General features: G+C 63.9%; 90 protein-coding genes and 5 pseudogenes (1 of these 95 running past the window's edge). 57 read left to right on the forward strand and 38 right to left on the reverse strand.

Translation table 11 applies throughout. From position 1 onward, the window contains the following. The first annotated feature begins 309 nt into the window (after positions 1–309). The 6 genes from AC58NV_RS20145 to AC58NV_RS20170 all read left to right on the forward strand — a co-directional run bounded on the left by AC58NV_RS20145 (position 310) and on the right by AC58NV_RS20170 (position 5,490). Positions 310–1,254 carry a CheB methylesterase domain-containing protein gene (locus AC58NV_RS20145; protein WP_497228816.1) on the forward strand — a complete coding sequence of 315 codons (945 nt, stop codon included), beginning with the start codon at positions 310–312 and terminating at the stop codon, positions 1,252–1,254. Positions 1,255–1,279: 25 nt separating this feature from the next. Continuing rightward, the gene (locus tag AC58NV_RS20150) at positions 1,280–1,843 is read left to right on the forward strand and encodes a chemotaxis protein CheD (protein WP_497228728.1); all 564 of its coding nucleotides are present in this window, start codon (positions 1,280–1,282) and stop codon (positions 1,841–1,843) included. A 105-nt stretch (positions 1,844–1,948) separates the two neighbouring features. Beyond that, positions 1,949–2,752, forward strand: a complete 804-nt coding sequence (gene modA / locus AC58NV_RS20155; RefSeq protein ID WP_497228729.1) for a molybdate ABC transporter substrate-binding protein — start codon at positions 1,949–1,951, stop codon at positions 2,750–2,752. Further along, positions 2,749–3,453 carry a molybdate ABC transporter permease subunit gene (modB, locus tag AC58NV_RS20160; protein WP_497228730.1) on the forward strand — a complete coding sequence of 235 codons (705 nt, stop codon included), beginning with the start codon at positions 2,749–2,751 and terminating at the stop codon, positions 3,451–3,453. Before modA ends, modB begins: the two co-directional genes overlap by 4 nt. After that, entirely contained in the window at positions 3,453–4,535 is a 1,083-nt protein-coding gene (modC, locus tag AC58NV_RS20165) for a molybdenum ABC transporter ATP-binding protein (RefSeq protein WP_497228731.1), read from the forward strand. The genes modB and modC overlap by 1 nt, the downstream gene beginning before the upstream one ends. Before the next feature lie 124 nt (positions 4,536–4,659). After that, complete coding sequence (locus tag AC58NV_RS20170) at positions 4,660–5,490, forward strand: bifunctional allantoicase/(S)-ureidoglycine aminohydrolase (protein WP_497228732.1); 831 nt, start codon at positions 4,660–4,662, stop codon at positions 5,488–5,490. Between the two features lie 50 nt (positions 5,491–5,540). On the opposite strand, the gene bhcR is transcribed toward AC58NV_RS20170, so the two are convergent. Continuing rightward, positions 5,541–6,374 (reverse strand): HTH-type transcriptional regulator BhcR, encoded by an 834-nt coding sequence (gene bhcR, locus AC58NV_RS20175; RefSeq protein ID WP_497228733.1) that lies wholly within the window; start codon positions 6,372–6,374, stop codon positions 5,541–5,543. A 198-nt stretch (positions 6,375–6,572) separates the two neighbouring features. Between bhcR and bhcA the strand changes: the two genes are divergently transcribed. The 5 genes and pseudogenes from bhcA to AC58NV_RS20200 all read left to right on the forward strand — a co-directional run. Further along, on the forward strand, positions 6,573–7,763 hold the full coding sequence (bhcA, locus tag AC58NV_RS20180; protein ID WP_497228734.1) for an L-aspartate--glyoxylate aminotransferase BhcA: 1,191 nt from the start codon (positions 6,573–6,575) through the stop codon (positions 7,761–7,763). After that, positions 7,763–8,731, forward strand: a complete 969-nt coding sequence (gene bhcB / locus AC58NV_RS20185; RefSeq protein WP_497228735.1) for a beta-hydroxyaspartate dehydratase BhcB — start codon at positions 7,763–7,765, stop codon at positions 8,729–8,731. The genes bhcA and bhcB overlap by 1 nt, the downstream gene beginning before the upstream one ends. A gap of 16 nt (positions 8,732–8,747) precedes the next feature. Next, a complete protein-coding gene (gene bhcC / locus AC58NV_RS20190; RefSeq protein ID WP_497228736.1) occupies positions 8,748–9,911 on the forward strand; it encodes a 3-hydroxy-D-aspartate aldolase BhcC in 1,164 nt (387 codons plus the stop codon). 72 nt (positions 9,912–9,983) lie between these two features. Further along, complete coding sequence (gene bhcD / locus AC58NV_RS20195; RefSeq protein ID WP_497228737.1) at positions 9,984–10,949, forward strand: iminosuccinate reductase BhcD; 966 nt, start codon at positions 9,984–9,986, stop codon at positions 10,947–10,949. Between the two features lie 157 nt (positions 10,950–11,106). After that, a pseudogene (locus AC58NV_RS20200) lies at positions 11,107–11,525 on the forward strand (transposase); the annotation flags it as partial. Positions 11,526–11,669: 144 nt separating this feature from the next. Here AC58NV_RS20200 and AC58NV_RS20205 read toward each other — a convergent pair. From AC58NV_RS20205 to AC58NV_RS20230, 6 genes are all read right to left on the reverse strand, one after another. Then, the gene (locus tag AC58NV_RS20205) at positions 11,670–13,727 is read right to left on the reverse strand and encodes an adenylate/guanylate cyclase domain-containing protein (RefSeq protein ID WP_497228738.1); all 2,058 of its coding nucleotides are present in this window, start codon (positions 13,725–13,727) and stop codon (positions 11,670–11,672) included. 80 nt (positions 13,728–13,807) lie between these two features. After that, complete coding sequence (locus AC58NV_RS20210) at positions 13,808–14,086, reverse strand: hypothetical protein (protein WP_497228739.1); 279 nt, start codon at positions 14,084–14,086, stop codon at positions 13,808–13,810. Between the two features lie 69 nt (positions 14,087–14,155). Next, positions 14,156–15,403 (reverse strand): NAD(P)/FAD-dependent oxidoreductase, encoded by a 1,248-nt coding sequence (locus tag AC58NV_RS20215; RefSeq protein ID WP_497228740.1) that lies wholly within the window; start codon positions 15,401–15,403, stop codon positions 14,156–14,158. Further along, positions 15,400–16,422: an Ldh family oxidoreductase gene (locus AC58NV_RS20220; RefSeq protein ID WP_497228741.1), complete on the reverse strand. Its 1,023-nt coding sequence runs from the start codon at positions 16,420–16,422 to the stop codon at positions 15,400–15,402. The genes AC58NV_RS20215 and AC58NV_RS20220 overlap by 4 nt, the downstream gene beginning before the upstream one ends. 55 nt (positions 16,423–16,477) lie before the next feature. Further along, the gene (locus AC58NV_RS20225; protein WP_497228742.1) at positions 16,478–18,004 is read right to left on the reverse strand and encodes a trimethylamine methyltransferase family protein; all 1,527 of its coding nucleotides are present in this window, start codon (positions 18,002–18,004) and stop codon (positions 16,478–16,480) included. A gap of 24 nt (positions 18,005–18,028) precedes the next feature. Beyond that, positions 18,029–20,458 carry a GcvT family protein gene (locus AC58NV_RS20230; RefSeq protein ID WP_497228743.1) on the reverse strand — a complete coding sequence of 810 codons (2,430 nt, stop codon included), beginning with the start codon at positions 20,456–20,458 and terminating at the stop codon, positions 18,029–18,031. 229 nt (positions 20,459–20,687) lie between these two features. Here AC58NV_RS20230 and AC58NV_RS20235 point away from each other — a divergent pair, with 229 nt between their 5' ends. Beyond that, positions 20,688–21,566: a LysR substrate-binding domain-containing protein gene (locus tag AC58NV_RS20235; RefSeq protein WP_497228744.1), complete on the forward strand. Its 879-nt coding sequence runs from the start codon at positions 20,688–20,690 to the stop codon at positions 21,564–21,566. A gap of 245 nt (positions 21,567–21,811) precedes the next feature. Here AC58NV_RS20235 and AC58NV_RS20240 read toward each other — a convergent pair whose 3' ends face one another. The 9 genes and pseudogenes from AC58NV_RS20240 to AC58NV_RS20280 form a co-directional block, all read right to left on the reverse strand. After that, positions 21,812–23,119: an MFS transporter gene (locus tag AC58NV_RS20240; RefSeq protein WP_497228745.1), complete on the reverse strand. Its 1,308-nt coding sequence runs from the start codon at positions 23,117–23,119 to the stop codon at positions 21,812–21,814. 186 nt (positions 23,120–23,305) lie between these two features. Continuing rightward, positions 23,306–26,347: an efflux RND transporter permease subunit gene (locus AC58NV_RS20245; protein ID WP_497228746.1), complete on the reverse strand. Its 3,042-nt coding sequence runs from the start codon at positions 26,345–26,347 to the stop codon at positions 23,306–23,308. 10 nt (positions 26,348–26,357) lie between these two features. Next, positions 26,358–27,410, reverse strand: a complete 1,053-nt coding sequence (locus AC58NV_RS20250) for an efflux RND transporter periplasmic adaptor subunit (RefSeq protein WP_497228747.1) — start codon at positions 27,408–27,410, stop codon at positions 26,358–26,360. A 421-nt stretch (positions 27,411–27,831) separates the two neighbouring features. Next, the gene (locus AC58NV_RS20255; protein ID WP_497228817.1) at positions 27,832–28,110 is read right to left on the reverse strand and encodes a tyrosine-type recombinase/integrase; all 279 of its coding nucleotides are present in this window, start codon (positions 28,108–28,110) and stop codon (positions 27,832–27,834) included. Positions 28,111–28,475: 365 nt separating this feature from the next. Continuing rightward, a complete protein-coding gene (locus AC58NV_RS20260; RefSeq protein WP_497228748.1) occupies positions 28,476–28,706 on the reverse strand; it encodes an Arm DNA-binding domain-containing protein in 231 nt (76 codons plus the stop codon). Beyond that, positions 28,703–29,512, reverse strand: coding sequence for a tyrosine-type recombinase/integrase (locus tag AC58NV_RS20265; RefSeq protein WP_497228749.1), 810 nt, complete (start codon positions 29,510–29,512; stop codon positions 28,703–28,705). The genes AC58NV_RS20260 and AC58NV_RS20265 overlap by 4 nt, the downstream gene beginning before the upstream one ends. A gap of 30 nt (positions 29,513–29,542) precedes the next feature. Beyond that, positions 29,543–29,635: pseudogene (locus tag AC58NV_RS20270) on the reverse strand (hypothetical protein); the annotation flags it as partial. Positions 29,636–29,676: 41 nt separating this feature from the next. Further along, positions 29,677–29,898 (reverse strand): annotated as a pseudogene (locus AC58NV_RS20275) (ISNCY family transposase); the annotation flags it as partial. 236 nt (positions 29,899–30,134) lie between these two features. Continuing rightward, positions 30,135–30,836, reverse strand: coding sequence for a GntR family transcriptional regulator (locus tag AC58NV_RS20280; protein WP_497228750.1), 702 nt, complete (start codon positions 30,834–30,836; stop codon positions 30,135–30,137). Between the two features lie 204 nt (positions 30,837–31,040). Between AC58NV_RS20280 and AC58NV_RS20285 the strand changes: the two genes are divergently transcribed. The 3 genes from AC58NV_RS20285 to AC58NV_RS20295 all read left to right on the forward strand — a co-directional run bounded on the left by AC58NV_RS20285 (position 31,041) and on the right by AC58NV_RS20295 (position 34,237). Continuing rightward, positions 31,041–32,126 (forward strand): TRAP transporter substrate-binding protein, encoded by a 1,086-nt coding sequence (locus AC58NV_RS20285; RefSeq protein ID WP_366662425.1) that lies wholly within the window; start codon positions 31,041–31,043, stop codon positions 32,124–32,126. Between the two features lie 66 nt (positions 32,127–32,192). Continuing rightward, positions 32,193–32,690, forward strand: coding sequence for a TRAP transporter small permease subunit (locus tag AC58NV_RS20290; RefSeq protein ID WP_497228751.1), 498 nt, complete (start codon positions 32,193–32,195; stop codon positions 32,688–32,690). Next, complete coding sequence (locus AC58NV_RS20295) at positions 32,687–34,237, forward strand: TRAP transporter large permease (protein WP_497228752.1); 1,551 nt, start codon at positions 32,687–32,689, stop codon at positions 34,235–34,237. Before AC58NV_RS20290 ends, AC58NV_RS20295 begins: the two co-directional genes overlap by 4 nt. Positions 34,238–34,480: 243 nt before the next feature. Here the strand turns inward: AC58NV_RS20295 and AC58NV_RS20300 are convergent. The 4 genes and pseudogenes from AC58NV_RS20300 to puuE form a co-directional block, all read right to left on the reverse strand. After that, positions 34,481–35,439: pseudogene (locus tag AC58NV_RS20300) on the reverse strand (transposase); the annotation flags it as partial. 63 nt (positions 35,440–35,502) lie between these two features. Next, the gene (locus tag AC58NV_RS20305; protein ID WP_497228753.1) at positions 35,503–36,939 is read right to left on the reverse strand and encodes a uracil-xanthine permease family protein; all 1,437 of its coding nucleotides are present in this window, start codon (positions 36,937–36,939) and stop codon (positions 35,503–35,505) included. Positions 36,940–37,006: 67 nt separating this feature from the next. Then, positions 37,007–37,498: an ureidoglycolate lyase gene (locus tag AC58NV_RS20310; RefSeq protein WP_497228754.1), complete on the reverse strand. Its 492-nt coding sequence runs from the start codon at positions 37,496–37,498 to the stop codon at positions 37,007–37,009. Further along, positions 37,495–38,910 (reverse strand): allantoinase PuuE, encoded by a 1,416-nt coding sequence (puuE, locus tag AC58NV_RS20315; RefSeq protein WP_497228755.1) that lies wholly within the window; start codon positions 38,908–38,910, stop codon positions 37,495–37,497. Before puuE ends, AC58NV_RS20310 begins: the two co-directional genes overlap by 4 nt. Before the next feature lie 149 nt (positions 38,911–39,059). Here puuE and uraH point away from each other — a divergent pair, with 149 nt between their 5' ends. Beyond that, positions 39,060–39,416, forward strand: coding sequence for a hydroxyisourate hydrolase (gene uraH, locus AC58NV_RS20320; RefSeq protein ID WP_141892228.1), 357 nt, complete (start codon positions 39,060–39,062; stop codon positions 39,414–39,416). A 79-nt stretch (positions 39,417–39,495) separates the two neighbouring features. On the opposite strand, the gene AC58NV_RS20325 is transcribed toward uraH, so the two are convergent. Next, positions 39,496–40,404 (reverse strand): LysR family transcriptional regulator, encoded by a 909-nt coding sequence (locus AC58NV_RS20325; RefSeq protein WP_497228756.1) that lies wholly within the window; start codon positions 40,402–40,404, stop codon positions 39,496–39,498. A gap of 105 nt (positions 40,405–40,509) precedes the next feature. On the opposite strand from AC58NV_RS20325, the gene AC58NV_RS20330 reads away from it, so the two are divergent. Both AC58NV_RS20330 and AC58NV_RS20335 read left to right on the forward strand, forming a co-directional pair. Beyond that, positions 40,510–41,769 (forward strand): urate hydroxylase PuuD, encoded by a 1,260-nt coding sequence (locus AC58NV_RS20330; RefSeq protein WP_497228757.1) that lies wholly within the window; start codon positions 40,510–40,512, stop codon positions 41,767–41,769. A gap of 324 nt (positions 41,770–42,093) precedes the next feature. Beyond that, complete coding sequence (locus AC58NV_RS20335; protein ID WP_497228758.1) at positions 42,094–42,297, forward strand: hypothetical protein; 204 nt, start codon at positions 42,094–42,096, stop codon at positions 42,295–42,297. 59 nt (positions 42,298–42,356) lie between these two features. On the opposite strand, the gene AC58NV_RS20340 is transcribed toward AC58NV_RS20335, so the two are convergent. Continuing rightward, positions 42,357–43,274 carry a LysR family transcriptional regulator gene (locus tag AC58NV_RS20340; protein ID WP_497228759.1) on the reverse strand — a complete coding sequence of 306 codons (918 nt, stop codon included), beginning with the start codon at positions 43,272–43,274 and terminating at the stop codon, positions 42,357–42,359. Between the two features lie 207 nt (positions 43,275–43,481). Here AC58NV_RS20340 and xdhA point away from each other — a divergent pair, with 207 nt between their 5' ends. The 6 genes from xdhA (at position 43,482) to AC58NV_RS20370 (ending at position 53,887) form a co-directional block, all read left to right on the forward strand. After that, positions 43,482–44,945 carry a xanthine dehydrogenase small subunit gene (gene xdhA, locus AC58NV_RS20345; RefSeq protein WP_497228760.1) on the forward strand — a complete coding sequence of 488 codons (1,464 nt, stop codon included), beginning with the start codon at positions 43,482–43,484 and terminating at the stop codon, positions 44,943–44,945. Positions 44,946–44,957: 12 nt separating this feature from the next. Next, positions 44,958–47,276 carry a xanthine dehydrogenase molybdopterin binding subunit gene (gene xdhB, locus AC58NV_RS20350; protein WP_497228761.1) on the forward strand — a complete coding sequence of 773 codons (2,319 nt, stop codon included), beginning with the start codon at positions 44,958–44,960 and terminating at the stop codon, positions 47,274–47,276. A gap of 3 nt (positions 47,277–47,279) precedes the next feature. Then, positions 47,280–48,173: a xanthine dehydrogenase accessory protein XdhC gene (gene xdhC, locus AC58NV_RS20355; RefSeq protein WP_497228762.1), complete on the forward strand. Its 894-nt coding sequence runs from the start codon at positions 47,280–47,282 to the stop codon at positions 48,171–48,173. 31 nt (positions 48,174–48,204) lie between these two features. After that, on the forward strand, positions 48,205–49,800 hold the full coding sequence (locus AC58NV_RS20360; protein WP_497228763.1) for a xanthine/uracil/vitamin C permease: 1,596 nt from the start codon (positions 48,205–48,207) through the stop codon (positions 49,798–49,800). Positions 49,801–49,863: 63 nt separating this feature from the next. Further along, entirely contained in the window at positions 49,864–51,162 is a 1,299-nt protein-coding gene (guaD, locus tag AC58NV_RS20365) for a guanine deaminase (protein WP_497228764.1), read from the forward strand. Positions 51,163–51,346: 184 nt separating this feature from the next. After that, complete coding sequence (locus AC58NV_RS20370) at positions 51,347–53,887, forward strand: AMP-binding protein (protein ID WP_497228765.1); 2,541 nt, start codon at positions 51,347–51,349, stop codon at positions 53,885–53,887. On the opposite strand, the gene AC58NV_RS20375 is transcribed toward AC58NV_RS20370, so the two are convergent. The 3 genes from AC58NV_RS20375 to AC58NV_RS20385 form a co-directional block, all read right to left on the reverse strand. Beyond that, positions 53,884–55,092, reverse strand: coding sequence for a pyridoxal phosphate-dependent aminotransferase (locus AC58NV_RS20375; protein WP_497228766.1), 1,209 nt, complete (start codon positions 55,090–55,092; stop codon positions 53,884–53,886). The two genes, AC58NV_RS20370 and AC58NV_RS20375, sit on opposite strands and share 4 nt — an antisense overlap. Before the next feature lie 239 nt (positions 55,093–55,331). Beyond that, positions 55,332–56,219, reverse strand: coding sequence for a LysR substrate-binding domain-containing protein (locus AC58NV_RS20380; RefSeq protein WP_497228767.1), 888 nt, complete (start codon positions 56,217–56,219; stop codon positions 55,332–55,334). 1 nt (position 56,220) lies between these two features. Next, positions 56,221–57,126 carry a LysR substrate-binding domain-containing protein gene (locus AC58NV_RS20385; protein WP_497228768.1) on the reverse strand — a complete coding sequence of 302 codons (906 nt, stop codon included), beginning with the start codon at positions 57,124–57,126 and terminating at the stop codon, positions 56,221–56,223. A gap of 138 nt (positions 57,127–57,264) precedes the next feature. On the opposite strand from AC58NV_RS20385, the gene amaB reads away from it, so the two are divergent. Together amaB and AC58NV_RS20395 are read left to right on the forward strand one after the other, a co-directional pair. Further along, complete coding sequence (gene amaB, locus AC58NV_RS20390; RefSeq protein ID WP_497228769.1) at positions 57,265–58,767, forward strand: L-piperidine-6-carboxylate dehydrogenase; 1,503 nt, start codon at positions 57,265–57,267, stop codon at positions 58,765–58,767. Continuing rightward, positions 58,757–60,028, forward strand: coding sequence for an NAD(P)/FAD-dependent oxidoreductase (locus AC58NV_RS20395; RefSeq protein ID WP_497228770.1), 1,272 nt, complete (start codon positions 58,757–58,759; stop codon positions 60,026–60,028). The genes amaB and AC58NV_RS20395 overlap by 11 nt, the downstream gene beginning before the upstream one ends. A gap of 30 nt (positions 60,029–60,058) precedes the next feature. Here the strand turns inward: AC58NV_RS20395 and AC58NV_RS20400 are convergent, their stop codons facing one another. Then, on the reverse strand, positions 60,059–61,147 hold the full coding sequence (locus tag AC58NV_RS20400; protein ID WP_497228771.1) for a zinc ABC transporter substrate-binding protein: 1,089 nt from the start codon (positions 61,145–61,147) through the stop codon (positions 60,059–60,061). 101 nt (positions 61,148–61,248) lie between these two features. Here AC58NV_RS20400 and AC58NV_RS20405 point away from each other — a divergent pair, with 101 nt between their 5' ends. The 3 genes from AC58NV_RS20405 to AC58NV_RS20415 are packed head-to-tail and all read left to right on the forward strand — an operon-like array spanning position 61,249 to position 63,283. After that, positions 61,249–61,731, forward strand: coding sequence for a Fur family transcriptional regulator (locus tag AC58NV_RS20405; protein ID WP_497228772.1), 483 nt, complete (start codon positions 61,249–61,251; stop codon positions 61,729–61,731). After that, the gene (locus AC58NV_RS20410) at positions 61,728–62,480 is read left to right on the forward strand and encodes an ATP-binding cassette domain-containing protein (protein ID WP_497228773.1); all 753 of its coding nucleotides are present in this window, start codon (positions 61,728–61,730) and stop codon (positions 62,478–62,480) included. The genes AC58NV_RS20405 and AC58NV_RS20410 overlap by 4 nt, the downstream gene beginning before the upstream one ends. Beyond that, complete coding sequence (locus AC58NV_RS20415; protein ID WP_497228774.1) at positions 62,477–63,283, forward strand: metal ABC transporter permease; 807 nt, start codon at positions 62,477–62,479, stop codon at positions 63,281–63,283. The genes AC58NV_RS20410 and AC58NV_RS20415 overlap by 4 nt, the downstream gene beginning before the upstream one ends. A gap of 74 nt (positions 63,284–63,357) precedes the next feature. On the opposite strand, the gene AC58NV_RS20420 is transcribed toward AC58NV_RS20415, so the two are convergent. Both AC58NV_RS20420 and AC58NV_RS20425 read right to left on the reverse strand, forming a co-directional pair. Beyond that, positions 63,358–65,643, reverse strand: coding sequence for a response regulator (locus tag AC58NV_RS20420; RefSeq protein WP_497228775.1), 2,286 nt, complete (start codon positions 65,641–65,643; stop codon positions 63,358–63,360). Between the two features lie 17 nt (positions 65,644–65,660). Then, complete coding sequence (locus AC58NV_RS20425; RefSeq protein ID WP_497228776.1) at positions 65,661–66,557, reverse strand: PhnD/SsuA/transferrin family substrate-binding protein; 897 nt, start codon at positions 66,555–66,557, stop codon at positions 65,661–65,663. A gap of 410 nt (positions 66,558–66,967) precedes the next feature. Between AC58NV_RS20425 and AC58NV_RS20430 the strand changes: the two genes are divergently transcribed. From AC58NV_RS20430 to AC58NV_RS20445, 4 genes are all read left to right on the forward strand, one after another. Continuing rightward, positions 66,968–70,825 carry a PEP/pyruvate-binding domain-containing protein gene (locus tag AC58NV_RS20430; RefSeq protein WP_497228818.1) on the forward strand — a complete coding sequence of 1,286 codons (3,858 nt, stop codon included), beginning with the start codon at positions 66,968–66,970 and terminating at the stop codon, positions 70,823–70,825. Between the two features lie 145 nt (positions 70,826–70,970). Then, the gene (locus AC58NV_RS20435) at positions 70,971–71,207 is read left to right on the forward strand and encodes a type II toxin-antitoxin system ParD family antitoxin (RefSeq protein WP_366662947.1); all 237 of its coding nucleotides are present in this window, start codon (positions 70,971–70,973) and stop codon (positions 71,205–71,207) included. Then, a complete protein-coding gene (locus AC58NV_RS20440) occupies positions 71,200–71,502 on the forward strand; it encodes a type II toxin-antitoxin system RelE/ParE family toxin (RefSeq protein ID WP_497228777.1) in 303 nt (100 codons plus the stop codon). Before AC58NV_RS20435 ends, AC58NV_RS20440 begins: the two co-directional genes overlap by 8 nt. Before the next feature lie 49 nt (positions 71,503–71,551). Further along, the gene (locus AC58NV_RS20445; protein WP_497228778.1) at positions 71,552–72,463 is read left to right on the forward strand and encodes a MurR/RpiR family transcriptional regulator; all 912 of its coding nucleotides are present in this window, start codon (positions 71,552–71,554) and stop codon (positions 72,461–72,463) included. Positions 72,464–72,481: 18 nt separating this feature from the next. Here AC58NV_RS20445 and AC58NV_RS20450 read toward each other — a convergent pair whose 3' ends face one another. The 3 genes from AC58NV_RS20450 to AC58NV_RS20460 all read right to left on the reverse strand — a co-directional run bounded on the left by AC58NV_RS20450 (position 72,482) and on the right by AC58NV_RS20460 (position 75,076). Next, positions 72,482–72,916, reverse strand: a complete 435-nt coding sequence (locus tag AC58NV_RS20450; RefSeq protein WP_497228779.1) for a GFA family protein — start codon at positions 72,914–72,916, stop codon at positions 72,482–72,484. A gap of 67 nt (positions 72,917–72,983) precedes the next feature. After that, the gene (gene tviB / locus AC58NV_RS20455; RefSeq protein ID WP_497228780.1) at positions 72,984–74,258 is read right to left on the reverse strand and encodes a Vi polysaccharide biosynthesis UDP-N-acetylglucosamine C-6 dehydrogenase TviB; all 1,275 of its coding nucleotides are present in this window, start codon (positions 74,256–74,258) and stop codon (positions 72,984–72,986) included. Positions 74,259–74,392: 134 nt separating this feature from the next. Next, positions 74,393–75,076 carry a DnaA N-terminal domain-containing protein gene (locus AC58NV_RS20460; protein WP_497228781.1) on the reverse strand — a complete coding sequence of 228 codons (684 nt, stop codon included), beginning with the start codon at positions 75,074–75,076 and terminating at the stop codon, positions 74,393–74,395. A gap of 555 nt (positions 75,077–75,631) precedes the next feature. Here AC58NV_RS20460 and AC58NV_RS20465 point away from each other — a divergent pair. Further along, a complete protein-coding gene (locus AC58NV_RS20465; RefSeq protein WP_497228782.1) occupies positions 75,632–76,936 on the forward strand; it encodes an AAA family ATPase in 1,305 nt (434 codons plus the stop codon). Beyond that, on the forward strand, positions 76,933–78,033 hold the full coding sequence (locus AC58NV_RS20470) for a ParB/RepB/Spo0J family partition protein (protein ID WP_497228783.1): 1,101 nt from the start codon (positions 76,933–76,935) through the stop codon (positions 78,031–78,033). The genes AC58NV_RS20465 and AC58NV_RS20470 overlap by 4 nt, the downstream gene beginning before the upstream one ends. 442 nt (positions 78,034–78,475) lie before the next feature. Here the strand turns inward: AC58NV_RS20470 and AC58NV_RS20475 are convergent, their stop codons facing one another. Next, positions 78,476–79,516, reverse strand: a complete 1,041-nt coding sequence (locus AC58NV_RS20475) for an OmpA family protein (protein WP_497228784.1) — start codon at positions 79,514–79,516, stop codon at positions 78,476–78,478. Between the two features lie 202 nt (positions 79,517–79,718). Between AC58NV_RS20475 and AC58NV_RS20480 the strand changes: the two genes are divergently transcribed. Next, positions 79,719–81,197, forward strand: coding sequence for a caspase family protein (locus AC58NV_RS20480; RefSeq protein WP_497228819.1), 1,479 nt, complete (start codon positions 79,719–79,721; stop codon positions 81,195–81,197). Between the two features lie 486 nt (positions 81,198–81,683). Next, on the forward strand, positions 81,684–82,241 hold the full coding sequence (locus tag AC58NV_RS20485) for a hypothetical protein (RefSeq protein ID WP_497228785.1): 558 nt from the start codon (positions 81,684–81,686) through the stop codon (positions 82,239–82,241). 43 nt (positions 82,242–82,284) lie between these two features. On the opposite strand, the gene AC58NV_RS20490 is transcribed toward AC58NV_RS20485, so the two are convergent. From AC58NV_RS20490 to AC58NV_RS20515, 6 genes are all read right to left on the reverse strand, one after another. Then, on the reverse strand, positions 82,285–83,811 hold the full coding sequence (locus AC58NV_RS20490) for a DUF4384 domain-containing protein (RefSeq protein ID WP_497228786.1): 1,527 nt from the start codon (positions 83,809–83,811) through the stop codon (positions 82,285–82,287). Beyond that, positions 83,808–84,215: an ExbD/TolR family protein gene (locus AC58NV_RS20495; RefSeq protein WP_497228787.1), complete on the reverse strand. Its 408-nt coding sequence runs from the start codon at positions 84,213–84,215 to the stop codon at positions 83,808–83,810. The genes AC58NV_RS20490 and AC58NV_RS20495 overlap by 4 nt, the downstream gene beginning before the upstream one ends. Further along, complete coding sequence (locus tag AC58NV_RS20500) at positions 84,212–84,625, reverse strand: ExbD/TolR family protein (protein ID WP_497228788.1); 414 nt, start codon at positions 84,623–84,625, stop codon at positions 84,212–84,214. The genes AC58NV_RS20495 and AC58NV_RS20500 overlap by 4 nt, the downstream gene beginning before the upstream one ends. 16 nt (positions 84,626–84,641) lie before the next feature. Further along, positions 84,642–85,259, reverse strand: coding sequence for a MotA/TolQ/ExbB proton channel family protein (locus AC58NV_RS20505; RefSeq protein ID WP_497228789.1), 618 nt, complete (start codon positions 85,257–85,259; stop codon positions 84,642–84,644). Positions 85,260–85,262: 3 nt separating this feature from the next. After that, positions 85,263–85,682, reverse strand: coding sequence for a hypothetical protein (locus AC58NV_RS20510; RefSeq protein WP_174147904.1), 420 nt, complete (start codon positions 85,680–85,682; stop codon positions 85,263–85,265). A gap of 61 nt (positions 85,683–85,743) precedes the next feature. Further along, positions 85,744–86,589: a hypothetical protein gene (locus tag AC58NV_RS20515; protein ID WP_497228790.1), complete on the reverse strand. Its 846-nt coding sequence runs from the start codon at positions 86,587–86,589 to the stop codon at positions 85,744–85,746. Positions 86,590–86,781: 192 nt separating this feature from the next. Between AC58NV_RS20515 and tssA the strand changes: the two genes are divergently transcribed. The 20 genes and pseudogenes from tssA to tssM form a co-directional block, all read left to right on the forward strand. Beyond that, positions 86,782–87,855, forward strand: coding sequence for a type VI secretion system protein TssA (tssA, locus tag AC58NV_RS20520; protein ID WP_497228791.1), 1,074 nt, complete (start codon positions 86,782–86,784; stop codon positions 87,853–87,855). 70 nt (positions 87,856–87,925) lie between these two features. Further along, positions 87,926–88,441: a type VI secretion system contractile sheath small subunit gene (tssB, locus tag AC58NV_RS20525; protein WP_497228792.1), complete on the forward strand. Its 516-nt coding sequence runs from the start codon at positions 87,926–87,928 to the stop codon at positions 88,439–88,441. A gap of 15 nt (positions 88,442–88,456) precedes the next feature. Further along, a complete protein-coding gene (gene tssC, locus AC58NV_RS20530; protein ID WP_497228793.1) occupies positions 88,457–89,953 on the forward strand; it encodes a type VI secretion system contractile sheath large subunit in 1,497 nt (498 codons plus the stop codon). Between the two features lie 67 nt (positions 89,954–90,020). Beyond that, positions 90,021–90,521, forward strand: a complete 501-nt coding sequence (locus AC58NV_RS20535) for an Hcp family type VI secretion system effector (RefSeq protein WP_222505658.1) — start codon at positions 90,021–90,023, stop codon at positions 90,519–90,521. Between the two features lie 91 nt (positions 90,522–90,612). Then, the gene (locus tag AC58NV_RS20540; protein WP_497228794.1) at positions 90,613–91,416 is read left to right on the forward strand and encodes a type VI secretion system accessory protein TagJ; all 804 of its coding nucleotides are present in this window, start codon (positions 90,613–90,615) and stop codon (positions 91,414–91,416) included. Then, positions 91,409–91,906: a type VI secretion system baseplate subunit TssE gene (gene tssE / locus AC58NV_RS20545; RefSeq protein WP_497228795.1), complete on the forward strand. Its 498-nt coding sequence runs from the start codon at positions 91,409–91,411 to the stop codon at positions 91,904–91,906. Before AC58NV_RS20540 ends, tssE begins: the two co-directional genes overlap by 8 nt. Beyond that, positions 91,906–93,783 (forward strand): type VI secretion system baseplate subunit TssF, encoded by a 1,878-nt coding sequence (gene tssF / locus AC58NV_RS20550; protein ID WP_497228796.1) that lies wholly within the window; start codon positions 91,906–91,908, stop codon positions 93,781–93,783. The genes tssE and tssF overlap by 1 nt, the downstream gene beginning before the upstream one ends. Continuing rightward, entirely contained in the window at positions 93,747–94,802 is a 1,056-nt protein-coding gene (tssG, locus tag AC58NV_RS20555; RefSeq protein WP_497228797.1) for a type VI secretion system baseplate subunit TssG, read from the forward strand. The genes tssF and tssG overlap by 37 nt, the downstream gene beginning before the upstream one ends. Before the next feature lies 1 nt (position 94,803). After that, the gene (tssH, locus tag AC58NV_RS20560; RefSeq protein ID WP_497228798.1) at positions 94,804–97,527 is read left to right on the forward strand and encodes a type VI secretion system ATPase TssH; all 2,724 of its coding nucleotides are present in this window, start codon (positions 94,804–94,806) and stop codon (positions 97,525–97,527) included. Positions 97,528–97,563: 36 nt separating this feature from the next. Further along, entirely contained in the window at positions 97,564–98,811 is a 1,248-nt protein-coding gene (locus AC58NV_RS20565; RefSeq protein ID WP_497228799.1) for a hypothetical protein, read from the forward strand. A gap of 67 nt (positions 98,812–98,878) precedes the next feature. Further along, positions 98,879–99,733 (forward strand): ion transporter, encoded by an 855-nt coding sequence (locus AC58NV_RS20570; protein WP_497228800.1) that lies wholly within the window; start codon positions 98,879–98,881, stop codon positions 99,731–99,733. Next, a pseudogene (gene tssB / locus AC58NV_RS20575) lies at positions 99,726–100,223 on the forward strand (type VI secretion system contractile sheath small subunit); the annotation flags it as partial. The gene AC58NV_RS20570 and the pseudogene tssB (AC58NV_RS20575), both read left to right, overlap by 8 nt. 963 nt (positions 100,224–101,186) lie before the next feature. After that, on the forward strand, positions 101,187–104,543 hold the full coding sequence (locus tag AC58NV_RS20580; RefSeq protein ID WP_497228820.1) for a type VI secretion system contractile sheath domain-containing protein: 3,357 nt from the start codon (positions 101,187–101,189) through the stop codon (positions 104,541–104,543). Between the two features lie 64 nt (positions 104,544–104,607). Next, positions 104,608–106,719, forward strand: coding sequence for a type VI secretion system Vgr family protein (locus AC58NV_RS20585; RefSeq protein WP_497228801.1), 2,112 nt, complete (start codon positions 104,608–104,610; stop codon positions 106,717–106,719). A 10-nt stretch (positions 106,720–106,729) separates the two neighbouring features. Beyond that, positions 106,730–107,338 (forward strand): DUF6931 family protein, encoded by a 609-nt coding sequence (locus tag AC58NV_RS20590; protein ID WP_366662974.1) that lies wholly within the window; start codon positions 106,730–106,732, stop codon positions 107,336–107,338. Between the two features lie 17 nt (positions 107,339–107,355). Then, positions 107,356–107,658, forward strand: coding sequence for a PAAR domain-containing protein (locus AC58NV_RS20595; protein ID WP_497228802.1), 303 nt, complete (start codon positions 107,356–107,358; stop codon positions 107,656–107,658). 8 nt (positions 107,659–107,666) lie between these two features. Next, positions 107,667–109,133 carry a type VI secretion system-associated FHA domain protein TagH gene (gene tagH, locus AC58NV_RS20600; protein WP_497228803.1) on the forward strand — a complete coding sequence of 489 codons (1,467 nt, stop codon included), beginning with the start codon at positions 107,667–107,669 and terminating at the stop codon, positions 109,131–109,133. 47 nt (positions 109,134–109,180) lie between these two features. Further along, positions 109,181–110,521 (forward strand): type VI secretion system baseplate subunit TssK, encoded by a 1,341-nt coding sequence (gene tssK, locus AC58NV_RS20605; protein ID WP_497228804.1) that lies wholly within the window; start codon positions 109,181–109,183, stop codon positions 110,519–110,521. Positions 110,522–110,535: 14 nt separating this feature from the next. Then, the gene (gene icmH, locus AC58NV_RS20610; protein WP_366662978.1) at positions 110,536–111,972 is read left to right on the forward strand and encodes a type IVB secretion system protein IcmH/DotU; all 1,437 of its coding nucleotides are present in this window, start codon (positions 110,536–110,538) and stop codon (positions 111,970–111,972) included. Next, positions 111,969–115,343, forward strand: partial view of a type VI secretion system membrane subunit TssM gene (tssM, locus tag AC58NV_RS20615; protein WP_497228805.1) — the 5' portion only. The gene runs 198 nt beyond the window's last position; the window shows 3,375 of its 3,573 coding nt (coding positions 1–3,375); it begins with the start codon at positions 111,969–111,971; its stop codon lies beyond the right edge, outside the window. Before icmH ends, tssM begins: the two co-directional genes overlap by 4 nt.

The following is a 115,343-nucleotide window of genomic DNA, read 5'->3' on the forward strand; positions in this document are numbered from 1 at the left end:
CTCCCCGGCTGCAGCCCCCGCCCCGGCCGCCAAGCCGGCCCCCTCGGCGCATGGCGGGGACAACTGGGAGATCGAGGCCAGCCCGGCGCCTGCGCCTGCGGCCAGCAGCGGCAATGCCGCCCGCGATCTCTGGCAGGACTTCTGAACACTCACCGGAGGCGCCGCCGAAAACGGTGGCGCCTTCAGACTATGGCAACCTGTGCCTGCAATTCTGAGGGCACTGCAATTTGACTGGGGAAACCATTGTCTTCGCGTAACTTATTGATCATTACCACAGACCGCAACTTTGCCCGCACCTTGCAGGGCTATATGGAATCCGCTTATCCCGGCATGAAGGTGCTGTTGGCCAACAACCTGATGATGGCTTACAATCAGGCCGAGGCCGCACAGCCGGTTTTTGCCTTTGTCGAGGACGGGTTCACCAAGCTGCCCGAATTTGAAATGATGATGGCGCTGTTCTCCGCCATGGACACCCGCTGGGTCTCCGTGATGGAAACCCAGGGCGCCACGCCGGCACGCAAGTCCTCGCCGCTTCTGGATGTCGGCGCAGGCATCTTCGAGCTGACCAAGTCCGATCACCCCAGCCAGTTCGCCCAGTATTTCGACATGATGATCAATGCGCCGCGCCGCAGTCCCAGGGCTGCTGCTGGCGCCTCGGCTTCCCGGCCGGCCGCAGCGGCCGGAGGCAGCAAGAAGCTTATCCTGATCGGTTCTTCGACCGGCGGGGTGGAAGCGCTGCGCAATGTGCTGGTCGGCTTTCCCTTCGACTGCCCGCCGACCCTGATCGTGCAGCACACCGGCAAGAACTTCGGCACCGGCCTTGTGTCGCTGCTGGACCGCATTTGCCCGGCCCGGGTCCGGGCCGCCGAAGACGGCATCACGCTGGAGCCCGGCCATGTTTATATCGCCGCCGGCCAGCGCCGCCATATGGGCATCACCAGCCGCAAGCCGCTGCGGCTGCGGATGAAGGCAGGTCCGGATATTTCCGGCCACACCCCTTCTGTTGACGCTCTGTTCACCTCTGCCGTGCCATACGGGAAGGACGTTGTTGCCACCATCCTGACCGGCATGGGCCAGGACGGGGCCAGGGGGCTTCTGGAACTGCGCAAGGCGGGCGCCAAGACCTTTGCCCAGGACGAAAAGTCCTCGGTGGTCTACGGCATGCCGCGAGTGGCTTGGGAGATGGGTGCTGCCCAGCAGCAGGTACCTCTGGCCCGGATGGCCAATACACTACTACAGGCCAGCAAGGCCTGATCGAACCGCAGGAAGGGACCAGACTTTGACCACAGTTTTCGCCAATTCGAAATCCGTTACGGTTCTGCAAGGGGAATACCGGGTGAGCACGGATCCGAAGATTATGTTCTCCACGGTCCTAGGCTCGTGCATTGCAGCCTGCATTTACGATCCGGAAAATGGTGTAGGCGGGATGAATCATTTCCTGCTGGCCAACGCCCGCCAGGGCGGAGCTGCCAATGCCCGCTATGGCATCCATGCGATGGAGCTGCTGATCAACGGCATTCTCAAGAAAGGCGCCATCCGTTCCAATCTGAAGGCCAAGGTGTTCGGAGGCGCGAAAATGTCGGCAAACCTGTCGGACATCGGTGCGGCGAATGCCGACTTTGTCCAGCGTTTTCTGCGCGATGAAGGCATTCCTTGTGTCTCCTCCAGCGTAGGCGGCACCTCGGCGCGCCGGGTGCGTTTCCACGCCTGCTCCGGTGCGGCCCAGCAGACTCATGTCCAGGATGACCGCAAACTCGGCGAACTGGAGCAGCGCGCTGCCGCCCGCCCGGCACCTGCCCCCGCGCCCGCAGCCGGCGGCGCAGGCGTGGTCGACCTGTTCTGACCTGCAGGCATCCGCAACGGGGGCTCCGGAACTTGGGCCTGCACAGCGGCTGCCGGAAAATACAGTTTGCCCGGACCGGACAGCGGGGGTAGTCCCTAAAGGGACATGACGGATAAACTGGCCCAATATTTCAATTCAATGGCTTCGCCGGGCCTCTGGCGGAGCCTTTTTGCCGCGGGTGCCATCTTCCTCGGGCTGGCAGGCATGGGGCAGGCCGGGATAACCGTCTTTGCGGCCGCCAGCACCAAAACCGCACTGGATGAAACCGCCGTGACCTACCTGGCAGACACCGGCCATAACGTGACTCTCTCCTATGCCGGCTCTCCAGCCCTGGCCCGGCAGATCCAGCTTGGCGCCCCCGCTGATATTTTCATCTCCGCCAACCCCGGCTGGATGAATGTCCTGCAAGAGGAAGGACTGATCGACTCCGCCTCCCGTGTCGACTTGCTGGAGAACGCCCTGGTTCTGATTGCCTATGGCAGCGGTGTGCCGCCCCTGGATCTGGCGGCAGCCGATCTGGCCGGGCTGCTGGGCGAGGGGCGCCTGGCCATGGCGCTGGTGGATGCGGTGCCTGCGGGCATCTATGGCAAGGCAGCGCTGACGACGCTGGGGCAATGGCCTGCGGTGGCGCCCAAGGTGGCCCAATCCGCCAATGTGCGGGCCGCGCTGGCGCTGGTTGCCTCGGGCGAGGCTCCGATGGGGGTTGTCTATGCCACCGATGCACGCGCGGAATCCGGCGTCACGGTGATCGCAGACTTTCCGGAAGGCAGCCACCCTCCGGTCATTTACCCGGCTGCGGTGGTGACGAGCGGCAATACGGCTGAGGCCCGGGCATTTCTGGAATACCTGCGCGGCCCCGCCGCAAGGAGCATCTTCCGGAAGCACGGTTTTGGAGTGCCGGAGGAGTGAGCGCTGAAACTGCATGGCTGGGACCTGAGGAATGGCAGGCAGTCATGCTGTCGCTGCGGGTTTCGATCTGGGCAACGCTGGCGGCGCTGCCGCTGGCGGTTTTTGCCGCCTATGCGCTGGCACGCTGGCAGTTTCCCGGCAAGCAGATCGTCAACAGCCTGGTGCACCTGCCGCTGATCCTGCCGCCGGTGGTGACCGGCTATCTGCTGCTGATGGTGTTCGGCACCAAAGGCCCGGTCGGAGAAGCGCTGCAGCAAATCGGCATTGTCTTTGCGTTCCGCTGGACCGGGGCGGCGCTGGCGGCTGGCATCATGGCCTTTCCGCTGATGGTACGGGCGATCCGCCTGTCCGTGGAGGCGGTGGACCCCAAGCTGGAACAGGCCGCCGCCACCTTGGGCGCATCGCGCCTGATGTGTTTTGCCACCATCACCCTGCCGATGATCCTGCCCGGTCTGATTGCCGGCACGGTGCTGGGTTTTGCCAAGGCAATGGGCGAGTTCGGCGCCACCATCACTTTTGTCTCCAGCATCCCGGGCCAGACCCAGACGCTGCCCTCCGCGATCTATACGTTCCTGCAGGTCCCGGGCGGCGAGACAGCGGCGCTGCGGCTGACGCTGATATCGATTGCCATCGCGTTGACCGCTCTGCTGCTGTCGGAGCTGCTGGCGCGCCGGGCAGCTGACCGGGCCGGGGGACGCTGATGCTGTCCGTCTCTCTGCAACATGCGCTGCCGGGGTTCGGGCTGGATGTGCAGTTCGAGGCGCCGCCGGGCGTCACGGTGCTGTTCGGCCGCTCCGGCACCGGCAAGACCACAGTCATCCAGGCGGTGGCCGGGCTCATCAGGCCGGATCAGGGCCGGGTGACGCTGAATGGCGAGGTGCTGTTTGACACCACCCGGCGGCATTGGCTGCCGCCGCACAAGCGCCGCATGGGCTATGTCTTTCAGGAAGGGCGGCTGTTCCCGCATCTGACGGTGCGGCAGAACCTGGCTTTCGGGCAGTGGTTTGCGCCGCGGGACGCCAAGCGCGAAAGCTTGGACCGGGTGGTGGAGCTGCTGGGCATCGGCCCGCTGCTGCAACGCCGTCCCGGAGGGCTGTCAGGCGGCGAAAAGCAGCGTGTCGCCATTGGCCGCGCGCTGCTGGCTGCGCCGCGGATGATCCTGGCGGATGAACCGCTGTCGGCGCTGGACGAGGCCCGCAAAGCGGAGATAATGCCCTATTTCGAACGGCTCCGGGATGAAATCGGCATTCCGATGCTATACGTCAGCCACTCCGCCGCCGAAGTCGCCCGTCTGGCAACCACCGTGGTTGCGCTGCAGGACGGCAAGGTGCAGCGGCAGGGAACAGCAGCCGAGGTTCTGGGCGACCCCGCGGTGATGCCTGCAGGTGTCCGAGCGGCGGGCGCATTGCTGCAGGCACGGGTTGCCAGGCATCACAGTGACGGGCTGACGGAACTGGACGCAGGCGGTGTGCCGCTGTTCCTGCCGCAGATTGCCAAAGCACCCGGCAGTCTGGTCCGGATCAGGATATCAGCGCATGAGGTGATCCTGTCGCGCCAGCGCCCGGAAGGGCTGTCAGCGCTCAACATCCTGCCGGGCACCGTCGAGCATTTGCGCACAGGCGGCGGACCGGGCGCCATGGTCTCGCTGACGACGCCAGCGGGCCGGGTGCTGGCCCGTGTCACCCGCCGGTCAGCGCAGGCGCTGGGGCTGGAGCCGGGCGCGGAATGCCATGCGATTGTCAAAACCGTCTCCATCGCGCCGGAGGATATCGGCGGCGGGTAGGTGCCTTTACCTGCCTTCAAAAATTCCGAAATAATCCTTCAGGTAATCTTGATACGGAAATAAGTTCGGTTGCGCGGGGCAGCCGGGTATCAATGGGGCAGCACTTCAGCAGGAAAGGCAGCCCATGACCAAACGATCCTATTACGCGCCGGAAGGCGGGCTGCCGCCGCAGACCCAGCTGCTCACCGACCGCGCCATGTTCACCGAGGCCTATGCGGTGATCCCCAAGGGCACGATGAGCGATATCGTGGCGAGCCTGCTGCCATTCTGGGACAAGGCCCGCTTCTGGGTGCTGTCGCGGCCTCTGTCCGGCTTTGCCGAAACGTTTTCCCAGTACATTGCCGAAGTGCAGCCCGGCGGCGGCAGCGACCGGCCGGAAACCGAGCCGGGCACCGAGGCGGTGCTGTTCGTGGTGCAAGGCGCCATGACCCTGACCATCGACGGCACCACGCATGAGATGGGGGAGGGCGGCTATGCCTTCCTGCCGCCGCAGTCCAGCTGGAGCTTGCGCAACAACACCGGCGCACCGGTACGGTTCCACTGGATCCGCAAGGCTTATCAGGCGGTTGCCGGGCTGGACGCGCCGGAGGCCTTTGTCACCAACGAAAACCACGTCGATCCGACCCCGATGCCGGAAACCGAAGGTAAGTGGGCAACCACCCGGTTCGTGGACCCCAACGACCTGCGCCACGACATGCATGTGACCATCGTCACCTTTGAACCCGGCGCGGTGATCCCCTTTGCCGAGACTCATGTGATGGAGCACGGGCTTTATGTGCTGGAGGGCAAGGCGGTCTACCGGCTGAACCAGGACTGGGTCGAGGTTGAGGCCGGCGATTACATGTGGCTGCGCGCCTTCTGCCCGCAGGCATGTTATGCAGGCGGCCCGGGCAAGTTCCGCTACCTGCTGTACAAGGACGTGAACCGGCACATGCCGCTGGCGCCGTTGCGCTAACGGCGGGGGAGCGCCCGGCCTGAAAATGTGCCCGGGCGCTGCCCGGCTGGTCAGCCGGGCGGGGTCTGATCCGCTGCCGGCGCCCCCAATCCGTAAGACAGTTTCTCTGCAGCGTCCTTGACCAGGGCGCCAATGCCGTTGATGCCCCCATCCGGCATCCGCGCAGTGGGGCCGGAGATGGAGATCCCCGCCAGCACCTCTCCCTGCATGCCGAAGACAGGCGCTGCGACGCAACGCATGCCCGGCGCCTTTTCCTCATCATCAAAGGACCAGCCGCGGCTTCGGATCCTGGCCAGATCAGCGCGAAGCGCCTCTACGGACGTCAGAGTCTTTTCTGTGAACCGCTCCAGAGTCCGGCCGCGCAGGAATCGGGCCAGCTGATCTTCCCCGAAACAGCTGAGCAGCGCCTTTCCGATGCCCGAAGCATGCATCGGCGAGGTGGTGCCGGGCGGAAAGAAGGCGCGGATGGATTCATGGGTTTCCACCTGGCTCACGAACATCACGTCGCCGCCGCGCTCGATGCCGAGGTTGGAGGTCTCGCCGGTGGCCTCCATCAGCTCGCGCATCACCGGCCGCGCCCGCTCGATCACGCTGGAACGGCGCAAGAAGGCGGAGCCGAGGCGAAAGGCCATCGCGCCGATGTGCCAGGTCTGGGACTGCGGATCCATCTCGACGATCTGGCGCGCCGCCAGGGTGGCCAGCACCCGGTACATGGTGGCCGCCGACTGATCCAGCGCCGTGGACAGTTCGGTCAGCGTCATGCCGCTGGCGCCGGCCAGCGCGTCGAGCACGTCCAGCGCCCGGTCAAGCGATTGAATGGTGGCCGGCTGGCTGGCGGAATCAAAGCTTTTGGGGCGGCCCTTGCGGCGCGGTGCTTGCGGCATTTTCAAGCCTCCCGAGGCATTTCAATAAGCAGCTTATGGATAAAACTGAAAATCGTTTCTGTACAGTGAAAAAACTAAAGCCTTTGAATTTATGGTGAAAATCACATATTTTTGCGTTTCTGAAAGCTTTTTTCAAAAAAATTTCCCTGCGTAAGTCTTGTCTCTAAAGTGAAGGAAATCGCCACAGGAGGGCACGACATGAGCTTTCAAAATCCGGTTTTCATTCCCGGTCCGACCAATATGCCCGAAGCGCTGCGCAAGGCGGTGGACATGCCGACGCTGGACCACCGTTCGCCGCTGTTCGGACAGATCCTGCATCCGGCACTGGCCGGTGTGAAGAAGGTTCTGAAAAGCGAAACCGCCGAGATCTTTGTCTTTCCGTCGACCGGCACCGGCGGCTGGGAAACCGCGATCACCAACACGCTGAACGCAGGCGACAAGATCCTGGCCGCACGCAACGGCATGTTCAGCCACCGCTGGATCGACATGTGCCAGCGCCACGGGCTGGACGTTCAGGTCGTCGAAACCCCCTGGGGGGAGGGCATTCCGGCGGACCGTTACGAGGAAATCCTGACCGCCGACAAATCGCACGAGATCAAGGTGGTTCTGGCGACCCACAACGAGACCGCAACCGGTGTGAAATCCGACATCGCCGCAGTCCGCCGCGCACTGGACGCTGCAGGCCACCCGGCGCTGCTGTTCGTTGATGGCGTGTCCTCGATCGCCTCGATGGACTTCCGGATGGATGAATGGGGCGTCGACATCGCCGTCACCGGCTCGCAAAAGGGTTTCATGCTGCCGCCGGGCCTGGCCATCGTTGGTTTCTCACCCAAGGCGATGAAAGCTGCCGAGACCGCGACCCTGCCGCGCACCTTCTTCGATATCAAGGACATGGCCGCCGGCTATGCCAACAGCGCTTATCCCTATACGCCCTCTGTCGGTTTGCTGAACGGTCTGAACATGGCTTGTGGTATGCTGCTGGATGAAGGGCTGGAGAACGTCTTTGCCCGCCACCACCGGATTGCCGAGGGCGTCCGCGCCGCGGTCCGCGCCTGGGGGCTGGAGCTTTGCGCCGTGTCGCCGGACGTCTACTCCGACAGCGTCAGCGCGATCCGCACGCCGGACGGCTTTGACGCCAACAAGTTCGTCAGCCTGGCGGCCGAGAAATACGGCGTCGCCTTTGGCACCGGCCTGGGCGAGGTCGCGGGCAAAGTGTTCCGCATTGGCCACCTGGGCAGCCTGACCGACGTGATGGCGCTGTCGGGCATTGCGACCGCCGAAATGGTCATGGCCGACCTTGGCCTGAACATCCCGCTGGGCTCCGGCGTGGCGGCTGCACAGGACTACTACCGCGGCAACACCGCCAACAGCACCAAGGCTGCCGCCTGATGAAGGATACCGCGATGTATATCCCGACCTATGAGGACATGCTGGCTGCGCATGAGCGCATCCAGCCCCATATCCGCCGCACGCCGGTGCGCACCTCCGATTACCTGAATGAGCTGACCGGGGCTGAGCTGTTCTTCAAGTGTGAGAACTTCCAGGAACCGGGCGCTTTCAAGGTGCGCGGCGCTGCCAACGCGGTGTTCGGGCTGGACGAAGAGCAGGCGAAGAAAGGCGTGGCAACGCATTCCTCGGGCAACCATGCCTCCTGCCTGTCCTACGCAGCCATGCTGCGCGGCATTCCCTGCAACGTGGTCATGCCGCGCACTGCGCCGCAGGCCAAGAAGGACACCGTGCGCCGCTATGGCGGGCGGATCACCGAGTGCGAGCCCTCGACCTCCTCGCGCGAGGAGACCTTTGCCAAGGTGCAGGCCGAAACCGGCGGTGATTTCGTGCATCCCTACAACGACCCGCGCGTGATTGCGGGGCAGGGCACCTGCGCCAAGGAATTCGTGGAGCAGACCGGCGGCCTCGACTTGGTTGTGGCCCCGATCGGCGGCGGCGGCATGATCTCGGGCACCTGCCTGACGCTGTCGACGCTGGCACCGGAAACCAAGGTGATCGCGGCAGAGCCGGAGCAGGCCGATGACGCCTACCGCAGCTTCAAGGCGGGCTACATTATCGCCGATGACGCGCCCAAGACCATTGCCGACGGCCTCTTGGTGCCGCTGAAGGAGCTGACCTGGCATTTCGTCAGCAACCACGTGAGCGAAATCTACACCGCCTCGGATGCCGAGATCATCGACGCGATGAAGCTGATCTGGAAGCACCTGCGCATCGTGATGGAACCGTCCTCTGCGGTGCCGCTCGCCACCATTCTCAAAAACAAAGACGCCTTCGCGGGCAAACGCGTGGGCCTGATCGTCACCGGCGGCAATGTCGACCTCGACAAGCTGCCCTGGATGAACAGCTAAACTGGGGAATAGAAACATGAACGCACAGACCAAATTCGAAGAGCTTGAAGTCGGCTATGATGTCCCGGCGATCCCGGGCATGGACGAGGCTGACATCCAGACCCCGGCGCTGGTCCTCGACCTGGACGCGCTGGAGCGCAACATCAAGAAGATGGGCGACTATGCCAAGGCGCATGGCATGCGGCACCGGGTGCACGGCAAGATGCACAAGTCGGTGGATGTGGCCAAGCTGCAGGAATCCCTGGGCGGCGCGGTTGGCGTCTGCTGCCAGAAGGTGTCCGAGGCCGAGGTCTTTGCCCGCGGCGGCATCAAGGACATTCTGGTTTCCAACCAGGTGCGCGACCCGCAGAAAATCGACCGTCTGGCCCGCCTGCCCAAGCTGGGCGCCCGCACCATCGTCTGCGTTGACGATCTGGACAACGTGGCTGACCTGTCGGCAGCGGCGCAGAAGCACGGCACCGAGCTGGAAGTGTTCGTCGAGATCGACTGCGGCGCCGGCCGCTGCGGCGTGACCACCACCGAGGCGGTTGTCGAAATCGCCAAGGCGGTGAACGCGGCTGAGAACCTCAAGTTCTCCGGCATCCAGGCCTATCAGGGCGCGATGCAGCACATGGACAGCTACGAGGACCGCAAGGCCAAGCTGGACATCGCCATCGCGCAGGTTGCCGATGCGGTTGAGGGCCTGAAGGCCGAAGGCATCGAGTGCGATCTGGTCTCCGGCGGCGGCACCGGCTCCTACTACTTTGAATCGAACTCCGGCGTGTACAACGAATTGCAGTGCGGCTCCTACGCCTTCATGGACGCGGACTACGGCCGCATTCTGGACAAGGACGGCAACCGGATCGACCAGGGCGAGTGGGAAAACGCTTTCTTCCTCTACACCCAGGTGATGAGCCACGCCAAGGCCGACAAGGCCATCGTGGATGCGGGCCTTAAGGCACAGTCAGTCGACAGCGGCCTGCCCTTCATCTTCGGCCGTGACGATGTGGAGTACATCAAGTGCTCGGACGAGCACGGTGTGGTCTCTGATCCCTCCGGTGCGCTGAAGGTGGGCGACAAGCTGCGCCTGGTGCCCGGCCACTGCGACCCGACCGCCAACGTGCATGACTGGTATGTCGGCGTCCGCAACGGCAAGGTTGAAACCGTCTGGCCCGTCTCGGCCCGCGGCAAGGCCTACTAACCGAACCATCCCCGAACTGGCGGAGGTGCGCATGCCGCCCTCCGCCGGCTTTTTTGTTGAGGAGAAACAGACATGTATATCGTTCCGGAAAAGGCGATTGCGGACCTGGTGACCCGCGAAGCCTCGTTCGATGCGGTCGAGAAGGTCTTTGCCGCCATGGCCTCGGGAGATGCCTACAACTTCCCCGTGGTGCGCGAGGCGATCGGCCACGAGGACGCGCTTTACGGCTTCAAGGGCGGCTTTGACCGCGCAGGCCTCACCCTGGGCCTCAAGGCCGGCGGCTACTGGCCGAACAACCTGGAGAAGCGCGGGCTGATCAACCACCAGTCCACCGTTTTCCTGTTCGACCCGGACACCGGCAAAGTGAAGGCGATGGTGGGCGGCAACCTCTTGACCGCGCTGCGCACCGCGGCCGCCTCCTCGGTGTCGATCAAGCACCTGGCCCGCCAGGACGCCAAGGTTATCGGCATGATCGGCGCAGGCCACCAGGCCAAGTTCCAGCTGCGCGCGGCGCTGGAGCAGCGCAGCTTCGAGAAAGTCATCGGCTGGAACCTGCACCCGGAGATGCTGCCGAACCTGCAAGAGGTGGCGGAGGAAGCAGGGCTGCCCTTTGAAGCGGTTGAACTGGATGGCATGCGCGAAGCGGATGTGATCATCTCGATCACCTCGTCCTTTGACGCGATCCTGAAGGCCGATCAGGTCAGCCCCGGCACCCACGTCGCCTGCATGGGCACCGACACCAAGGGCAAGCAGGAAGTGGACCCGCAGCTGCTTGTCAAGGCAGACGTGTTCACCGATGAGGTTGCCCAGTCCGTTTCCATCGGCGAGGCGCAGCACGCAATGGGCCAGGGCCTGATCCAGGAGGCAGACGTCGCCCAGATCGGCGCGGTCATCAACGGCACCAATCCGGGCCGCACCTCGGACGAGCAGATCACCCTGTTCGACGGCACCGGCGTCGGCCTGCAGGACCTGGCCGTCGCAGCCTCGGTCGTTGAGGTGGCGGTCGAGAAGGGCATCGCCATCGAGGTCGATTTCTAAGCCCCGGCCAGAAACACATTCTGCAAATATCCGCATTTCCTGGTTACGTCCGGATGCCGTTGCAGTCGGTATCCGGATAGAGCCCGGTCACTAGCTGAAAGCTCGGGATCTGCAGACCCTCGAACAGGCGATCAGGACGAGCGCTGCAAAGGCTCGGGTCCCAGAGCAAAGCAGTCTTTGCGAGGAGGCGCATCTGAACTTGGCGTACCGGTGGTTTTGTCGGCATGATCTGAGTGACCGGGTTCCGGACCACTCGACGTTTTCGAAGAACCGCCATGGCCGGCTCTGCAACAGCGAACTGTTGCAGCATTAGTTCGAGATGAGAGTCGTGCGCTGCTTCGAGGGAGGTCTAGTCAGCGCATGGCCATCGACGCGAGCCTGATTGAGGCAGATGCCAACAAGCAGAACTCAACGCCGACGGAGGAATGGGACGTTGTGAGGATTGGCCCGGCTGACGCGCCCCGCGCCTTGCGCGAGTATCTCGAAACGCTGGACGAGGCCGCGTTCGGCGCGGCTAGCGAGGTCCAGCCCAAGTTCACCTCGCATTCCGACCCGGCCAGCCAGTGGACTGCCGCGCATATCCGCTTCCGCATGCATTTAGTCACTTTGTGGCCTAAAATCGATCAAAGTTCAAAGCCATCGGCACCCAGCAGACAGGTGTTACCCTGCCTGAAAACGTTTGGAGAACGGAGATTGGTTAGCCATTTTTTTCTTGACGGCTCACTTCGCGTCGGCGATCGCAACGCCTGTCCAGTCATCTGCTGGCGGCGCGAAGGAAAATGCGGCGGCACGCCGTTTCATGACCGCAGAGGCGGGATCACCGCCGCGTTCTGCCTCCGCCCTCTCAAAGGCTGCAATCGCTGCGTCAAAATCTCTTTGCCGGTACCGCGCAAGCCCGTCTTCATAGGCCTCAATCCAGGCCCGCGGACCTTCTAAATCATCGGACATCGCAATCAGCTCAAAGACAACAATTCCCTCAGCCCGTCCGAACACCGCAAGCGTGTCCAGCTCCCGCACCACGATCTTGCTGCCGGCCGCCTGCCGCGTTTCCGGCCCGATCAGAATCGTTGTTCCATAGAGCTTGTTAGCCCCTTCCAGCCGGCTTGCGATGTTCACGGCGTCACCCAATGCCGTGTAGTTCAGCCGCTGCTCAGAGCCGATATTCCCGACCAGCGCCTCGCCGGAGTTCAGACCGAGCCGAATGCGCAGCGGACGGCCCGCGTCGTCCTTTATGCCGGTCGCGGCGACAGCCGAGACAAGGTCGAGAGCTGCACGGCAGGCGTTTTCAGCGTGGCTCGAATTGCGGCGCGGCGCTCCCCAGAAGGCCATCAGCCCATCACCGATAAACTTGTCGATGGTGCCCTCGTGGCGGGTAATGGCAGCCGACGCAGCACTGAAGTAGGTTTCCATCAGCGGAATGATCTTTGTGCCCAGCCGCTCCGAAAGGCCGGTGAATCCGGCGACATCACAGAACAGCACCGAAATCTGCTTCATGCTGCCTCCAGGCTGGGTACGGATGCCCTCGGCCAGCAGCATCCGGACCAGGTCGGCCGGCAGATACTTGCGAAAGGCCGAAAGCCCTGCAGCCATACTGGCAGTTGCGGCTGAAAGGTCTGAAAGCTCCTTCAGCTTGGATTTCCGGGGCTCGACCTGTTCAACATCAAAGCGCTCGACCTTGTTCAGGTCGTCAACGATCCGCGCCAGAGGCGTTGAAACGACCCGCCGCACAAGCCAGATCGCCAGGCCGGTCGCAACAAGCACGGCGCCGATCAGCACGTAGATGAGCCGCATCAAGGTACGGTCGATCTCCGACAGAAACGCCGATTCCGGGATTACTGTTGCAACACGCCAGCCGTAGAACCCAAGCGGTGTCAGCGCCACTGCGTGGGGCACGCCGCCGCTGACGATCCGGGTCGCCGCATCCGGACCTGAACGAGTAGAAGATGGCCCCAGAAGCTGTTCCCCCGCCAGTTTGGCGACTTCAAAAAGCGCCCCCTCGCCCATGCGCGCAGGCGTGATCTCATCCGCATTCGGGTCAGGCACGGCGATGACCTTTCCATCCGCGTCCAGAATGAAGGCCGCGCCAAACCCGCCAGGCTGCAGCGTGCCAAGGAAACGTGACAGCCGGTCCGTCTCGATGACAACCGCCAATACGCCTTGCCGCCTGCGGAACACGTCGACCGGGCCGGCAAAGGCATAGGCTTCTTTGCGGGTGCCGGGCAAATCCTGCGCATCGACCCAATCCGGGCCGTCGCTGCCGATGAAATCGCGGAACCAGCCGGTGCCGCGAGGGTCATAGTCGGTTGGAGTGAAGCTGCGTTCTTCGAACTGGATGTCGCCGGGAATGAAGATGTAGCGGTCCGAGCGCAGCATCCGGTCCCGGATAGCGTCGTCGATTTCAATCATCTCCAGGCCACCGTCGCCCAGGCGGTGGGCTGCGAAGAAATCTCCATCTTCCCAACCGAACATGATCCATGAAATGTTAGGCTGCGCCTGCAATTGGGACAAAAAGACGAACTCCCGCTTGTCGGCTTGCCGAGTCTCTATGACGTTCTGCACAAAGATGGTGCGCACGGCCGCCCACGCGGCCTCTGCTGATCGCAGGGTCAGCCCGACTTCGATCCGGACAGTATTGGCGATCTGGCTGTTGATTTCAGCCGCAAGCATCTGGCTGTTTCCACGCGCAGTCGTCCACCAAAGCGAGTGGACAACGAAGGTGGACACACCAATCGCAAACGCCACCAGCAGTGACACGGCGATTCCCACATTGATGCGCATCCTGGCTCCTCATCGGCTGTATGCGCTGGAGGCAGAACCTTAGATGGCGAGTTGGCCCAATGAAACCCCGTTGTTGCGGCCTAACGAGAGCGAAGGTGCTGTTGGGCATTGCCGACCTTCTCGGCTATCCAGGCTGCAATTGCAGCGAACGATGGTTTCGTTGCAATTGCCGCCATTCTGTTATCGAAAGTGCTGTGCGATGCATGAATGGCAGATTCGACGAGCGGGATGCAGCATTGATGACTGCCGCTGGAGGGCAGCCTAGGGCCGAGGTCGTGCGGAAACTCGCGGTTTTCAGCGGCCTTGGCCGCGAGCGATATTGCAAAGTTAACTTTTGCGCAATTTTGCAAAACCAGCATTCTTGGCTTGCCCCGCCAAGTGTTTCTAATCAAGGCGCTGCGGCGGAAAAGGATGGGTAAAACAACAATTCAGGTTCCCTGAAATCTGTCCGGCCCGAAAACGCTGCTCCAGGTCTCCCGTGGTCGTTCGGCGATTACATCTGCGATTAAACGTCCGGTGGTAGCCCCAAGCGTCAGCCCTAGCTGGCCGTGGCCGGTGGCAAAGGACACATTCGCCAGTCTGCCTGTTCTTCCGATAATAGGCCGGGTGTCGGGGGTGAAGGGGCGGCGGCCCATGCGGCGGCTGCGGCGGCTGTACTGCAGATCCGGCAACACCCGGTAGGCGCGTTTGACCAGTACATCGGCACGGCGCCATTTGGGCGCGGCGGCGAGACTGGCGAATTCCACTGTTCCGGCAACCGCCAGCTCATTCTCATATGGCGTGATGCCGAACCCGCCTGCAGGGTAGAAAACCGTATGCTTCAGATCCACACCGGTATCCTGCAAGCCTGTCGAATAGCCCATCACGCCTTCCAGCTGCAGCGGGATGCCCAGCTGTCTGGCAAGGCCCTTGGAATGGGCGCCTGCCGCAATCACCAATTCATCGGCAGCCAGCAGCCGGCCGTCTGACGCCCTGACGGCATTGACCCTTGCGCCGTCGCGTTCAAAGCCCGCACAGGCCAGTGGCAGCACCGTGCCACCGCGCTGGACGAAGGCCCGCATCAGTTGTTCCACCAGGCGCTTGGGGTCTGCCACATAGCACCAGTCGCGCAGCACCGAAGCGTATTTGAAGTCCCAAGCAAGCGCCGGCTCCATCTCATGGGCTTCCTGGCCGGAGATGTCGTCGATGGTGCAGCCCAGTTTGCGCGCTAGATCAAAGGCGGGGCCCATCGTGGCTTTATCCCGCTTATCATCGAACAGCTTGATCACCGGGCGCTCCACCAGCAGATCCTGGGCGCCGATGTCTGCAAGCTGCGCCTTGAAATCCGCGGTGGCGGTAAAAGTCAGCCGGGCCAGATCGGCGGCAATCGCCCGCATCCGCGCGGGCAGGGAATTGGCGGTGAAGCGGGCAAACCAAGGCAGCAACCTCAGCGCCGAGGCCGGACGCAGCGACAGCGGCGCCTCGGGGTCCAGCAGCCAGCCCGGAACTTTCATAAGCATGCCCGGCTGCGACAGCGGCACGATCTCCCCCACTGCGATGCAACCGCAGGAGGCCCAGCTTGCACCCTCGCCAACAGGACCGGGCTCCAGAACTGTGACGCTGTGCCCGTCCGCCTGCAGCGCCAGCGCGCAGGAGATGCCGACAATGCCGCCGCCGGCAATCACCACCCGTTTCATGCGGGCCCTGCCAACGCATCGAGCTGCGCCAGCAGTTCGGTGCTGACAGCAACCCCGTCCGCCTTTGCCGCCGCGCGTTTCTTCAGCCGCCCGTCGCCGGGCACCCGGGCCGTGCCGTTGCCCTCGATCTCGGCGCAGATCCCGGTGATGTAGTCACCGAATGCGGCATTGCCGAACCGCTCCGGGTCGATCGCGATCAGGGTGGCACCGCCCTTGATGTTGAGCGCCCCGAAGGATTCGCGTTCCTGATTGTCAACTGAAAGCGTGCCGCCCGCCAGCGCCGCGCCCAGCACCTCGATCATGAAGGCAATCGCTGCGCCCTTATGCTCGCCAAAGGGCAGCAGGCTGCGGGTTTCCAGAATGGCGTTGGGGTCGGTGCTGGGGTTGCCTTCCGGATCCAGCCCGGCAGGCCGGGGCAGGTCGTGGCCCTCAGCTGCCGCCATGCGGACGTCCATCAGCGCCACCATCGAGGCTGCCTGATCCCAGACCACCGGCGCGCCGTCCTCGCGCGGGCAGGCAAAGGACATCGGGTTGGTGCCGAACGCCGGGCGCACGCCGCCCTGCGGCACCACCATCGACAATGAGTTGATCACCGCCAGCGCCACCAGCCCGGCCTCGGCCAGCGGCTCGGTGTCAAACCGCAAGCCTCCCAGGTGGTGGCAGTTGGCGCAGGTAAAGGCGGCAATGCCGTTCTCGCGCGCCAGCGCAATCAGCTCCTCCCGCGCCGCGGCGGCGGCAATCTGGTAATAGCCGTTGCCGCCATCGCCGCGCAGAACGCCCGGCGCGATCTTCTCGATCTTCGGGGCGGCGGCGCCATTGGCATAGCCGGAGGTGAAGCTCTGCGCATAGACCGGCAGCATCCGCAGCCCGTGGCTGCGCGGGCCGTCGCGTTCCGAGCTGGTCACGATCTCCGCGATCAGGTCGCTGCCCGCCGCGTCCATGCCCGCGGACACAAGGACGGATTTGGCCAATGCCCGCACTTCGGCGAGTGAGAGCGTTTTTGTCGAAGATGTGGTCATCGGATCAAATCCTGTCCTTGTGCCGGGTCAAAGGGACGCTTTGGCGCCCGCAGTGTCAGGCTTGGTACAATGCGCGTTTCTTGGCAACAAATTCGTCCAACGCGCCGCGCTGATCCTCCGGCATCGGCGGCTGCACATAGCTATCCAGCATCCGCCGCGCCGCCTCGCGGCCGGTGATCTCCGCGGTCTTGGCGCCTTCCGCCTCCCATTGCTCGAAACTGTCGTTGTTCTGCAGCGGGTTCATGTGCATCGGGTTTTCGCGGGTATGATCGGTACCCAGGAAATGGCCGCCGGGGCCGATCGCCTCTATGTCGCCCAGCAGCGCATCCAGGTTCTCTTCCTGCAGGCCGCTGAAGAAGCGGTGGAAGTTCTCCAGTTGCATCGTGTCCTGCACCCATTTCGCATAAGAGACCCCCAGCGCGCCCTCCAGGAAACCGGCCGAGTGCACGATATAGTTGGCACCGCCCAGCAACGCCGGCCACATGGTGTTGGCGGTGTCGAAACCCGCCTGCATGTCCGGCGACTTTGATCCGGTCCACATGGTGCAGGTCCGCCAGGGCACGCCGTAAAACCGCGCCATCTGCCCCACCAGCAGGTTCATTAGCCCCGGCTCGGGCGAGCCCATCATCGGCGCGCCGGTCTTCATCGACACCCCCATGATTGCCACCCCCAGCACCATCGGTGCGCCGCGGCGGATAATCTGGCTGTAGGCCATGCCTGCCAGGCTTTCGGCAATCAGCAGCGCCACGCCGCCCTGCGGGCTGGCCGGGGCCGAGGCGCCTGCCAGCACAAAAGGCGACAGCAGGCAGGGCTGGTTGGCGGCGGCATAGACCCGCAAGGACTGCAGCATGGTCTCATCCCAGACCAGCGGCGTGTTGCAGTTCAGCAGCGCGGCCAGAACCACGTTCTCATCCACGAACTCCTCGCCAAAGACGATGCGCACCATCTCCACCGTGTCATACGCGGCCTGCTCCGACTGCACCGCCCCCTTGATCGGCTTGTCGGTCAGCGTCAGTGCCGCATGCACCAGCTCCAGATGGCGCAGCGGCACCGGCACGTCCTGCGGCTCCACCGGCAGGATGCCCGGCACCATCATCGACTGGCTCATCTGGCTCATCTTGAAGAAGTTATGCACGTCCTCCAGCGTTGAGGGGCGGCGGTTGCCGTCCAGGTCATAGACAAAGGGCGCACCATAGGCGTTGGCAAAGACCGAATGCCGGTTGCCCACCCGCAGCGAACGCTCCGGGTTGCGGGCGGCATACCCCCATTCCGACGGCACCGAGGCGATCAGCTCCATCAGCATATCGCGGTCGATGCGGACCCGTTCGCCCTGCACATCGGCGCCGGCCCGTTTCCAGTCCGCCAGCGCCACCGGATCGCGGAACACGATGCCAGTGGTCTCCAGGATCGTCATCGCCGCATTGTGGATCTTCTCCACCCCTTCCGGGCCCAAGAGATCAATGGGTCCGACCTGGCGGTTCAGCGCAGGCAGGTAGACCGGCGGCGGGTTGGTGCGGGCCTGGACGCGCGCAGCGCGGCCGCCCCGGGCGCCGCGCGGCGCCCGTGTTTTCAGTTCCGTCATGTTCCGCTCCTTCAGGTGTCGGGATCAGGCCCGGGCGCGTGCGCTGGTTGGGTCGACGGCGCAGATGCCGATCACCTCGGCCTCGCGCATCTCGTTGTGGACCATCACCTGCAGGGATGTGCCCTCGGCGGTGAACTCCTGCGGCACCAGCGCCATCGCGATGTCGTGGTTGCAGTAGTAGGAGAACCCGCCTGAAGTCACCCGGCCGATGAGTGTCCCGTCCTTGTAGACCCCCTCATCCGCCAGGACCGAGGTGTCGCAGAACGGCAGTTTCAGGGTGACCAGCGTGCGGTAGCCGCCCGCCTCCTTCTGCCGCAGCAGTGCCTCGCGGCCGATGAACTGCCGCCCCTCCAGCGCCACGAAACGGTCCAGCCCGGCCTCGAACGGCGTCATGTCCTTACAGATCTCGCGGTTGATCGCGCGGTAGGACTTCTCCAGCCGCATCGATTCCAGTGCTTCCAGGCCAAAGGGCTTGACGCCCGCTTTCAGCAGCAGATCAACCAGATGGCGGTTGTAGCCGGCCGGATGATGCAGCTCCCAGCCTAGCTCGCCGGTGTAGCTCACGCGCAGCAGGTGAACGCCCTTGGCATAACCCACCTCTCCCATCTGCGCCGTCAGCCAGGGGAAGGCTTCATTCGACAGATCGTTGTCGGTCAGATTCTGCAGGATCTCGCGCGATTTCGGCCCCGCCAGCGCAATCACCCCCAGCTGTTCCGAGATATCCTCCATCACAACCGAACCGTCATCCGGCAGCAGGCGCGACAGGCAGTCCCAGTTGTAGACCTGCCCGTTCGGGGTGGAGACCAGGTAGAAGTCGTTCTCGCCGAAACGGACGATGGTGTATTCGCCCTCCATGCCGCCCTGCGGGTTCAGCGCCACCGCCAGCGTCATCCGCCCAACCTTGGGCAGCTTGTTGGCCATGATCCCGTCCAGCCACTTGGCCGCCCCCGGGCCGCGCACGGTGAACTTGGTCATCGGCGACATCTCGATGAACCCGGCCTCCTCGCGAGTGACGCGCACCTCTTCCTGCACCAGCTCCATATGGCTGGTGCGGCGGAAGCTGTGCTCGGGGACCGCCTCTTCCGGCGATCTGGCAAACCAGCGCGGGAATTCATAGCCGTTGAAGGTGGTCCAGACCGCGCCTTGTGCTGTCAGCAGGTCGTAGGACGGCATCGTCTTCATCGGCCGGGCGCCGGGGAAATCCTCGCCCGGAACATGGGCGTTCATATGGGTGCCCCAGGTCTCGCGCACCTTGTCCATGGTCCAGCGCTTGGCGGCATAGTCGCCGAACCGGCGCGGGTCGATCTCGGACATGTCGATGCCGGGGTGGCCGTCAACGATCCAGCGCGCCAGCCGCTCGCCCATGGTGCCGCCCCACAGGATGCCGCCCGGCACGCCCTCGGCCAGCCAAAGGTTCTCATGCCCCGGCGCCGGGCCGCACAGCGGCAGCTCGTCCGGGGTCATCTGGAACGGCCCGCGGGTGTTGGCCTTAATGCCCACCTCGCCCAGGGCAGGCACCCGCTCCAGCGCCCGCTCCCACTGGGTTTCCACCGCCTCGAAATCCTCCGGCAGCAGGTCGGCGCCGAAATCGGGCGGCACCCGGTCCTCGGCAAACAGCTTGAGGTCCTTTTTGAACTCATAAGGCCCGAACTGGAAGCCGCCCACATCCTCGCGCAGGTAGGCGCCGTAATCCTCGTCGCGCAGGATCGGGAACTCCGGCAAGCCTTCGGCGCGGCGCTCCTTCAGCAGCGGCACGGTCTCGGTGGTCCAGTACTGGTGCACGATCGGGATGCAGGGCAGGTCCAGCCCCACCCGGCGGGCGTTCTCGCGGGCATAGTTGCCGGTGGCAAAGATCAGATGCTCGCAGGTGATCTCGCCCTTGCTGGTGGTCACCTTCCAGTGGCCGTTGTCCAGCTTCTCATACCCCTGCGCCTCGGTGTTCTGATAGACAGTCGCACCCTGGTCGCGGGCCAGCTTGGCCAGCCCCATGGTGATGTCGGCCGGGTTCACATAGCCGTCCTGGTCATGCAGGATGCCGCCACGGATGTTTTCGCTCTGCGCCAGCAGCGGGTGGATCTCTTTGATCTCCTCCGGCGTCACCAGGCGGCAGGGTACGCCCGCGGCCTCGGCGATGGAGATATAGGACTGGAACTCGTCCCAGCGCTTCTGGCTGTTGGCCACCCGCAGCTGGCCGACCTGGCGCAGCCCGACAGAGGTGCCCAGCTTCTTTTCCACCTCGCCGTAGATGCGGATGGTTTCCATCGTCATCTTGGAGATATTGTGCGAGCGCACGAAGGTCACCAAGAGGCCCGCCGCGTGCCAGGTAGAGCCCGAGGTCAGCGTGGTGCGCTCCAGCATCACCGCATCGCTGCAGCCGTGCTGGGTCAGCCCGTAAAGGATCGAGGCTCCGACACAGCCGCCGCCGACGACCACCACTTTTGCATGCGACTTCATAGTCCAACTCCTGTTTGCGGGTTTCCGGCAGCCTTGGCTGCTGCGGCAGAAATCCTGTGTGTCTCACCCGGGCGGCGCTGATCCTGAGCCGGGGAGTGATGCTGCATTCTGGCGTCTTTCCCGCATCCGGCAATTGCAAAAATTTTCATCTTGGCTTAGCTGAATTTGCCCAAAGGCAGAAGAAGAGACATCGTGTATTCAACATTTACGGCAGGAGGATAAAGCCGCCTTGCCCAAGCGCCCCTATGATCTGCCCCGGATGAGCTCCCTGGTCAGCTTCGAAGCCGCCGCCCGCAACACCTGCTTCAAGCTGGCCGCGGCTGAGCTGAACGTCACCCCCGCTGCGGTCAGCCACCAGATCAAGACGCTCGAGCGCGAGCTGCAGTGCAGCCTGTTCAACCGCTTTCACCGCGGTGTCGAGCTGACGGAAAGCGGCGCCTACCTGCTGGTCGCATTGCAAAGAGGGTTTGAGGGGATCAACGACGCCTTCGAGCAGCTACGCGCCCAGCACGGGCGCAGCTCGGTGACGATCCGCTCCAGCACCGCCGTCAGCTCCCTGTGGCTGACACCGCGGCTGGCGCATTTCTGGAAAAGCTACGAGCATATCTCGGTGGCGCAGATCGTCAGCGATACGGAGAAGGCCGCCGGCGATTGCGACCTCAGCCTACATTACGGCGATATGTCCCGCGACAGCGGCCACTGCGGGGCGTTGTTCCGGGACCGGATCATGGCGCTGTGCAGCCCGCGGTTTGCCACTCAGCACCAGGTAGACAGCGTCGCCGGCATCGCTGAGGTTCCGCTGATCCATCTCGACTCGCTGGAAACCGGCGGCACCGACTGGCGGGTGTGGGCGCACACCCTGGGCTATTCAGGTCCGTTGAAGTCCACCCACCGCGTCAACAATTATGTCATCGCACTGCAAGCCGCGCAGGATGACATGGGGGCGGTGCTGGGCTGGGAGGGCCTGACTGCAGACTTGGTCGCATCCGGCAAGCTGGTCAAGCTGCTGCCGGAAACCATTACGGCGCCGCTGGAATTCTATGTCAAACTGCACAACCAGGCATCAGACCGGGCGCGGCTGGTTTTTGACTGGCTGGCAAGCACCTGACACAAGATGCGCAAAGCCCGCGGCCGTTCCTACCTAGCACCCAGTGTGATTGATCGCGGCGGATCAATTCCGATCCCAATTAAATCGCCTCTGCCCGCCCTTCAGCTGACTCCATCCGAAATCTCTATGCTGGCGTTTTTTTGCTGTGCAAACAGGTTTTGTGGGATGTCTCGCCGGAGGGTCTGCTGTAGCAGGATGACCTTTAACACCTTGCGCTAGCCCGCCAAATTCCGTGGCGGGCTGTTTCATAGGGCGCCGTCCTTCGAAGCAGGTGTAGCATCAGGCTCTGAAAGGTTTTCAGCTTCAGCCAAGGGGGAAGCTTCGTCTTCACCAGCAGCAAGAGCGGCAGTCTCAGGCGTGACAACACGTGCAGGTACGCTGACACGAAATGCCGTTTTCTCGCTGATCGGGACAGCAGACTTGGCCTTAATACGCCAGACAGTGAAGACGATCATCAGGCAGTGCGCGGCAACTGTTGTGATGAACAAGCCCTGCGGTCCTAATTCGCCCATGGCCACACCGGCGATCAGCGGGCCAACAATCGAGCCCAACCCAAAGACCATCAAAAGCCCGCCTGAGACCTGGATCGAAGTGCCCGGCGGCGCGTGGTCATTCGCATGCGCCACGATAATCGGATACATCGCAAAAATCGCCGCGCCAAACGCCCCGACCAAGACAAGGTTTATGATGCGGGACTCGGGTGCGGCAAACACAAAGGTCAGGTCGGCTGCAAGTGCTATGGCCGCCGTGAACAGCAGAACCTTGCGCCGGTCCATGCGATCGCTGACAATCCCGATAGGCACCTGCGCAAGAGCGCCCGCCAGAACCGGAATACTGGCGAAGAGCGCAATCGCGGCCAGCGACAGCCCCACATGGCCTGCGTAGACAGCGGCCAGTGTTCCGAATGCAGCGTTCGAGATGCCAACCAGAAAAATGGCGGTGACCGCGACAGGTGAGTTCCTCCAGAGCGCGGGTAAGTCAAGCCGCACGGATGTCAGTGGCGCAGGCGAGGCCGAGGTCGAAAGCGCTGTTGGAATGAGAGCCAAGCAATATACGATTGCCCCGATGGCAAAAAAGATGAACCCGGCTGCATCGCCTAGTGAAATGGTCATCTGTCCAGCTGTAACTGCACCCAAGTTCACCATTGTATAAACGCCGAAGACGGTGCCCCGTGTGCTTGGCTGGACCTTGTCGTTGAGCCATGACTCGACGATCATGGCGGCTCCGGCAAAAGAAAATCCGGATAATGCACGTGACGGTATCCACGCCCAGGTTTCAACAATTATCGCCTGAAACAAAATCGTCACCGCCGCCAGCGCGCACATGACGCCGTAGGTCCGGATGTGGCCGACCGCTCCAACCATCACCGGTGCAATGAGGCACCCCGCAACGTACCCTATCGCCCAGCCAGTTCCCAATAGACCAAGAGCGCTAGCGGAAAACCCTTCAATCGATCCTCTTACCGGCAGGATAAGGCCGTGAACTCCGCCCGCAAACAGGAGAAGTCCTGACCCAAGAAGCAAGGCAGATATCGGAAGAAGCTGTCGGATCATGGCGCCCAGATTAACGGTTAACAAGAAAATGAGAAGCCAATCGTTCTCGGTAGAAAAACGTTTTCTATTAAAAGAAGGAGGGCCGGTTAGCCTAGGGTTAGGAGGTTGGGCCTCTGAACAATCCCTGCAAGCAAAAGCCCCGGCACGTTCGGCCGGGACTTTGATGTTTCTGAGGCTGTGCCGCGATCAGACGCCTGCTATTTCTCGTTTTTCGACGCCTCGGAAGAAGATCAGATAGAAGACTGGCGCTGCCACCAGCGTTAGCATAGTGGCAAAGGCCAGCCCGCCCATAATGGTGATTGCCATCGACACGAAAAAGGCGTCGGTCAACAGCGGTGCCATGCCGAGGATAGTCGTCACCGCCGCCAGCATCACCGGGCGCAGACGCGATACCGAGGCTTCGACGATGGCTTCGCGCAAAGGTTTGCCAGTTTCGCGCACCAGGTCGATTTCTTCGACCAGCACGATGCCGTTCTTGATCAGCATACCCGACAGGCTGAGCAGGCCCAGCAGCGCCGTGAACGTGAAGGGGAAGCCGGTGCCCAGAAGCCCGATCACCACGCCGTTCACCGACATTGGCACCAGGAGCCAGATAATCACCGGCTGGCGGATTGCGTTGAACAGCAGAACCGAAATCAGCACCATGATCAGGAGGGTCACCGGCAGTTGCTTGCCAAGGCTTTCGTTAGCGTCGCCCGAGCTTTCATGCTCACCGCCCCACTCCATCAGGTAGCCGGGAGGTATCTCCATCGCCTCGATCGTTTCCTGTATCTCAGCAAAGACGGTGGCGGCGGTCAGATCAGGCGGGATGTCGGCCCCCACAGTCAGAGTCGGCAGCCGGTCACGGCGGTGCACCAGCGTATTTTCCATCTCGACATCGACACCGTCGATCATCTGCTCCAGCGGCAAGAATTTTCCGGCTGAGGAGGAGAACACCACCTGATCATAGATGTTGTAAGTTTCCTCCCGTGCGCGGCGCACCACAATGGGGATAAGCCGGTCGCGCTCGCGGAAGACGCCCATCTGCAGGCCATCGGTTGAGAACTGCAGCGCGTCGGCGATGTTTTCTCGGGTGACGCCAGCAGTCTGCGCTCGGTCGGTGGCGTAGACCGGCTTCAGCACCGGTTCCTGCTCACGCCAGTTATGGCGCGGGATCAGGATATCGGGTGATGCGTTCTCCAGCCGCTGAATGGCTTCCTGACCCAGCTGGCGCAGAACGCGCGGGTCGGGGCCAGAGAAGCGCACCTGGATCGGATCGCCGCCGCCGGGGCCGAAAACCAGCCGCTTGGTGCGAAACTCGCCCTCGGGGAACTGCGCCTGGCCGAAGGCCTCGAGGTCGGCTTGCAGGGGAGGGATCGCGTCGAGGTTTTCGGTGCGAATGATCAGATGGCCGTAGCCGGGGTTCGGCTTCTCCGCCGTATAGGTCAGCATGAAGCGGGTGGCGCCCTGGCCGGTGAAGGAAGCCACAGAGACCACGTCGTCGCGCTTGGAGAGCCAGTCCTCGAACACCTGCAAATGGTCGGAAGTTGTCTGGATCGAGGTGCCCTGCGGCAGTTTATAATGGACAAAGAACAGCGGCGTGTTGGAATCCGGGAAAAACTGCTGCCGAACCTGGCCGAACCCGATGAAACAGACCGCGGTGATGCCCACGAGGCCGGCGACCACCAGCCAGCGCAGCTTCAGCGCGGCCCGCAGGATGGTGCCGTAGGTGCGGAACAGGATACCGTCATAGGCGTCCTTGCCGCCTGCTTTGCCCTGTTTGAAGAAGTAATGGCCCAGGAGCGGCGTGGCAGTTAGCGCCAGCAGCCAGCTGAGCAGTAGCGAGATGGCGATAACAGCAAACAGCGAGAACAGGAATTCACCCGAAGCATCAGGGCTGAGGCCGATGCCGGCAAAGGCCATGATGCCGATCACGGTGGCGCCCAGCAGCGGGATCTGGGTTTTCGAAGCAGCGTCGTGGGCAGCCTCGCGCGAGGTTCGGCCGCGCAGCATAGCGATCTGCATCCCCTCGGCCACCACGATGGCGTTGTCCACTAGCATGCCCATGGCGATGATCAGCGCGCCGAGCGAAATCCGCTCCATCTCTATCGAGAACAGGTTCATGAAGAACAGTGTGCCGACCACCGTCAGCAGCAGGGTGGAGCCCACAACAATTGCCGCACGCCAGCCCATGAACAGCGCCAGAACTACCACCACGATGGACACCGACATGGCCAGGTTGACCAGGAAATCGTTGGAGGCCTGCTCGACCACCACATGCTGCTGGTAGATCGGTTTCAGGTCGACGCCATAGGGGATCTGGCTGTCCAGTGCAGCCAGTTTGGCATCGACGTTCTTGCCCACCTCGACGATGTTTTCGGTGGCAAGACCTGCGATTCCAAGGGTGAAGGCCTCCACCCCGTCAAAACGAATGAGCTGGTCCGGGTTGTCTATGCGCCCGCGATGCACATCGGCCATGTCGATCACGTTGACCACTTCGCCCTGCCAGCCGATAGCGAGGCCTTGAATTTCGGAGACCGAGTCCGAGCCTTCCGGCGCACGCATTATGGTTTCGGCAGGCCCAGCGTCTATGCTGCCTGCGGAGCGGACCGAATTGGCCGTAGCCAGCGCGTTGCTGATTGCGTCAATTGGAACATTCTGATTGACCGAAACGGCCAGCGTGGGTTCGACAAAGATCGCTTCCTGCGGCAATCCGGCAATTTCAACATCTGCCACCCCGTTCACCGTCAGCAGCTCGCGCCGCAAGTAGGTCGCCAGATCGTGCTTTTCGGCGTCCGTGTATCCTTCCGCCGTCACCGCATAGAACAGGCCGAACACATCGCCGAAGCCGTCGTTCACAACCGGCTGGCTGACGCCCTCTGGCAGAGTGCGGGCGGCATCGCGGATTTCCGCACGAAGTTTGGTCCAGATGGCGGGTAGTTCGGTGCCGTCGTAAGTATCCTGCATCTCCACTTCGATCAGGGAAAAACCAGGCTGGTTCACGGACGTGATCAGCTTGACCTCGCCCATTTTCTGGATCGCGGATTCCAGAGGCTCGGACACTTCGCGCGCGACCTGTTCGCTGTTGGCACCGGGGTACTGGGTCGCGATGACCGCGGATTTGATTGTGAAGGCCGGATCTTCGAGACGGCCCAAATTCAGAAATCCCCAGATACCGCCAAGCAGTGCAGCCAGCATGATGATCCAGGTATAGAGCGGCCGGTCGATAGACCCCCGTGCAATGTCCATCTGTCTGCCCTCAGTTTCCGAAGCCGGTAAAGCGTCTGACCTGCTGGCCATCCTTCAGTGCGCCGCCGCCGGTCAGCACAATCTCTTCGCTGCCGGTCAGGCCATCCGCCACACGGAAATCGCCGTTCTGAGTGGCTTCGACGCGGACTTTCGTCCATTCAACAGTGCCTTTCGCAGCACCTGCAGGGGTAAAGACCATCACACCGGTGCTGCCATCGTTCGCTGAGACCAGGGCAGTGGCGGGCACCCGGATTCCTGCATCGCCGGTATCCACCCGTACTCTTACCGTTGCCGAGGCCCCCGGCAGGATCTGGCGGTCTTCGGGCGGGGTAAGGCGGAATGTCACCTGATAGGTCTGGCCGACACTGCTGGCCTCGGCGTCGTACTCCAGGATTTCCAGCGGGTAATCAGTGTCCTGACCGGGAAAGTTTGCGACTATTGTCAGCACGTCGCTTTCCTCGGCTTTCTGGAACAGAACTTCCGGCACATCAACCTTGATGTACAGTTCAGACATGTCGTGCAGCCGCACGATCGGTGTCCCGGAGCTGATGGTGGTGAATTGCTCCACTTCACGGCTGGAAACCAGCGCATCAAAGGGAGCGTTCAGGGTGGCGTGCTCGAATTCATACTCTGCATCGCGCAGCGCCACACGTGCCAGTCCTGCCTCGGTCTCGGCGTCGTCGATTGAGACCTGGCTGACCGTGCCGGTCAGATTTTTCAGACGTGCCACGGTGCGGTCGGCCTGTTCTTTGCGCAGCTGAGCTTGCTCCAATTGCAGCTGGAACGGTTCCAGGTCTAGCTCAGCAATCAATCCGCCCTTGGCTACCGCACTGCCTTCGGCAACCGGAAATCTCAATATTTGCCCGGAAACCTGAAACGCTAGGTCCACTGTCTGCTTGGCCGCCACCTGGCCAAAAAACTGCCGTTCCAGAAGCAATGCTGCCGAGGAAGTTTGCAGCAGCTTTACCGGCTTCAGCGCCCCTTGGGCCCGCAAAGCCGCAGGCAAGGCTGCAAGCCCGGCAGCCAAGGTAACGGCAAATGCAAATGAGGTTGTCCAACGCATGCGTTTCACTCCTTCAGGGCAGTTTTCTTGCTATTCGCACCAGTTGGCAGTTTCAGGCGGCGCACCCTCTGGCGCAAGACAAGATGCCGGGATCGGTGCGGCATAGTCTGCTTGCCGGGTTTCCCCTGTGAACAAGGTCACAAAGAATAAAAATTCTGCGTGTAACTCAGCCGAATGAGAGTGAAGAAGAACCGCAGGCCACCGTTTCGAGAGGTCTGGCGGGGCTGCGCACCGCCCTTGAACAGAGAGCTGTTTACTGCCGAGAGAAGGTGTTGCTAAGGGAAGTCGGATGGTGGGGCCTCCCCGCTGTGCCAAGCCTGGTATAGAGGAAAGCTGAAAGTCGGCTTCTGATTTCATGGCAACGATACTCGCATATGCGACGAAAGGCATAATCGAGTAACGTGCGGTGCGGCTTCTTTGTTCACTGCGCCGAGAATATGTAGCTGGACCGGCGCTGTTTGCGCAGTCGGCCAAGATACTGGATTGCAGCATCGCTCAGATTGACTTCGCGCAGGCCTGTTTTGGTGCGCCGGAAGGTGAGCTTGTCTTTCTGGACTTCATCCCATCTCAACCGCAGGATTTCGCCGGAGCGGCAGCCGGTCAGCAGCATCAGCCAAATCGCATCCGCAGCGTCTCGCTGTCTGGAGGTTGCGGAGTCCAGCACTGCGGCAAGCCGCCGTAGCTGGCCGCAGCTCATCATGCGCCCGCACACCAAGCGCCGGTTGAAACGCAAAGGCGCCGCCGGATTGGCAAGCCCGTGGGAAGATGGCCAGCTTCCTTGCCCCAATTCAGAATTGTTGTGAAGTGCCCAGGCGCCTGATTGGCACCGTCCGGCCGCGATCGGGAATAGGCATAGAACCAATCAGCGATGTAGGGTGTGTGATCCGTGCAATTCGCCGTCGTCCAAAGGCGGGCAGAAGCTGTGTATCCAGATAGTACCCCAGCGAGGAAAGTGTGGAATTGGCATAAACGCCGCGCTTGGCATCCAGGAAGGCAGTGCAGAGTGCCGAGAAGGTGAGTGTGTTGCGCTGTGCCGGGGCAGGGGGCTGTTGCCCTGTTCCTTTTTTACGCATGGAAGGCTTCGCGTGCCTCGCTGATATTCATGTCCTCAAAACGCCCAAAGGTGACACGCCGGGTCTTCCCCGCGTCCCGCTGCCAGCAGACCCAGGACTTGGCGCCGCTGGGCTGGATACGCAGGGTCAGACCATCGCACTTGGCATCATGAAGCACGTATTCCTTCTTGCGCGGCCTGAGAGATGACAGGATCAGCGGGGTGAGGAGGGTAACGGTTTTCATGCTTGCCCCGTCCGGCCCCGGTTCGCCGAGCGCCAAGCCAGGAGTCCTTTGCGGAACGTGGCTGGATTGATCCCGTTTTCATCGCAGAAGGCGCCGATGGAGAGCCGCGAATTGCAGAAGCGCTGGTAGAGCGAACTGTCCCGGACGCGGCCCGAGGCGGGGGCCTTGACGATCTTTTCCAGATGCGTGCCGACCCGCTGGCTTGCAGCCTTGATGGTTCGGTCTTCGAGATGGGCGTAACCTTCGGTGGTTGCGAGATCGGAATGGCCCAGCAGCCCGCCGATCACGCGAAGATCCAGCCCGGCGTTGACGCCAACGGATGCAAAGCTGTGACGCAGATCATGCAGGCGGATCCCATCGAGTTTTGCGCTTTGCCGCAGCTTGCGCCAGATCCTGTCAATCCGGTGGTCCGGCATTGGATCCTTGCCCTCACCGAACACGTACAGGTTGCTGCGCGGAAATGAGGCCAGGACCCGTTTTGCGGGACGCCCGAGCCAGATCGCGCGTGGGCCGGACTTGGCATTTGGCAGAGCACAGCGCGGCCCGTCGATCATGTCCCAGCGGAGGGCGAGGGTTTCCCCTTTGCGGCAGCCGGTGAGGGCGAGAAAGCGGAAGCAGCCTGCCTCACGAGGGTGGGTTTCCTCAAGCCGCCGCAAAGCAGCTCCCAGCCGGGCCCACTGTGCCTCGGAGAGATAGGTGGCCTTGAAGCTTATCTTGCGGCGCCTCAGTCCCTTACAAGGGTTGCTGCCGGGCGGCTGGAGGCCAAGCAGTTCCGCGTGGCGCATCATGCCGAACAAAACGGCCAATGCCCGGTTGCCGCTGGCGGCAATGCCGGGCTACCCGTCTTTCCAGGAAATCAAATCTGCCCGGGTCACCTGATTAAACCGCTTGCTGCCCAGATAAGGAAAAATTAGGTGCTCGACGTCGTGTGAGTGGGCGCGATGCGTGGCCGGTTTCCAGCTCGGTGCGAGATCCTTGAGATAGCGGTGGCTGAGCTAGCGCAGAGGATCTCGATATTCAACTCATTCAGAGTCCGGCCGAACTGGGTCATCCCATAGCCGGACTTCGCCGCCTGGTTGGGAACGCGGAAAACGGAGTGCTTGTCCGAATAGAAGGCCACCGGGCGGCCGTGTTTGAGCAGATAGTGCTCCAATGCTTCAAAGTAGCTGAACGTGCTTTCGAATTGCATAAAGGCAGCTGTTCTCACTCACAGCTGTATACCCCGACGGTAGTGCTTAGGCACGCTGTGTTCATTGGCCTTGGCGGATTGTGAAGCTTGGCAGGCCATGCGAGGTGCCCACAGGTGCATCCGAGCGCGCCGCTGAAAGGAAGCGGACGCTGCTTCCCGCCTGGCTTGTGCCGTTCTGTCAGCCGGAAAACCCCGGCGCGGAAATCCGGCCGACCGCCACCGGGGCCGCGCCGTTTCCGTCAGCCCTGGGTAAACAGCTGATAGCCCGGGTGGGCGACGGCGCACAGGCTGGTGATCGGGGCATCTCCGATCCAGGTGGTGCGCTCCATGACAAACAGCGCATCCCCGACCTTGCTCTGGAGGATTTCACTGTCGCTGCCGGTGCCGGGGCGGGCGTACAGCCGCAAATCGCATCTGCTGTAGGGGCGGTTGCGGACCAGCCATTCGTTTGCGCTTTCGCGGCTCAGGTCCACCGACGCTATCTCCGGCACGGTCTCCAGGCAGATCCAGCGGTCTTCGAAGATATAGGGGCGGCTGTCAGCGAGATGCAAAGCCTCCACGCGCAGCATCGGTCGGGCCTCTGGCAGGCCGAAGTTGGCCATGATGGCCGGGGGTGACGGCTGCATGGACTGCCGGATCAGCTGGTAGCGGTAGACGCTGCCCTTCTGTTCGACCTCAAGCCGGGTGATCGGGATGTTGAGCGTCGCTCGCGTCACCGGATCGCGCCGCACCGTTGTTCCGCCTTTGCGGCGCCGTTCGACAATGCCGCTTTGGGCCAGATCCCGCATGGCCCGGTGAACGGTGGAGCGGGCGCAGCCGAACCGGGCAGCGAATTCCTCGTCCCGCGGCAGCTTGTCTCCCGGCCCGTAGGTGGAGTTCAGGATCATCTCCCGGATGCTGTCCCGGATTGCCACCCAGGAATGCCGCTGCTTTTCCGCCATCTAATATCCCCCAGATCAAACGGGAAAATGCTTACTGCCGCTCCATATTTCATTCAGCGCAGTAAGGCGAACGCGAACCGCGCAACCGTGATTGACAATAATATGTAGCTACATATTAATGTAAAGCACGTACAAAACAAGGCTGATTCTGCGCTGCCCGCGCCCGGTCACCGCAGGTCCACCGACAGACGGAGGAATGGAGACATGGAAAGACGTGAGTTTCTGAAAGCGGGTGCGCTTGGCACCGCAGCCGCGGCGCTGGCCAGCCCGGCCATTGCCCAGGGCAAGATGCAGTGGAAGATGGTCACCGCCTGGCCCAAGAACCTGCCCGGGCCCGGTGTCGCGGCGCAGATGCTGGCCGACCGGATCACCACCCTGTCCGGCGGCCGGATCGAGGTGAAACTGTTTGCCGCGGGCGAGCTGGTGCCGGGCCGCGGCGTGTTCGACGCGGTGTCCGAAGGCACGGCTGAGCTGTATCACGCGGTCCCGGCCTACTGGGGCTCCAAGTCCAAGGGCATCCTGCTGTTCGGCTCGCAGCCGTTCGGCCTGCGCGCAGATGAGCAGTTCGGCTGGCTGTACCACGGCGGTGGCCAGGCGCTGTACGACGAAATGTACGGCCGCTTCGGCATCAAGCCGTTCCTGTGCGGCAACTCCGGCCCGCAGTGGGGTGGCTGGTTCAAGACCGAGATCAACTCTGCCGAAGACCTGAAGGGCCTCAAGTTCCGCACCACCGGCCTGGCCTCGGAAATGGCGTCGAAGCTGGGCATGGCCGCGGAGGCCACCAGCGGCCCGGCGATGTTCCAGGGCCTGCAGACCGGTGCGCTGGATGCCGGTGAGTTCATCGGCCCCTGGACCGACAGCGCGCTCGGCTATTACCAGGTGGCCAAGAACTACTACTGGCCGGGCGTGGGCGAGCCGTCGTCGGCCGAGGAATGCGGCGTCAACGCCAGCGTCTTCGCGGAATTGCCGGAGGACCTGCAGCAGGTGGTGTCGCTGGCCTGCGAGAGCCTCTACAACCCGGTCTGGACCGAATACACCACCAAGCACGCGCTGGCGCTGAAGAAGATGGTGGATGAGGACGGCGTGCAGGTGAAGATGTTCCCCGAGGACGTGATCGCCGCCATGGGCGCAGCCGCCAAGGAAGTGATCGCCGAGCTGCAGGAGGACGAGGACGAGCTGGTGCGCCGCATCACTGAAAGCTTCCTCTCCTACCGCGACAGCGTCGGCGGCTACATGACCTATGCCGACAACGGCCAGATGAACGCCCGTGCCTCGGTGATGGGCTACTGATCTTTGCAAAGACCGTCGGCTTCCGGGTGACCGGGCGCCGGCTTTTTGATGGGGGAGAAACGCAGGATGCTACGGGTTGCGGAGGCGCTGGACGGCCTCAACCGGGGTCTGGCGATGGGGATACGCTGGCTGGCGCTGCTGATGGTGCTGGCGCAATTTGCCATTGTGGTCGGGCGCTACGTGTTCGGGGTGAACTCCATCGCGGCGCAGGAAAGCGTCCTCTACATGCATTCCGCCCTGTTCATGCTGGCGGCGGGCTACACGCTGCTGGTCGACAAGCATGTGCGCGTGGATGTGTTCTATGCGGGCCTCAGCCCCCGGACCCAGCGCCGCATCGACATCTTCGGCCATCTGGTGCTGCTGCTGCCGTCGATGGCGGCGCTGCTCTACTGGTCCTGGCCCTCGGTGCGCAATTCCTGGGCCATCCTCGAAGGCCCGATCGCCGTTGGCGGCCTTGAGGCCGTGTTCCTGCTGAAATCGCTGATCCCCGCCTTCTGCGTGCTGGTCATGCTGCAATCCATCGCCCTGCTGATCCGCCTGTTCTCCGAAAGAGCCCGCCAATGACGGAATATCTCGACCTGGTCATGTTCGCGGCCCTGATGGCAGCGATCCTCATGGGCTTCCCGGTGGCCTTCTCCATTGCGGGCATTGCGATCCTGTTTGCCTATCTCGGCTGGGCGATGGGGGTGATGGATATCTCGCTGCTGGGGGCACTGGGCCAGCGTGCCTTCGGGCTGCTGAGCAACCAGGTGCTGATCGCCATACCGCTGTTTGTGCTGATGGGTGCGATCCTGGAAAAGAGCCGCATCGCCGAAGAGCTGCTGGACACCATGGGCCGGCTGTTCGGCCAGCTGAAGGGCGGACTGGGCATCTCGGTGGTGCTGGTGGGGGCGCTGCTGGCGGCCTCGACCGGCATTGTCGGCGCTACGGTGGTGGCGATGGGCATGATCGCCCTGCCCGCCATGCTGCGCGCGGGCTACGACCCGCGGGTGGCTTCCGGCATCGTCTGCACGGCCGGCACGCTGGGGCAGATCATCCCGCCTTCGACGCTGCTGATCATCCTTGCCGACGTGATGTCCAACGCCTACCAGCAGGCGCAGTACGAACAGGGAAAATTCTCGGTCGAGGCGCTGTCCGTGGGCCAGTTCTTTGCCGCGGCGCTGGTGCCCGGGCTGGTGCTGGTGGCCCTGTACCTGCTCTATATCCTGATCCGGGGGTTCCTGCGCCCGCAGGATATGCCCTCCGCCCCGTCCGGGCTGGCCCGCCCCGGCCGCGGCGAGGTCGTGCGCGCCGTGGTGCCGCCGATCCTGCTGATCTTTGCCGTGCTCGGCGCCATCCTCGGCGGCGTTGCCACCCCCACCGAAGCCGCCTCTGTCGGCGCCATCGGCGCCCTGCTGATGGCCGGCGTCCGCGCCGGCGGCCCGGCCCGGCTGATCCTGTTCGGTGCCGCCGCGCTGATCCTGCTGGGCGTCCTGTCGGGCCTGCATCCCATCCGGCTGCAGCGCAGCGACCTCAGCAGCGGCGATTTTGCGGCGGGGCTGTTCTATGCGCTGCTGGCCGCAGCCGGAGCCATCGCGGTGATCGCTGCCCTGCGCAGCGGGCTGAAACAGCGTATCCTGCACGAGGCCGTGACCTCGACCACGACAATGACGGCGATGATCTTTGCCACCATCCTGGCCGCGGGGATGTTCTCGCTGGTGTTCATCGGCCTGGGCGGCGAGGAGCGGGTGGCGCATATCCTCGGCAACATGCCGGGCGGGCCGTCCGGGGCGCTGCTGTTCTGCATGCTGTTCATCTTCGTGCTGGGCTTCTTCCTCGATTTCGTCGAGATCTCGGTGATCGTGCTGCCGCTGGTCACGCCGACGCTGATCCTGATGGGGCATGACCCGGTCTGGCTGGGCATCCTGATCGCGATCAACCTGCAGACCAGCTTCCTGACCCCGCCGTTCGGCTTCTCGCTGTTCTACCTGCGCGGCGCCGCGCCCAAGGAAGTGACCACCCGCCACATATATCAGGGGGTCGTGCCGTTCATCGGGCTGCAGGCGCTTGGTGTTCTGCTGGTCTGGCTGGTCCCGAGCCTTGCAACCTGGCTGCCCGCCGCGATTTTTTGACAGCGGCGCCCTTGCCGCTCCGTTTCAAACTACCCGCAAGGGCAATGCGGTACGGGATCAAAAGAGAACGAAGCCGCCGGTCCGCAGGCTGGTGCAGCGCTCGGAGGAGACGTTCGGCGGCTTGTCTTGGGCGCCATGAGCTCTGCATTTCAGAAAATGACCGTTCCCCGCTAATTCCGTGGAAAGACACCGTTCGCGAGCGCAGAAATCCGGCGCTTGAGAAGGGCGCGTGCGCCTTCCCTGTCAGGCGTGCCGCTTTTGCTGTGGTGCGGGAAGGGTCTTGGCGAGTTTCTGGAGATTCTGAGCGGTGGCGTCGAGCAGGAATTCGTCATTTGCACCGCATGGGCCGCGTAGTCGGAGTCTTCTCTGGCCCAGGGTGCGCTTCAGGTGCGCGAACAGTAATTCGACCTTCTTCCTCAGCTTCATCGAGATCGCGCATTGCTCGGTCTTGGCAAGAGTCGCGAACAACTTGGCGGGCGTCTTCATGTTCTTCGCGGGTGATATTGCGCGCGTTGCATTCGGGCAGCATTTGGCTTAGGACGGACAGGCCTGGCAAAGTTCTTTCAGCGCGCGATACCAGGCAGTGTCCTTTCTGGTCGGCCCCCGGTTGGGGTCGGAGTAGTTGCGGCGGAATGCTTCAGTTCGTGGCCTTCAGGGCAGATGTATTGATCGTTAGCGGCGTCCCATTCGAAATCAGCCCAGGTTCAGGTGTCATCGTTGCGCCCTGACTTGTCAAAGACGGGAATATGCGGGGCGATCTTGCGGTCGGCCAGCCAGCCCAGCATCGGCGCGGTGCCGTAGTCCGTGTCCGCGATCAGGCGTTCGGGATGCAGATCAAACCTGGCCTTCACCCGCTCCAGCGTGGTCCTGGCCGATCCAACCTCGGCTTGCCTGATCGACCGGGTCGCTTCGACACCGACTATGACGCCATGGTCTGTGTCGATCAGGTAGTTGTCGGAATAGCTGTAGAATGCCGGGCCTTTATGCGCGGCAGTCCACTGGCTGGCCGGGTCGGAATGCGAGGTGAACTTGGGCTGGACCTCGCTAGCCGCGCCGAACGCGGCCTCGTCCAGCGTTTCGAGATACTCGCGCAAGGCGCGGGGCGCGTCAGCCGGGCCAATCCTCACAACGTCCCAATCCTCCTTCGGCGTTGAGTTCTGCTTGTAGGCATCTGTATCAATCAGGCTCGCGTCGATGGCCAATCCGCACAAAAAAGCCGGCCCTTCAGGGGCCGGCTCTCTCATTCTTACGGGACGCTGAATACCTCAGGCATGATCCTCGTGCGGCAGCGAGCCCTTGCCGTGGCCGCTCATCCCGCCAGAGACTTCCTCGGTGGCTTCGTCCGCCAGATCCTGCGGCAGCACCAGGTTCAGCACGATGGCAATCAGAGCTGCCGGCAGCAGGCCGCTGGTCAGCAGGATGCGCGCGGTGTCCGGCATGTGCTGCAGCGCACCGGGCTCCAGCTGCAGGCCAAGGCCAATGGACAGTGAGATCGCAAAGATCACCATGTTGCGGCGGTTCCAGTCCACGTCCGACAGCATCGACACGCCTGCTGCAACCACCATGCCGAACATCACGATCACGCCGCCGCCCAGCACCTCGATCGGCACCGTACGGATCACCGCGCCGACCTTGGGCACGAGCCCGCAGACAATCAGGAAGATCGCGCCGCAGGTCACGACGTGCCGGCTCATCACCCCGGTCATCGCAATCAGGCCGACGTTCTGGCTGAACGAGGTGTTCGGGAACGCACCAAAGAAACCTGCAACGGCTGTACCCACACCATCGGCATAGGTCGCGCCGGCGATCTCCTCCTCGGTGGCCTCGCGGCCTGCGCCGCCCTTGGTCACGCCGGACACGTCACCGACGGTTTCCACCGCAGAGACAAAGCTCATCAGGCAGAAGCCGATGATCGCGGCGGCAGAGAACTCGAAGCCGTATTTGAAGGGCTGCGGCAGGGCAAAGGCGGATGCCCCGGACCAGGAGCCGGAAATCGCCTCAAATGTCAGCATGCCGGTCATCAATGCATAGATGTAGCCGACGATCAGGCCCAGCAGCACGGCAGAGACAGAGAGCATCCCCTTGGTGAAGAACTTTAGGCCCAAGGTCACCAGGATCACAACCAGCGCCGCAGACCAGTTCAGCAGCGAGCCGTACTCTGGCGTGCCAATCGCGGGCACACCGCCTGCGGCGTACTGGATGCCGACCTTGACCAGCGCCAGGCCGATCATGGTGACAACAAGGCCGGTGACCAGCGGCGGCAGGGCAAAGCGGATCTTGCCGATCACTGTACCCAGCAGCCCGTGGAAGATGCCGCCGACGATAACGCCGGTGAACAGGGCGGCCAACCCGTCCACACCCTTGCCCGCAACCAGCGGGATCATGATGGGCAGAAAGGCAAAGGAGGTGCCCTGCACAATCGGCAGCGCAGAGCCGACCGGGCCCAGAGTGATGGTCTGCAGCAGGGTGGCAATGCCGGCAAACAGCATAGACATCTGGATCAGATACAGAAGTTCCGGGAAATCGGGCGAGTTGGAGCCGAACCCGAAACCGGCAGCGCCGGCCACGATGATGGCGGGTGTCACGTTTGAAACGAACATCGCCAGCACATGCTGAATGCCCAGCGGCACCGCCTTGTGCAAGGGCGGCGTATAGTTGGGGTCGCGCAGCTGTTCTGGCGTCCCGATGGAAGTATCAGCCATGTTTTCTCCTGTTGGTCATGGGGGTCTTGCCGCTTCTTGTTTTTTGCTGGCGGCTTCGGGGCAGTGGTCAGTCCGCGACCACGGTAAAAGGCTCCTTGAACCAGTGTTCTTCGAGGTTGGGTGAGGTGCCGATCCGGTCGACAACAATGTATTGGCCGGGTGATCCCAGCGGGGCGAGCACCCCATGCCAAGTGCTCCGGTGCAGGTTGATGGACTGGCCCGGCTGGCTGACGAAGGCCTGCAGGTTGACCGGCACGCCGCCGTCGTCATCTGCCACCACCACCAGCATCGGCACGCCGCTGACCGGCACAAAGGCCTGGCTGCCCTCCGGATGGCGCTCCACCATGTCGATCTTGTGCGGCAGGTGGCGGGCCTTTGCATCAAACAGGCTGATGCCGGCCCGGCCATCCGGGCCGAAATCCAGGGCCGCGCGATCGTGGTGACGGCCGCACATGCCCTGGTTGATCATCTTGTCCGGCGCGCCCGCAACCTCGATCACGTCGCCATAAGGCGCAAAAGCCGCCGCGGTCAGCGGCTTCGCTGTCAGCAGGCCGCTCACGGCAGCAGGTCCTGCAGACGGAACTGGGCGATGCGCTCGACCTGGCGGCAGGCCTCATCGAACTCGGTTGCCCGGTCATTGTGGATGCGGCGGTGGAAGGCCTCCATGATCGACGCCTTGTTGTGATCCCGCACCGCGATGATGAAGGGGAAGCCGTGCTTCTCCACATACTCGGAGTTGAGCCGGGTGAAGGTCTCGCGCTCTTCGTCGGTCAGCATATCAAGGCCGGCACTGGACTGTTCCGAGGTGCTCTCCGCCGTCAGCCGCCCCGCGGCGGCCAGCTTGCCCGCCAGATCCGGGTGCGCGGTCAGCACGCCCAGCCGCTCGTCCTCGCTGGCGGTGCGGAAGATCCGGCACAACGCGTTGTGGACGCCAGCCGCGCAGTCATGCGCCGGACCCAGTTCCAGGTCAAAGGCACGGTCGGCGATCCACGGCGAATGCTCGAAGATCGAACCGAACTTGGAAACGAACTCCTCGCGCTCCATCCGGCTGGGGCGCTCGCGTTTCACAGGCGGATGGGCCTGCGCCCAATGCTCGGCAATGTCGACCCTGCGCGGGCACCAGACACCGTCAAAGCCCTGGATGTACTCGATGAACCGCTTGAGGCCGGCAATCTTGCCCGGACGGCCCACCAGACGGCAGTGCAGGCCGATAGTCATCATCTTCGCAGCACCTGCCTCGCCCTCGGCATAGATCACGTCAAAGGCATCCTTCAGGTACTGGAAGAAGTGCTCACCGGTGATCCAGCCCGGCGAATTGGCGAACCGCATGTCGTTGGCTTCCAGCGTGTAGGGGATGATCAGCTGATCGCGCCCGCCACTTTCCAGCCAATAGGGCAGGTCGTCGTCATAGGTGTCGGAGATGTAGTCGAACCCGCCTTCCTCAGCCACCAGGCGCACGGTATTGGCACTGCAGCGCCCGGTGTACCAGCCGCGCGGGCGGGTGCCGGTCACCTCGGTGTGCAGGCGCACCGCCTCGGCAATTGCGGCGCGCTCCTCTTCCTCCGCCATGTCCTTGTGTTCGACCCATTTCAGGCCGTGGCTTGCGATCTCCCAGTCCGCATCCTTCATCGCCTGCACCTGCTCAGGGCTGCGGGCGAGGGCGGTGGCAACGCCGTAGATGGTCAGCGGAATGCCGGCGCCAGTGAACAGCCGGTGCAGCCGCCAGAAGCCGGCGCGCGACCCGTATTCATAGATCGACTCCATGTTCCAATGGCGCTGGCCGGGCCATTGCGCGGCACCGGGGATGTCAGACAAAAAGGCCTCCGAGGCCGCATCCCCATGCAGGATGCAGTTCTCGCCGCCTTCTTCATAGTTCAGAACAAATTGCACGGCGGCTTTGGCCCCATTGGGCCACTGCGGGTCGGGTGCGGAAGCACCGTATCCGCGCAAGTCACGGGGATAGCGCGTCACGTCAGGTCTCCTGTCTTTTTACTATGTATAGAACAGATAATCCCATTCGGCTTTCAGTATATTTTTGAAAGAACTTTTTGACTCTTCCTTCTGTATGCATTCGCCTGAACCGCGCATACCTATGGAAACGGAATAGATAGGAGGCTGGCATGGCCGGATTTCTGACCACCCATGTGCTGGACACCGCCCGCGGCTGCCCGGCAGAAGGGCTGAAGATCGACCTTTACCGGATCGAAGGCGATGAGCGCATCCACCTGCGCAGCCTGACAACCAATGACGACGGGCGCACCGATGAACAGATCCTGCCCGCAGGCGAGTTCGCCACCGGCACCTATGAGCTGGTGTTCCACGCCGGCGGTTATCTGCGCGCCACCGGCCAGGCCGGCGCCGATCCGCTGTTCCTGGACGAGGTGCCGCTGCGCTTCGGCATGAGCGAGGCTGACAGCCACTACCACGTGCCGCTGCTGCTGTCGCCCTACGGCTACTCCACCTACCGCGGCAGCTGAGCCACCCTTCCCAAGATACCTCTCCTCCCGCTTGGCATCTGCCGGCGGTTCCCGTCCCAGGCAACTGGGGCGGGTTTTTTCATTCTGAGGGGAGGGATGCCTGGATGTGGTCCACCATGAAATCCATGAACAGCCGCACCTTCGGGTCCTGGTGGCGGCGGTGGACATAAAGGCAGGCCATCTGGATCGGGATCGGCGGCTCCTCCGCCAGCACCGGCACCAGCCGGCCGGAGGCCAGATGCTCCGAAATCTCGAACACCGGTTTCAGGATGATTCCATGCCCGTCCAGCGCCCAGCTGGTCAGCACATCGCCGTGGTCCGATTCAAACGGCCCGGTGACAGTCACCCGCTTGACCCCGTCATGGCTGCGCAGCGGCCATTGGAACTCAGGCGCGCCGGGATAACGCAGGTTCAGGCAGTCGTGCGCCTCCGTTTTCAGTTCGTCGCTGTTCTTCGGCTGGCCGCGCTCCCGAATGTACTCCGGCGCTGCGCACAGCACCCGCGGGCAGTCGGCGATCTTTCGGATCCGCAGATTGGAATCCTCCGGCACGCCTAGGAAAAACGCCGCATCCAGCCCCTCGGCCGCCAGGTCCAGTTTGCGGTCCGAAAGCCGCAGCCGGATCGAGATCAGCGGATAGGCTTCCTTGAACTTCGGCACCGCCGGCGCAATCAGCCGCTGCCCCAGCCCCAGGGGCGCCGCCACATACAGCGTGCCGCGCGGGGTTTGGGTGACGCTGCTGATATCGGCCTCGGCCTCATCCACCGCCTCCAGGATTTTCACCGCCCCGCGGTAGAACAGGTTGCCCTGCTCGGTCGGGTTCAGAAGCCGGGTGGTGCGCTGGAACAGCCGCACGTTAAGGTGTTCTTCCAGCTGGGAAATCCGCGACGACGCCACGGCAGCCGAGATCCGCATGTCGCGCGCGGCGGCGGACATGTTGCCAAGTTCATAGACACGGACAAAGGTGCGGATATTGTCGAGATAGGCCATTCACGTATTCTTTGTGTTATTTTGAAACAGCTTGGATTTTTTACCTAATACATGAAAATAGCGGCATGCTCTAGTGTCCTTGCCAAAGCTTATGAGGAGAGAACAATGGAAGAGCTTGTGATCATGTGGGACTGGCTGGGCTTTGCGGTCCGCTGGCTTCACGTCATCACCGCCATTGCCTGGATCGGATCGTCCTTCTACTTCGTCGCGCTGGACCTTGGCCTGCGGAAAGTTCCGCATCTGCCGGTCGGCGCGCATGGCGAGGAATGGCAGGTCCACGGCGGCGGTTTCTATCACATCCAGAAATACCTGGTGGCGCCGGAGAACATGCCGGACCATCTGATCTGGTTCAAATGGGAAAGCTACGCAACCTGGCTGTCAGGCGCGGGCCTCTTGATGATCGTCTACTGGGCAGGCGGCGAGCTCTACCTGATCGACTCGACCAAGGCCGATCTGGCCCTGTGGCAGGGCATTCTGATTTCCGGCGCATCGCTCAGCATCGGCTGGCTGGTCTATGACTACCTGTGCAAGTCGCCGCTGGGGGACAAGCCGACCTTCCTGATGGTGCTGCTGTTCGTGCTGCTGGTCGCCATGGGCTGGGGCTACAACCAGATCTTCACCGGCCGCGCGGTGATGCTGCACCTGGGCGCCTTCACCGCTACCATCATGACCGCAAACGTCTTTTTCATCATCATGCCGAACCAGCGCATCGTGGTGAAGGACCTGCAGGAGGGCCGCACGCCGGATGCAAAATACGGCAAGATCGCCAAGCTGCGTTCGACCCACAACAACTATCTGACGCTGCCTGTTGTGTTCCTGATGCTGTCGAACCACTATCCGCTGGCCTTTGCCACCGAGTACAACTGGCTGATCGCGGCGCTGGTGTTCCTGATGGGCGTGACCATCCGCCACTACTTCAACAGCAACCACGCGGGCACCAGCAACCCGACCTGGACCTGGCCGGTGACCGCCATCCTGTTCATCGGCATCATGATCCTGAGCCAGGCGCCGCTGCAGCAGGACACCTACGAAGAATCCGAGGCGCGGGAGCTGACCAAATCCGAGCAAGTGTTTGCCAGCAACCAGCATTTCGAGGACGTGATGAATGTGGTGCCGGGCCGCTGCGCCATGTGCCACGCGCGGGAGCCCTACTATGACGGCATCCGCCGCGCGCCCAAGAACGTGCTGCTGGAAACCCCGGCCGATGTGGCGAAATACGCCAAGGAGATCTACCTCCAGGCCGGCGCCACCCACGCGATGCCGCCCGCCAACGTCACCTACATGGAGGACGAGGAGCGCGCCCTGATCCGCCGCTGGTACGGCAGCGCCTCCCAGGATATGCCCTTCAAGCTGGCCGCGAACTGACGCAGATCAGCACTTTCAATCCGGATGGCTCTGCCCTTGTGGCGGGGCCATTTTTTGTCCGGCACCGGGCGTGCACCCCCTGTACACCCCCTGTACACCGCCTGTGCACCCCCAAAGCAGCGCAGCCATGGAACCAAACAGGCCCGCCGTGTGTTATGCTGATACAGGGCTTGCCCGACTGCGCCGGATCTCCGGGGCCTCCGGCCTGTTCAGAGACAGCGCCAATCCCTTTCGGGCACTCTGACTCCGGCACAAGAAACCGGGGGCTGGCCGTTTGGGGCCGCGGCGAAACTGCGGGGTTTGGACGCTGAAGGAGGAAACACGATGCTTAGCAAAACCATCGCCATCGGGTTCGCACTTTGCACCACTCTTGCCGCCTGCGGCGACACCACCGACGAGCGGCTGGTCTACGGCGCGGGAGCCGGCGCTGCCGGTGCCGCGGTTCTGGACGGCAATCTGGTGACGGGGGCCGCTGTCGGCGCCGCGGCGAACCTGATTTACTGCAAGGAAAATCCGCACCGCTGCTAAGGCGAGAACCCTGGTATCCGGAAAGGCGGGCCAGCGGTGCCCGCCTTTGCCCTTTGCGCCTATCCGCCCGCTTCGCTGCGGCGGAAGGCGGCCAGCCCGTGTTTCACCGCGTAGTCCACAAACAGGCGGATCTTGGGGTCCTGCAGTTTCCGGTGCGGGTAAAGGCAGCCGAAGATCGTCGCCTCAGGCGGGGTGTCCGGCAGCACCTCGACCAGCGCGCCGCTGCGCAGATGCGCGGCCACGTCGAACCGCGGCTTGTTGACGATGCCGCGCCCGTCCAGCGCCCAGTTGGTCAGCACGTCGCTGTCGTCGGCGTCATACTTTCCTGACACCTCCAGCTTGCGCGGCCCTTCCGGGGTCGACAGCGTCCAGAAATACTCGGGCGAGCGCGGGTAGCGCAACAGCAGGCAATTGTGGCCGGTCAGCAGATCCTCCGGCACCTGCGGCGTGCCGTGCCGCTCCAGATACTCCGGCGCGGCGCACAGCACCCGGGCGCAATCGGCGATCTTGCGCATCTTCAGGGTGGAATCATGCGGGGTGCCGATGAAAAACGCCACGTCCAGCCCGTCCGCCAGAATGTCGACCTTGCGGTCCGACATCCGCATCCGGATTTCGGTGGCCGGGTAGTCCTCGACAAACCCCGGCACCAGGGGTGCGATGATGCGGCGGCCGACACCCAGGGGTGCGGTCACCCGGATCACCCCGCGCGGCGCTTCGGAGAACTGCGAGACCACCGCCTCGGCGTCCTCAATCGATTCGAGGACCTTCTTGGCCTCGGCATAGAACAGCTGTCCGACCTCGGTCGGGGTCAGCGATCTCGTGGTGCGGTTGAACAAACGGACGCCAAGGTGCTTTTCAAGCTCCTTGATCCGCTTGCTGGCCACCGCCGGCGTCAGCCGCAAGTCGCGCCCGCCAGAGGTGATGCTGCCCAGTTCGACGACTCGGGTAAAGACCCGCAGGGATTCCAGATAAGACATGGTTCACAGACCTTTACGGGGCGCACCCGCCGCTTGCCCTTTACTGCGGCAAGCGGCAGATACGCCGGTTCCGGCACCTGTTAGCCTAACCATTTTCAACAGGGTGTTGAAAGCCTTTCGCGATTGCAGCCGTTAACCGATGCAGTCGGACAAGGTAAAAATGACGCAACAGAACTAGAAGCTGTCCAGCGACTACTTGGAGGCCAGATGGAACATCAAAACGACATTCGCTTTCTGCTGAACGGGCGGGAGCTTTCGGTCAAGGACGTGAAGGCGACCACGACCCTGTTGGATTTCCTCCGGCTGGAGCAGCGCCTGACCGGCACCAAGGAAGGCTGCGCCGAGGGCGATTGCGGCGCCTGCACCGTGCTTGTGGGCCGTCTGCATAATGGCGCGCTGCGTTATGAGGCGGTGAACGCCTGCATCCGCTTCCTGGCGTCTCTCAATGGCTGCCACGTGGTGACGGTTGAGCATCTCTCCGGCCCGAACGGGCGTCTGCACCCGGTGCAGCAGGCGATGGTCGAATACCACGGCAGCCAGTGCGGCTTCTGCACCCCCGGCTTCGTGATGTCGCTTTATGCGCTGTGGATGGAAAACCCGCAGCCGAACGAGACACAGGTTGAGACCGCCGTGCAGGGCAACCTGTGCCGCTGCACCGGCTATGAGCCGATTGTGAAAGCCGCACTTGCAGTGAACCAGTACGGTACCCCGGCCAACGATTACCTGACCACCGAACGCGACAGCCTGACCGCCAAGCTGAAAGCGATCCAGCCGCAGGCCCGCGTCGTGACCGGCCCGGAGGACGACCGCGCCATCCTGCCGCTGGACGCCGCCGACCTGGCGCAGGTGCTGGCAGAAAATCCCAAGGCGACCATCGTGGCAGGCTCCACCGATGTGGGCCTGTGGGTGACCAAGTTCATGAAGCCGATCTCTCCGGTGGTGTTTGTTGCCCATCTGGAGGAGCTGAAGGCGATCGAGCTGACCGACGAGGCGCTGATCATCGGCGCAGGTGTGACCTATACCGAAAGCGAAGCAGCGATCCGCGATGCCTTCCCGCATCTGAGCGCCTACTGGGACCGCATCGCCGGCTGGCAGGTGCGCAACATGGGCACCATCGGCGGCAACATCGCCAATGGCTCGCCCATCGGGGACACCCCGCCGGTGCTGATCTCGCTGGGGGCTGAGGTGACGCTGCAGAAAAAGGGCGGTTCGCGCACGCTGCCGCTGGAGGATTTCTTCATCGACTACGGCAAGCAGGACCGCGAGCCGGGCGATTTCGTCGCCTCGATCCGCATCCCGCTGCGCCGGGACGGGCAGATCGATGCCGCCTACAAGATTTCCAAGCGCCGGGACGAGGATATCTCCTCGGTTGCGGCGGGCGTCAGCGTCACCGTGAAGGATGGCGTGATCGCCTCCGCGCGCATCGCCTTCGGCGGCATGGCGGCAACGCCCAAGCGTGCGGCCGGTGCCGAGGCCGCGCTGGTGGGCCAGCCCTGGGGCGAGGCCGCGTTTGACGCCGCAGCGGAGGCGGTGAAGCAGGACTTCACTCCCTTGAGCGACTGGCGTGCCTCTGCCGATTACCGCGCGCTCACGGCCAGCAACCTGCTGCGCCGTTTCTACCTGGAACATGATGCGGGAACCGCCGGTGCCGTCCGGCTGGCCGTCGCCTGAGGAGGATTTGAGATGAAAGACCATCAGACCATCAGCGGCGCAGTGCACCATGACCGCCAGCATGACAGCGCCATCAAGCATGTGACGGGCCGCGCCGAATACACCGACGATATCGCCGAACCCTATGGCACGCTGCACGCCTACCTGGGTGTCTCCACCGTGGCCCACGCCAATATCAAGGGCATCGACCTCAGCGCCGTGCGCACCTCACCCGGCGTGGTGGATGTGCTGACCGCGGATGATGTTCCCGGCGTCAACGACATCAGCCCCACCGGCAAGCATGACGAGCCGGTGTTCCCGACCGGGAAGGTCGAATTCCACGGCCAGCCGATGTTTGCGGTGATCGCCGAGACCCGCGATGCCGCCCGCCGTGCCGCCGAGCTGGCACAGGTGGATTACGAGGTGCTGCCGCATTCCCTGGACCCGGTTGCCGCACAGCTGGCCGGCTACCCGATGGTCACTGACCCGCTGAAGCTTGAGCGCGGCGATGTGGAGGCGGGCCGCAAGGGCGCTGCCCACCGCATCCAGGCGCAGATGACCGTCGGCGGCCAGGACCACATGTATCTGGAGGGCCACATCGCCTTTGCCATCCCTGGCGAGGACGAGGACGTGACCGTGCATTGCTCCACTCAGCACCCGAGCGAGGCGCAGCATATGGTGGCGCATGTTCTGGGCGTGTCGAACAACGCCGTCACCGTCAACGTGCGCCGGATGGGCGGCGGCTTTGGCGGCAAGGAAAGCCAGATGAACCTGTTCTGCGCGGTGGCTGCGATTGCCGCGAAGAAGCACAACAGACCCGTAAAGATCCGCCCGGACCGCGATCAGGACATGACCGCCACCGGCAAGCGCCATGACTTCGTGATCGACTATGACGTGGCCTTTGACGACGAGGGCCGCATCCAGGCGGTCGAGGGCGGCTTTGCCGCGCGCTGCGGCTATTCCTCGGACCTGTCCGGGCCGGTCACCGACCGCGCGCTGTTCCATGCGGATAACGCCTATTTCTACCCGAACGTGCTGCTGAAAAGCCGCCCGATGAAGACCAATACCGTCTCCAACACCGCTTTCCGCGGCTTTGGCGGCCCGCAGGGTGTGGTCGCGGCGGAGCGGATGATCGAAGAGATCGCCTATGCCCTCGGCAAGGACCCGCTGGATGTGCGTAAGGCCAACTTCTATGGCGAGGAAGGCCGCGACCTGACGCCCTACCATCAGAAGGTGGAGGACAATATCCTTGACCGGCTGATCACAGAGCTGGAAGAAAACGCCGAATACCGCAAGCGCCGGGAAGAGATCATCGCCTTCAACAAGGAGTCGAAGATCATCAAGAAGGGCATCGCCCTGACCCCGGTGAAATTCGGCATCTCCTTCACCGCGACCTGGTACAACCAGGCGGGTTCGCTGATCCATGTCTACAACGACGGCTCGATCCACCTGAACCACGGCGGCACCGAGATGGGGCAGGGCCTCAACACCAAGGTGGCGCAGGTTGTGGCCGATGCCTTCCAGGTGGATTTCGAGCGTATCAAGATCACCAAGACCACCACCGAGAAGGTGCCGAACACCTCCGCCACCGCGGCCTCGTCCGGCTCGGACCTGAACGGCATGGCCGCGCTGGATGCGGCGGAGCAGATCATTGCCCGGCTGACCAAGTTTGCAGCTGAGAAGCACGGCGTCTCCGAGGCGGAAGTGGAATTCCTGCCCAACCGCGTGCGCGTCGGCAGCGAAGTGATTCCCTTCGATACACTGGTGAAAGAGGCCTATATGGCCCGCGTCCACCTGTCGGCAGCGGGGTTCTACAAAACGCCGGAAATCCACTGGGACCGCGCGGCGGGCAAGGGCCAGCCGTTCTTCTATTACGCCTATGGCGCGTCCTGCTCCGAAGTATCGGTCGATACGCTGACCGGCGAATACCGGGTGGAGCGCACCGACATCCTGCATGACGTGGGCCGCTCGCTGAACCCGATCCTGGACAAGGGCCAGGTGGAAGGCGCGTTCATTCAGGGCATGGGGTGGCTGACCACCGAGGAACTGTGGTGGGACGGCGAAGGCCGCCTGCGCACCCATGCGCCCTCGACTTACAAGATCCCGCTGGCCTCTGACCGGCCGCGCATCTTCAACACGCAGCTTGCCGAATGGTCGGTGAATAAGAAGCGCACCATCAAGCGGTCCAAGGCCGTGGGCGAACCACCGTTCATGCTGGGCATCTCGGTGTTCGAGGCGCTGTCGATGGCGGTTGCCAGCACCGCGGACTACAAGGTCTGCCCCCGTCTGGATGCGCCGGCCACGCCGGAGCGCGTGCTGATGGCGATCGAAACCCTCAAAGCGCAGGGCTGAGCCATGACCCGCCGCCTTTCCCTCCAGGACTTTCTGGCCAGTCACAAGCATGTGGTGCAGGTCGCGCTGACCCGCGTTCGTGGTTCCTCCCCGCGCGAAACCGGCACCTGCATGTTTGTGGCGGCGGAAGGGTTGTGGGGGACCATTGGCGGCGGCCAGCTGGAATACATCGCCATCGACCACGCCCGGCGGATGCTGAAGCAGGACGTGATCAGCGACACGCTGGATGTGCCGCTGGGGCCGGAAATCGGCCAGTGCTGCGGCGGCCGGGTTGAAATGTCACTGGCGCAGATGCGCCAGGCCGACCGCGACGATGCCATTGCCCGCCAGCAGGCCGAGGACCAGGCGCTGCCGCATGTCTATGTGATGGGCGCAGGCCATGTTGGCCGAGCGCTGGCGGATCTGTTCCAGCATATGCCGGTGCGCTGCATCCTGATCGACCAGCGCGCCGAAGAACTTGCCTTGTGCAACGCGGATGTGGAAATCCGCCAAAGCGCTATTCCTGAGATCGATATTGCCACCGCGCCCGCGGGCAGCGCCTTTGTCGTTCTCACCCATGATCACGCGCTCGACTTCCTGCTTGCCTCCGCTGCCCTGCAGCGCGGCGATGCGGGCTATGTCGGCCTGATCGGATCGGCCACCAAGCGGGAGAAGTTCCGCCGCTGGTGCCGGGACCATTGCGACGGTCTGGGAACCGACCGTCTCATCTGCCCCATCGGGGCAAGCGGTAGCCGCGACAAGCGGCCCAGCGTCATCGCCGCCTTCGTGGCGGCGGAAGTGATCGCTGATTTGACCTCTGAAACTGCCGCGTCCGCTCCATCACGGAGCACAGACCTGCCCGGAACGGGCAAGCAACCGGACGCAGAGGGAGACACGGCTGGAGCAATCAGCCGGTAAGGACTGCGTCCTCTGATAGGAGGAGGCCGCCATGACCACAGGGCGGAGCTATACGTACAAACTGTTCGCGCGGAATGACTTCAGTGCATTCTGGGCGCTGTTCACCGACAACCTGATCAACCTGATCGTGCTTTCGGGCATCTGTCAGTTTGTGTTCAACATGCCGGCGGACATCGTGTTCGGCCGCATCGTGCCCGGCGCCGCGGTGGCGATCCTGGCCGGTATCGCGGTCTACACCTGGCTGGCCAAGCACATCGCCGAGAAAGAAGGGCGCGACGTGACCGCGCTGCCCTATGGCATCTCGACCCCGGTGATGTTCGTCTATCTGTTCGGCGTGATCGGTCCGATCTACTGGTCCACCAATGACGCCATGCTAGCCTGGCAGGTGGGCATCGGCGCGGGCTTCATGGGCGGTATCGTCGCCGCGATGGGCGCCATCGTCGGTCCCTGGCTCAAGCGGGTGACCCCGCGCGCCGGTATGCTCGGCACCCTCTGCGGCATCGCGCTGGTGTTCATCGGCACCGTTCCGCTGGCAACGATTTTCGAGAATCCGTTCATCGGTTTTGCCTCGATGATCATCATCCTGTGGGGCCTGGTGGGCCGCCACCGGCTGCCGTTCAACATCCCGGCAGGCCTTCTGGCGCTGATCGTCGGCACCGTTGTGGCGCTTGGCATGGGCGAGGCCTCGGTGTCCCTTGATGGCGTGGGCGTCTACCTGCCGATCCCCTACTTCGGCGACCTGATTGCCGGTATCCAGCATCTGTTTGCCAACCCGGAGCTGTTCCTGGTCCTGGTGCCGGTGCAGATCTACAACTTCATCGAAACCATGAACAACGTCGAAAGCGCCGAAGCCGCGGGCGACCACTATCCGGTTGGCCTGTGCCAGGTTACCGACGGCGTCGGCACCATGATCGGTGCGGTCTTCGGCTCGCCGTTCCCGACCACCGCCTATATCGGCCACCCGGCCTACAAGCGGATGGGCGCGCGCTCCGGCTATATCATCGGCGTCGGCCTGGTGATCCCCTTTGCCGCCTTCTTTGGCCTCTTGGCGTTCCTTAACAACCTGATCCCCGTGGCTGCTGCCGCGCCGGTGCTGGTGTTCGTGGCGCTGAGCCTGGTGACCAATACCGCGCATTCGGTGAAGACCGACCATATCGCCGCGGTGACCATTGCGATGATGCCGCATGTCTCTGCCTTCCTGGTGGTGAAATGGGGCGCGCTGGCCGGCGCACTGGGCGCATTGGGTGCCACCGGCATGGCGCAGCTGGGCGATCCGGAGCTGACCGCAGCGCTGCTGCAGCAGGGTGCCCATTACGAAGGCCATCTGGCCCTCAGCCAGGGTGCCATCCTGACCGGTCTGATCTGGGGCGCCATCGTCGCCAGCGTGATCGACGGCGACTTCCGCAACGCGGGCGGCTTTGCCCTGGCGGCGGCGGTGATGTCGCTTGTCGGCGTGATCCACTCTGCCAGCCTGCATTGGCCGGAGTTCAACGGCATCGCCCTGGGCTACCTGATCGCGGCCGGTTTCCTGTTCATCTACCCGATCTTCCACAAGGCGGAGGAGCATGAGGAAACCGAAGAGGACGGTGCAAAACCCCATGTGCCGCACCTGCCGGCGGGCGAATAATCCCAAATGACAAAGGGCAGGGGGCCGCGTGCCCCCTGCCTGCGAACCAAGGACATCAAAGACATGACATCGAAACAGACGCTGCTGCGCGGGCGGGTGCTTTCCTTCACCGCCGAACCGCAAGGGGCTGAGGACACCAGCGCCTATGAGTTCATCGAGGACGGCGCGCTGCTGGTGGCGGACGGCATGATCCTGGCCAAGGGCAGCTATGGCGACCTCGCCCAGCAGGCCGCAGGCGCCGAGGTGATCGACCACCGCCCGAACATCCTGATGGCCGGCTTCATCGACACCCATCTGCATTTCCCGCAGGTGCAAGTGATCGCCTCCTGGGGCTCGCAGCTTCTGGAGTGGCTGAACAACTACACCTTCCCGGAGGAAACCCGCTTTGCCGATGCCGGCCACAGTGCTGAGATGGCCGGGCATTTCTTTGACCTGCTGACCAGCCACGGCACCACCACCGCGGTGGCCTATTGCTCGGTCCACAAGACCTCGGCCGAGGCTTATTTCACCGAGGCCGCGCGCCGCAACATGCGGATGATCGGCGGCAAGGTGCTGATGGACCGCAACGCGCCTGAGGGGCTGCTGGACACACCGGTCAGCGGTTACGACGACACCAAGGCGCTGATTGCCAAATACCACGGCAAGGGCCGCGGCCTCTATGCGATCACCCCGCGGTTTGCCATCACCTCCACCCCTGATCAGATGGAGATGGCGGGCGCGCTGGTGAAGGAGCATCCGGATTGCTACGTGCAGACCCACCTGTCGGAGAACCACGACGAGATCGCCTTCACCGCCGAGCTGTACCCGCAGGCCCGCGATTACCTGGATGTCTACCAGTCCTACGGGCTGCTGACGCCGAAAATGCTGCTGGGCCACTCGATCCACCTGAAACCGCGCGAGATCGATGCTTTGGCCGAGACCCGGGCGAAGCCGGTGTTCTGCCCGACCTCCAACCTGTTCCTGGGCAGCGGGCTGTTTGACGACGCGGGCCTGCGCAGCCGCGGCATCACCAATGCGATTGCCACCGACATCGGCGCGGGCACCAGCTATTCAATGCTGCAGACCCTGAACGAGGGCTACAAGGTCCTGCAATTGCAGAACCAGAAGCTGCACCCGCTGCGCGCCTTCCACTGGATTACCCGCGGAAACGCGGTGGCGCTGGGGCTGGAGGACAAGATCGGCACGCTGGAGGCCGGCACCGAGGCCGACATCGTGGTGCTCGATTCCCGCGCCACCCACGCGATGGACCTGCGGATGCAACGGGCGGAGACCCTGTCGGAGGAGCTGTTCATCCTGCAGACCCTGGGCGACGACCGTTCCATCGCGCAGACCTATGTGGCCGGCCAGCCGATGAAGTCCTGACCTTGCGGCCGCGGGCCAATGCCCGCGGCCCATTTCACCTTCTCAATTTTTTAGCATAATCCTCATTACATACCTCTTCGCAAACTGCGCTCCTGCTTGCTCGAAAAAGACGGCAACAAGCCGCCTGGCAATAATTGACAAAATTAGTAAATTATAATACCCGCCGCGCTCGAAGGAGTTGCGGATGTTTTTTGACCTGGCCAAATTGCGCGCGTTCGGCGCCCGTCCTTGCCTGATTTCGGCGGACGGAACGGAGCTGACATATGCCGCGCTGGCAGATGCCGCCGAACAGTTTGCCCGCCAGCTGCCGCAGGAGCGGCGGCTTATAGCAGTTGAAGCCGCGAGCGATCCGCAAGCCATCTCCGCCTATCTTGGCGCGCTGGCCGCCGGCCATGCCGTGATGCCGCTGCCCGCCGGGGATGACACCACCGCAGACAGCCTGACAGACCGCTTCCGCACCGCCGCCAGCTTCCGCTGCATTGGCGGGACCTGGCAGCTGCTCAACCATGCGCATGAACCGGCGGACATCCACCCGGATCTTGCCCTGCTGCTGCAAACCTCCGGCAGCACCGGCCACGGGCGCGGGGTGCGCCTGTCCTCGACGGCCGTGGACAGCAACGCCCTCGCCATTGCGGAGTATCTGGAGATCCAGCCCCAGGACCGCGCCGCGCTGATCCTGCCGCTGCATTATTCCTACGGCCTGTCGGTGCTGCACTCGCATCTCGCCGCCGGTGCCAGCCTTTGGCTGGCCCCCGGCTCGGTTCTGGATCCAGGCTTTGCCGATATGCTGGCGGCCTCCGGCGCCACCAGCCTGGCCGGCGTGCCGCATCACTTCCGGCTGCTGGACAGCGCGGGCCTGTCCCAGGCGCTGCCGGAAAGCCTCAAGACCCTTACCGTTGCGGGCGGCGCGATGGAGGCGGAACACGTACGCAGCTGGGCCGCCCGGATGCAGGCCCGTGCCGGCCGGTTCTTCGTCATGTACGGCCAGACCGAGGCCACCGCGCGGATCAGCTACCTGCCGCCTGAACAGGCTTTGGATCATTCCGGGGCCGCAGGCCGCGCCGTCCCCGGCGGCCAATTGCTGCTGCGCGATGCAGGCGGCAACGAAGTCACCGCGCCCGAAGGCGAAGGCGAGCTGGTCTACCGGGGCCCGAACGTGATGATGGGCTATGCCGAGGACAGCGCCGATCTGGCCAAAGGTGCGGAGCTTACTGAACTTGCCACCGGCGACCTTGCCCGGCGCGATGCAAACGGGCTCTATCACATCACCGGGCGGCTCTCACGCATGTCCAAGATCGCGGGCCTGCGCATCGGCCATGACGCCATCGAGCGTGCCCTGGCCGCCCAGGGGCATGAGGCTGCGGTCTGGGGCGATGACACCCGTATCTCGATTGCCATCTGCGGTGCGGAGGACGGCATTGCTGCGCTGGCTGCCAAGCTGACCGGCGTCGGCCAGCAGCATTTCACGGTGCTGCCGCGCACATCCCTGCCGCGGCGCGCCAATGGCAAGATCGACTACCCGGCGCTGAAGGCGCAATCCGCCAAGCCCAAGCCCGCCAAGGGCGTTCTGGCCGCCTTCCAGGCCGCCTTTGCCCCACAGACCGTGGGCCGCAACGACAGCTTTGCCTCGCTCGGCGGCGACTCGCTGCGCCATGTGGAGCTGTCGCTGGCGCTCGACGAAGCCCTGGGCGGCGCCCCGGCAGGCTGGGAAGACATGCCGGTCAAGGATCTGGAGCAGGCCGCCCCGGCGCCTGCCGCCAGCCTGCCCTTTGATCTGGTGGCCCGGGTGGTCGCCATCCTGGCGGTGGTGGTGGCGCATCAGACCTTCTGGCCGGTCTTCGGCGGCGCCGCGGCGATGGTGATCCTGATGGGGATGAGCGTTGCAGGCTTCCGCTGGGAAGCGCTGAAATCCGGCGATATGCGCAGTTTCTTCAAACCTGTCGCCGCGGTGCTGATCCCCTATTACCTGATCCTCGCAGGCTATGCCGTGGCGTGGGAGCAGGTGCCCTGGGCCTCGCTCTTGCTGGCGGGCAACTTTGCCCTGACCACCCCCGAAACCCATCTGATGCTGCCGTATCTCTATTGGTTCATCGAGGCCTATCTGCAGATGACCCTGCTGGTGGCGCTACCCTTTGCCCTGCCGCCGGTGCGGCACTGGCTGGTGCAGCAGGGCGCCTACCGCGCGGGCCTCTGCTTCCTGGCGTTTGCCGTTGCCATCCGCCCGGTGGCACCGGAAGTCTGGCAGATCGGCGGCCGGGCGCAGTTCACCGTGCCCTGGGTGTTCTACCTGTTTGCCCTGGGCTGGTGCATCACCGCCGCCAGCACGCCGGGGCAGCGGCTGCTGGTGCTGGCAGCGGCCTGCGTGATCATGCCCGCCGCCGCCTATCTTGGCGGCAACTGGTACGGCGGCTGGATCAAATACATGTGGCTCTTGGCGCTGATTGCCGGGCTGCTGTTCATCACCCGCCTGCCGGTGCCGCGGTTTGCCGCCCGCCCGCTGATGCGGCTGGCGCAGGCCGCCTTCCCGATCTACCTGCTGCACCGGTTTGTGCCGGAGCTGCTGATGCCGATGATCGGGATGGAGGGCCGCAGCCCGCTGAACGATACGCTGGCGATCTTCGGCGGCATCGCCCTGGGTCTTGCTGCTGCCGCCCTGCAGCGCCAGCTGGTGCAGGCCTGGTCCAGCGCCAGAAGCCGGCGCCAGCCGTCAATGGCGCAGGCCTAGGTCAGTGCCGCCACCGCCCGGCCGATCCGGGTCAGTGCCTCGCGCAGCTCCGCCTCGGAGGTGGCATAGGAAATCCGGAAATAGGGCGAGATGCCGAAGGCGCGGCCCGGCACCACCGCCACATGATGCTGGTCCAGCAGATAGGCGCAGAAATCCGCATCCGTCTCCAGCACCCTGCCCTCCGGGGTGCGCTTGCCCAGGAGCCCTGCGCAATTGGCGAATGTGTAAAACGCCCCCTCCGGCACCGGGCAGGTGATCCCTTCCATGCCGTTTAGTGCCTCCACCACCAGATCGCGCCGCGCCTGAAAGCTGGCCCGTCGCTCCGCCAGCACCTCCTGCGGGCCGTTCAGCGCCGCCGCCGCGGCTGCCTGCGAAATCGACGAGGGATGCGAGGTCGATTGCGACTGCACCACTTTCATCGCATCTATCAGCGCCTTCGGTCCGCCCGCATAACCCAGCCGCCAGCCGGTCATCGCATAGGCCTTGGAGACGCCGTTGACCGTCAGCACCCGATCCTTCAGCCGCGGCTCCACTTGCGCCGACGTGGCGAATTCAAAGCCGCCATAGGTGATGTGCTCATACATGTCATCGGCCATCAGCCAGACATCCGGATGCCGCAGCAGCACCTCCAGCAGCGGGTGGTAATCCGCGGCGCTATACGCTGCCCCCGCCGGGTTCGAGGGCGAGTTCAGCAGCAGCCATCGGGTGCGCGGGGTGATCGCCGCCTCCAGCTTCTCCGCCGTCAGCCGGAAACCGGTATCATCACCGCAGGGCACCAGCACCGGCTCGCCCCCGGCAATGCGGATGATGTCGGAGTAGGACGTCCAGTAGGGCGTGGGCACAATCACCTCATCGCCGGGGTTGAGGCTGGCCATGAAGGCATCGAACAGGATCTCCTTGGCGCCGGTGCCGGCGATGATCTCGTCCAGCGCATAGTCCAGCCCGTTGTCGCGCTTGAACTTCGCCTGGATCGCCTGCCGCAGCGCCAGCGTGCCGCCGAGCGGGGTGTATTTGGTCTCCCCCGCCCGCATCGCCGCAGCCGCGGCCTCCTTGATGTGGTCCGGCGTGTCGAAATCCGGCTCGCCTGCGCCCAGGATGATCACCGGCGCGCCCTGGCGCTTCATCTCCGCCGCCTTGGCGCCGATGGTGAGGATTTCAGAGACCTCAAGCGGGTCAAGACGGCGGGCGCGGCGGAATTCGGCCATGGCGGAGGCTCCCTGCTGGTATTGGCATAGCCAGCTTGCAGCATCCGTGCGGGTGGAAAAACCAGCCGGTTTCGACGGCACCCATTCCTGCTGGTCATGGCTAGAACATCAAAACGGAGGGCAGCGCCCGTTCCGCACGGGGAGGGCGTGAAGCGCCCGCCGCCGTTTTGCCGGAGGCAAACCTTCGGTTTGACGGGGGCGGGACCGGCGCTGCCCGGCCTTCGGCCAGGCAATAGCTCTCATTCCGGCCTGGTCCGCAATTGCTTGCGCATCCAGCTTTCCAGCTTCTGCACAGCCTCCGGCACCGGCCCGTGCGGGCGCACCAGGTAGTAGCGCTTGCGCGACACCAGCTCCGGCCCCGGGATGCGCAGCAGATCGCCGCCCGCAATCTCCCGCGCCACCATGTCATAGGGCACAATCGCCGCCCCCAGCCCCGCCGCCGCCGCCGCAATCACCATCGAGTGCTGGTCGAAATAACGCCCGTCCTGCCGCGGCGCGCCCGCCAGCCCTGCGCGCTCGAACCACTCCGCCCAGGACCCCGCACGGCTTTCCAGATGCAACAGCGGCGCCTGTGCCAGATTGGCCGCCAGCTCCAGCTGATGGGCGGCATAGAACCCCGGCGCGCAGACCGGCACCATCTCCTCCCCGAACAGCGGCGCCATATGGGTGCCGGGCCAATTGTCGAGCCCGTAATGCACCGCCAGGTCGAAGTTTTCGCGGGCAAAATCAAACGGCTCCAGCCGGGTGGAGAAGCTCAGCTCCACCTCCGGATGGCGCTGAAAGAAATCCGGCAGCCGCGGGATCAGCCACAGGTTGGCAAAGGCCGGCAGCACCGCGATCCGCAAAGCCGAGCGCCCGGCCCCGGCGGCGGCGGCCTTCTGCAGCGTTGCCCGCAGCCCCGCCAGATCCAGCTCCAGATCCGCCGCCAGCCCCTGCCCCGCGGGCGTCAGAACCACGCCGCGCCCGGCCCGCTGGAACAGGTCGAAGCCAAGGTCCGCCTCCAGCTCCTTCACCTTCTTGCTGACCGCGCTCTGGGTCAGCCCCAGCTCCTCCCCCGCAGCGGTGAAACTCTGGTGCCGCGCAGCGCTTTCGAAACAGCGCAGATGTGTCAGGCTTGGCAGGCGCATCTCAAACCTCCTCCAGCTGCATCAGCAGCCATTCGCGGAACTTGATCAGCGGATATTCCTCCGCGTGGTCCGCGGGCCAGACCAGGAAATATTCGCCCAGGCTCACCGCAGCCCCCTCCATCGCCAGCGCCAGCCGCCCCTGCGCGATCTCATTCTCCGCTAGGAAATCCGGCAGCAAGGCCACCCCCAGCCCATGCACCGCCCCCTGCGTCATGGCGGAGGACTGGTCAAACAGCATCCCCCGCAGCTTGGCCGCCGGAACGTCGTGCAGATGAAACCATTGCTCCCAGCAGTCGGGATGGGTCTCCAGATGCAACAGCGGATAGTTCAGCAGCTCTGCCGGGCTGGCCACCGGCCCGTCCATCAGCCCCGGCGCGCAGACCGGCAGCACGTGTTTCGGCATCAGGGGCAGATACTCCACCCCCGGCCAGTCGCGCGTGCCGTAGTGGATCGCCGCCTGCGCAGAGCCGGTGTCAAAGCTGAACGGCAGATTGTGGGTGTGCAGGTTCACCGTGATCCCGGGATGCGAGGCGGCAAATTCCTTGAGCCGCGGCGCCAGCCAATGGAGGCCAAAGGACGGCAAGATCGAGAGGGTAAAGCTGCCGCCGTCCGGATTGGCCCGCAGCTTGACAGAGGCCTGCGCCAGCCGGGTCAGGATCGCCCTCGCCTCCTTGGCAAAGCCCGTCCCCGCCGGCGTCAGCTGCATCCGCATCTGGTCGCGGGCAATCAGGTCCACCCCCATCTGCTCCTCCAGCTGCTTCAGCTGGCGGCTGATGGCGCTTTGCGTCAGCGACAGGTCCTCCGCCGCGGCAGAGGCGCTGCCGAGCCGGTCCACCGCCTCCAGCGCCAGCAGAGAGGGGATCGAGGGCAAAAAACGGCGCGGCGCAATCATATGATCATAACTCATGGCTGCAGGATTTACTTTCATTAGCAATCCGGTCCGCCAGGTGCAATTTCTATATCAGACCTACGCCCGGCGGGACTTCGCGGGAAACCACCCTAAAGTTTTCCTCATGCCCTGCCCTCGCACCGAAAGGACGCTGATATGCCCCATTCCGACATCCTCGCCGCTGCCGGCCTGACCCAAGCCGAACTCACCGGCGGCAGCCTGACTGTCACCACGCCGGTCGACGGCAGCGAAATCGCCCGCCTGAAAACCCACAGCGCGGCTGAGGCCGAGACGCAAATCGCCGCCGCCAAACAGGCCTTCAAGTCCTGGCGCCTGATCCCTGCCCCGCGCCGCGGCGAGCTGGTGCGGCTGCTGGGCGACGAGCTGCGCAAGGAAAAGGAAAACCTGGGCCGCCTCGTCACCCTGGAATGCGGCAAGATCTACCAGGAGGGCCTTGGCGAAGTGCAGGAGATGATCGACATCTGCGACTTCGCGGTGGGCCTGTCGCGCCAGCTTTACGGCCTCACCATCGCCTCCGAACGCCCCGGCCACGCGATGCGCGAGAGCTGGCACCCGATGGGCACCTGCGGCATCATCACCGCCTTCAACTTCCCGGTTGCGCCCTGGTGCTGGAACGCCGCGCTGGCGCTGGTCTGCGGCGATCCGGTGATCTGGAAACCGTCGGAGAAAACCCCGCTCACCGCGCTGGCGGTGCAGAAGATCTGCGAACGCGCCATGGCAGCCTTTGGCGATGACGCGCCCGACGGCCTGATCCAGGTGCTGATCGGCGAGCGTGACCTGGGCGAGGCCCTTACCGCCTCCATGGACGTTGCCATCATCTCCGCCACCGGCTCTGTCCCGATGGGCAAGGCGGTGTCCTCCGACATGTCGAAACGCCTCGGCCGTACCATTCTGGAACTGGGTGGCAACAACGCGATGATCGTGGCGCCGTCGGCCGATCTGGAAATGGCCCTGCGCGCCATCGTGTTCTCCGCTGTCGGCACCGCCGGCCAGCGCTGCACCTCCCTGCGCCGCCTGATCGTGCACGAGGATATCTATGACGCGCTGATCCCGCGCCTGATCAAGGCCTATGAGGGCCTGCCGATCGGCGACCCGTTGGCAGACGGCACCCTGGTCGGCCCGCTGATCGACCGCCACGCCATGGATTCGATGCTGCGGGCGCTGGAGCGCGCCCAGGGCGAAGGCGGCACCGTGCATGGCGGCGCCCGCGCCCTGACGGACAGCTTCGCCAACGCGGCCTATGTGCATCCCGCCATCGTCGAGATGCCCGCCCAGACAGAGATCATGCACACCGAAACCTTCGCCCCGATCCTCTATGTGGTGAAATACGCGGGTCTCGACCAAGCCATTGAAATGCAGAACGAAGTGCCCCAGGGCCTCAGCTCCTGCATCTTCTCCACCGACGTGCGCGAAACCGAATATTTCCTCTCGGCAGCGGGCTCCGACTGCGGTATTGCCAACGTGAACATCGGCCCCTCCGGCGCTGAAATCGGCGGCGCGTTCGGGGGCGAGAAGGAGACGGGCGGCGGCCGCGAAAGCGGCTCCGACGCCTGGAAAGGGTACATGCGCCGGCAGACCAACACCGTGAACTATTCGCGCGAGCTGCCGCTTGCTCAGGGGATCAAGTTTGACATCTGATCTGGCGTCCAGCCTCTGGCACCAAACCTGCCAGGAAAACCCCGCCTTCCCGGAACTCACCGGGGAGGCTGAGGCCGATCTGGTGGTGATCGGCGGCGGCTACACCGGCTGCTCCGCCGCGCTTAAAGCCGCGGAACTGGGCGCCTCGGTCCGCCTGATCGAGGCGGAGGTGATCGGCTGCGGCGGCTCCGGCCGCAATGTGGGGCTGGCCAATGCGGGCCTCTGGCTGCCACCCGAAGACATCAACGCCGAGTTGGGGCCGGAGACCGGCAGCCGCCTTTCTTCCCTGCTGGCACGCGCGCCCGGGATGGTGTTCTCACTGATCGAAAAGCACACTATCCGATGCGAGCCGGAGCGCAGCGGCACCCTGCACTGCGCCCATGCGCCCGGCGGCCTGAAAGACCTGCAGCGGCGCCACGCCCAGCTCACCGCCATCGGCGCGCCGGTGGAGCTGCTGTCGCGCGAGGAAGCCATTCAGCGCACCGGATCCGAGGCCGTGCACGGCGCCCTGTTCGATCCACGCGCCGGGACCATCCAGCCGCTGGCCTATGTGCGCGGCCTCGCCCGCGCCGCCGCCGCTGCCGGGGCGCAGCTGCACAGCGGCACGCCTGCCACCGGCATTTCCCGCAGCGGCGGCAGCTGGCAGGTCACCACCCCCAAGGGCAGCTTCCGCGCCAGGCATCTGATCATGGCAACCAACGCCTACGCCCGCGAAATCACCGGCTATGACGCGCCGCAGGTGATCCCGGTGCATTATTTTCAAGCCGCCACCGATCCGCTGCCCGCACCCCTGCTGGAGAAAATCCTGCCGGGCAAGGAAGGCTGCTGGGACACCGCGCTGGTGATGTCGTCGTGGCGGCTGGATCAGGCCGGGCGGCTGGTGATCGGCGGCATGGGCGCGCTCAACCATATCGGCAGCGCGCTGCACCGCAGCTGGCTGCCCCGCAAGCTGGCCGCGCTATACCCCGAATTGAAGGATGCGAGGCTCCACAGCCACTGGCACGGCCGCATCGCCATGACCACCGAACACCTGCCCAAGATCCTGGATCTGGACGGCGGCTTGGCCTGTTTCGGCTATTCCGGCCGCGGCATCGGTCCCGGCACCCTGTTCGGGACCGCCATGGCAGAGGCGCTGCTGAGCGGTGACCAATCCTGCCTGCCGGTTCCGCCGGTGCGCGATCACGCGATCCCCTTTGCGGGCCTGCGCAGCGCCTACTACGAGACCGGCGCGACGCTCACCCATCTGATCAGCAACAGATGAAAAAGGCGGACCGAACGGCCCGCCCCTCTCTCACTCGCAACCGGCAATCGCCGCACCGATCTCCTGCAGCAGCGCCGGATAGAACTGCGGCCCCGGCGCCAGTTCGGCGCCCAGCGGATCCAGCACCGCCGTACCCGCACCGGTGCCGTCCAGCACCGTGGCGACCAGCCCCGGGTTGAATTGCGGCTCGGAGAACACGCAGGTGACGTTCAACTCCTTCACAACGTCACGCACCTCGGCAACCCGCGCCGGGCTCGGCTTGGCGGCGTCGCTGATCGAAATCGCACCCGCTGCATTCAGGCCAAAACCGCGCTCGAAATACTGATAGGCATCGTGGAACACGATGAACTGCTTGGCCCGGAACGGTTCCAGCCGGGCAGAGATGCCGGCCACAGCGTCTGCAATCTCCTGCTTGCCGGCCTCGGCATTGGCCTTGTAGGCGGCAGCGTTGTCCGGATCATGCTCTGCCAGTTCTTCGGCAATCACATCCAGCCAGGCCTGGGCATTGGCCGGCAGCAGCCAGGCATGCGGATCGGCGCCCTCGTGGTGATGCCCATGCGCATCCGCGTGATCCTCATGGCCCTCATGTTCGCCGTGCCCGCCTTCTTCGGCATGCTCTGCATGATCATGGCCGTCATGGTCATCATGACCTTCGGCCGCATGATCATCGTGATCCCCATGATCATCATGGCCTTCGGCGTGCTCCTCGTGGCCGTGATCGTCATGGTCATCGTGACCCTCATGATCGCCATGATCGTGCGCCTCAAACCGGGCTCCTTCACGGAACGGCAGAACCGTGGTGCCTTCACTTTCCAGCAGCTCGATCCGGTGCGCGCCGCCGGCCAGTTCTTCCAGCGGCCCCTCCAGCCAAGGGGTCAGAGCTTCCCCCAGCCAGAACACCACATCCGCCTGATCCAGCGCCCGCGCCTCAGAGGGACGCATCGAATAGCCATGCGGCGAGGCGCCCGGCGGCACCACCAGGGCCGGCTCGCCCAGCCCCTGCATCACCCGCGCCACCAGGCCGTGCACCGGCGCAATATCCGCCGCCACCTTGGGCACCTCTGCCCAGGCCGCCCCGGTTCCTGCCAAAAGCGCCGCAACCGCAACCGCGTTCCGCATGTCATCCTCCGATGTAACTTTATAACATTCGCCCGGGTTGATAAACGTCATAACATTACATATCAAGAGCCAATCCCGCCCGTGCCCGGAGACCTCGCCCCATGGATTCCATCGGATTCGAACCGCATGATCACAGCAGCTGCATTCACGACGGCATAGCAGCAGTGGATGCCTATTGCCGGAGCAACGGGCTGCAGTTCACCCCCGTGCGCCGCCGGGTGCTGGAGATCCTGCTGCAGGAGCACCGCGCCCTGGGAGCTTACGAAATCCTCGACCGGCTGCGCGAAGAGGGCCTCGGCTCGCAGCCCCCCGTTGCCTACCGGGCGCTGGATTTCCTGGTGAAAAACGGCTTCGCCCACAAGATCGAGCGGCTCAATGCCTTCATTGCCTGCACCCACCCGGGCGAGAGCCACGCGCCGGTGTTCCTGATCTGCCGCGCCTGCGACGCAGTGGCGGAGGCGCAGCGCGAACCCACCCAGGGCCAGCTCGGCCAGGCCGCCCGCGACGCCGGTTTCATGATTGAGCGCGCGGTGATCGAGGCTGAGGGGCTGTGCCCCAAATGCCAAGGGAAGCCCGCCGCATGAGCAGCCTGATTACCTTGGACGGCCTCACCGTCGCGCATGGCGGCAACACAGTGCTGTCCGGTGTCAGCCTGGCGATCGCCCCCAGCGAGATCGTCACCGTGGTCGGCCCCAACGGCTCCGGCAAGTCCACCCTTCTGCGCAGTGTGATCGGCGCGCAGAAGCCGTCGCGCGGCACTGTCCGGCGCGCCCCCGGGCTGCGGATCGGCTATGTGCCGCAGAAACTGCACATCGACCCCACTTTGCCGCTGACCGTGCGCCGTTTCCTCAGCCTGCCGGACCGGGTGTCCGACGCCCGCGCCGCTGAGGCGCTGGAGCAGGCCGGCGCCGGCGGTCTGGCGGCGCGGCAGATGTCCGGCCTGTCGGGCGGCCAATTCCAGCGGGTGCTGCTAGCGCGCGCGCTTCTCAGCAATCCTCAGCTGCTGATCCTGGACGAAGCCACCCAAGGCCTGGATCAGCCCGGCTCCGCCGCCTTTTACCAGCGCATTGAAAAGGTCCGGCAGGAGCTTGGCTGTGCGGTGCTGATGGTCAGCCACGAGCTGCATGTGGTGATGGCGGCCTCCGACCGGGTGATCTGCCTCAATGGCCATGTCTGCTGCGAGGGCGCGCCGGAGCATGTCGCCTCCGCCCCCGAATACCGCGCCCTGTTCGGCACCGGCACCCAGGGCGCCCTGGCGCTTTACCGGCATGAGCACAATCACAGCCATGACCACGACTGCAGCCACAACCATCATCACGAGGCGGCGGAATGACCTTGCTCGACGACTTCCTGATCCGCGCCGCGCTGGCGGGCATCGGCGTGGCGCTGGCTGCGGCGCCGCTCGGCTGTTTCGTGGTCTGGCGCCGGATGGCCTATTTCGGCGACGCCACCGCCCATGCCTCGATCCTCGGCGTGGCGCTGGCGCTCAGCTTTGATGTCTCGGTCTTTGCCGGCGTGCTGGCGACCGCGCTGGCAATGGCCACCACCGTCTCGGCGCTGGCCGGACGCGGCTATGCGATGGACACGCTTCTGGGGGTGCTGGCGCATTCCTCCCTCGCCTTCGGCCTGGTTGCCGTCTCCTTCCTGCAAGGGGTGCGGATCGATCTGATGGCCTATCTGTTCGGCGATATTCTGGCGGTGGGGCGCGGCGATCTCGTCGTCATCTGGGGCGGTGCCGTGCTGGTTCTGGCGCTGCTGTGGTGGCGCTGGTCCGCGCTGCTGACCGCCACCCTGAACCCGGACCTGGCCCATGCCGCCGGCATCGACCCCCGGCGCGAGCAGATGGTGCTGACCATCGCGCTGGCGCTGGTGGTGGCGGTGGCGATCAAAGTGGTGGGCGTGCTGCTGATTGCCGCGATGCTGCTGATCCCGGCCGCCGCCGCCCGCGCCTTTGCCGCGACGCCTGAACGGATGGCAGTCATTGCCGCGCTTCTGGGCATGCTGGCCGCCACCGGCGGGCTGCAGCTGGCCTTTGCGCTGGATACGCCCGCAGGCCCCAGCATCGTCTGCCTGGCAGCCGGGCTGTTTGCCGCGTCCAGCCTGACCGGGCTGCTGTTTCACCGCCGCCGCGGCTGACCGCCCGACGGAAGACCGCAGCGGGCGTTTTCTATCCGTCCCCTCGAAGCTCCCTGCGCCCGCGGCCGGCCTGTTCAACTGCCGGTGCGCTGCAGGTCCGGGGTGCCGGTCCACTTGCTGATCGCCTCGGTCAGCGCCTTCTTGTTGATCGGCTTGCTCAGGAAATCATCCATCCCCGCCTGCAGGCACTTTTCCCGGTGGGTCTGCAGCGCATTGGCGGTGAGCGCCACAATCGGGCATTTGCCGCTGCCGCTATCCGCCTCGATCCGGCGCATTTCGGCGGTGGCCTCCAGCCCGTCCATCTCCGGCATCATCATGTCCATCAGCACGATATCCGGCCGGGCGTCCTGGAACTGCGCAACCGCCTCGATGCCGTTCCTGGCAATTCTGATGTCCAGCTGCGCGTCCTTCAGCATCTTGGTGACCACCAGCTGATTGGTGCGGTTGTCCTCCGCCAGCAGCAGTTTCAGGCGGCGGCTTGGCGCCTCAATACCGTTCTTCCGTCCGGCATCAGCCTCCGCCTGCCCCGGCGGCAGGCTCAGCACCCGGTCGAGCACCTGCCGCAGCTGCACTGCCCTTACCGGCTTCAGCGCGAATTCGCAGGCCCCGATACCCTCGCAATCGGCCCGGGTCAGCGCGTGCTCCACCGACGACAGGATGACCAGCGGCACAGATTCAAACCCCGGCATCGCCCGGATCCGCGCCGCCAGGGCGCGCCCGTCCATGGCCGGCATCTGGAAATCGAGAATGACAAAGTCGAACCGGCGCCCGTCCAGCTGCGCATCGGCCAGGATTTCCAGCCCCTCATGCGCCGAGGCCGCCAGCGTGCAGGACACGCCCCAGGCGCTCAGCCGTTCCGACAGGATCACCCGGTTCAGCTCCAGGTCGTCCACCAGCAGACAGTGCAGCCCGGCAAAGTTCTGCGGGCTGCGCTGCGGCGCTGCCGCCGACGCGCTGCCGGGCCGCAGCGGCAGCGTGATGGTGAAGACCGATCCTTTGCCCGGCGCCGATTCCACCTGCACTGATCCGCCCATCAGCGACAGCAGCCGGGACGAGATCGCCAGCCCCAGGCCGGTGCCTTCGAAGTTCCGGGTGGCGGCGTTGTCGGCCTGCTCGAAAGCGCGGAAGATCTTGCCGATGCGATCCGGCTCGATGCCGATCCCGGTGTCGCGCACTTGCAGCTTCAGCAGGTGGCTGCCCGACTCCTGCGCCTCCCCGGTCACCTCGATGTAGACATATCCTTCGCGGGTGAATTTCACCGCATTGCCGGCCACATTGGTGATCACCTGGCGGATCCGGCCGGCATCGCCCTCGAAGATTTCGGGCAAAGCCGGATCGTAGCGCATGGTGATCTCCACCCCCTTCTCCGCCGCCTTCGGCGACAGCAGGGTCACCACGTCCTCAACCGCGGTCTGAAGATTGAAGGGGGCGATGCTGAACTCGACCTTGCCGGCCTCGATCTTGGAGAAATTCAGGATATCATTGATAATCGTCAGCAGCGCCGAGCCGGACTTGGCAATGGTCCCGGCATACATCCGCTGGTCATCGTCCAGCTCGGTGTCCTGCAGCAGCTCCGCCATGCCGATCACCCCGTTCATCGGGGTGCGGATCTCATGGCTCATATTGGCAAGGAATTCCGACTTCGCCCGGTTGGCGATATCCGCCGCTTCGCGGGCCTGCTCCATCGCAAACTCGCGCTCGTCGCGCTCGGCAAAGGTCTCCTCCAGCACCCCGACTGAGAAATCCAGCGCCCGGAACTCGCGGGAGGCGTACCAGGGCAGCCTTTGCGCCGGGCTGCGCAGGCCGGAAATCGCATCCGACATCCGCTTGTGGATCATCTGCAGCGGACGCAGCGCCAGCCCATGCACCAGCAACAGCACCATGAGCGACAGCACCAGCACCGGCACCACCGTCCAGATGATGATCTGGCGGACCGAAGCGGCGACCAGCGCCTCGCCGTCCCGGGTCGACCATTCGACCACCATGGTGCCGAAAACAGCCCCCTCCAGCTCGATCGGGCGCTCATACATCACCCGGCCGCCTTCGGGCGGCGCACCGGGCGCTTCGGCCGACGCCAGCAGTTTGCCTGCCGGGCTCCGAATCTGGATGGAGACGATTTGCGGCTTGCGGGTGACCGCCTCGATCAGGCCGGTTTCCAGCACCGGCACATCTTCGACAATGATCGATTCCAGCATCAGCCCGCTCAGCAGCGACACCGTGAGGTCCGCCTGCTCGGCCAGCTGCTCTTCCAGCCGCCGCGCCTCCTGGCGCTGCGCCAGATCGCCGACCACAAAGCCGACCGCCGAAGCCGCCAGCAGCAGAGACAGCACGATCTGGAAAAGGATGCTTGTACGTTTCATGGTGTCAACGCGGCGCCCTAAAAGGCCAGGCTGCGCTCCATCGCCCGGCGAATAATGTCATAATCCTGATCTTCCCCCAGCAGGAAGCCATTCTTCGAAATCCGGCGCACGATCTCCTCGTTCTCCGAGGACAGCATCACCTTGCGCATCGCCTCCAGCACCTGTTCCGGCATATCCGGCGACGCCAGCCAGGGCTTGGTCACATTGTCAAAAGACGCCAGCACCCGGATCGGCACGCCCTTGGCCACCAGTTTCTTGTAGGTGCTTTCCTTCAGCGCCCCCGCGGTGTACCTGCCCGCGCCCACAGCCTCGCCAACCAGATCGTGGCGGCCGAGATAGGCGAATTCCAGCAGATCGGCACTGCTGATGCCCGCATCCAGCAGGTATTCCTGCGACAAGTAGCGGCCGATGGTCGACAGTTCGTCGCCGAAGGCAAAGCTGAGACCGGCCAGGTCCGCAACCGATTGAACGGTACTGTCTGAATGGACCACGATGACCCCTTTGAACCGCTTCTGGCCGTTCTGGGATTCCATCGCAATGATCCGGATCCCCGGGTTTTCCTTCATCACATGCACATAGGAAGCCGGGCCGAATCTGGAGAAGTCCACCTCGCCGTCAGCCAGCTGGCGGATGCCTTCTTCGTATTCCTTGGCGATCTTCAGCCGGATCGTGACCGGTTCCCCCAGCTCCTCGCTCATCCGCTTGGAAAGAAAGGATAGAAAGGGCTGGTATTTTTTGACCGTTGCGGTTGGTTTATCCGCTGCATAGGTGCCGAAAACCAGGTCTGTGCCGGCCAATCCGGCAGCGGGCAGCAGCGCCGCAAGCCAGGCAGCCAGAACCGCACCGGGGACAGCGTGCCTCAGCCGTTTCCGGGAAAGTTCAATGATACCAAAGGTCCACTCAAACAGTTTCACGAGTCTAGCCTCCTGACTGACATCGGCTGGCACGGCAGGCAGGCCGCGCCCCTTGGTTACATGGCACATAGATAAGAATACAATGTTAACGCACCTGCAATTCTCGGAAAAATTTTGCGGTTCTTTTATTCTCCGGCCTCTATATTAACCCTTCAGTAAGGTTTTCGTAATCTTTTAGGTAAATTCGCCTTAATTTCGGAATATCAGACTCAGCTGGCCCGACAGGAACCACCGTGAAGACTACCCTATTGCCCTCCTGGACCACCCGGTCCCTCCGACTTTCAGCACAAACCATTGTGCTCACTTCGCTTTTGTCAGTGCTCCCTGTTGCGGCCTTTGCCATTCCCTCGCCAGAGCTGGTGATCGGCTCGGTTTCCTCTTTGTCCCAGGTTCTGGCTGTGGGAATTGCCATGATTTCCGGTCTGGGCGCTGTCATCGCGGCGAAACTGGGTTTTACCCCCAAGCCGGGCAACCCGCCGCGCCGCTACCCGGTCAAGCTGATATCCGTTCTTGTTCTGGCAGCCATGGCGCTGGCAGCCGGTAACTATTGGCAATATTCCTCGCATGCGCAGGCTGAGCTGGCAAGGCTGCAGGCCACTTTGACGCGGCCGGCGCAGTTTGACGGCACCACCATCAAGGACGCCTCGCTCAAGGAAACCAGCTTCTCCAAGCAGGAAGACCACCCGCTGGCGATGAGCACGGCTGACGCCGCCGCCGCGCTGCAGGACGGCTCCACCCTGTTCTACGACATCCGCGAAACCGGCGAGAACGCCATGGGCACCCTGCCCGGCGCCACCCATATCCGCTTCCCGGACTTCCTGGAGACCCGCCCGGTGCAGCCGGGCCAGAAGGTCGTGCTGTTCTGCCACAACGGCAACCGCTCCTCGGAAACCTGCGCCAAGCTGGCGGCGATGGGCATCGACTGCAGCTTCATTGCGGGCGGCATCGAGAAATGGATCGTCGAGGGCCGCGATTTCTCCGACAAGGACGTGAAGACGCTGTCAGACCTGCGCGCGATCCCGGAATACCCGGGCAAGGACGTGCTGCTCAGCACCGCTGATTTCGAGACGCTGCTGACCACCGAGGACCTGCAGATCGTCGACACCCGCTACCCCGGCGATTTCGAGGCCGGCCACCTGCCCGGCGCTGTCAACATCCCGATCCGCAAGATGACCACCGCGGACCTGATGGACCGCATCGCGCAGCTGGACCCGGACAAGCCCACCATTGCCGCCTGCTATGACCGCCGCAGCTGCTTCATGAGCCAGGTGCTGGGGCTGGAGCTGTCGCAGAAGGGCATCGACTTCCGCGGCCGCTACACCCTGCCCTGGGAATATTTCGTCGCGCCCAAGCCCAAGCCGCATGTGCAGGAATGGCTGGCAGACCAGCAGACCGGCCTCTGGGACAAGGCGATCTCGGCGCTGGCAGCCGCCCTCTTGTGGGTGCATGAGCGCAGCCATATCCTGCTGGGCCTCCTGGCGCTGTCGATCGTGACCCGCATTCTGGTGCTGCCGGTGGCGCTGAAGTCAGAGCGCGACCAGATCATCACCAATGAAACGGCGGATGAGATGAAGGCGCTGAAGGCGAAACTGGCCCACGACCCGGTGCGCAAGGCGCGCGCGGTGCAGGCGTTCTACAAGGACAAGGGCCTGACGCCGATGAAGAACCTCACCGCGCTGCTGTTCCTGCCAGTGATGATGCTGGGCGTCTCTGCGGCGCAGGAGGCCAGCGCCAGCCTGCAGACCCCGTTCCTGTGGATGGCCGACCTCGGCGCAGCCGACCCGCTGTTCATCATGCCGGTACTGTTCTGCGCCCTGGCCGCCGTTTACCTGCTCTGGGCCGTGGCCAAAACCAAGCGCCAGAAAACCCTGTGGATGGTGCTCGGCATGCCTGCGCTCTTTGCGATGGTGTTCACCCTGACAGCTGCCGCCAATGCCTATCTCTGCTTCAGCCTGACGCTGCTGCTGGTGCAGCGCGCCTATGTGACCGGTATGCACCGTAAGCTGGGCGAAGCATTTGCCTTGCGCGCCCACAAGCGCCGCCTCGCCAAGCTGCCGCGCGGCGTGATCCCGATGGGCTACACCGAAGAGCTGGAGCATGCCGGCAACAAGGCCCTGCGCCTGTCGATCCTGCGCAACGCGGGCCTGCCCGTTCCCGGCGGCGTGATTGTCCGCTCCGACGCAATCCACGATTACCGCGAAATGCCCGATGCCAGGAAAGACGCCTTTGCAGCGCAGGTCTTTTCCCTTGCAGGCGGCAAACCGGTCGCCGTGCGCTCCTCCGCCAGCAACGAGGACGGCGCCGACCAGAGCTTTGCCGGCGTCTTTGAATCGGTGCTGGACGTGACCGCAGACACCATGCGCGCCGCCCTGGATGAAGTAGTGGAGAGCTTCTCCTCAGAACGCGCCGCCAGCTACTCCGGCGAGGGCGACAGCACCGACCAGGGCAACATCGTGGTGCAGGAAATGGTGCAGGCGGAATACGCAGGCGTCCTCTTCACCCAGGACCCGATGGCCCCCGGCATGGCGATGATCGAGTGGGTCGAAGGCTGCGGCGAAGACCTGGTCTCCGGCCGCGTCACCCCGACCTCCTTGCGCTTTGGCCGCTACACCGGCCTGCCGGCGTCCGAGGACCAGGACCAGACCCTGGACATGGCACCGCTGCTGGCGCTTGGAAAACAGATCGAGGAAACCTTCGGCTGCCCGCAGGACGTCGAATGGGCCTATGCGAACGGTGAATTCCAGATCGTGCAAAGCCGCGACATCACCACGCTGAGCCTTGGCACCGAGCAGGAGCAGACCCGCCTGGCCGAATGGCGCGGCCTGCTGGACCGCTACGCGGACGCCGCCCCGGAGCAGACCATCCTGGAGCAGGACGAGATGTCCGAGGTGCTGCCCCGCCCCACCCCGCTCTCCTTCTCGCTGATGAGCGAGCTGTGGGCGCCGGGTGGCAGCGTCGACCTGGCCTGCCGCGAGCTGGGCGTGCCCTACGGCCTGCCCGAGGGGCGCGACGGCCACTTGGTCAACCTGTTCGGCAAGACCTACGTCGATGTGGCGCTGAAACAGGGCATGACTTTGAAACTCAGCGCCGCCAAGGCCAAGCAGCTGCGCAAGCAGGCGCATCCGATGATCACCCGCTTCCGCGGCCAGGTGATGCCGGAGTTGAAGAACAAGCTGGCGATCTGGCAGGCCGTGGACTACACCGCCCTGCCCCAGGACAAGCTGTTGGAGGCGATCTCCACCCTCAAGGACATGTTCATCCGCGAGGTCTATCTGGAAGCCGAGAAGATCAACATCCTGGCAGGCTTCACCATGGGCGAGGCCGGCACCGCAGCCGCCGGCGACCCGGCCCTGCGCGCGCACCTGATGCACGCGGAGCTGCCCAACGCGCCCTCCAGCCTGCTGGCCTCCTGCACCGGCAAGGATGCCCGGATGCGCGCCATGACGCTGATGGGCCACCGCTCGATCTTCGACTACGAGCTGTCTTCGCCCCGCTACGCCGAGGCGCCGGCGCTGCTGCATTCGCTGCTCGACAGCACGGTGGAGCCGATCGGCGCGGTGCCGGTCCCGGCCAACCTGCCGGATGAGCTGGACGATACCATCGGCATTGCGATCGCCTATCAGGACCTCAAGGAACAGGCCAAGCACGAGGCCCTGCGCGTCGTCGCCGAAATGCGCCGTGCCCTGCTGGCTCTGGGTCAGATCAGCGGTTTGGACGAACTGGTGTTCAGCCTGACCTTCGACGAGGTTCTGGACAGCAACTGGTCCAGCCCGGACGCCCTGCGCGACCTGGCAGAGGCGCGCGCAGAGAAGGAAGCCCTGCGCAAGAAATCCGCGCCGACCGACGTCACCCTCACCCTGCGCAACTGCGAGCTGCTGTCGCTCGGCGCCCAGGCCCAGGCGGGCGACGGCACCATGGGCGGCACCTGCGTCGCGGGCAGCGGCAGCGCCACCGCCCGGGTGTTCTGGATGGAGGACGACAGCTGCATCGACGCCGCCGCCTTTGCAGACTTCCAGGACGGCGACATCCTGGTCTGCCGCATGGTCAACCCGGCCTGGCTGCCATGGGTCCAGCGCTCCGGCGCGGTGCTCAGCGAGGTCGGCGGCTGGCTCAGCCACATGGCCATCGTCGCCCGCGAAAAGGACGTGCTGATGCTGGTGGCCTGCAAGGGCCTCGACAGCCTCAGCCACGGCGAACAGGTGACGGTCAGCGAAGACGGCACCATCCAGCCGCTGGAGGAAAAGGGCCTCAAGGCAGTTTTCGCCTGATCCAACCGGACAGGAACAACAAAAGGCCCGCAGCAAACAGCTGCGGGCTTTTTCCGTAGAGCGGGCAATCTGCCCGCCATATCCCCCTCCCCTTGCACTATTGGCAAAGATTGCCATATCCTGTCCCAGCGAAAGGAGCCCGCCCATGGCCACCATGAACGTATCCCTGCCGGACCAGATGAAGGACTGGGTCGAGGAACAGGCCCGCACCGGCACCTATGCCAATTCCAGCGACTATGTCCGCGACCTGATCCGCCGCGACCAGGCCCGCACCGCCGCCATAGCGGAACTGCAATCCGCCATCGACGCAGGCCTCGCCAGCGGCCCGGCGGAAACGCTGACAGCCGAAGGTTTCAAGGCCGCCATGCGCCGCAATGGCTGAGCCGCGCTGGCGGATCCGGCCCGCCGCCCGCGCCGACCTTGCCGCCATCTGGCGCTATGGCTTGGAAACCTGGGGCGAAACACAGGCCGACGCCTATGCCGGCAACCTGTTTGCCCTGTTCGATCTGCTGACGGACTTCCCCGGAATGGCCCGCGAACGGCACGAATTCACCCCCCCGGTCCGCATCCACCCGTCGGGCGCGCATCTGGTGATCTACCGTCTGGAGCAAGGACGCCCGGATATCATCCGCATCCTGCACGCCCGCCAGGACCTGATGGCGTTCCTGTCGGAATAACACCCGTTCCGCTCTTGCCATTTTCCGCACATCTGCTCTGATGCGGCGCATGGACCCGCATCTCGACCCCCGGAAAACCGCCCGGCTGATCCAGCACCTCAAGGACCAGATGGAGCAACTGCCCCCCAAGCTGAAAGCGGCGGCGAAATACGTGATCGACAACCCCGGCGACTTCGGCCTCGACACCGTCCGCACCTCGGCCGAAAGGACCGGCATCAGCGCCAACGGCTTTGTCCGCCTCGCCCAGCATCTGGGCTATGACACGTTTGAGGCCTTCCGCGCCCCCTTCCGCGCCGCCCTGACCACCACGAATGAGGCAGACCTCGGTCAGGACTGGCTGGACCGGATGCAGGGCGAAGGCCCGGCAGGAAAACTGCAGGCTGCCGCCGCCCGCAACCAATTGAACATCACTTCCCGTTCCTTGCGGCTGATGACGGCAGAGCGGACCCAAGCCATCGTGGACACGCTGCTCACCGCCCGCCGCAGCTATGTCACCGCCACCCGGTCGTCCTACGCACTGGCCTATTACTTCCACTACGTCGGCCGCATGGCCCTGCCGTCTCTGGACCTCGTGCCCCGCCACATGGGCGCAGCGCTCGATGATCTCCTGGACATAGGCCCCGAGGACTGCCTGATCGCCGTCACCTTCGCTCCCTACTCCGCCGGCACCATCCAGGCGCTGCGGCTGGCGGGCGAACGCGGCGCCAAGGTGATCCTGATCTCCGACAGCGAGGTGATCGCCCCCGGCATCCGCACCGATCATGTGCTGGCGGTGGCCGCCAACTCGCTGCATCCCTTCGGCGCCATCGGCGGCGCGATGGCGGTGCTGGAGTGCCTGCTCACCCATCTGATCGGCGCCGGCGGCGAAGACGCCCGGCGCCGGATTGAGGCCTATGACGCCCTGCGCCAGGACAGCGGCGCCTATTGGAGCGGCCCGAAACTGCCGCGCGTCGGGGGCTGATCCACCTGCCACGCGCCCTCAGACATCGCCATCAATAAACGGGTTCTGCGCCTCCCAATGATCCCGGGTTGCCCGCTTGTGATCCCCCTCCAGCCGCACCGCCGCCATCGCCCGGTCGGCATAGATCTCAGACCGCAGCGGCCAGTTCAGAGCGGCATCGAACAGCCCCGGCATCAGGTCATAAGGTCCGCCGTCCTCATCCACGTCCCGCATCCACAGATGCGATCCGCAGGTGCTGCAGAACGCCCGCTCGGCAAAGGCAGAAGATTGGTAATGCGCCACCGGCCCCTCCACGGTCACCGCCTCCGCATCAGCCTCGAAGCACAGAAACAGCCCGCCGCTCCAGCGCTGGCACATGCGGCAGTGGCAGGCTCCCGGACGCGGGTCATGCGCCCCTTCAACACGGATTTTCACGGCGCCGCACAGGCAGCGGCCTTCCAGAACATCACTCATACCCGGTCTCCTTGCTGACATGGGCAAGGATACAGCAATTCAAGCGACTACGGGAAAATTCCCCTTGTCAGAGCCGCAAATCCGCCTCTTCCGGTGCCAGCACATATTTCAGGTCATAAACCAGTGCGCCCTCGGACCCCAAGGCGCGCACCGCCTCCGCCCCCATCGCGCGGAACTCCGAATGCGCCACCGCCAGGACAACCCCGGCATAGGCCCCCTGCCCCGGCTCAGCGACCAGCGGAATCCCGTATTCCTGCTGCGCCTCATCCGGGTCCGCATGGGGATCAAACACATCCACCACCGCGCCGTATTGCTGCAGCTCACGCACCACATCGATCACCCGCGTGTTGCGCAGGTCCGGGCAGTTCTCTTTGAACGTCAGCCCCATCACCAGCACCCGCGCGCTCGCGACCGGCAACCCGCGCTTCAGCATCGCCTTGACCATCTCGCCCGCAACATAGGCGCCCATGCCGTCGTTCAGGCGGCGGCCCGCCAGCAGGATCTCCGGGTGGTAGCCCAGCTGCTCCGCCTTGTGCGTCAGGTAATAGGGGTCCACCCCGATGCAGTGCCCGCCCACCAGCCCGGGGCGGAACGGCAGGAAGTTCCACTTGGTGCCCGCGGCTTCCAGCACCGCCTGAGTATCTATCCCCATCTTGTTGAAGATCTTCGCCAGCTCATTCACCAGCGCGATGTTGATATCCCGCTGGCTGTTCTCGATCACCTTGGCGGCCTCCGCCACACGGATGCTGGCGGCCTTGTGGGTGCCCGCTGTGACGACCTCCCGGTAAAGCGCATCAACTCTCTCCGCCACTTCGGGCGTGGAGCCGGAGGTCACCTTCACCACATCCTTCAGCCGCCGCTGCTTGTCGCCGGGGTTGATCCGCTCCGGGCTGTAGCCAGCAAAGAAATCCGCGTTGAATTTCAGCCCTGAGCGCGCCTCCAGCACCGGCACGCAGTCTTCCTCGGTGGCGCCGGGATAGACGGTGGATTCATAGATCACCAGATCGCCGGGTTTCAGCACCCCGCCGACGATGGCCGAGGCCGCCAGCAGCGGGCTCAGGTCCGGGCGGTGGCTTGCGTCCACCGGCGTCGGCACCGTGATGATATAGATCGTGCAGTCCGCAATCTCCGCCGGATCCGAGGTGAAACGCAGGAATTCCGCCGCCGCCAGCTCCTCGGGATCCAATTCCCGGGTGCGGTCCTCACCGTTGCGCAGCCCCGCGATGCGGGAGGGATCAATGTCGAACCCCACGACCGCCCGCTGCTGCCCGAAGGCCGCTGCCAGCGGCAGCCCGACATAGCCCAGGCCAATGACACAGATCTTTTCCTGCACGCCGCTCATTCCGGGCTGCTCCTTGTTCCGCGGGGCCATCAAGGCCAAGCCCCCTGCCCGCCCACATAATGCCGCCACGCCATGGGGTTCAACCGCCCGCGCGCGGATTTGATCGCAGGCTCCAGTGAACCCAGACCCCGATCCTAGGCCTCGACCACAATGGCAGAGACCTCACCATCCACATCACGGCAGGCCGCTAGCAGCCGCGGCATCAGATGCGACATCACATAGTTCGCATGGAACCGGCTCGGCGCCTTCAGCACCAGCCTGCCCCCTGCCCTGCCCGCGCGCTCCAGCCCCTGCACCCAGGAGGCATAATTCGCCGGGTCCTCCGCATGCAGCACTGCCTTGGCCAAACTCCATTCGCTGCCGTCCGACACATCCGGGGGTGGCGGCACCGCACCGGGCCGCAGCGGCACCACATTCGGCGCAAGCTCATCCGCCCCCTGCATCCGGTGCTCAAAGTCCGGCCCAACGGCGCCCCAGCGCTCCTGCGTGTCCGCCAGCAGCCGCTCCAGATCAATCCCGTATTCGGTGACCCGCCCGCGGGCACCTTGGCGCTTCACCACCAGCCAGCCCATGCCGCGAAGCTTCGCCATCTCGCGCTTCACCGTGCGCTCGTCGACATTCCACAGCCGGGCAATCTCCCGCTGCCCGACGGCCAGCTCATCCCGCTGCCAGTTGTAGCGTGCCGTCATCAATGTCATGAAACGCAGAACCAGCTTCTGCGCCCCCTTGCCCTGGCCAAGCGCATAAGCCCCCATCGCCGTGAGGATATCATACTTCAGTGCAGAGGCGTTGCGCCCCGCAGGCCGTTTGGCAAGCATTGCTGCCCCCGTTTCTCCCTCCCTGCCCTCCTAGGCCGGGATATGCTGCCTCAAGTGCTCCCGGACTTGTTTGCCGGGAAATGCGTTGGCCGGTTTTGCCCTGAACTCAACGCTATTCGTTTGTTGTATCTGATTTGCGTCCGGAATTCCGATTCTGTCAAGCGCTGGCGGGAATTGAATTCAACCCCAATCCCTTTTTCGAAAGAAAAATTGGTATCAATGGTATTCGGGGACATCCTGGGTGACCCCTATTTAAGCCGAAATGTCCCCCAATCTGCTGTATCCCGGTCCGGGGTGTCCCCCTAAATCTGGCGTCTGAACCCCAGAAAAACCTAATGAAACGAATCGTTTGGCAGGTGCCTTCCGAATCGCCCTGCGCCTTATTTCACTGGGCCTTCTGCAGTTGTGTCCCCGCGGGGACAGGACGCTCTTCCCGACCATATTAGCTTTTGCGTTTTTTGCAAATTCGGCGTAAATGGATATTGAGGCTGAATAAGCGTCCGCAGGAAAATGGACGCCGTCATATAAGAACAACGTGCAGATCGAGGAGCAGTGATGTTTACGCACGAAGACCTGTCCAAAATGCAGGCCCAATCATTGAAGATGCAAAGCTGGATCCGCCAGCAGACCTTCTCCCCGGAAATGGAAAAGACCCTGCGCAGGTTCTCCTCCTGGGAAGTGGCGGAGCTGATCTTTCGCGTCAACCAGTCGACCCTGCGCGGGCGGCTCGCCACAGATCCCTCCCTGCCCCAGGGCCATGTCGAGGAGGACGGCCGCCAGCGCTGGTATTCGCTGGAGGAGATCAACGAGCTGCGCCGCCGCATCAAGATCAACCGCAAGTCGCTGCTGCCCAAGCGCCCCGCGGGGAAACGGGCGCTGCGGGTGGCGATCTCCAACTTCAAGGGCGGCGCCGGCAAATCCACCGTCGCCCTGCATTTCGCCCATGCCGCGGCGCTGGACGGCTACCGGGTGCTCTGCGTCGACTTCGACCCGCAGGCCACCCTGTCGCACTCCATGGGCCTCAGCGACGTCACCGAGGATTACACCGTCTGGGGCATCATGGCCCGCGACCTGGTGCGCGAGACCACACGGATGAACGCATCCCTGCAGGGGGCTGAGTCCGGCACCGCCCTGCCCCAGCGCCAGCTGCCCGAGGCGATCACCGGCATGGGACTGCAGGATCTTCGGGTCAGCGACTTCGTCAAGCCCACCAGCTGGCCGACCATCGACATCATCCCGTCCTGCGCCAACGCGGCCTTTGTCGAATTCGCCTCTGCCCAGTACCGCCACCTGAACCCGGAATGGTCGTTCTTCGCGGCGGTCTCCCGCTATCTCGACCAGCTGCCGGCCGAGGATTACGACCTGATGATCTTCGACTGCCCGCCCGCCATCGGCTACCAGTCGATGAACGCGGTGTTCGCGGCCGACATGCTCTATATCCCCTCCGGCCCCGGTTACTGGGAATATGACTCCACCACCTCCTTCATCGGCCAGCTGTCCGAGGCGCTGGAGGATTTGTCGGCATTTAACGGCGTTGTCCCCGCGGGGACATTTGCTTTGCCCAAGGTTTTCCAGGACGTCCGCTTCCTTCTGACCCGTTACGAAAGCGGTAACGATTTGCACCGTGCGATGCGTTCGGCATTTATGAAGGTTTTTGAGGGTAGAATGACGGAGCACCCGATCGAGATGACCCGCGCAGTCGAACAATCGGGCCGCTTCCTGAGTTCCATCTACGAAATCGATTACCGGGACATGACGCGCGAAACCTGGCGGCGCGCGCGGGCGTCGTTTGACCAGGCCTATGACGAATTCAAAGCCTACGCGCTGGAAGCCTGGGAAAACCTGGAGGATGAGGCATGAGCAAACGCAGAGTCTTCGACATCGACTTCACCCCTGATACGGCCGCTGTCCCCGCGGGGACAGCACCGGAAAAACCGGCAGACAAACCCGCTGAATCCCGCCGCGGCCCGATGGCTACCGCGATCTCCGAGAACGCCGATGCGCTGCGCACCCGCGCGGAAGCCGAGCAAAAAATCCGCGACGAAAACGACCGGCTGGCGCATGAGTTTGTGCGGCTGAAGAAGCTGGGCCTGATGGTCGACCGGATCCCGATCGGCAGGATCGGCGCGACCAAGCTGATCCGCGACCGCAGGGAGGGGCGCGACCCCGATCTGGACGAGTTGAAGGAATCCATCAAGGCCATCGGCCTGTCGAACCCGATCCGGGTCGAGGAAAGGGAAGACGGCACTTATGAGCTGATCCAGGGCTACCGCCGGCTGCGGGCCTATCTGGAGCTGCTGCGGGAGACAGAGGATGAATCCTATGAGCATATCCCCGCGGGTCTGGTGGCCAAGGGCGACACGCTGCATAGCCTGTACCGCCGGATGGTGGACGAAAACCTGGTGCGCCGGGACATCTCATTCGCCGAAATGGCCCAGCTGGCGCTGAGCTATACTCACGACGAGGGCACCCGGGCGAAGTCTCTCGAAGATGCGGTCAACGACCTTTACGCCTCTGCGGGCCGCCAGAAGAAGATCTATATCCGCCATTTCGCCCAGCTGCTGGGCGCGGTGGGCGATCTGCTGAAATTCCCGGAAGCGATCCCGCGCGCGCTGGGACTGGAGCTGAGGAAACGGCTGGAGGCTGATGCGGCTCACATCCCTGAACTGCGGGAGGCGCTGACGCGGGCGAAGGCCGAAACCGAAGGGGCGGAGCTGGAGGTGCTGCGCGGCTTTCTCGAGGGCAAGCGCAAACCTGCGCCCCGCGCTGCTGCAGCACCGCGTTCCGGTGTTGCCAAGACCACCCTGCGCTGCACTGTCCCCGCGGGGACAGTCCGCTGCCAGGCGCGCGACGGCAAGATCGAGATGGCGATGGAGCGCGACTTCTCCGAGATCGACCGGCACAAGCTGGAAGGCGCGATTGCCGCGTTCTTTGCCGCCCTCGAACAGGACGATTGAAGCAGCTGTCCCCGGGGGGACAGCGTCAGAAAAGTGGCGGAGGCCCGGCAGAGATGCCGGGCCTTTTTCATGTCCGGAGGTGGCAAGCGGCGGTGTTTCCGTCACGTGTCTCCGCGGGGACAGGCAATCACGAAGGTCTCGGCCTGTGAAGAAAATCAGAGCCTATACAAAAGGTTTTAGCCCGTCTTCGATTGCTGTCCCCGCGGGGACAGATGACCCTCCGGTGGCGGCTGGCGGCCGAACCAGTCAACCTGCGACCCAGCAGAGTTTCTGTGATGCGGGCAGGTTTTGGACTCTGCTCTGCCGGAAAGGCAATCTTGTCCCCACGGGGACAAGGCAAGGAAAGACGTCTGCTGAGAGCCGCTGGCCAAATGAAAAGACCCGGCGCGGGGCCGGGTCTGCTTCTGTGCAGCGTTGCTGTCCCCGCGGGGACAGCAACGGATCAGTTAAGAACCTTGAACTCGATCCGCCGGTTCCTGGCGCGGTTCTGCACCGTGTCGTTGGGCACCAGCGGTGTGCTCTCGCCATAGCCGACGGCGACCAGGCGTTCTGCCGGGATGCCCATCTCCTGCAGGTACTGGTTCACGGCCGCGGCGCGCTTCTCGCTCAGCTGCATATTCCAGGCGGATTTGCCCTGGCTGTCGGTGTGGCCGCCGACCTCAACCACCATGCCGGGGCAGCGGCGGATGATGTCCGACAGGCTATTGAGGAAGTCGCGGGAGTTGGCATCCAGGCGCGCGGTGGAGGGCGCGAAGTTCACGCTGCGGCCCTGCGACAGGATCTCGAACCTCCCGGTGCAGGCCTCGCGGCTGAAATCGCCGCTGGCCTCCAGCGCGGTGGCGGCGCCTGAGGCGGCTGTCCCCGCGGGGACAGAGGCGGTGGCGGCACCGGTGCGGTCGAACATCAGGTCCATGCTGACGAGGCCGACAGGGGTGATGGTGACGCCTGCGGCTTCTTCAAGTTTTTCCTTCCCGGCAACCAGGTTGAAGTCCTCCAGCTTCAGGATCACCGGCTGCACGGTGGCGACGGCAACGCGGTTACCGTTCAGCAGTGTTACCGCAACCGGGATGGTCAGCCCGGCCTCAACCCCATGCAGCGACAGGGTGACGGGCAGATCGATCTGCTTGCGCTGCACTGCAGCCAGATCTGCGATATGCGCCGGATCGATCCGCGCCGAAACCACAGCCTCGGGGTAGGTGAAGGTTTCAAAGAACAGGAACCGCATCCGCACGTTGCGCAGGTCGATGGAGGTGTCGACGGAATCGAGCGCGATATGGATCTTTGCCTCACCGGCTTCGGAGATGCTGCCGGAGAAAGCGGCGAAGCGGCTGGATTCCGCAATGCTGCCTTTTTTGATCGATATGAACCGGATGGCGGAGGATTCGGGCGTCAGCTGCCATCCGCCCTCAAACGGCCCTGCCGCCAGTGCAGGGCGGATGAGGAGAAGGAAAATTGTTATTATTGAAAGGGTTAAACGGTGCATGCGGGGTCCATCCGGGTTGCTGGAGGTGAGGCCCCGGCTGCGGGCCGGAACCGGAAATGATGCGCCCAGACTAACCGCAGAGTTGCCGCCGGGCGCAAGGGACGCGATAGTTTGGTAACGAAATACCCTTAAGAATTGGGAAGCAGCCCCCGCGCGGACGGGTGCTTGGGGCGGGAAGTGGAGCAGATACGTGCGAATTTTGATGATCCGGGTCCGGCTGATGCTGCTGGCCGCTGTTGCGTCCTGCTGGGGCGTCATGGCCTTGGCGGAGGAGCGGCTGGCGCTGGTGATCGGCAATTCGGCCTATGGCGCGGTTTCCGAGCTGGACAATCCGGTGCGCGATGCGCGGCTGATGGCTGAGACGCTGGAGGGACTGGGATTTGACGTGACGCTGGCAGCGGACGCCAAGCAGATCGAGATGAAGCGTGCGATTGCCCAGTTCGGGCGCAAGCTGCGCAGCGCCGGCGAGGACGCGACCGGGCTGTTCTATTATGCCGGCCACGGGGTGCAGAGCTTTGGCAGCAACTATCTGCTGCCTGTCGATGTGGCGCTGGCGGATGCGGCGGATCTGGATCTGATGGCAATCGAGGCGCAGTCGGTGCTGCGGCAGATGGCGTCGGCCCGGAACCGCACCAACATCGTGATCCTGGACGCCTGCCGCAACAATCCGTTCAAGGCGGTGGCGGATCTGAACGAAAGCGGCCTGGCGGAGATGAAGGCGCCGACCGGAACCTTCCTGGCCTATGCCACCGCGCCGGGTGACGTGGCGCTGGACGGGGAAGGGGAGAACAGCCCCTTCACCGAGGCGCTGGCGCGCGAGATCGTGGTGCCAGGGGCGCCGGTGGAGCAGGTCTTCAAACAGGTGCGCCGGGCGGTGCTGGAGCAGAGCGGCGGCAAGCAGACGCCCTGGGACACGTCTTCGCTGGTCAGTGACTTTGCCTTTGCCGCGGCGGCGCCGGAGATGGTGATGAGTGCCGCGGAAATGGAGGAGGCGCAGATCTGGGCTTCGATCAAGGCGTCGCGGGATGCGATGCAGATCATGCTTTTCCTGCGCGGTTATGGCGACGGCAGATATTCCGATGAGGCGCGGGCGCTGCTGGCGGAGCTGGTGCAGGAGGAACTGCAGAACGGCAATCCGGCGGCCGCAGAGGCGCCAGCCCCTGTTCAAGACGCCGAGACAGCGATGTTTCAGGCGGCGCAGGGGGATGGCAGCAAGGCGGCCTACGAGGCCTATCTGATGGCCTATCCTGAGGGGCAATTCGCTGAAATGGCCGCGGCTGAAGTTGCTGCGCTGGCTGCAGGCGCGGGCCAGGATCCTGCTGCGGGCGGCGAGGCGCCTGCCGTTGCGCCTGACCCTGAACCGGAGGCGGTGAAGCTGGCAGAGGCAGGCCCGGTCACCTATGCCAGCCCGCTGCAAACCAGCATGCCGGAGATTGCCGGGCTGACACTGGCGGAGGTGGTGACCCGCTCACCGTCCTTTCCGCCCGTCGAGGGGCTGCCGGAAAGCTACTGGAAGGACCAGTCCTGCAGCGCCTGCCACCAGTGGACGCGGGAGCGCCTGTGCACGCAGGGCAACACCTATCTGAGCCTCAAGATGCAGCGGTCGCTGGGCAAGCAGCACCCGTTTGGCGGCGCGCTGAAACAGGTGCTGAAGAGCTGGGCCGCGGGCGGCTGCCAGTAGATCCGCAGGAGCTGCGCCGGCAGGGCAGGGGAGGGGAATGCGTCCGCGCAAGCGCACGCGGCTCAGTGCTGCGTCCGGCGGGTTTCCCGGCAAACGGCAACTAAAGGCCTGGGCAAGCTGACGTTTTACCGCTTGCGGGCTGTTTGAGCCGGAGCAATTCGGAGAGCAATTCTGCGGGGCTGAGTGGCTTTAGGCAGTGAGGTTTTCAGCGGTCCGGGTGTTTGTGCCTATACTGAAGGCATAAGTTCTCTGACTGGTAGGCCTCTCATGTGTTTTCTTTGTACAAAGTGCCCCCGTTTCAGTGCCGTTATCGGAACCCTAGGCCTGTGCTGCGCCCTGGCCCTGCCCGTGCAGGCGGCACGGGACAGGTTTGATCCGTCACAGCCTTGCGGAACCGTCCTGGTTTACGAGGATGTGGTCGACAAGGTTCTGGTTGGCGCCTGGGTTTCAGGCTACCTGGCCAAGGCCGAGGGGCGGCTCAGGGTCATGGGGCCGGACGAATTGGGGAACATTCTCAAGGTCCTGCAAAATTTGTGCAGCGGCAACCCGAACGTGCGGTTCAGTGCGCTGGCTGAACAGATCGCGCAAAAGGCAACGGCAACTCCGCGGACACCGGCATCAGTGGCAGGGCGGCAACTGCTGCGGCGCTTCTTCGAAGCCGGTGCCGATCATGCGGCGCTGACCGCCAGCTTGAAACCGGCACCCGGCGATGTGCGCGCGGTCTATTCCGAACCGCTGGCGAGCCGGCTGATTGCCTCCTACGAACAGCTGTTCCAGCCCGGGGCGGCGATCCGCCCGAAACCGGAGCATGCGGACCTGATCACCATTTTCACGACCACCGGGGAGCTGCAATCCGGCGCGTCAGTGCTGGGCGAATTTCCCGGGGGGTACAAAAAGGTACTTCCGCATTTCATCGCCGATGTGCCGATCGGGCGGTTCAAGTTCGTCAAGCCAGGGGAGTCCCGGGGTTTGGCCTTTGACGGCCTGATTTTCGTCAACGGACGCTGGGTGCTGATGCCGAAGCCCTGGCGGGGGCTGGAGTGACCACGCGCGAAAGTACCGGTGTTTCGCCTTGACGGGCGGAGGATCACGGGGCGTGGGTGTCGATCAAAAAATAAACCCATTCTCCTTTGAAATCAGGGTGTTCGGCGCGGGCCTCTGCCACTTGGGTGCGCAGGAAGTCGAGGTAGGGTTCTGCGGGTTCGCTGAGCGGGCGGGTGCCCTCGTAAAGCGGGTGCGAGGCGGCAAAGGCCACCGCGATTTCCTGGCCGTAGGGCGGGCCGACGGTGATTTGCAGGCCGGGGTCTCCGGCTTCCTTGGCGCCGACACGCAAGGCGCTCTTGGCGGCGGCCTCTGCGAGCGGCACCAGCTCGTTCGGGGAGAGGTGCAGCACCGCGCCGCCGGCGTCGAAGTAATCCACGTAGACATAGGCCGGGTAGTCCGGCGCGGTGAGGTCGAAGAACAGCCGCTCACCGCCGGAATAGTCGAGCACCCGGGCATGGGCGTCTTCGCCGACCAGCAGCGGGTTGGTGATCTGGTCGGTGCTTTGCGGCAGGCCGACGTTTGAAATGCCTGCCAGCGCGCCGCATTGCGGCCGCGGCAACAGGCGCATCTCGTCCGAGACTGTGATGTCGGCGCCCATTTGTGCCTGAAGGGCTGCCAGAACAGGAGAGCGGAGGCCATCCTCGGGCAGGTGGCCGCGCACCTCCAGCGTGGCGGTTTCCGGAACAAAGGCCACCTGCAGGCGGGAGCAGGGCACAGCGGCGAGGATGCCGGAGACGCCGTCGCGCAGGGGATCTCCTTCAGCCGCCGCGTCGCCCGGCTGCATGAAGCTTTGGAACGCGGCGAGGGAGACCGGGTCGATGTCGCCGCTGCCGCCCTGAAAGGCGAGCGCGGCCTTGATGCGGGGGGCGTCCGGGATGGCGGCCGGTGTTTGCTGCGGATTGGGCGTGGTGCCGGGCAGCACGGGCGCATCCGGCTGCGCCTCCTGGCCGGGCTGGCTGGCTGGAGCGGTTTGCGGCAGCGCGGCCGCGTCGGGGCGTGCTGCTGCGGCGGCCGTCAGCGGAGCAGGTGCCGTTGCAAGGGCAAGTGCCGGTTCCTGGGCAGCGGCCAGCACCAAAGGCGCGGGGGCTGCGGCGGCGGCGGCCTGTGACAGCGCCGGGGCGGTGGCTTGGGCCTGCTGGGTTTGCGGGCTTGCAGCGGCCAGGCTTGCGGCCGGAAGGCTGGCGCTGGCGAGGGTGCTGCCGGCCGTTTGGGCCGGAGCCGCAGCGGCGGCTGGCGCTGCGGCGGCAGCAAGGATTGCAGCAGCCGGAACAGCAGCGGCAAGGCGGTCCGCGTCAGGCGGCTGCGGCAGGGCCGCCGATTGCGGGATGCTGCCGGACGCGAGTCCCTGGCTTTGCGCTTCGCTTTCAGCGGCTTGCTCGCCCTCGGGCGCCTGTTGCACGGCCTCGGAACGGGGGACGCGGTGGGCCTGCAGGTTGAGGCTGCTTTCCGGCGTGGGCTGCTGCGGAACCGGGTCGGGTGTCAGCGAGATCAGCAGCGCGGCGGCGCCGCCGGCGTGGACCAGGGCGGAGGCTGCAAGCCCCAGCACCCATATGGCCGGGGTGCGCGTCATCCGTCCGTTTCCGGGGTGACCACCAGCACCACGTCCTTGAACCCCAGCGCCTCGCCCTGGGCGACCAGCGGCAGCACGTTGCGCAGTTCCGCTGTGCGGTGGGCGTTGATGCGCAGGCGCAGATCCGGGTCGTCTGCCAGCAGCGCCGAGAGGGCAGGGGAAAGAGCGTTTCGGGGGATTGCCTCGCCGTCGAGTGCCAGGTCTCCGGTGGCGGAAACTGCCAGGGTGATGCCGCCTGAGGGCATGTCGCGGCCGGTGACGGCGGTGGCGGGGCGGACATCGAACGGCGCGGTGGCGTCCATCCGGCCGATCAGCATGAAGAAAACCAGCAGGAAGAACACCACGTCGATGAGGGCGATGATGGTTTCCGAATGCGGGTTGCGGGCCGGGCGGTTGAGTTTCATTGCACCGCCTCCAGCCGCAGGACGCGCAGGCGGGTGACGCCGGCTAGGGCGGCGCTGTCCATCACGGTGATCAGCGCCTGTGTCTGCGCAGCGCCGGAGGGGAGGATCACCACCTGGGTCAGCGGTTCCTCTGCCACCGCGGCGGCGAGGGTGGCGCGGAGGGTGTCCTGATCCAGTCCAGCGCCGCGCAGCACCGGCACACCGTCAGCGCCGAGGCGGATCATCAGGGTGCCTGCCGGCGCTTGCGGGCTTCCTGTTGCGGCGCCTTCGGAGGGTTTCACCGCCGGGATCATGTCGAGATTCAGATAGGTGGACGTCACCATGAAGAACACCAGCAGGATCAGCATGACGTCGATCATCGGCACCAGCGAAATCAGGGCGCGGGGACGGGCAGGCCGGTTGATCATCATGGCGGCGTCCCCCGTGTCAGCGCGACCCGTCGATCAGCAGCAGGCGGCCGGCGGCGCTTTCGATCGCCTGCGCGGCGGCGTCGATGCGGGCTGCGAACAGGCCCGCGGCGATGGCAGCGGGGATGGCGACAAGCAGTCCCGCGGCGGTGGTCAGCAGCGCCTGCCAGATGCCGCCGGCCAGCACAGAGGCATTGGCAGCGCCTTGGGCCAGTTCCAGCTCCTGAAACGACTGGATCATGCCGAGGACAGTGCCGAGGAGGCCAAGGAGCGGCGAGACCATGGCGATGAGTTCCAACAGGCGGATGAGGGAATTCATCCGGCTTACCTCCTCATTGCCGCGGCGTTGCAGTTCGTCTTGAAGGAGCGGTCCGCGCAGGCCCTCCTGCAGGGCCTGCATGGCGTAGCCCATCACCCGGTCGGCTGGGGATTTGCCGCCTGCAATGCTGTCCTGCGCCTGCTTGCGGTCGCCGTCTTTCCATTGGGTCAGCGCCTGCTCGCGGGCGTCAGAGCCGGACCGCACCGGCCAGAGCTGGATCAGTTTGACGGCGATCACCGTCAGCGACAGCAGTGACATCAGCGCCAGGATCACGATCACTGGCCCGCCGGTGCCGAGCATTTCCCAGGTGCCGGCCATGGTTTATTTCACCAGCGGCGCGGCGGCGCGGGAGCCGAGCTCCAGGATCGGGAAACAGTCCATCTGCTCTTCGTTCTGGGGCTGGCAGGAGGTGATGTCGTGCAGCAGGATCTCGGAGATGTTGCTGCAGGCGATCTCGGGAATTTCAAAGAGTTTCAGAGTGGTGCGCTGGACGGGCAGGGGGGCGGCGTCGATCGACAGCAGCCGGTCGATCACCCCCTGGCCGTCGAGGATGGCGAGCGACATTTCAAAACCCTCGAAGCTCTTGCCGGTCTGGTTGCGGAACAGGAAGAAGGCGCGGCAGCCGCCGCCCTCGATTTCCTCGGTCTTGTTCAGCTCGACCCGCAGCGGGCCGGTCTCGGCCGCGGCGGCCAGCGGCAGGCAGATCAGGGCGAGGGCAGAAAGCAGGCGGTTCAAGGGCATCACTGTCTCCGGGTTCCGGTTGGTGTTCGCCAGCCCGCCGGGTGCGGATTGGTTCTTTGGATCAGACCAGTGCGGTCAGGGCCTTTTCGATCTTGTCCATGGCGTCGCGGGCGGAATCGAGGTCGCGGCGTTTCAGGTGGCGGGCGGCCACATGCAGGGCGCGGCCCAGGCGGTCGCGGACCTTGCCCGGGGCGCGGGCGACATTGGCCTGCAGCGACTGGGCGCGCTTGACCTGGGCGCCGAGCGAGCGCTGGTCCATTTCGCGCTGGCCGCGTTTCATCGACTTGCCTTCGTCCTCTCGGTCCTTGCCGATGCGGGCGACGGCGCGCTCGATCACCACGATCATCGTTTCGGCCTCCTGCAGGCGGCCGTCGTTGATCAGGCTGACGGATTTGGCCAGTGCGCGTTTCAGTTTCAGCTCCAGCGGTCCTGGGGCAAGGCCGATGCGCGGCTGGATGCGTTTCAGGCGGCGTTTCAGCGGTGCGATGGCCTTGGGGTCGATGCCGGAGGCGGAAATGTCGGAGACGTTTTCCTCCGTGACCTGGCCCTCGGGGGCCTCGGGTTTGAGGCTGTCCAGCAGGTTGCCGCCGTCATCGTAGAACAGCACGTTGACCTTGGCCGGGTTGCGCTTGAGGAATTTCTTGAGTTCGGTGACCATGCGCTGCGGCGCGCTTTCGCAGATCATCTCCATATTGCCGGAGCGCACCACATAGGTGCCCCAGGCCATGGGCGGGCCGCCGCCTTCTTTCTTCATCGGGGCCTTCAGGGTTTCCGGTTTCTTGCCGGGCTGGATCATCAGCAGAGGGTCCTTGCTGGCATCGAGGCAGAAGGCGAAACTCATCCGCTTCTTGGCGCCTTCGCGGACCATCTCTTTGACTTCCTTGCCAGAAATACGATCAATACTCATCATTCAGCCGCCGCTAAAAGCATGGAAAAGGTTTGACATTAGGATGGCGATAAGGCTCTCTTGGGGTCAAGTTATTGTTTGAGGTTTCCGCGGGTTTAACCACCAGGCTCGAAAAGAGTGGCACCTGCCTTACGTCGCGTTACCTATCTGAGGCGCGGCCAATAAAGAATGCACCCAGGGGGGCGAATAACGATGGATCCTGCAGTATTGCTGCAATCCAAAGGGGAGGATTCCCCTAGCGGTGAAAACCTCGAATATGACCCGGCTTTCACCGAGATGGAGCTGGCGGCTCAGCCGGGCGAGGAATCGGTGGTGGGCGATGAGAAGATCGAGGCCACCGATCCCGACTACCGTGAAGTTCAGAAGAAGGCGCTGGAGGTGCTGGAGCGCAGCCACGATCTGCGCGCGGCGGTGTTTCTGGGAGATGCGCTTTTGCATTCTGAAGGGCTGCCCGGTTTCGCCGATGTGACGGCATATATCCGCGGCTGCCTGGAGGAGTTCTGGGAGACCTGCCATCCGGAGCTGGATGAGGACGACGGTGATCCGACGATGCGGATCAATGCGATCCAGGATCTGTGCGGCCAGCCGGACGGCATGGCCGGCGCGTCGCCGCTGTACCGCTCGCTGCGCCGCGCGCCGCTGAGCGAAAGCCGCGGCTTCGGCCGCTTCTGCCTGCGCGACATCGAAATCGCCGAAGGGGTGATGACGGCGCCGGAAGATATGGAGCATGTCCCGGATACCGCCACCATTGGTGCGGCGTTCCAGGACAGCGACGAGGAGGTTGTTGCGGCGCGGCTGGCTGCGGTGAAGACCGCAGAGGAGAACGTCCGGGCGATCTCGGCGGTGTTCGACGAGCAGACACCGGGGCAGGGGCCGGACCTGAGCGCGCTGATCAAGCTGCTGCAGCAGATTTCCAAGCGGATCGCCACCTATGCTAATATGAGCGCGGAGGACGATGCTGCGGGGGATGAGGCCGCAGAGGATGGAGCCGAAGACAGCGGCGCGGCTGCGGCTCCGGCCGCGGGCGGGCGCGCGGTGCCGTCTGCGCCAGGGGCGATCAACTCGCCCGCGGATGTGTCCAATACGCTGGACCGCATCATCAGCTATTACCGGCGGGCGGAACCCTCCAGCCCGCTGCCGATCCTGCTGGAGCGGTGCAAGCGGCTGGTGGGGGCCGATTTCCTCACCATCATGAATGACATGGCCCCGCAGGGGGTGGAGAACGTCCACCTGATCGGCGGGATTGATGAAGACGACGACGACTGACGGACACGGAAAGATTTGCGGCGGAACCTGCTGCCGCATCCGTGAAAGCAAGACGAGTAAGGAGACCTAGATGGCCGGAAGTTCACAGAAATTCATTGCCCGCAACCGGGCACCAAGGGTCCAGATCGAATATGACGTGGAGCTGTACGGCGCCGAGAAGAAGGTGCAGCTGCCCTTCGTGATGGGCGTGATGAGCGACCTGGTGGGCAAATCCGAAGTGGAGCAGCCCGCGGTGGCGGACCGCAAGTTCCTGGAAATCGACGTGGACAACTTCGATGACCGGATGAAGTCGATGGCGCCGCGGGCCGCCTTCACCGTGCCCAACACGCTGACCGGCGAGGGCAACTTGGCGGTCGACATCACCTTTGACAGCATGGACGATTTCAAGCCCGCCGCGATCGCCGCCAAGGTGGAGCCGCTGCGCGAGCTGCTGGAAGCGCGCACCCAGCTGTCGAACCTGATGACCTACATGGACGGCAAGACCGGCGCCGAGGATCTGATCTCCAAGATCATCCAGGACCCGAGCCTGCTGAAAACCCTGGCGGCGCAGCCGAAACCCGGCGGCGACGCCGACAGCGAAGAATAAGAGGGGAGGACAAAGATGGCTGAAGAAGAACTCCAGGCGGAAGCCGCTGGTGGTGAAGCCGCCTTTGGCTCAACCGAATTTGCGGATCTGCTGCAGAAGGAATTCCGGCCCAAGTCGGATCAGGCCAAGACTGCTGTGGAAAGCGCGGTCAAAACCCTGGCCGAGCAGGCGCTGGCAAATTCCGCGCTGATCTCCGATGACGCGCTGCGCTCGATCGAGAGCATCGTGTCGCTGATCGACCAGAAGCTGACCGAGCAGGTGAACCTGATCCTGCACAACGAGGAATTCCAGCAGCTGGAAAGCGCCTGGCGGGGCCTGCATTATCTGGTCAACAACACCGAGACCGATGAGCAGCTGAAAATCCGGGTGATGCCGATCACCAAGAAGGAGATGTCGAAGACCCTGAAGAAGTTCAAGGGCACGGCATGGGACCAGTCGCCGATCTTCAAGAAGGTCTACACCGAGGAATTCAGCCAGCTGGGCGGCGAGCCCTACGGCTCCCTGGTGGCCGACTACCACTTCGACCATTCGCCGCCGGACATCGAGCTCTTGGGCGAAATGTCCAAGATCGCCGCAGCCGCGCATGCGCCGCTGATCACCGGCGCCAAGCCGACGCTGTTCCAGATGGACAGCTGGGCCGAACTGTCGAACCCGCGCGATCTGACCAAGATCTTCCAGACCCCGGAATATGCCGCCTGGCGCAGCTTGCGCGACAGCGAGGACGCGAAATACGTCGGCCTAGCGATGCCGCGCTTCCTGGGCCGTCTGCCCTATGGCTCCAAGACCGACCCGGTTGAGGAGTTCGCCTTCGAGGAAGACACCGCAGGGGCGGGCAGCGAGAAATACGGCTGGGTCAACGCGGCCTACGGCATGGCGGTGAACATCACCCGTTCGTTCAAGATGTACGGCTGGTGCTCGCGCATCCGCGGCGTCGAAAGCGGCGGCACGCTGGAAAACCTGCCCAGCCACACCTTCCCGACCACCGATGGCGGCGTCGATCAGAAATGCCCGACCGAGATTGCCATCGACGACCGGCGCGAGGCGGAACTGGCGAAGAACGGCATGATGCCGCTGATCCACCGCAAGAACACCGACGTCGCGACCTTCATGGGCGCGCAGTCGCTGCACAAGCCGGCCGAGTATGACGATCCGGACGCCACCGCCAACGCCAATCTGGGCGCGCGGCTGCCGTATCTGTTCGCCACATGCCGGTTCGCGCACTATCTGAAGTGCATGGTGCGGGACAAGGTCGGCTCGTTTAAAAGCCGTCAGGATATGGAATCCTGGCTGCAGGACTGGATCAACAACTATGTTGATTTCAACGCAGACATCTCTTCGGAGAACGAGAAGGCGCGCAAGCCTCTGGCCGCAGCCGAAGTGGTTGTGGAAGAGGTCGAGGGCAACCCGGGGTATTACACCTCAAAATTCTTCCTGCGCCCGCATTACCAGCTGGAGGGGCTTTCCGTCTCGCTGCGTCTGGTATCGAAACTGCCCTCGGAAAAAGGAGGCTGATTACCCACTCCCCAGCCTTAACCAAGCATAGTGCAGTAGAGTTCTTAAATTTTGAAAGGATAGAAAAATGGCTGCAAACATGTTCGTACAGATCTCGGACATCGAAGGCGATGCAACCGAGGAGAACCACAAGAAGTGGATCGTTGTTCAGTCGGCAAGCTGGAACGTTGAACGTGCTGTCGAGATGACCGACCTGGGCTCCACCCAGCGGATGCACGCAAACTCGAACTTCGGCAAGATCGAGCTGACCTCGCAAATGGGCAAGGCATCGAACGACCTGGCGCTGTCGGTTGCCAACGGCACCGTGCGCCCGGAAATCATCATGCACTGGTGCCGCTCCGGCGACAGCGCCAGCCAGGGCCTGCTGGTCTATTCGATCTGGAAGCTGAAGGACGTGGTTGTCGACAGCTACTCGATCTCGGCAAGTGAAGACGGCATCCCGGAAGAGACCTGGTCGCTGGCCTATGCGTCGCTTGAGCACGAGTACAAGTCGACCAACCAGAAGACTGGTAAACTCACCACTGAAGGCACCTTCAAGTGGAACGTGCAGACCGGCAAGGTCGAGTAAACCTTTTGGCTGGCCCCGGGTGTATTTGCGCCCGGGGTCCGTTTTTTCTGACGTATTTGCAGCATCCATCCTCGTTGCGGAGTAGAGCCCCATGACACCCGAAGAGCATCTGAAAGCTGGTGATCCCAAGGCGGCGCTGGAGGCGCTGCAAGCCAAGATCCGGGCGGATGCGAGCAATCCGAAACTGCGGGTGTTCCTGTTTCAGCTGCTGTGTGTGCTGGGCGACTGGAACCGGGCGATTGCCCAGCTGAAGGCGGCGGCGGGGCTGGATGAAGGCGCCACGGTGATGGCGCAGGCCTACCGCGAGGCGATCATCTGCGAGGTTTACCGCGAGAAGGTGTTCGCCGGTGAGAAGTCGCCGCTGATCCTGGGCGAGCCGGAGGAATGGCTGGCGCATCTGATCGAGGCGCAGAAACTGCTGGCGGCCGGCAACCCGAAGGAAGCCGCGGAGCTGCGCGCCAAGGCCTTCGATGCGGCGCCGGCCAGCCCGGGCGAGGTGAACGGCAAGCGGTTCGAATGGATTGCCGATGCCGACATGCGGCTGGGCCCGGTGCTGGAGGCGGTGATCAACGGCAAATACTACTGGCTGCCGTTTTCCAAGATCGTCTCCTTCGAGGCGGAAGAGCCGAGCGATCTGCGTGATGCAGTCTGGACGGCCGGAACCCTGACACTGGCGGGCGGCGGCGCGGTGGCGGCGATGATCCCGACCCGCTACCCGGGCAGCGAGAAGGCCGACGGGCTGTCGATGCTGGCGCGCGCCACCGTTTGGGAGGATGCCGGCGAGGAAACCTATACCGGTCTGGGCCAGCGGCTGCTGGCGATCGGCGATGAGGACATTGCCATCATGGACGTGCGCACACTCCGGATGGATGGGCACGGCGAAGAGAATGGCTGACAAGACACTGGCCGAGCGCCTGCAGCCCTCGCTGCTGGACCGGCTGACCGACAATGCACCTGGTGATCTGAAGGAAACCCGTGAGAGCCGGGTGATAGACCTTGTGCGGCTGCGGGAAATCATTCAACGCGATCTGTCCTGGCTGCTGAACACCCAGAATGTCGAAAGCCATTTCGATGCGGAGAAGTTTCCTTCGGTATCGGCCTCGGTGCTGAACTACGGGCTGGTGGAAGTGGCGGGCGAGGCCTCGACCACTGAGAAAGCCCAGGCGATCCGGCGGTCGATCAAGCAGGCGATTGCGACCTATGAGCCGCGGATCATCGAAGGCTCGGTCGACGTGCGGCTGCAGGATGGCACCGATGCGACCGAGATGACAGTCGGGCTGGAGATCCGCGCCGACATGTGGGCGCAGCCGATGCCGCTGGAGCTGTATTTGCGCAGCAAGGTTGATCTGACCACCGGCGAAGTGGAAATGGAAAGGGCCATGTGATGGATACACGGCTGCTGACCCACTACGAGAATGAGCTCAATTACCTGCGCGACATGGGCGGGGAATTTGCCGCTGCCTATCCCAAGATCGCCGCGCGGCTGGGGATGGAAGGGGTCGAAGTTCTCGATCCTTATGTGGAACGGCTGCTGGAAGGCGCCGCCTTTCTGACCGCGCGGGTGCAGCTGGAGCTGGAGCTGCAGTACCCGAACTTCACCTCCAACCTGCTGGAGATCATCTATCCGCATTACCTGGCGCCAACGCCGTCAATGATGATCGCGGCGTTTGAACCGGATGTGGCGAACTCCGCCGTCAAAAGCGGCTATGTGCTGAAACGCGGATCGACACTGCGGTCGCGGCTGACCGAGGGCGAGCAGACGCCGTGTGAATTCCGCACCGCTGCCGATCTGACCATGTGGCCGATCCAGATCACCGAAGCGCAGTATATCGACGGCCGCGGCGAGCTGGTGGCGGCGGGCGTGGCCACCGGATATGACGCGCGGGCGGGCATCCGGCTGAGGATCAAGCGGATCGACGGCGACCCGATCAGCAAGCTGGATATGGACAGCTTGTCGCTGTACCTGACCAGCGAGGCGGGCAACAGCTGGCCGCTCCTGGAGCTTTTGTGCACCCAGGTGCAGGGGATCGTGGCACGCTCCACTGACCGGCGGGCCGACTGGCAGCTGCCGCTGCGCGGCGCCAAAGTGGTGCAAAGGGGCTTTGGCCCGGATGAGGCGCTGCTGCCCCTGCCGCGCCGGGTCTATGACGGCTACCGGCTGCTGCAGGAATATTTCGCGATGCCGGAGCGGTTCCGCTTTGTCGAGCTGCAGGGGCTGCAAGCGGGCCTGCAGAAGTCCGAGGGCAACGAGGTCGACCTGTATATCCTGCTGCGCGAGGGCATGCCGGAGATTGCGCCGATCGTGGTGCCGGAGGTGTTCAAGCTGAACGCGGTGCCGGCGGTGAACCTGTTCGAGAAACGCTGCGACCGGGTGCGGATTTCGCCGATCGATACCGAGCATCATGTGATTCCGAACCGTACCGCGGGCCTCGATTTCGAGATCTACGGGCTGCAGAGCGTGACCGGCATCAGCGGCGAGGGCGAAGACGATGTTATCTTCCGCCCGTTCTACTCCGCCAATGACTTCACCGCCGCGGGCGAAAGCCACCCGGCTTATTACACCGTCAAGCGGCGGATGCGGCAGCGGTCGGAGAAGGAGCGTCTGCGCGGGGTGCGCAGTTCCTACCTGGGATCGGAAGTGTTCCTGACGCTGGTGGACCGGGCGCAGGCGCCATACTCTGCAGGGCTGGAGCAGTTGGCGGTCAATGCGCTGTGCACCAACCGCGATCTGCCGATGCTGCTGGCCACGGGCAGCGATGATGTATTCCACCTGCCCGAGGGCGGCCCGGTGCAGAAGGTGACGCTGCCGGTGTCGCCGACCCGCCCGCACCCGACGCTGGCGCAGGGGGATACCGCCTGGCGGCTGATCTCGCATCTGAGCCTGAACTACGTCTCAATCGCTGAAACCGGCAAGGGCCAGTCAGCTGAGGCGCTGCGCGAGCTGGTGGGGCTGTATGCACCGCTAGGCGACCGGGTGACGGAAAAGCAGCTGGAGGGCATCCTGTCGGTCGGCGCCCGCCCCATCGTGCGCCGGATGAGCGACGAGGTGCTGTCCACCGCGGTGCGCGGGCTGGAGATCACCCTGGGCTTTGACGAGAGCTTTTTCGAGGGCAGCAACATCTATGCGCTGGGGGCCGTGCTGGAGCGGTTCTTCCGCGGCTATGCCAGTATCAACTCGTTCACGGAGACCGTCCTGAAAACCGAAAAACGCGGGGAAATTGCCAGATGGCGACCGGAAAAGGGCCTCGGCCGGATGATCTGAGCCTCTATGGCCGGCTGGCCATAGACCCTGAAAAGCACCATGTTTTTCAGGCCCTGAGGGTATTGGAGGCGCATTTCGATGATGCCCCGCGCCTTGGAGAAAGCCGCCGCCCGCGCCAGGACCGGCTGCGTCTGGGGCAGGAGGCGGAGCTGGCATTCCCGCCCTCGACCATCGCCGCGTTCAAGCCGGCCGAAGGCGACAAGCCCGCGGTGCTGACCAACCGGTTCTTCGGATTGTTCGGGCCGCAGGGGCCGCTGCCGCTGCATCTGACCGAATACGCCCGCGACCGGAAGCGCAACCACCGCGACCCGACGATGGTGGCCTTTGCCGATATGCTGACGCACCGGCTGATGAGCCTGCTTTACCGGGCCTGGACGCAAGGCTCGCCCGCGGTGAGCTTTGACCGGGCCGATGACCCTATGGCGCGCAAAGTTGCGTCGCTGATCGGTTACAACGGGTTCAAGTTCACCAGCCGCGACGACATGCCGGACCTGGCCAAGCTGCATTTTGCGGGCCATCTGGCGAAGGGCGCCAAGAACGCCGAGGGGCTGGTGTCGATCCTGTCGGCGTTTTTCGAAGTGCCTGTTAAGCTGGAGGAATATGTCGGCAGCTGGCTGCAGCTGGAGCCGGACGACCGCTGGCAGCTGGGTTACGGCGGGCTGGGCCAGACCACCAGCATTGGCGAGAAGGTGTGGAGCCGCACCGCGAAATTCCGCATCCGCATCGGGCCGCTGAAACTGGAAGATTATGAACGGCTGCTGCCGGGCGGCGCGGCCTTGAACCGGCTGCGGGCAATTGTGCGGTCTTATGCCGGCGATGTGCTGGACTGGGACGTGAACCTGATTTTGGCGGGCGACGAGGTGCCGCGGGCATCCTTGGGCGGCACCACGCGGCTGGGGCACACCAGTTGGGTGCGCTCGCGTCCCGATCCGGATGCGGATCAGCCGGATGTGAATGACTTATACCTGTACCCGGGGCTGGGCGCCGGGGCTCATGAGCGAGTAGAGGGAGGGATTTGAGATGACCGAGATCAGCCGCGTGGCGCTGTTTGGCAAGTTGAACAAGCTGGGATACCAGGCCGTCGAGAGCGCAACCGTTTTCTGCAAGATGCGCGGAAACCCCTATGTCGAACTGGTGCATTGGATGCATCAGCTGCTGGCGCAGCAGGACAGCGACCTGCACCGGATCATCCAGCATTACGATCTAGACACCGGCAAGATTGCCGCTGAACTCACCCGGGCACTGGATATGCTGCCGCGCGGAGCCTCGACGATCTCCGACCTGTCGGACCATCTGATGGATGCGATGGAGCGCGGCTGGGTCTGGGGCTCGCTGCTCTATTCCTCTGCCCAGGTGCGCAGCGGCCATCTTCTGCTGGGGATGCTGAAGACGCCTGCGCTGCGCAACATCCTGTCGAACATGTCGCCGGAACTGGCCAAGATCGGTGCCGATGATCTGGCGGACAACTTCCATGAGGCCACCGACGGTTCGCCAGAGGAACGTCTGGGGGCGCAGGACGGCTCCAACGTGACAGGCGGCGGCGCCGAGCCGGGCGAGGCCTCCGGCTCGATGGCGCCGGGTGCGATGGGCAAGGGCGAGGCGCTGGAGCAGTTCTGCACCGACCTGACCGAACAGGCGCGCAATGGTGAGATCGACCCGATCGTGGGCCGGGATGAGGAAATCCGCCAGATCGTCGATATCCTGATGCGGCGGCGGCAGAACAACCCGATCCTGACCGGCGAGGCAGGTGTCGGCAAGACTGCGGTGGTTGAGGGCTTTGCCCTGCGGATCGCCCGCGGCGACGTGCCGCCTGCGCTGAAGGATGTGCGGCTGCTGGTGCTGGACGTGGGCCTGCTGCAGGCCGGTGCCAGCATGAAGGGCGAGTTTGAAAACCGCCTGCGCCAGGTGATCGACGAGGTGCAGGCAAGCCCAACGCCGATTGTGATGTTCGTCGATGAAACCCACACGCTGGTGGGGGCAGGGGGCGCGGCCGGCACCGGCGACGCGGCGAACCTGCTGAAACCGGCGCTGGCGCGCGGCACCCTGCGCACCATCGGCGCCACCACCTGGGCCGAGTACAAGAAATACATCGAGAAGGATCCGGCGCTGACCCGCCGCTTCCAGGTGGTGAAGGTCGATGAGCCGGGCATCCCGAAGGCAATCCTGATGATGCGCGGCATTGCCTCGATGCTGGAGAAACACCACCGGGTGCAGGTGCTGGACGAGGGCATTGAGGCGGCCGTCAGCCTGTCGGCGCGTTACATCCCGGCACGCCAGCTGCCGGATAAATCGGTGAGCCTGCTGGATACCGCCTGCGCCCGGGTGGCGGTGAGCCAGCACGCGGTGCCCGCCGAGGTCGACGATAGCCAGCGCCGGATCGAGGCGCTGACCACCGAGCTGGAGATCATCGGCCGCGACGAGACCGCTGGGTACGAGGTCGCTGACCGGCGCGAGGCGGTGGAAGCCGCCAAGGCCGCCGAGGAGGAGCGGCTGGCCGGGCTGACCGAACGCTGGGACAAGGAAAAGGCGGTAGTCGAGGGCATTCTGGAACTGCGCGCAAAGCTCCGGGAGGGAGCCGCGCCTGTGGACGCTGCCCCGGATGCAGGGGAAGACGGTGCGGAGGGCGCTGCCGATAGCCCGCTGTCGGACGAAGAACGCGCCAAGCTGATGCAGGAGCTGAAGGACAAGAACGCGGAGCTGGAAGCGCTGCAGGGCGACTCCGCGCTGATCCTGCCGATTGTCGACCATCAGGCGGTGGCCTCGGTCGTGGGCGACTGGACCGGCATCCCGGTGGGCCGTATGGTCAAGGACGAGATCGAGACCATCCTGAACCTGGAAGAGCGGCTGGCGCAGCGGGTGATCGGCCAGGACCACGCGATGAAGATGATCGCCAAGCGGATCCAGACCAGCCGCGCCGGCCTCGACAACCCGAACAAGCCGATCGGGGTGTTCATGCTGGCGGGCACCTCCGGTGTCGGTAAGACCGAAACCGCGCTGGCGCTGGCTGAGGTGCTCTATGGCGGTGAGCAGAATGTCATCACCATCAACATGTCGGAATACCAGGAGGCCCATACCGTCAGCAGCCTGAAAGGCGCGCCGCCGGGCTATGTCGGCTATGGCGAGGGCGGGGTGCTGACCGAGGCGGTGCGGCGCAAGCCCTATTCCGTGGTGCTGCTGGACGAGGTCGAGAAGGCGCACCCGGATGTGCATGAGATCTTCTTCCAGGTGTTCGACAAGGGCGTCATGGAGGACGGCGAGGGCCGGGTGATCGACTTCAAGAACACACTGATCCTGCTGACCTCCAACGTGGGCACCGAGACGATCATGGATCTGTGCTCTGACCCGGATCTGATGCCGGATCCTGAGGGCATGGCGAAAGCCTTGCGCGATCCGCTGCTGAAGGTGTTCCCGCCGGCGCTGCTGGGGCGCCTGGTGACGATCCCCTATTATCCGCTCAGCCCGGAGATGATCGGCGAGATCACCAAGCTGCAGCTGGGCCGCATTCAGAAGCGGGTCGAAGAGGCGCATGGGGTGCCGTTCGAGTATTCCGATGCCGTGGTCGGGGAAATCGTCAACCGCTGCCAGGAACTGGACTCGGGCGGCCGGATGATCGACGCGATTGTCACCAACACCATGCTGCCGGAGATTTCCAACGAGTTCCTGCGCCGCCTGATGGAAGGCGCGGAGGTCGAGAAAGTTGCCATCGGCGTCAAGGAGGGAGAGTTCACCTACGCATTCGAATGATCACGCTCACAAGTAACAAGTGGGGAAGGAGTTCCTATGGTTAAACATGTTGTCATGGACATGAAGAACGTCGACATCGGCGCGTCCGGGCTGGAGATGGTTGATCCGCCCAAACTGTCCTTCAAGGTTGTGGTTGAGCTGGACAAGAAAATGGAGAAGGGGGTCGAGAAAGACCCGCTTCTGCAGCAGGAGTTCCATGCCGGTGCCAGCGAGGTGTTCGAACAGACCCGCGACACCATCGCGAAGAAGTGCAAGGTGTTCGACAAGGCCTTCGTCGAGATGACCAACAAGGGCGCCGATAAGAAGACGATGGAGAAGCAGCTGAAGGGGCTGAACGACGCCATCAAGAATGACATCAAAGTCGGCGAGAAGGCGGCGGAGCTGGCGGCGCAGAAGGCCTGGACCAGCCTGCAGAAGAAGAAAAAGGAATGGTCCAAGTTCAAGATCAAGATTGGCGTGTCCATCGCGGGCACCCTGGCCGGGCTGGCGGTGAGCATCGCGGCAATGGCAACCTCTCCTTTCTCGGGCGGCGCAGGTGCAGCCTTCGGCATCATCGGCCTGATCAAGTCTGGCGTCACGCTGGCCAAGGATATCGGCAAGCTGGCGATCAATATCGACCAGTCCAAGACCATCCTGGTGAAGAACCTGGCCGTGGTGGAAAAGGCGGCCTCCAACAAGGCGCTGAATGCCGCGAACGAGGTGTCGGCGGCGGTGTTTCAGGAGTTCCTCGGCATCTCGCAGCCCTCGGTCAAGACGGTGGAGGATGCGGCGGACACGCTGAAGGCGAAATACGCCCAGATGGTCGTCAAGATGCATGACCTGTCCAAGAACCTGAACAAGATCCTGAAGCAGCAGGAAAAGCTGAAGAAGGAGTTCCTGGCCGAGGTCGGCAAGAAGCTGAAGAAGCACCCGGTGAAGGACAAGAAAACGCAGCTGGTGATGATCAGCAAGGCGCTGGATACGGCTTTGGCGAAAAACTATGCCGAGGTGCAGAAGGCGATCGACAAGATCCAGATCATGTACGCCGACGCGCGCGGCTGGGCCAACAACATCAAGGACCTGATGAAGCGGGTGAAAGCGCTGACGATCAAGGATCCGAAGGCGCTGAAGGTGTTCCGCGAAGGGCTCAAGTTCGCGGCCCTGGCGTTGTCGCCGATTGACGGCAACTCGATCGCTACCGGCGCCAAGGATCTGGCCCTGGGTGTGGGCGGCGCCGTTGGCGGCTATGCCTATGACAAGATCACCAGCAAAGTGCTGGACGGAACCGTGTTCGACGCGGCCTGAGACGTGAAGGAGAGACACCGGGCGCTGCGCGCGCCCGGCAAACTGAAAGACCGGCTGGAGAAGTACCTTGGACAGCAGCGCGCAGACCGCAGAGACGCTTCGGGACCGGGCCCGTGAATTCGTCGAGCGCCCGTGGGTGACCAATACCATTCTGGGCATCATCATTTTTAACGCCGTCACGCTGGGTCTTGGCACCTCCGCCGCGGTGCGGGCACAGGCGGGCGGGCTGCTGGACGTGATCGACACCGCTGTTCTTACCATCTTTGTGCTGGAGCTGGCGCTGAAGCTGTTTGCCTACGGCCTGCGGTTTTTCTCTTCCGCCTGGAACATCTTCGACCTCGTCGTGGTCTCTTTCGGCCTGCTCCCCGACAGCCAGGGCCTGTCGGCGCTGCGGGGTCTGCGGGTGGTGCGCGCCTTGCGCCTGTTGTCGGTCATTCCGCAGATGCGGGCGGTGGTGCAGGCGCTGCTGGATGCGCTGCCGGGCATGGGCGCGGTGATCGTGATGATCTCGATCGTGTTCTACGTGTTCGGGGTGATGGCGACGATGATGTACGGTGCCGCCTTCGACGAATGGTTCGGCACCCTGGGCCGGTCGCTCTATTCGCTGTTCCAGATCATGACGCTGGAAAGCTGGTCGATGGGCATCGTGCGCCCGGTGATGGAGGAGTTTCCCTTTGCCTGGTCCTTCTTCGTGCCCTTCATCGTGATCACCGCCTTTTCGGTGCTGAACCTGTTCATCGGTCTTCTGGTCAACACCATGCAGTCGGCAGTGGAGGCGGAAGCCGAGGCAGAGTTCGAGAAGCTGCGTGACCTGGTGAAATCGGAGACCGATGTGGTCGACGCGCATGTGATGGAGCTGCATGAGGAGATCAAGGCATTGCGGGCGGAGATTGCCCAGCTGAAAGGGCAGGGTAATGGCTGACAGCTCGCAGAAGTTCATCGCCCGCAACCGGGCGCCAAGGGTTCAAATCGAGTATGATGTCGAGCTTTACGGCGCCGAGAAGAAGGTGCAGCTGCCCTTCGTGATGGGGGTGATGAGCGACCTGGTGGGGAAATCCACGGTCGAGCAGCCGTCGGTGGCGGACCGCAAGTTCCTGGAGATCGACGTCGACAATTTCGACGAGCGGATGAAAGGTCTGGCCCCGCGCGCTGCCTTCACCGTGCCCAACACGCTGACCGGCGAGGGCAACCTGGCGGTGGACCTGACCTTCGAGAGCATGGCGGATTTTTCGCCCGGCTCGATTGCGGCCAAGGTCGAGGCGCTGCGCCCGCTGCTGGAGGCGCGCACCCAGCTGCAGAATCTGATGGCCTATATGGACGGCAAGACCGGCGCCGAGACGCTGATCGAGACGATCCTGAACGATCCGTCGCTGCTGGCCGCGGTGTCGGCGCCCGCAGCTGATGCGGACAGTGCGGCGGCTCTGGACAGTTTGCGCAACCTGGAGCTGCCGGAGGAGGAGGCGGACACCACGGGTGACGTTCTGGCAGGTCTTGCGGCGCAGGCGCCGGAGGACACAGAGCCAGAGGATACCTCGGGCGGTGTATTGGATGCGCTGCGGGAGGCTGCGCCGGAGGAGGCGGAGCCGGAAGACACATCCGCGGATGTGCTGGCTGGATTGAGCGCGGCGGCGCCAGAGGACACGGATCAGCCGGATGAGTCGGCGGATGCATTGGCGTCGCTGGCTGCGGCAGAAATTCCCGATGCTGTTGAGGAAGACACATCTGCGTCTGTTCTGGAGGGGCTGGCCCAGGCGGACCTCCCAGTAAGGGAGGAAGACACCTCGGGCGGGGTGCTGGCAGGGCTTGCCGCGCAGGCCCCGGAGGAGGCGGGGGCTGAGGATGACTCTGGCAGCGTTCTGGATGAGCTGCGGGCTGCGGAGCCTGTTGAGACGGAGGCGGATGACGCTTCCGCGGACGTCCTGGCGGATCTGAGTGCGGCTGCGCCGGAGGAGAAAGACCAGGGTGATGAAGCCGGAGAGGCGCTTGCGTCGCTGGCCGCAGCTGAGATGCCGGACGCCGAAGAGGACGATCAGACCGGATCTGTTCTGGAGGGATTGTCGCAGGCTGAAATTCCCGAGAAAGCAGAGGACACGTCCGGTGATGTGCTCGCCGGGCTGGCCGCGCAGGAAGTGGAGGAGGCCGCTGCCGAAGAGGACACAGCGGGGGCAGCACTGGAAAGCCTCGCGGCAGTTGAAGTGAGTGAGGCGGAAGAAGAAGATCAGTCTGGCGTGCTGGATGCTCTGGCGGAGCTGGACGTGCCGGAGGAGGCAGATACGGCCGCAGAGGATGCGCTTGAGAGCCTGGCTTCTGTAGAAATCTCCGAAGATGCGGAAGAAGACCATTCGGGTGTCCTGGACGCGTTGGCAGATGCCGGGATGGAAGAGGCTGAGGACACTGCGGCGGAGGATGCGCTCGAAAGCCTGACTGCCTTGGAAATTGAAGATGCGGCAGAAGAGGACACAGCCGGCGCGGCCCTGGAGAGTCTTGCGGCTGCTGATGTGCCGGAGGCCGCAGAGGCAGAGGATCATTCCTCGGTTCTGGATGAACTGGCCGCAATTGAGGTGGAGGATGAGGCGGAGGACGCCGCCGGCGCGGTGCTTGAGAGCCTCGCTGCCGGGGAGGTGGCCGAGACGGGGGACGAGGATCACTCAGATATTCTGGAGGGGCTGGCTGAGCTGGAGCCGGACACGGCGGACGATGAAGATGCTTCCGGTGCAGCTCTGGAAAGCCTGGCTGCGGTGGAGGTTTCGGAAGATCAGGATGAGGATGTTTCCGGCGTTCTGAGCGGGCTGGCGGATTTGGAACAGGATGAGGAGGACGGCGGCGAAGAGGCCGCGGCTGCCTTGGAAAGCCTGACGGATGCAGCGGTTCCGGATGCTGAGGAAGATGATGGCCTGGAGGATGTGCTGGGCGGTCTCCTGGAGGATTCACCCGAAGAGGAAGAAGCCGCCAGCGAAACAGAAGATGCGCTGGAGAGCCTGGCCGGAGTTGAAATCGAAGATGCGGAGGATGGTGGCGCGCAGGGAGTTCTTGAGGGATTGCTGGAAGCCGCGCCGGAGGACGATGAGCCCGAAGAGGAGGATCTGAGCGCTGTACTGGACAGCCTGGATGCGCCGGAGGAGACAGAAGACGCGGATGTTGCCGGGGATGTTCTGGCCGGGCTGGCGGATGATCTGCCGGAAGACGAACCGGAGAGTGAGACGGAATTCGACGATATTCTGGGCGGTCTCGATGAGCCGGAAGAAGAGGCTGCAGAAGACGACCTGAGTGCAGCGCTGGATACGCTGGAGGCTCCCGAAGAAGCAGAGGCCGAAGACAGCGGATTGGATGATTTGCTTGCCGATCTCGGCAGCGGCGCGCCGGAAGAGGAGGCTGAAGAGGACACTGCTGATGTGCTTGCAGATCTTGCCGAGGCCGGCGGGGCAGATGAGGATGACGACCTGGACAGTCTGCTGGGGGATCTGGATGCAGAGGATGCAACTGCGGACGATTCCGATGCGCGCTTGAGCGGTCCGGATGACGACGGCAGCGAAGAGCCCGGGGACGCAGGCGAGGACGATCTGGACGCGCTTCTTGGCGGCTTGGATGAGGACGGGGCCGGGGAGGACGCCGGCCTGGATGAGCTGCTGGGTGACCTTGGCAGCGATGAGGAAGAGGACGGAGATCTGGACGGCCTGCTGGCGGGTCTTGGCGAAGAAGCCGACGCCGAAGAGGCGGCGGATGCGGAGAGTGCGGAAGACGACCTTGATGCGCTGCTCGGCGGTCTGGGGGACGCGGATGCGGATCTGGACAGCCTGATGGGCGGTGACGGGGATATGGACCTGGATGATTTGCTTGGTGATCTTGGCGGTGAGGATGAAGACGCTGCCGAAACGGGCGGTGATGATCTGGATGCGCTGCTGGGGGACCTGGACGAAGGCGGCGGGAAACCGGCAGCCGATGCGGCGGAGGCTTCGGACGATCCGGAGTTTGCCTATGGCACCATGAGCGCGGACCGGCCCGCGGCGCAGAAGCTGGAGCGCAAGCGGTTCCGGATGGCCATCCTGGGCGATTTCTCGGGCCGGGCGGCCAAGGGGCAGATCGAAACCGGCGACGCCTTGGCTGCGCGCAAAGCGATCCTCTTGGATCCGGATACGGTCGAGGATGTGATCGAGCGCTTTGCCACCGAGCTGGTGCTGCCGATTGGCAAGGATGATGCGGGGATTGCGGTCAAGCTGGAGGATCTGGACGGGCTGCACCCGGATGAGCTTTATGAAAACGTTGAGCTGTTCTCGGAGCTTGTGAGCCTGCGCAAGCAGCTGCAGAGCGGCGCGACGGCGGATCATGCGGCGAATACGCTGAAGGCCTGGGCGGAGAAATACGGCACCCGGGCACGGGCGCCCAAGCGGACCTCGGCGGGCAATGCGGTGCCGGCCGACAAGCGGCTGAGCGCCTTTCAGCAGCTGATCAAGGACACCGGAATCACACCGCGCCCGGCGACGCCGGTGGAAGAGCTGCTGGCGAGGGTGGTGGGTCCGCATATCCGGGCACTGCCGGACCCGGATGTCACCGCAATGCAGAAAGCGGTGGATGAGGCGCTGTCGGATGCGATGCGGCTGGTGCTGCACCATCCGGAGTTCCAGTCGGTGGAGGCGCAGTGGCGCTCGCTGGATCTGATGGCGCGCTCCATTGAGGCCGACGATACGCTGGATGTCATGCTCTATGACATTTCGGCGGAGGAGCTGGCGGCGGATCTGGCGGCGGAGGACGATCTGTCGAAAACCGGCTTTGTGCGGCTGCTGACGGAGGAGCCGCTGGACGAGGAGAACGGCCGCGGCGGCTATTCGGCGCTGATCGGCATGTATCAGTTCGAGGAAACCCCGCCGCATGCGGAGCTGCTGGGCCGCATCGCGCGGGTGGCGGCGCATGTGGATGCACCCTTCTTTGCGTCGATTTCGCCGGAGTTCCTGAAAACGCCCAAGGCGGAGCGGCCCAAGCTGGTGGCAGAGGCCTGGGACATCTTGCAGGGCATGGCCGAAGCCGGGCATCTGGGGCTGGTCAGCCCGCGCTTCCTGCTGCGGCGCCCTTATGGTGAAAAAACCGAGCCCTGCTATGAGTTTGACTTCGAGGAGTTTACTGAAACGGAAGGCTTGAAGGGTATGCTCTGGGCCAATCCGGTGGTGCTGGTGGCGATCCTCCTGGGGCGGTCCTTCAAGGAACACGGGCCGTCGCTGCAACTGGGGAAAATTATGTCTCTGGGAGGGATGCCCTATCATTATGTGAACGACAAGTTCGGCGATCAGGTGGCGCTGCCCTGCACCGAGCGCAATATCGATCTGGACAAGATCGCATTGGCGCAGGAGCGCGGCTTTATGGCGGTGAGCGCGGTCAAGGGGCGCGACGAGGTGCGGCTGACCTCCTTCAATTCCTTGAAGGGCAGCGAGATACTGGGGCCCTGGACCGGATTGCCGGCGCCGGAGCCCTCGCCGCCGGACCCGCGCGGGCTGCCGAAGCCCAAGCCGCCTGTAGGCGGCGCCGATGAAGACGAAGATCTGGATCTTGATCTGGATTCGGGTGGAGACGATGAGGACGATCTCGGCCTGGATGATCTTGATTTCGGAGGCGATGACGGGGATGACGATGGCCTCGGGGATCTGGACAATTTGTTGTCGTCGTTTGGGGATGACGATGACGACGATGGGGATGATGACGAAATGGATGCGGACCTCGCCGCGCTTTTGGATGATTTATGATGCGAATGTTTGAGAACACTGCCGGCGATTACCGGCCCCGTTCCCGTCGCGGAAAGGAGGAGACATGGTTGTAAGCAAGGGCCATGAAAACGACCTCGCCTGGATGTCGGGGACATATTCCACCGACGGCCTGATGATGAGCCGGGCCATTGTGCGCGAGGGATTGAGCAAGCTCACCGAGACCACGATCGAATTTGCCGCCACCAAGGCCCAGCCCAAACTGGAAGACCTGGTCGGCAAGCAGATGAACGTGCATGTGATGCGCCAGAAGACGGAGCATCAGTTCAACGGCATCTGCGTTTCGGTCGAGCATCTGGGGTTCCGCAACGGGTACGAGATGTTTGTGGCCGAGGTGCGCCCCTGGTTCTGGATGCTGACCCGGACCTGCGACCTGCGGGTGTATCAGGACAAGACCACGGTCGAGATCATCAAGCAGTTGTTCGGCGAATACGGCTTCAGCGATTTTACTGACAAGTTGAGCGAGAGCTATGAGAAGCGGGAATATTGCCTGCAATACCGTGAGAGCGATTTTGATTTCCTGTGCCGCCTGATGGAGGAAGAGGGGATCTATTACTACTTCGAAAGCCCGGTCGGTGAGACCACGCGCGAAAAGCTGATTTTGTGCGACGGTGTCAGCGGCCACTCCCCGATAAGCGGCGGGTCGACCGTTGAATTCCACGCCCGCGACGACAGCGACCGGCGCCGCGAAGAGCATATCTCCGAATGGACCAAGGATGAGCGCGTGACCCGCGGCAAGGTTACGCTGAACGACTTCGATTTCCTGACGCCGTCAGCGGATCTCAAGGCGACCTCGTCGATTGCCAAGGGCAAGCATTCCTACAAGGATTACGAGGTCTACGACTATCAGGGCCATTACCGGAAGAATTCCGGCCTGGGCACCAAGCTGGCGCGGGTGCGGATGGAAGCGGAAGCGATCAAGCACATCCGCTGGCGGGGCGCCTCCAGCGTGCCGACGCTGGTCACGGGCTGCACCTTCACCATGAAGGAGCATCCGGTGAAGGAAAACAACAAGGAATACCTGGTGATCGATGCGGAGCATCACATCAAGGTGGCTTGGGACTACGGCGAGCGGGAAAGCCAGAAGCAGAAGAAGGCTGCTGACCAAGGGTCGATGCGGCGCGATCTGAAGCCGAAGAACATGGATGTTCCGGAAGAGATGGAGCATGACGTCTATGCCTCGACCTTTGGGGCGATCCTGAAATCCGATCAGTTCCGGGCGCCTCTTTTGACGCCTTGGCCGGAGGTTCAGGGTCTGCAAACCGCAACTGTTGTCGGGCAGAGCGGCGAGGAAATCTGGACCGACGAGCATGGCCGCATCAAGATCCAGTTCCATTGGGACCGCGAGGGCAAGAAGAATGAGACCTCTTCGTGCTTTGTGCGGGTCATGACGCCCTGGTCGGGCAAGAACTGGGGCATGGTGGCGATCCCGCGGATGGGTCAGGAAGTTGTGATCCAGTTCGAGGACGGCAACCCGGACCGGCCGATCTGCACCGGCATGCTTTACAATGCGGAAACAATGCCGCCCTATACCTACCCCGACGATCAGACCCAGCTGGGGATCAAGACCAACTCCTCCAAGGGCGGCGGCGGCTATAACGAGCTGATGTTCGACGACAAGAAAGACAGCGAACTGATGCGGGTGCAGGCCGAAAAGGACCACCAGATGCTGGTCAAGGACCGCTCGACGGTGACGGTGGGCATGGATGCGCCGGACCCGGAAGTGACCTCGGCGGATGAGAAAAGCTATGTGTTCACAGTTCAGCAGCACATGACGGAAACCGTGCATCAGGGCGACAGGACCGAAGTGGTGGAGACCGGCGACAAATCGGAAAACATTCAGACAGGCAACATGACCCTGGACGTGGATACCGGTAATCTGACCGAGACCATTGCCAAGGGGAACCACTCTGAAACCGTTTCGCTGGGCAATCTGACCGTGGATGTGACCGCGGGCAAGATCGCCATGAGCGCGGGGCAGGAAATCAAGCTGACCGTGGGCGCGTCCTCGGTCAAGATCGACAACTCGGGTGTGACCATCAAGGGGCCGATGATCAAGATCGAAGGCACCGGAATGGTTGAGGCGAAAGCGCCGATGACCACCGTCAAAGGCGAGGCCATGCTGACCCTTAAGGGCGGCCTCACGATGATCAACTAGGTGGGTGCAGATGTCGGCAAGATTTGAAAAGCTGGTGAAAATGCCCGCTGACCCGGTGGCCAAGCTGCTGTCACGGGCAAATGTCATCCTGAAAACCCCGCTGGAAGCGCCGCCAACGGCACAGGCGGGGGTTGTGTTGGAAGAGCTGGACCGCAAGGGTGCCCTGGTCGATCTGCTGCGCACGCTGGCGGTGCTGCTGCCCCCGCGCGAGCGGGTGTGGTGGGCCTGCCTGGCGGCGCGCGATTACATCGGCCCGCGCTCGGATAAGGACCCGGCCTCGCTGACCGCGTCGGAAGCCTGGGTGTTTGAGCCCTCAGAGGAGAACCGCGACAAGGCGCGGATCACCCTGGATCATGCCTATGTGGATGATGACACGGTGAATTGCGCGCTGGCGGTGCTCTACGCCGCCGGAACCCTAGGACCCGGAGAATTGAATCAATATCCTGCCCCGGCAGGGGCCTCTGAGGCGGCTGCCTTTGCCATGAATATGGTGGCCTTGGGTCAATTGTCTGATAAGTTTGAAGAACACGGTGCGGTTCTGGTAGAGCGGGCGCTGGATATTGCGCGCGGCGGCAAGGGGCAAGTGATCGAGGTCCCGCTGCAGGCCGCGCAGGACTGAATGGGAGGATGTAACAGATGGGAATGCCACAGGCCCGGGTGACGGATCTGCATGCCTGCATGCTGCCCTCCACCCCGCCGCCGCCGGTTTTGCCGGTGCCGACGCCGATCCTGCCGCCCTGTGCGGTCACCGTGCTAGTGGCCAACCTGCCGGCAGCGCGGCTGACGGATATGTGCACGGCGGCGCCTTCACCGCACCCGATCATCAAGGGGTCGGCAACGGTGCTGATCAACAACCTGCCGGCCGCGCGCGTGCTGGACAGCACTGCCTGCGGCGGCATGATTGCCAAGGGTGAATTCACCGTGCTGGTGGGAGGATAGGCCCAGGCATGGGAGTGACACTGAAATTCCAGAGCTCGGGCGCGATGCCCGGCGATGCGGCCCCTGTTCCGATGCGGGGGCCGAGCCTCACCGTGGGGCGCGGGGCCAGCTGCGACCTGGTGCTGCCGGATCCGGACCAAATGCTGTCGCGCAACCACTGTGTGATCGAGGATCACAACGGCAATGTGGTGGTGGTCGACCTCAGCTCCAACGGCACCTTTCTGAACTATTCCAAGATCCCGCTGGGCCGCACTCCGACGCCGCTGAACAACGGCGATGTGCTGTGTGTCGGCAATTATGAGCTGGTGGTGGAAATCCGCGATGACCTGGCGGATGTGGGCGACATGATCGCGGCGCCTGCGGCGCAGGGGCCTGCCTCGCACGGCAATGCCGCCAATGCGCCTGACCCGCTGCAACTCTTGGAGGATGCCGGGCCAGGCGGTGATTTCCTGGACGATCTGCTGGGCGAGGGGCCGAAGGGGCCTGCGCAGTTCAACCCTGTGGACCCGATCGACGAGCTGCTGCCACCGCTTGGCGAAGAAGAGGATCCGTTTTTCCAGAAGGCCAGCGACGGGCGTGAAGGGGAGGGGGCCAGCCTGCCCAATCACAACCCGACGGCCTCGGACGGGTTTGCCGCACCTGCGTCGCAATCGAACATGATCCCGGATGACTGGGACGACGATTTCCTGTCGGGTATCGGCGAGCCGGAAACCCCGGCTCCGCAGCCGGACCCACAGCCTGCGCCGCCGCCGCGTGAGATGCCGCCGCCTCCTACGGAAGTGCCGCCCTCGGCTCCGCCGCAAGAGGCGCCGCCTGCGCCTCCGCAGGAGATCCCGCCGCAGCAGGACAGCGGGGAGAAGACCACCGCGCCTTCAACTGCGCCCCCGGCAGAGGCGCAGGAGGCGGTAGCGGCTTTCCTGAAAGGTCTGGGAGCAGAGGTCAGCATCGGACCCGCTGATCACGCCAGCACCATGGGACGCATGGGCCGGGTGATGAAAACCCTGGTCACGGGCCTGCGTGAAATCCTGATGACCCGGACCTCGATCAAATCCGAGTTCCGCATCGAGCAGACGATGATTTCTGCCGGCGGGAACAACCCGCTGAAATTCTCGATCACCCCGGAACAGGCGGTGGAGGCGATGGTGCGCCCGGCGACCAAGGGTTACCTGAGCCCGGAAACCGCGGCCGAGGAAGCGCTGCGGGACATCAAGGCGCACGAGGTGGCGATGGTCACCGGCATGGAGGCGGCGCTGAAAGGCGTGCTGAAACGGCTCGATCCCAAGGCGCTGGAGGCGCAGATCGAGGACAAGGGCGGTTTCACCGGCCTCTTGCGCGGCAAGAAGGCGCGTTACTGGGACGTTTACGAGCAGCTCTATGCGGAGATTTCCGACCAGGCTGAGAATGATTTTCACGACCTGTTCAGCCGCGAATTTGCGCGGGCCTACAAGGACCAGCTGGACAGGCTGAAGGAATGATCGGCACCGCGCCCTGCGCGCGTGCCCGCAAGTGAGAGGAGATCCCGGTGTCCTGGGACAGCAAGGTACTTTGGACGGAGGGGCTGTTTCTGCAGCCGCACCACTTCCAGCAGTCCGACCGTTACAACGAGGCGCTGGTTGCCGGGCTGGCGCGGCGGCTCAGCCCTTATGCCTGGGGTGTGAACGGGCTCGAGATCGACCATGAGGCGCTGAAGATCGGCCAGTTCGCGGTCAAGTCCTGCGAGGGGCTGACCCATGACGGCACCGTGTTCCGGGTGCCGATGGCGGACCCGCACCCGCCCGCAATGGAAGTGCCGACCACCGTCAAGGACTGTATCGTCTACCTGACCGTGCCGCAGCGCCGGCAGGGCGCCACCGAGGTGGATCTGAGCGGCGCCGAACGCTCGGCCAGCCGCCTGCGCCCGGACAAGGTGGAAGTGACCGATGTGACCTCGACCGAGCGCAAGCCGGTGGAGCTGGACGTGGGCAAGATGCGTTTGCAGTTTGCGCTGGAGGTGGATGACCTCGCCGACCTGCTGGCGGTGCCGGTTGCGCGTATCATCGAAGTGCGCCCGGACAAGGAAATTGTGCTGGACCAGGCCTTTATCCCGTCCTGCCTGGACGTGCGGGCGGCACCGGCGCTGACCGGGTTCCTGCGTGAGCTGGAGGGGCTGCTGGCGCACCGGATGGAAGCGCTGGCGGGCCGCCTGTCCGAGGCGGGCGGCGCCCGCGGCGTTGCGGATGTGTCTGACTTCATGCTGCTGGCAGTGGTCAACCGGATGCTGCCGCAGGTGCGCCACCTGCGCAACATCGAGAACCTGCACCCGGAACGGCTGTTCACCACCTGCGCAGGCATGGCAGGGGAGCTGTCGGTGTTCATGTCGACCGATAAACAGGCGCCGGAGTTTCCGCCCTATACCCATGACAACTTGGTCGAGTGTTTTGCGCCTGTAATCAGGGTGCTGCGCCAGTATTTGAGCTCGGTTCTGGAGCAGACTGCGATCCCGATCAAGCTGGAAGCACGCAAATACGGTATCTCGGTGGGGGTGATTGCCGACCGCAAGCTGCTGGGCAACGCGGGCTTTGTGCTGGCGGTCAGCGCCGACATCCCGGCTGAGGACGTGCGTAAGCATTTTGCCGGCCAGGCCAAGATCGGCCCGGTGGAGGAAATCCGCCAGCTGGTGAACTCGGCGCTGCCGGGGATCACCCTGCGCCCCTTGCCGGTGGCGCCGCGGCAGATCCCCTATCATTCCGGCGTGGTCTATTTCGAGATGGATGCGGACAGCCCCTATTGGCGCAAGATGACCACTTCGGGCGGGATCGCGGTGCATGTGTCGGGACAGTATCCGGGGCTCAAGATGGAGCTTTGGGCGATCCGTAATGCATAAGGGAAGGCGCTGAAATGGCTGATTATGACGATCCCTTTGCCGAACCGGGGGATACCGACAAGACGGTGATCAAGCCGAACCCGGGCGGGCGGCGCACGGCCACGCCGATGCAGCAGCCGGACGTGCCGCAGCAAGCCCAGCCGGTGCCGGAACAGCCGGCGGAGCCGGCCGAACCTGCACTGGATGCCTATGGCGTGCCGCAGGCGGCGGCACCGAAACCGCAAGCTGCGGCGGGCGGGGCCAAGGCACCGAAGATGGCGCTGACGGGCATGAACCAGCTGACCGCCTGCGCCTCGACCCTGTTTGCGCTGATTTCCCGTATCCGCAACCGGGCCCAGCACATGGACCCGGATGGCCTGCGCAAGAACGTGGTCGCCGAGGTGCGCGCGTTTGAAAACCGCGCCCTGCAGGCGGGCATTGCCGCGCAGACAGTGAAGATCGCACGTTATGCGCTGTGCGCGACACTGGACGATGTGGTGCTGAACACGCCCTGGGGCGGCCAGTCCGCCTGGGGCCTGCAATCGATGGTGGCGACCTTCCACCGCGAGGTGGTGGGCGGCGACCGCTTCTATGACCTCCTGGCGCGGCTGGAGAAGGAACCGGGCAACAACATCGATATGCTCGAGTTCCTCTATATGTGCCTGTCGCTGGGGTTCGAAGGCCGCCTGCGGGTGGAACAGGGCGGATCGGAGAAGCATTTGCAGATCCGCGGCGCGCTGGCCCGGATCATCCGCAACCAGCGCGGACCCGTTGAGCGCGATCTGTCGCCCCATTGGGAAGGCCTGATCAAACCGTTCAAAGCTTTGTCGGTCTGGCGTCTGGTGTGGATCACCATGGCGGCCACCTGCGCCATCCTGGCGCTGCAGTTTCTTGGCCTCAGCTGGATGCTGTCGAACCAGACAGAGAATGTGGTGGGGCAGCTGACGATTGTGGACTCCGGCCCCAAGGCGGAGCTGGAACGGCGGGCACCGCCGCCACCGCCGCCGCCGCTGGCGCCGACGACCGAGGAGCAGGTCGCCAAGGTCGCGGGCTTCCTGGAGCCGGAGATCAAGGAAGGCATCGTGCAAGTCTTCCAGAAGGGCAACACGCTTATTATCCGGCTGACCGGTTCCGGCATGTTCGGTTCCGGCTCTGACCAGCTGAGCAAGGCGTTCCGCACTCCGGTGAACCGGGTGGCCGAGGCGCTGAATGACGAAAAAGGCAAGATCATCGTGGCAGGGCATTCCGACAACGTGCCGATCCGCTCCTCCCGCTTCCCTTCAAACATGGCGCTCTCGCTGGCGCGGGCGAAATCGGTGATGGCGGGCATGGCAAGGGTGATGACCGACCCGGACCGGCTGTCAGCTGAGGGCCGCGCCGACAAGGAACCGATTGCAGACAACAGCACCCGCGCAGGCCGGGCCAAGAATCGCAGGATCGAAATCCTGCTGGTTCAGGAGGTTGAAGGATGATCCGCCGTTATATCTTTCCCCTGTTCCGGTCGATCTACACCATCCTGCTGATCCTGGCAGCGGTGCTGTCGGCCTGCGTGTGGTTTTTCGCGCCCTTCATTGGCGGCGCGGAGTGGCGCCCGTTTGACGGCGTGCTGGCGCGGCTGATCACCATCGGGGTGATCTTCCTGCTGTATTTCATCATCATCGGCATCATCTTCTGGCGGCGGCGCCGCAAAGACAAGGAGATGACCGAGGAGATGGCGGAGACCGTCGACACCTCGGAAGACGATGTTTTGTCCGAGGAAATCGGCGAGCTGCGCGGCAAGTTCAAGGACGCGATGAAGGAGCTGCGTAAGTCCAAGGGCGGGCGGCGCCACCTGAACGACCTGCCGTGGTACATCATGATCGGCCCGCCGGGCGCCGGTAAGACAACCGCGATTGTGAATTCCGGCCTGAAGTTCCCGCTGGCTGAGAAGATGGGCAAGGCCGCCATTGGCGGCGTCGGCGGCACCCGCAACTGTGACTGGTGGTTCACCAATGACGCGGTGCTGATCGACACTGCCGGCCGCTATACCACGCAGGAAAGCGACGCCGAGGCCGATAACGCCGCCTGGCTGGGCTTTCTGGGGCTGTTGAAGAAGTACCGCAAGCGGCAGCCGATCAACGGTGCGATCATTGCCATATCACTGTCGGACCTCAGCCTGCAGGATGAGATCACCCAGAAAAGCCATGCCGCTGCCGTGCGCCGCCGCCTGGCGGAGCTGCGCGAAATGCTGGGGGTGCGGTTCCCGGTCTATGTGCTGTTCACCAAGGCCGACCTGATTGCCGGCTTTCAGGAGTTTCACGACAGTCTTGGCAAGGAAGACCGCGAGCAGGTCTGGGGTTTTACTCTGCCGCTGCCCAAGGGCAAGAAGGAACAGCCGCCGATTGCCGGGTTCGACGAGGAATTCGGCCTGCTGCTGGGGCAGATCAACGCCCAGCTTCTGGAGAAGATGCAGACCGAGACCGACCACCAGCGCCGGGCGCTGATTGCCGGCTTCCCGGCGCAGGTCGCCTCGATGCGCGGTGTGGCGCGCGAGTTTCTGATGGAGGTGTTCCAGGACAACCGCTATGAGCAGCGCCAGATGCTGCGCGGCGTCTATTTCACCTCTGGCACCCAGGAAGGCACGCCGATTGACCGGCTGATGCTGGGCATGGCGCAGACCTTTGGTATCGGGCGTCAGGCAATCGGCACGGGGCAGGGGACCGGGCGCAGCTTCTTCCTGACCCGGCTGTTCGAAGGCGTGATGTTTCCCGAGGCCGGACTGGTGTCCGCGGATGACAAGGTTGAACGCCGCTACCGCTGGACCCGGCGGATTGCGATTACCGCCACGGTGCTGGTGGCCATTGCGATGGGCGCGCTTTGGGTGCGGTCGTATCTCAAGAACACAGATCTGATTGCCCAAGCTGAGGGGCAGGTTGCCACCTATCAGGCTGCCGCGGCGGAGCTGCCGCCCAGCCCGGTAGGTGACACCGACCTGGTGCCGGTGGCAGCTGCGCTGAACAATCTGCGCGACATGCCGGGTAACCCGGTCCTGTCCGACCCGGAGCCTGACGGAGCAATGACCTATGGCCTGTATCAGGGCGAGGTGATCGGCACCCAGGCGGCGCAGACCTACCGCGGCGCGCTGAACCGGCGGCTGCTGCCGCGGCTGCTGGTCCGGCTGGAGCAGCAGATCGAGGGTAATATGAACAACCCCGACACGCTGTATGAGGCGCTGAAGATCTACCTGATGCTGGGACTGCAGGGGCCGATGAACCCTGACCTGGTCAAGGAATGGATGCGGCTCGACTGGGAGAACATTGCCTATCCCGGTATTGCCCGCAGCCAGTTGCGCGCCGACCTGACGGACCACCTTACCGCGCTGCTGTCGCAGCCGATGGAGGAAATCGCGCTCAACGGCCCGCTGATCGAGCAGGCGCAGAACATCCTGTCGGAGATGCCGCTGGCCCAGCGGGTCTATAACGGTATCCTGAATTCGCAGAAGGCCACCGCTCTGCCGAAGTGGCGGATCACCGATGTGGGCGGGCCCTCCGTCAAACGGGTGCTTGTGCGCAGCTCCGGCAAGCCGCTGAATGACGGCATCGAGGGTATCTTCACCTATGACGGCTTCCACAACGTGTTCCTGCCGGAAGCGGTCAGCGTCGCAGAACGGGTCCACCGCGAGGCCTGGGTGCTGGGTGAGCAGAGCGAGGCAGCCCAGAACGAGGCGGTACTGCTGAAGCTCAGCCGTGATGTGCTGGACCTTTATTATAACGACTACATCAGCCGCTATGATCAGATCCTGGGCGATATCGACATCGTGCCGCTGGAATCGCTGTCCCATGCGGTGGAAGTCACCAATGTGCTGTCGGGGCCGACCTCACCCATCGTTAATATCCTGACCGACGTCAGCAACGAGACCCGGCTGAATGAGGACAAATCGCTTCTGGACGCGGGCACCTTGGCCGCCGGCGCCCAGAACGTGGCCGCGATTGAGGCGCGCTCGAACCTGTCGATCCAGGGGCAGATCCTGCTGGAGGCGCTGGTCGGTTCCGCCGAAAATGCGCCTGGTCAGGCAGCCAAGCCGCCGGGGGCCTATGTGCAGGAACGGTTCCAGTGGCTGTATGACCTGGTCAACCGGCCCGAGGGTCAGCCCTCGCAGCTGGATGATCTGATGGGGCAGCTGCAGCTGGTCTATCAGGAGCTGAACAAGATGTCCTTCTCCGGCGTTGCCACCGGCGGCCAGAGCGGCCAGGCTCTGCTGCAGTTCCAGCAGACCGCCAGCCGCATGGGGGGACCGCTGCCCCGCTGGGCGACGCAGATTTCGGCGGGATCGTCGGGCATCACCTCGGAGGGCACCCGCGCTTCGATCAACGCGCGCTGGCAATCAGCGGTGCTGCCGTTCTGCGAGAAAGCGCTGGCAAACCGTTATCCGTTCAACCGCTCGGCGCGGGCTGATGTGGCGATGGCAGATTTTGCCAAGCTGTTTTCCCCGAACGGGATGATCGACAGTTTCTTCAATGAACACCTGCTGAAATATGTCGACACCCGCAGCCGTCCCTGGACATGGAAACGGGTGAACGACGTGGACCTCGGCATCAGCCCGGCAGTGCTGCAGCAGATGCAGTACGCGTCGGAGATCAAGGAGGCGTTCTTTGCCGGCGGTGCCCAGCCCGCGGTGAACTTCCAGATCACCGTCAACGCGCTGGATCCCAAGGCCAAGGAGGTGCTGCTGGAAATCGACGGGACCAAGGTGGCCTATAACCACCGCTCCGGCGCACCGACGCCGGTGGCTGTGACCTGGCCCGGCTCGGTCGGTCTGGCGCGGCTGACGCTGCTGCCGCAGAAGCGGGACAGCGAGAATGTG

This window comes from Leisingera sp. ANG49 (assembly GCF_059694505.1).

Bases quoted from the DNA above. Each gene is read 5' to 3' on its own strand.
- modA (WP_497228729.1), top strand. From the start codon at position 1,949: ATGACGGATAAACTGGCCCAATATTTCAATTCAATGGCTTCGCCGGGC.
- AC58NV_RS20375 (WP_497228766.1), bottom strand. From the start codon at position 55,092: ATGGCCGAATTCCGCCGCGCCCGCCGTCTTGACCCGCTTGAGGTCTCT.
- AC58NV_RS20540 (WP_497228794.1), top strand. From the start codon at position 90,613: ATGACACCCGAAGAGCATCTGAAAGCTGGTGATCCCAAGGCGGCGCTG.
- AC58NV_RS20360 (WP_497228763.1), top strand. From the start codon at position 48,205: ATGACCACAGGGCGGAGCTATACGTACAAACTGTTCGCGCGGAATGAC.
- uraH (WP_141892228.1), top strand. From the start codon at position 39,060: ATGGCCGGATTTCTGACCACCCATGTGCTGGACACCGCCCGCGGCTGC.
- AC58NV_RS20510 (WP_174147904.1), bottom strand. From the start codon at position 85,682: ATGCCCTTGAACCGCCTGCTTTCTGCCCTCGCCCTGATCTGCCTGCCG.
- tviB (WP_497228780.1), bottom strand. From the start codon at position 74,258: ATGAGCGGCGTGCAGGAAAAGATCTGTGTCATTGGCCTGGGCTATGTC.
- AC58NV_RS20485 (WP_497228785.1), top strand. From the start codon at position 81,684: ATGGGGCCGGACGAATTGGGGAACATTCTCAAGGTCCTGCAAAATTTG.
- bhcR (WP_497228733.1), bottom strand. From the start codon at position 6,374: ATGCCGCAAGCACCGCGCCGCAAGGGCCGCCCCAAAAGCTTTGATTCC.
- AC58NV_RS20335 (WP_497228758.1), top strand. From the start codon at position 42,094: ATGCTTAGCAAAACCATCGCCATCGGGTTCGCACTTTGCACCACTCTT.
- AC58NV_RS20285 (WP_366662425.1), top strand. From the start codon at position 31,041: ATGGAAAGACGTGAGTTTCTGAAAGCGGGTGCGCTTGGCACCGCAGCC.
- AC58NV_RS20420 (WP_497228775.1), bottom strand. From the start codon at position 65,643: ATGAAACGTACAAGCATCCTTTTCCAGATCGTGCTGTCTCTGCTGCTG.
- AC58NV_RS20470 (WP_497228783.1), top strand. From the start codon at position 76,933: ATGAGCAAACGCAGAGTCTTCGACATCGACTTCACCCCTGATACGGCC.
- AC58NV_RS20245 (WP_497228746.1), bottom strand. From the start codon at position 26,347: ATGGACATTGCACGGGGGTCTATCGACCGGCCGCTCTATACCTGGATC.
- AC58NV_RS20290 (WP_497228751.1), top strand. From the start codon at position 32,193: ATGCTACGGGTTGCGGAGGCGCTGGACGGCCTCAACCGGGGTCTGGCG.
- AC58NV_RS20220 (WP_497228741.1), bottom strand. From the start codon at position 16,422: ATGACCACATCTTCGACAAAAACGCTCTCACTCGCCGAAGTGCGGGCA.
- AC58NV_RS20330 (WP_497228757.1), top strand. From the start codon at position 40,510: ATGGAAGAGCTTGTGATCATGTGGGACTGGCTGGGCTTTGCGGTCCGC.
- AC58NV_RS20280 (WP_497228750.1), bottom strand. From the start codon at position 30,836: ATGGCGGAAAAGCAGCGGCATTCCTGGGTGGCAATCCGGGACAGCATC.
- AC58NV_RS20305 (WP_497228753.1), bottom strand. From the start codon at position 36,939: ATGGCTGATACTTCCATCGGGACGCCAGAACAGCTGCGCGACCCCAAC.
- AC58NV_RS20505 (WP_497228789.1), bottom strand. From the start codon at position 85,259: ATGGCCGGCACCTGGGAAATGCTCGGCACCGGCGGGCCAGTGATCGTG.
- icmH (WP_366662978.1), top strand. From the start codon at position 110,536: ATGGCTGATTATGACGATCCCTTTGCCGAACCGGGGGATACCGACAAG.
- AC58NV_RS20205 (WP_497228738.1), bottom strand. From the start codon at position 13,727: ATGCGCATCAATGTGGGAATCGCCGTGTCACTGCTGGTGGCGTTTGCG.
- AC58NV_RS20490 (WP_497228786.1), bottom strand. From the start codon at position 83,811: ATGACGCGCACCCCGGCCATATGGGTGCTGGGGCTTGCAGCCTCCGCC.
- AC58NV_RS20580 (WP_497228820.1), top strand. From the start codon at position 101,187: ATGGAAGAGGCTGAGGACACTGCGGCGGAGGATGCGCTCGAAAGCCTG.
- AC58NV_RS20435 (WP_366662947.1), top strand. From the start codon at position 70,971: ATGGCCACCATGAACGTATCCCTGCCGGACCAGATGAAGGACTGGGTC.
- AC58NV_RS20250 (WP_497228747.1), bottom strand. From the start codon at position 27,410: ATGCGTTGGACAACCTCATTTGCATTTGCCGTTACCTTGGCTGCCGGG.
- AC58NV_RS20535 (WP_222505658.1), top strand. From the start codon at position 90,021: ATGGCTGCAAACATGTTCGTACAGATCTCGGACATCGAAGGCGATGCA.
- xdhA (WP_497228760.1), top strand. From the start codon at position 43,482: ATGGAACATCAAAACGACATTCGCTTTCTGCTGAACGGGCGGGAGCTT.
- tssF (WP_497228796.1), top strand. From the start codon at position 91,906: ATGGATACACGGCTGCTGACCCACTACGAGAATGAGCTCAATTACCTG.
- AC58NV_RS20440 (WP_497228777.1), top strand. From the start codon at position 71,200: ATGGCTGAGCCGCGCTGGCGGATCCGGCCCGCCGCCCGCGCCGACCTT.
- AC58NV_RS20430 (WP_497228818.1), top strand. From the start codon at position 66,968: ATGATTTCCGGTCTGGGCGCTGTCATCGCGGCGAAACTGGGTTTTACC.
- AC58NV_RS20370 (WP_497228765.1), top strand. From the start codon at position 51,347: ATGTTTTTTGACCTGGCCAAATTGCGCGCGTTCGGCGCCCGTCCTTGC.
- AC58NV_RS20225 (WP_497228742.1), bottom strand. From the start codon at position 18,004: ATGACGGAACTGAAAACACGGGCGCCGCGCGGCGCCCGGGGCGGCCGC.
- AC58NV_RS20475 (WP_497228784.1), bottom strand. From the start codon at position 79,516: ATGCACCGTTTAACCCTTTCAATAATAACAATTTTCCTTCTCCTCATC.
- tssA (WP_497228791.1), top strand. From the start codon at position 86,782: ATGGATCCTGCAGTATTGCTGCAATCCAAAGGGGAGGATTCCCCTAGC.
- AC58NV_RS20215 (WP_497228740.1), bottom strand. From the start codon at position 15,403: ATGAAACGGGTGGTGATTGCCGGCGGCGGCATTGTCGGCATCTCCTGC.
- AC58NV_RS20400 (WP_497228771.1), bottom strand. From the start codon at position 61,147: ATGCGGAACGCGGTTGCGGTTGCGGCGCTTTTGGCAGGAACCGGGGCG.
- tssE (WP_497228795.1), top strand. From the start codon at position 91,409: ATGGCTGACAAGACACTGGCCGAGCGCCTGCAGCCCTCGCTGCTGGAC.
- AC58NV_RS20590 (WP_366662974.1), top strand. From the start codon at position 106,730: ATGTCGGCAAGATTTGAAAAGCTGGTGAAAATGCCCGCTGACCCGGTG.
- bhcD (WP_497228737.1), top strand. From the start codon at position 9,984: ATGTATATCGTTCCGGAAAAGGCGATTGCGGACCTGGTGACCCGCGAA.
- AC58NV_RS20450 (WP_497228779.1), bottom strand. From the start codon at position 72,916: ATGAGTGATGTTCTGGAAGGCCGCTGCCTGTGCGGCGCCGTGAAAATC.
- tssG (WP_497228797.1), top strand. From the start codon at position 93,747: ATGGCGACCGGAAAAGGGCCTCGGCCGGATGATCTGAGCCTCTATGGC.
- xdhC (WP_497228762.1), top strand. From the start codon at position 47,280: ATGACCCGCCGCCTTTCCCTCCAGGACTTTCTGGCCAGTCACAAGCAT.
- AC58NV_RS20295 (WP_497228752.1), top strand. From the start codon at position 32,687: ATGACGGAATATCTCGACCTGGTCATGTTCGCGGCCCTGATGGCAGCG.
- AC58NV_RS20380 (WP_497228767.1), bottom strand. From the start codon at position 56,219: ATGCGCCTGCCAAGCCTGACACATCTGCGCTGTTTCGAAAGCGCTGCG.
- AC58NV_RS20595 (WP_497228802.1), top strand. From the start codon at position 107,356: ATGGGAATGCCACAGGCCCGGGTGACGGATCTGCATGCCTGCATGCTG.
- AC58NV_RS20460 (WP_497228781.1), bottom strand. From the start codon at position 75,076: ATGCTTGCCAAACGGCCTGCGGGGCGCAACGCCTCTGCACTGAAGTAT.
- tssB (WP_497228792.1), top strand. From the start codon at position 87,926: ATGGCCGGAAGTTCACAGAAATTCATTGCCCGCAACCGGGCACCAAGG.
- AC58NV_RS20325 (WP_497228756.1), bottom strand. From the start codon at position 40,404: ATGGCCTATCTCGACAATATCCGCACCTTTGTCCGTGTCTATGAACTT.
- AC58NV_RS20385 (WP_497228768.1), bottom strand. From the start codon at position 57,126: ATGAGTTATGATCATATGATTGCGCCGCGCCGTTTTTTGCCCTCGATC.
- AC58NV_RS20445 (WP_497228778.1), top strand. From the start codon at position 71,552: ATGGACCCGCATCTCGACCCCCGGAAAACCGCCCGGCTGATCCAGCAC.
- AC58NV_RS20415 (WP_497228774.1), top strand. From the start codon at position 62,477: ATGACCTTGCTCGACGACTTCCTGATCCGCGCCGCGCTGGCGGGCATC.
- AC58NV_RS20410 (WP_497228773.1), top strand. From the start codon at position 61,728: ATGAGCAGCCTGATTACCTTGGACGGCCTCACCGTCGCGCATGGCGGC.
- AC58NV_RS20230 (WP_497228743.1), bottom strand. From the start codon at position 20,458: ATGAAGTCGCATGCAAAAGTGGTGGTCGTCGGCGGCGGCTGTGTCGGA.
- bhcC (WP_497228736.1), top strand. From the start codon at position 8,748: ATGAACGCACAGACCAAATTCGAAGAGCTTGAAGTCGGCTATGATGTC.
- AC58NV_RS20145 (WP_497228816.1), top strand. From the start codon at position 310: ATGGAATCCGCTTATCCCGGCATGAAGGTGCTGTTGGCCAACAACCTG.
- tssH (WP_497228798.1), top strand. From the start codon at position 94,804: ATGACCGAGATCAGCCGCGTGGCGCTGTTTGGCAAGTTGAACAAGCTG.
- tagH (WP_497228803.1), top strand. From the start codon at position 107,667: ATGGGAGTGACACTGAAATTCCAGAGCTCGGGCGCGATGCCCGGCGAT.
- AC58NV_RS20565 (WP_497228799.1), top strand. From the start codon at position 97,564: ATGGTTAAACATGTTGTCATGGACATGAAGAACGTCGACATCGGCGCG.
- tssC (WP_497228793.1), top strand. From the start codon at position 88,457: ATGGCTGAAGAAGAACTCCAGGCGGAAGCCGCTGGTGGTGAAGCCGCC.
- AC58NV_RS20495 (WP_497228787.1), bottom strand. From the start codon at position 84,215: ATGAAACTCAACCGCCCGGCCCGCAACCCGCATTCGGAAACCATCATC.
- AC58NV_RS20585 (WP_497228801.1), top strand. From the start codon at position 104,608: ATGGTTGTAAGCAAGGGCCATGAAAACGACCTCGCCTGGATGTCGGGG.
- AC58NV_RS20170 (WP_497228732.1), top strand. From the start codon at position 4,660: ATGACCAAACGATCCTATTACGCGCCGGAAGGCGGGCTGCCGCCGCAG.
- AC58NV_RS20260 (WP_497228748.1), bottom strand. From the start codon at position 28,706: ATGAAAACCGTTACCCTCCTCACCCCGCTGATCCTGTCATCTCTCAGG.
- AC58NV_RS20255 (WP_497228817.1), bottom strand. From the start codon at position 28,110: ATGATGAGCTGCGGCCAGCTACGGCGGCTTGCCGCAGTGCTGGACTCC.
- guaD (WP_497228764.1), top strand. From the start codon at position 49,864: ATGACATCGAAACAGACGCTGCTGCGCGGGCGGGTGCTTTCCTTCACC.
- bhcA (WP_497228734.1), top strand. From the start codon at position 6,573: ATGAGCTTTCAAAATCCGGTTTTCATTCCCGGTCCGACCAATATGCCC.
- modC (WP_497228731.1), top strand. From the start codon at position 3,453: ATGCTGTCCGTCTCTCTGCAACATGCGCTGCCGGGGTTCGGGCTGGAT.
- AC58NV_RS20240 (WP_497228745.1), bottom strand. From the start codon at position 23,119: ATGATCCGACAGCTTCTTCCGATATCTGCCTTGCTTCTTGGGTCAGGA.
- amaB (WP_497228769.1), top strand. From the start codon at position 57,265: ATGCCCCATTCCGACATCCTCGCCGCTGCCGGCCTGACCCAAGCCGAA.
- AC58NV_RS20465 (WP_497228782.1), top strand. From the start codon at position 75,632: ATGTTTACGCACGAAGACCTGTCCAAAATGCAGGCCCAATCATTGAAG.
- AC58NV_RS20210 (WP_497228739.1), bottom strand. From the start codon at position 14,086: ATGCTGGTTTTGCAAAATTGCGCAAAAGTTAACTTTGCAATATCGCTC.
- AC58NV_RS20405 (WP_497228772.1), top strand. From the start codon at position 61,249: ATGGATTCCATCGGATTCGAACCGCATGATCACAGCAGCTGCATTCAC.
- bhcB (WP_497228735.1), top strand. From the start codon at position 7,763: ATGAAGGATACCGCGATGTATATCCCGACCTATGAGGACATGCTGGCT.
- AC58NV_RS20340 (WP_497228759.1), bottom strand. From the start codon at position 43,274: ATGTCTTATCTGGAATCCCTGCGGGTCTTTACCCGAGTCGTCGAACTG.
- AC58NV_RS20515 (WP_497228790.1), bottom strand. From the start codon at position 86,589: ATGAGTATTGATCGTATTTCTGGCAAGGAAGTCAAAGAGATGGTCCGC.
- AC58NV_RS20500 (WP_497228788.1), bottom strand. From the start codon at position 84,625: ATGATGATCAACCGGCCTGCCCGTCCCCGCGCCCTGATTTCGCTGGTG.
- xdhB (WP_497228761.1), top strand. From the start codon at position 44,958: ATGAAAGACCATCAGACCATCAGCGGCGCAGTGCACCATGACCGCCAG.
- AC58NV_RS20480 (WP_497228819.1), top strand. From the start codon at position 79,719: ATGATCCGGGTCCGGCTGATGCTGCTGGCCGCTGTTGCGTCCTGCTGG.